Annotated in this window: 110 protein-coding genes and 2 riboswitches (2 of these 112 running past the window's edge); of the genes, 29 read left to right on the forward strand and 81 right to left on the reverse strand. The window is 43.1% G+C overall.

What is annotated here, in order from left to right; translation table 11 throughout:
- The 3 genes in view from LG330_RS16570 to LG330_RS16580 are tightly spaced (at most 60 nt apart) and all read right to left on the reverse strand, a layout consistent with a single transcriptional unit that may run on beyond the window.
- Positions 1-937: the 5' portion of an ABC transporter substrate-binding protein gene (locus tag LG330_RS16570; RefSeq protein ID WP_404405799.1), read on the reverse strand. 392 nt of this gene lie to the left of the window's left edge; 937 of the gene's 1,329 nt are visible here — the first part of the coding sequence; the start codon lies at positions 935-937; the stop codon falls past the left edge of the window.
- Positions 938-997: 60 nt separating this feature from the next.
- Positions 998-1,915, reverse strand: a complete 918-nt coding sequence (gene murQ, locus LG330_RS16575; protein WP_404405801.1) for an N-acetylmuramic acid 6-phosphate etherase — start codon at positions 1,913-1,915, stop codon at positions 998-1,000.
- Between the two features lie 6 nt (positions 1,916-1,921).
- On the reverse strand, positions 1,922-2,884 hold the full coding sequence (locus tag LG330_RS16580) for an N-acetylglucosamine kinase (protein ID WP_404405803.1): 963 nt from the start codon (positions 2,882-2,884) through the stop codon (positions 1,922-1,924).
- Positions 2,885-3,213: 329 nt separating this feature from the next.
- Between LG330_RS16580 and nagA the strand changes: the two genes are divergently transcribed.
- The 3 genes from nagA (at position 3,214) to LG330_RS16595 (ending at position 6,318) form a co-directional block, all read left to right on the forward strand.
- Complete coding sequence (gene nagA, locus LG330_RS16585; RefSeq protein ID WP_404405805.1) at positions 3,214-4,371, forward strand: N-acetylglucosamine-6-phosphate deacetylase; 1,158 nt, start codon at positions 3,214-3,216, stop codon at positions 4,369-4,371.
- The gene (gene nagB / locus LG330_RS16590; protein ID WP_404405807.1) at positions 4,353-5,075 is read left to right on the forward strand and encodes a glucosamine-6-phosphate deaminase; all 723 of its coding nucleotides are present in this window, start codon (positions 4,353-4,355) and stop codon (positions 5,073-5,075) included. The genes nagA and nagB overlap by 19 nt, the downstream gene beginning before the upstream one ends.
- Positions 5,076-5,160: 85 nt before the next feature.
- Positions 5,161-6,318 carry a GGDEF domain-containing protein gene (locus tag LG330_RS16595; protein ID WP_404405809.1) on the forward strand — a complete coding sequence of 386 codons (1,158 nt, stop codon included), beginning with the start codon at positions 5,161-5,163 and terminating at the stop codon, positions 6,316-6,318.
- Between the two features lie 43 nt (positions 6,319-6,361).
- Here LG330_RS16595 and LG330_RS16600 read toward each other — a convergent pair whose 3' ends face one another.
- Both LG330_RS16600 and LG330_RS16605 read right to left on the reverse strand, forming a co-directional pair.
- Complete coding sequence (locus LG330_RS16600; protein ID WP_404405811.1) at positions 6,362-6,970, reverse strand: DUF421 domain-containing protein; 609 nt, start codon at positions 6,968-6,970, stop codon at positions 6,362-6,364.
- Between the two features lie 52 nt (positions 6,971-7,022).
- A complete protein-coding gene (locus LG330_RS16605) occupies positions 7,023-7,388 on the reverse strand; it encodes a DUF2512 family protein (protein ID WP_404405813.1) in 366 nt (121 codons plus the stop codon).
- A gap of 150 nt (positions 7,389-7,538) precedes the next feature.
- On the opposite strand from LG330_RS16605, the gene mntA reads away from it, so the two are divergent.
- Complete coding sequence (gene mntA, locus LG330_RS16610; protein ID WP_404405815.1) at positions 7,539-7,937, forward strand: type VII toxin-antitoxin system MntA family adenylyltransferase antitoxin; 399 nt, start codon at positions 7,539-7,541, stop codon at positions 7,935-7,937.
- Positions 7,927-8,334 (forward strand): type VII toxin-antitoxin system HepT family RNase toxin, encoded by a 408-nt coding sequence (gene hepT, locus LG330_RS16615; protein ID WP_404405817.1) that lies wholly within the window; start codon positions 7,927-7,929, stop codon positions 8,332-8,334. Before mntA ends, hepT begins: the two co-directional genes overlap by 11 nt.
- Before the next feature lie 42 nt (positions 8,335-8,376).
- On the opposite strand, the gene LG330_RS16620 is transcribed toward hepT, so the two are convergent.
- From LG330_RS16620 to LG330_RS16690, 15 genes are all read right to left on the reverse strand, one after another.
- The gene (locus tag LG330_RS16620) at positions 8,377-8,820 is read right to left on the reverse strand and encodes a threonine/serine exporter family protein (RefSeq protein ID WP_404405819.1); all 444 of its coding nucleotides are present in this window, start codon (positions 8,818-8,820) and stop codon (positions 8,377-8,379) included.
- A gap of 15 nt (positions 8,821-8,835) precedes the next feature.
- Positions 8,836-9,597, reverse strand: coding sequence for a threonine/serine exporter family protein (locus tag LG330_RS16625; protein ID WP_404409648.1), 762 nt, complete (start codon positions 9,595-9,597; stop codon positions 8,836-8,838).
- A 466-nt stretch (positions 9,598-10,063) separates the two neighbouring features.
- Positions 10,064-11,068 carry an oxidoreductase gene (locus tag LG330_RS16630; RefSeq protein ID WP_404405821.1) on the reverse strand — a complete coding sequence of 335 codons (1,005 nt, stop codon included), beginning with the start codon at positions 11,066-11,068 and terminating at the stop codon, positions 10,064-10,066.
- Positions 11,069-11,082: 14 nt separating this feature from the next.
- Positions 11,083-11,667, reverse strand: a complete 585-nt coding sequence (locus tag LG330_RS16635; protein ID WP_404405823.1) for a DNA-3-methyladenine glycosylase — start codon at positions 11,665-11,667, stop codon at positions 11,083-11,085.
- Between the two features lie 324 nt (positions 11,668-11,991).
- Positions 11,992-12,192 carry a cold-shock protein gene (locus LG330_RS16640; RefSeq protein ID WP_041123677.1) on the reverse strand — a complete coding sequence of 67 codons (201 nt, stop codon included), beginning with the start codon at positions 12,190-12,192 and terminating at the stop codon, positions 11,992-11,994.
- Between the two features lie 672 nt (positions 12,193-12,864).
- On the reverse strand, positions 12,865-13,827 hold the full coding sequence (locus tag LG330_RS16645) for an ABC transporter ATP-binding protein (RefSeq protein WP_039812120.1): 963 nt from the start codon (positions 13,825-13,827) through the stop codon (positions 12,865-12,867).
- Positions 13,828-13,840: 13 nt separating this feature from the next.
- Complete coding sequence (locus tag LG330_RS16650; protein WP_404405826.1) at positions 13,841-14,749, reverse strand: NlpC/P60 family protein; 909 nt, start codon at positions 14,747-14,749, stop codon at positions 13,841-13,843.
- Positions 14,746-15,846, reverse strand: coding sequence for a dipeptide epimerase (locus LG330_RS16655; protein WP_404405828.1), 1,101 nt, complete (start codon positions 15,844-15,846; stop codon positions 14,746-14,748). The genes LG330_RS16650 and LG330_RS16655 overlap by 4 nt, the downstream gene beginning before the upstream one ends.
- The gene (locus LG330_RS16660; protein ID WP_404405830.1) at positions 15,846-16,766 is read right to left on the reverse strand and encodes an LD-carboxypeptidase; all 921 of its coding nucleotides are present in this window, start codon (positions 16,764-16,766) and stop codon (positions 15,846-15,848) included. The genes LG330_RS16655 and LG330_RS16660 overlap by 1 nt, the downstream gene beginning before the upstream one ends.
- A gap of 313 nt (positions 16,767-17,079) precedes the next feature.
- A complete protein-coding gene (locus LG330_RS16665) occupies positions 17,080-18,714 on the reverse strand; it encodes a peptide ABC transporter substrate-binding protein (RefSeq protein WP_404405832.1) in 1,635 nt (544 codons plus the stop codon).
- A gap of 84 nt (positions 18,715-18,798) precedes the next feature.
- On the reverse strand, positions 18,799-19,827 hold the full coding sequence (locus tag LG330_RS16670) for an ABC transporter ATP-binding protein (RefSeq protein ID WP_404405834.1): 1,029 nt from the start codon (positions 19,825-19,827) through the stop codon (positions 18,799-18,801).
- A 207-nt stretch (positions 19,828-20,034) separates the two neighbouring features.
- Positions 20,035-20,988 carry an ABC transporter permease gene (locus tag LG330_RS16675; protein ID WP_404405836.1) on the reverse strand — a complete coding sequence of 318 codons (954 nt, stop codon included), beginning with the start codon at positions 20,986-20,988 and terminating at the stop codon, positions 20,035-20,037.
- A 1-nt stretch (position 20,989) separates the two neighbouring features.
- Positions 20,990-21,922 (reverse strand): ABC transporter permease, encoded by a 933-nt coding sequence (locus LG330_RS16680; RefSeq protein ID WP_404405838.1) that lies wholly within the window; start codon positions 21,920-21,922, stop codon positions 20,990-20,992.
- Positions 21,923-21,934: 12 nt separating this feature from the next.
- Complete coding sequence (locus tag LG330_RS16685; RefSeq protein ID WP_404405840.1) at positions 21,935-22,756, reverse strand: M55 family metallopeptidase; 822 nt, start codon at positions 22,754-22,756, stop codon at positions 21,935-21,937.
- A 447-nt stretch (positions 22,757-23,203) separates the two neighbouring features.
- On the reverse strand, positions 23,204-23,953 hold the full coding sequence (locus tag LG330_RS16690) for a sugar phosphate isomerase/epimerase family protein (protein WP_404405842.1): 750 nt from the start codon (positions 23,951-23,953) through the stop codon (positions 23,204-23,206).
- Between the two features lie 177 nt (positions 23,954-24,130).
- Between LG330_RS16690 and LG330_RS16695 the strand changes: the two genes are divergently transcribed.
- The 4 genes from LG330_RS16695 (at position 24,131) to LG330_RS16710 (ending at position 30,004) form a co-directional block, all read left to right on the forward strand.
- Positions 24,131-26,248, forward strand: coding sequence for a beta-propeller domain-containing protein (locus LG330_RS16695; RefSeq protein WP_404405844.1), 2,118 nt, complete (start codon positions 24,131-24,133; stop codon positions 26,246-26,248).
- A gap of 318 nt (positions 26,249-26,566) precedes the next feature.
- Entirely contained in the window at positions 26,567-27,370 is an 804-nt protein-coding gene (locus LG330_RS16700) for a Cof-type HAD-IIB family hydrolase (RefSeq protein WP_404405846.1), read from the forward strand.
- The gene (locus LG330_RS16705; protein WP_404405848.1) at positions 27,371-28,075 is read left to right on the forward strand and encodes a pseudouridine synthase; all 705 of its coding nucleotides are present in this window, start codon (positions 27,371-27,373) and stop codon (positions 28,073-28,075) included.
- 111 nt (positions 28,076-28,186) lie between these two features.
- Positions 28,187-30,004: a mechanosensitive ion channel gene (locus LG330_RS16710; protein ID WP_404405850.1), complete on the forward strand. Its 1,818-nt coding sequence runs from the start codon at positions 28,187-28,189 to the stop codon at positions 30,002-30,004.
- Between the two features lie 320 nt (positions 30,005-30,324).
- Here LG330_RS16710 and LG330_RS16715 read toward each other — a convergent pair whose 3' ends face one another.
- From LG330_RS16715 to LG330_RS16740, 6 genes are all read right to left on the reverse strand, one after another.
- The gene (locus tag LG330_RS16715) at positions 30,325-31,278 is read right to left on the reverse strand and encodes an ABC transporter permease (protein WP_404409650.1); all 954 of its coding nucleotides are present in this window, start codon (positions 31,276-31,278) and stop codon (positions 30,325-30,327) included.
- 22 nt (positions 31,279-31,300) lie between these two features.
- Positions 31,301-32,839, reverse strand: coding sequence for a sugar ABC transporter ATP-binding protein (locus LG330_RS16720; protein WP_404405852.1), 1,539 nt, complete (start codon positions 32,837-32,839; stop codon positions 31,301-31,303).
- Positions 32,836-33,993 carry a sugar ABC transporter substrate-binding protein gene (locus tag LG330_RS16725; protein WP_404405854.1) on the reverse strand — a complete coding sequence of 386 codons (1,158 nt, stop codon included), beginning with the start codon at positions 33,991-33,993 and terminating at the stop codon, positions 32,836-32,838. Before LG330_RS16725 ends, LG330_RS16720 begins: the two co-directional genes overlap by 4 nt.
- Before the next feature lie 234 nt (positions 33,994-34,227).
- Positions 34,228-35,277: an S-methyl-5-thioribose-1-phosphate isomerase gene (gene mtnA, locus LG330_RS16730; RefSeq protein WP_404405856.1), complete on the reverse strand. Its 1,050-nt coding sequence runs from the start codon at positions 35,275-35,277 to the stop codon at positions 34,228-34,230.
- Entirely contained in the window at positions 35,274-36,488 is a 1,215-nt protein-coding gene (gene mtnK, locus LG330_RS16735; RefSeq protein WP_404405858.1) for an S-methyl-5-thioribose kinase, read from the reverse strand. Before mtnK ends, mtnA begins: the two co-directional genes overlap by 4 nt.
- Positions 36,489-36,503: 15 nt before the next feature.
- On the reverse strand, positions 36,504-37,166 hold the full coding sequence (locus tag LG330_RS16740) for a sulfite oxidase-like oxidoreductase (protein WP_404405860.1): 663 nt from the start codon (positions 37,164-37,166) through the stop codon (positions 36,504-36,506).
- A 74-nt stretch (positions 37,167-37,240) separates the two neighbouring features.
- Positions 37,241-37,360: riboswitch (SAM riboswitch) on the reverse strand.
- 602 nt (positions 37,361-37,962) lie between these two features.
- Positions 37,963-38,075: riboswitch (SAM riboswitch) on the forward strand.
- Between the two features lie 77 nt (positions 38,076-38,152).
- Here LG330_RS16740 and LG330_RS16745 point away from each other — a divergent pair.
- The 8 genes from LG330_RS16745 (at position 38,153) to LG330_RS16780 (ending at position 44,780) form a co-directional block, all read left to right on the forward strand.
- Positions 38,153-39,370, forward strand: coding sequence for a 2,3-diketo-5-methylthiopentyl-1-phosphate enolase (locus LG330_RS16745; RefSeq protein WP_404405862.1), 1,218 nt, complete (start codon positions 38,153-38,155; stop codon positions 39,368-39,370).
- Positions 39,371-39,374: 4 nt separating this feature from the next.
- Positions 39,375-40,040, forward strand: coding sequence for a 2-hydroxy-3-keto-5-methylthiopentenyl-1-phosphate phosphatase (locus tag LG330_RS16750; protein WP_404405864.1), 666 nt, complete (start codon positions 39,375-39,377; stop codon positions 40,038-40,040).
- A complete protein-coding gene (locus LG330_RS16755; protein WP_404405866.1) occupies positions 40,037-40,666 on the forward strand; it encodes a methylthioribulose 1-phosphate dehydratase in 630 nt (209 codons plus the stop codon). Before LG330_RS16750 ends, LG330_RS16755 begins: the two co-directional genes overlap by 4 nt.
- Before the next feature lie 2 nt (positions 40,667-40,668).
- The gene (locus LG330_RS16760) at positions 40,669-41,211 is read left to right on the forward strand and encodes an acireductone dioxygenase (RefSeq protein WP_404405869.1); all 543 of its coding nucleotides are present in this window, start codon (positions 40,669-40,671) and stop codon (positions 41,209-41,211) included.
- A 307-nt stretch (positions 41,212-41,518) separates the two neighbouring features.
- Positions 41,519-41,887, forward strand: a complete 369-nt coding sequence (locus LG330_RS16765) for a GntR family transcriptional regulator (protein ID WP_039812177.1) — start codon at positions 41,519-41,521, stop codon at positions 41,885-41,887.
- Positions 41,884-42,756, forward strand: a complete 873-nt coding sequence (locus tag LG330_RS16770; RefSeq protein ID WP_404405871.1) for an ABC transporter ATP-binding protein — start codon at positions 41,884-41,886, stop codon at positions 42,754-42,756. Before LG330_RS16765 ends, LG330_RS16770 begins: the two co-directional genes overlap by 4 nt.
- Positions 42,749-43,459, forward strand: coding sequence for a hypothetical protein (locus tag LG330_RS16775; protein ID WP_404405873.1), 711 nt, complete (start codon positions 42,749-42,751; stop codon positions 43,457-43,459). Before LG330_RS16770 ends, LG330_RS16775 begins: the two co-directional genes overlap by 8 nt.
- Before the next feature lie 178 nt (positions 43,460-43,637).
- The gene (locus LG330_RS16780; RefSeq protein WP_404405875.1) at positions 43,638-44,780 is read left to right on the forward strand and encodes a CAP domain-containing protein; all 1,143 of its coding nucleotides are present in this window, start codon (positions 43,638-43,640) and stop codon (positions 44,778-44,780) included.
- Between the two features lie 33 nt (positions 44,781-44,813).
- On the opposite strand, the gene LG330_RS16785 is transcribed toward LG330_RS16780, so the two are convergent.
- The 3 genes from LG330_RS16785 to LG330_RS16795 form a co-directional block, all read right to left on the reverse strand.
- Positions 44,814-45,368, reverse strand: coding sequence for a GNAT family N-acetyltransferase (locus tag LG330_RS16785; RefSeq protein ID WP_404405877.1), 555 nt, complete (start codon positions 45,366-45,368; stop codon positions 44,814-44,816).
- On the reverse strand, positions 45,368-45,637 hold the full coding sequence (locus tag LG330_RS16790) for a hypothetical protein (RefSeq protein ID WP_404405879.1): 270 nt from the start codon (positions 45,635-45,637) through the stop codon (positions 45,368-45,370). Before LG330_RS16790 ends, LG330_RS16785 begins: the two co-directional genes overlap by 1 nt.
- Before the next feature lie 69 nt (positions 45,638-45,706).
- Positions 45,707-46,225 carry a GNAT family N-acetyltransferase gene (locus LG330_RS16795; protein WP_404405881.1) on the reverse strand — a complete coding sequence of 173 codons (519 nt, stop codon included), beginning with the start codon at positions 46,223-46,225 and terminating at the stop codon, positions 45,707-45,709.
- Positions 46,226-46,514: 289 nt separating this feature from the next.
- On the opposite strand from LG330_RS16795, the gene LG330_RS16800 reads away from it, so the two are divergent.
- The 5 genes from LG330_RS16800 to LG330_RS16820 all read left to right on the forward strand — a co-directional run bounded on the left by LG330_RS16800 (position 46,515) and on the right by LG330_RS16820 (position 50,812).
- Entirely contained in the window at positions 46,515-47,285 is a 771-nt protein-coding gene (locus LG330_RS16800) for an SDR family oxidoreductase (protein WP_404405883.1), read from the forward strand.
- Between the two features lie 9 nt (positions 47,286-47,294).
- Entirely contained in the window at positions 47,295-47,435 is a 141-nt protein-coding gene (locus tag LG330_RS16805) for a hypothetical protein (RefSeq protein WP_404405885.1), read from the forward strand.
- A gap of 302 nt (positions 47,436-47,737) precedes the next feature.
- On the forward strand, positions 47,738-49,477 hold the full coding sequence (locus LG330_RS16810) for a carbon starvation protein A (RefSeq protein WP_404405887.1): 1,740 nt from the start codon (positions 47,738-47,740) through the stop codon (positions 49,475-49,477).
- 126 nt (positions 49,478-49,603) lie between these two features.
- On the forward strand, positions 49,604-49,861 hold the full coding sequence (locus LG330_RS16815; protein WP_039812209.1) for a cory-CC-star protein: 258 nt from the start codon (positions 49,604-49,606) through the stop codon (positions 49,859-49,861).
- A 15-nt stretch (positions 49,862-49,876) separates the two neighbouring features.
- Complete coding sequence (locus tag LG330_RS16820; RefSeq protein WP_404405889.1) at positions 49,877-50,812, forward strand: ArsA family ATPase; 936 nt, start codon at positions 49,877-49,879, stop codon at positions 50,810-50,812.
- A gap of 203 nt (positions 50,813-51,015) precedes the next feature.
- Here the strand turns inward: LG330_RS16820 and LG330_RS16825 are convergent, their stop codons facing one another.
- The 5 genes from LG330_RS16825 to LG330_RS16845 all read right to left on the reverse strand — a co-directional run bounded on the left by LG330_RS16825 (position 51,016) and on the right by LG330_RS16845 (position 55,575).
- Positions 51,016-52,209 (reverse strand): NRAMP family divalent metal transporter, encoded by a 1,194-nt coding sequence (locus tag LG330_RS16825; protein WP_404405891.1) that lies wholly within the window; start codon positions 52,207-52,209, stop codon positions 51,016-51,018.
- Positions 52,210-52,306: 97 nt separating this feature from the next.
- A complete protein-coding gene (gene pxpA / locus LG330_RS16830; RefSeq protein ID WP_404405893.1) occupies positions 52,307-53,065 on the reverse strand; it encodes a 5-oxoprolinase subunit PxpA in 759 nt (252 codons plus the stop codon).
- Complete coding sequence (locus LG330_RS16835; protein ID WP_404405895.1) at positions 53,052-54,050, reverse strand: biotin-dependent carboxyltransferase family protein; 999 nt, start codon at positions 54,048-54,050, stop codon at positions 53,052-53,054. Before LG330_RS16835 ends, pxpA begins: the two co-directional genes overlap by 14 nt.
- The gene (gene pxpB / locus LG330_RS16840) at positions 54,047-54,739 is read right to left on the reverse strand and encodes a 5-oxoprolinase subunit PxpB (protein WP_404405897.1); all 693 of its coding nucleotides are present in this window, start codon (positions 54,737-54,739) and stop codon (positions 54,047-54,049) included. Before pxpB ends, LG330_RS16835 begins: the two co-directional genes overlap by 4 nt.
- Positions 54,740-55,023: 284 nt before the next feature.
- The gene (locus LG330_RS16845) at positions 55,024-55,575 is read right to left on the reverse strand and encodes a VanZ family protein (RefSeq protein ID WP_404405899.1); all 552 of its coding nucleotides are present in this window, start codon (positions 55,573-55,575) and stop codon (positions 55,024-55,026) included.
- A 141-nt stretch (positions 55,576-55,716) separates the two neighbouring features.
- Between LG330_RS16845 and LG330_RS16850 the strand changes: the two genes are divergently transcribed.
- Complete coding sequence (locus tag LG330_RS16850) at positions 55,717-55,908, forward strand: hypothetical protein (protein WP_404405901.1); 192 nt, start codon at positions 55,717-55,719, stop codon at positions 55,906-55,908.
- A 215-nt stretch (positions 55,909-56,123) separates the two neighbouring features.
- On the opposite strand, the gene LG330_RS16855 is transcribed toward LG330_RS16850, so the two are convergent.
- Positions 56,124-56,327 carry a hypothetical protein gene (locus LG330_RS16855; protein WP_404405903.1) on the reverse strand — a complete coding sequence of 68 codons (204 nt, stop codon included), beginning with the start codon at positions 56,325-56,327 and terminating at the stop codon, positions 56,124-56,126.
- 212 nt (positions 56,328-56,539) lie between these two features.
- On the opposite strand from LG330_RS16855, the gene pulA reads away from it, so the two are divergent.
- Positions 56,540-59,404: a type I pullulanase gene (gene pulA / locus LG330_RS16860; RefSeq protein ID WP_404409652.1), complete on the forward strand. Its 2,865-nt coding sequence runs from the start codon at positions 56,540-56,542 to the stop codon at positions 59,402-59,404.
- Between the two features lie 204 nt (positions 59,405-59,608).
- Complete coding sequence (locus tag LG330_RS16865) at positions 59,609-60,550, forward strand: L-lactate dehydrogenase (RefSeq protein WP_404405905.1); 942 nt, start codon at positions 59,609-59,611, stop codon at positions 60,548-60,550.
- A 221-nt stretch (positions 60,551-60,771) separates the two neighbouring features.
- Here the strand turns inward: LG330_RS16865 and LG330_RS16870 are convergent, their stop codons facing one another.
- Positions 60,772-62,490: an ABC transporter ATP-binding protein gene (locus LG330_RS16870; RefSeq protein ID WP_404405907.1), complete on the reverse strand. Its 1,719-nt coding sequence runs from the start codon at positions 62,488-62,490 to the stop codon at positions 60,772-60,774.
- A gap of 336 nt (positions 62,491-62,826) precedes the next feature.
- On the opposite strand from LG330_RS16870, the gene LG330_RS16875 reads away from it, so the two are divergent.
- Positions 62,827-64,284, forward strand: a complete 1,458-nt coding sequence (locus LG330_RS16875) for an alpha-amylase (RefSeq protein ID WP_404405909.1) — start codon at positions 62,827-62,829, stop codon at positions 64,282-64,284.
- Between the two features lie 302 nt (positions 64,285-64,586).
- Here the strand turns inward: LG330_RS16875 and LG330_RS16880 are convergent, their stop codons facing one another.
- A complete protein-coding gene (locus tag LG330_RS16880) occupies positions 64,587-65,957 on the reverse strand; it encodes an aspartate kinase (RefSeq protein WP_404405911.1) in 1,371 nt (456 codons plus the stop codon).
- Positions 65,958-66,403: 446 nt separating this feature from the next.
- Here LG330_RS16880 and LG330_RS16885 point away from each other — a divergent pair, with 446 nt between their 5' ends.
- The gene (locus LG330_RS16885) at positions 66,404-67,195 is read left to right on the forward strand and encodes an NAD-dependent epimerase/dehydratase family protein (RefSeq protein WP_404405913.1); all 792 of its coding nucleotides are present in this window, start codon (positions 66,404-66,406) and stop codon (positions 67,193-67,195) included.
- A gap of 43 nt (positions 67,196-67,238) precedes the next feature.
- Here LG330_RS16885 and LG330_RS16890 read toward each other — a convergent pair whose 3' ends face one another.
- From LG330_RS16890 to LG330_RS16900, 3 genes are all read right to left on the reverse strand, one after another.
- Entirely contained in the window at positions 67,239-68,438 is a 1,200-nt protein-coding gene (locus LG330_RS16890; protein ID WP_404405915.1) for a peptide ABC transporter permease, read from the reverse strand.
- Between the two features lie 19 nt (positions 68,439-68,457).
- Entirely contained in the window at positions 68,458-68,688 is a 231-nt protein-coding gene (locus LG330_RS16895; RefSeq protein ID WP_404405917.1) for an excisionase family DNA-binding protein, read from the reverse strand.
- A 213-nt stretch (positions 68,689-68,901) separates the two neighbouring features.
- On the reverse strand, positions 68,902-70,167 hold the full coding sequence (locus LG330_RS16900) for a helix-turn-helix domain-containing protein (RefSeq protein ID WP_404405919.1): 1,266 nt from the start codon (positions 70,165-70,167) through the stop codon (positions 68,902-68,904).
- A 116-nt stretch (positions 70,168-70,283) separates the two neighbouring features.
- Between LG330_RS16900 and LG330_RS16905 the strand changes: the two genes are divergently transcribed.
- Positions 70,284-71,582, forward strand: coding sequence for an MFS transporter (locus LG330_RS16905; protein ID WP_404405921.1), 1,299 nt, complete (start codon positions 70,284-70,286; stop codon positions 71,580-71,582).
- Positions 71,583-71,640: 58 nt separating this feature from the next.
- Here the strand turns inward: LG330_RS16905 and LG330_RS16910 are convergent, their stop codons facing one another.
- From LG330_RS16910 to LG330_RS16930, 5 genes are all read right to left on the reverse strand, one after another.
- Positions 71,641-72,849, reverse strand: coding sequence for an NAD(P)/FAD-dependent oxidoreductase (locus LG330_RS16910; protein ID WP_404405923.1), 1,209 nt, complete (start codon positions 72,847-72,849; stop codon positions 71,641-71,643).
- Between the two features lie 84 nt (positions 72,850-72,933).
- Positions 72,934-74,577, reverse strand: a complete 1,644-nt coding sequence (locus LG330_RS16915) for a diguanylate cyclase domain-containing protein (RefSeq protein WP_404405925.1) — start codon at positions 74,575-74,577, stop codon at positions 72,934-72,936.
- 159 nt (positions 74,578-74,736) lie between these two features.
- Complete coding sequence (aceA, locus tag LG330_RS16920) at positions 74,737-76,023, reverse strand: isocitrate lyase (protein ID WP_404405927.1); 1,287 nt, start codon at positions 76,021-76,023, stop codon at positions 74,737-74,739.
- Between the two features lie 74 nt (positions 76,024-76,097).
- Complete coding sequence (locus LG330_RS16925) at positions 76,098-76,397, reverse strand: hypothetical protein (protein WP_404405929.1); 300 nt, start codon at positions 76,395-76,397, stop codon at positions 76,098-76,100.
- A 319-nt stretch (positions 76,398-76,716) separates the two neighbouring features.
- Positions 76,717-78,879: a malate synthase G gene (locus LG330_RS16930; protein WP_404405931.1), complete on the reverse strand. Its 2,163-nt coding sequence runs from the start codon at positions 78,877-78,879 to the stop codon at positions 76,717-76,719.
- Positions 78,880-79,048: 169 nt separating this feature from the next.
- Here LG330_RS16930 and LG330_RS16935 point away from each other — a divergent pair, with 169 nt between their 5' ends.
- Positions 79,049-79,603 carry a biotin transporter BioY gene (locus tag LG330_RS16935; RefSeq protein ID WP_404405933.1) on the forward strand — a complete coding sequence of 185 codons (555 nt, stop codon included), beginning with the start codon at positions 79,049-79,051 and terminating at the stop codon, positions 79,601-79,603.
- A gap of 19 nt (positions 79,604-79,622) precedes the next feature.
- On the opposite strand, the gene LG330_RS16940 is transcribed toward LG330_RS16935, so the two are convergent.
- From LG330_RS16940 to LG330_RS17115, 36 genes are all read right to left on the reverse strand, one after another.
- The gene (locus tag LG330_RS16940) at positions 79,623-80,615 is read right to left on the reverse strand and encodes a metallophosphoesterase (protein ID WP_404405935.1); all 993 of its coding nucleotides are present in this window, start codon (positions 80,613-80,615) and stop codon (positions 79,623-79,625) included.
- A gap of 19 nt (positions 80,616-80,634) precedes the next feature.
- A complete protein-coding gene (locus LG330_RS16945; RefSeq protein WP_404405937.1) occupies positions 80,635-81,681 on the reverse strand; it encodes a nucleotidyltransferase family protein in 1,047 nt (348 codons plus the stop codon).
- 18 nt (positions 81,682-81,699) lie between these two features.
- Positions 81,700-83,508 carry an ABC transporter ATP-binding protein gene (locus LG330_RS16950; protein WP_404405939.1) on the reverse strand — a complete coding sequence of 603 codons (1,809 nt, stop codon included), beginning with the start codon at positions 83,506-83,508 and terminating at the stop codon, positions 81,700-81,702.
- A gap of 12 nt (positions 83,509-83,520) precedes the next feature.
- Positions 83,521-83,949 (reverse strand): S24/S26 family peptidase, encoded by a 429-nt coding sequence (locus LG330_RS16955; protein WP_404405941.1) that lies wholly within the window; start codon positions 83,947-83,949, stop codon positions 83,521-83,523.
- Positions 83,936-84,202, reverse strand: coding sequence for a PqqD family protein (locus LG330_RS16960; RefSeq protein WP_404405943.1), 267 nt, complete (start codon positions 84,200-84,202; stop codon positions 83,936-83,938). Before LG330_RS16960 ends, LG330_RS16955 begins: the two co-directional genes overlap by 14 nt.
- Positions 84,199-84,984, reverse strand: coding sequence for a hypothetical protein (locus tag LG330_RS16965; protein ID WP_404405945.1), 786 nt, complete (start codon positions 84,982-84,984; stop codon positions 84,199-84,201). The genes LG330_RS16960 and LG330_RS16965 overlap by 4 nt, the downstream gene beginning before the upstream one ends.
- Before the next feature lie 83 nt (positions 84,985-85,067).
- The gene (locus LG330_RS16970) at positions 85,068-85,277 is read right to left on the reverse strand and encodes a hypothetical protein (protein ID WP_404405947.1); all 210 of its coding nucleotides are present in this window, start codon (positions 85,275-85,277) and stop codon (positions 85,068-85,070) included.
- A 66-nt stretch (positions 85,278-85,343) separates the two neighbouring features.
- Positions 85,344-87,134, reverse strand: a complete 1,791-nt coding sequence (locus LG330_RS16975) for an ABC transporter ATP-binding protein (RefSeq protein WP_404405949.1) — start codon at positions 87,132-87,134, stop codon at positions 85,344-85,346.
- Positions 87,131-88,285 carry a nucleotidyltransferase family protein gene (locus tag LG330_RS16980; RefSeq protein WP_404405951.1) on the reverse strand — a complete coding sequence of 385 codons (1,155 nt, stop codon included), beginning with the start codon at positions 88,283-88,285 and terminating at the stop codon, positions 87,131-87,133. The genes LG330_RS16975 and LG330_RS16980 overlap by 4 nt, the downstream gene beginning before the upstream one ends.
- Positions 88,286-88,305: 20 nt before the next feature.
- A complete protein-coding gene (locus LG330_RS16985) occupies positions 88,306-88,752 on the reverse strand; it encodes a lasso peptide biosynthesis B2 protein (protein ID WP_404405953.1) in 447 nt (148 codons plus the stop codon).
- Positions 88,753-88,767: 15 nt separating this feature from the next.
- The gene (locus LG330_RS16990) at positions 88,768-89,058 is read right to left on the reverse strand and encodes a lasso peptide biosynthesis PqqD family chaperone (protein WP_404405955.1); all 291 of its coding nucleotides are present in this window, start codon (positions 89,056-89,058) and stop codon (positions 88,768-88,770) included.
- Complete coding sequence (locus tag LG330_RS16995) at positions 89,042-89,971, reverse strand: aldolase (RefSeq protein ID WP_404405957.1); 930 nt, start codon at positions 89,969-89,971, stop codon at positions 89,042-89,044. Before LG330_RS16995 ends, LG330_RS16990 begins: the two co-directional genes overlap by 17 nt.
- A 79-nt stretch (positions 89,972-90,050) precedes the next feature.
- A complete protein-coding gene (locus LG330_RS17000; protein WP_404405959.1) occupies positions 90,051-90,176 on the reverse strand; it encodes a paeninodin family lasso peptide in 126 nt (41 codons plus the stop codon).
- Positions 90,136-92,094 (reverse strand): asparagine synthase-related protein, encoded by a 1,959-nt coding sequence (locus tag LG330_RS17005; protein WP_404405961.1) that lies wholly within the window; start codon positions 92,092-92,094, stop codon positions 90,136-90,138. The genes LG330_RS17000 and LG330_RS17005 overlap by 41 nt, the downstream gene beginning before the upstream one ends.
- Positions 92,095-92,277: 183 nt before the next feature.
- Positions 92,278-93,327 carry a hypothetical protein gene (locus LG330_RS17010; protein WP_404405963.1) on the reverse strand — a complete coding sequence of 350 codons (1,050 nt, stop codon included), beginning with the start codon at positions 93,325-93,327 and terminating at the stop codon, positions 92,278-92,280.
- Position 93,328: 1 nt separating this feature from the next.
- A complete protein-coding gene (locus tag LG330_RS17015) occupies positions 93,329-95,089 on the reverse strand; it encodes an ABC transporter ATP-binding protein (protein WP_404405965.1) in 1,761 nt (586 codons plus the stop codon).
- A gap of 2 nt (positions 95,090-95,091) precedes the next feature.
- Entirely contained in the window at positions 95,092-96,063 is a 972-nt protein-coding gene (locus LG330_RS17020) for a glycosyltransferase family 2 protein (RefSeq protein WP_404405967.1), read from the reverse strand.
- Positions 96,056-97,195, reverse strand: coding sequence for a glycosyltransferase (locus LG330_RS17025; protein WP_404405969.1), 1,140 nt, complete (start codon positions 97,193-97,195; stop codon positions 96,056-96,058). Before LG330_RS17025 ends, LG330_RS17020 begins: the two co-directional genes overlap by 8 nt.
- Positions 97,196-97,212: 17 nt before the next feature.
- Positions 97,213-98,400 (reverse strand): glycosyltransferase, encoded by a 1,188-nt coding sequence (locus LG330_RS17030; protein ID WP_404405971.1) that lies wholly within the window; start codon positions 98,398-98,400, stop codon positions 97,213-97,215.
- Between the two features lie 14 nt (positions 98,401-98,414).
- Positions 98,415-98,837, reverse strand: a complete 423-nt coding sequence (locus tag LG330_RS17035) for an adenylyltransferase/cytidyltransferase family protein (RefSeq protein WP_404405973.1) — start codon at positions 98,835-98,837, stop codon at positions 98,415-98,417.
- A complete protein-coding gene (locus tag LG330_RS17040; protein WP_404405975.1) occupies positions 98,824-99,996 on the reverse strand; it encodes a CDP-glycerol glycerophosphotransferase family protein in 1,173 nt (390 codons plus the stop codon). Before LG330_RS17040 ends, LG330_RS17035 begins: the two co-directional genes overlap by 14 nt.
- A 4-nt stretch (positions 99,997-100,000) precedes the next feature.
- Positions 100,001-101,044 (reverse strand): glycosyltransferase family 2 protein, encoded by a 1,044-nt coding sequence (locus LG330_RS17045; RefSeq protein ID WP_404405977.1) that lies wholly within the window; start codon positions 101,042-101,044, stop codon positions 100,001-100,003.
- A gap of 11 nt (positions 101,045-101,055) precedes the next feature.
- Positions 101,056-102,225, reverse strand: coding sequence for a glycosyltransferase (locus LG330_RS17050; protein WP_404405979.1), 1,170 nt, complete (start codon positions 102,223-102,225; stop codon positions 101,056-101,058).
- Positions 102,197-103,348: a glycosyltransferase family 1 protein gene (locus tag LG330_RS17055; protein WP_404405981.1), complete on the reverse strand. Its 1,152-nt coding sequence runs from the start codon at positions 103,346-103,348 to the stop codon at positions 102,197-102,199. Before LG330_RS17055 ends, LG330_RS17050 begins: the two co-directional genes overlap by 29 nt.
- Entirely contained in the window at positions 103,332-103,676 is a 345-nt protein-coding gene (locus tag LG330_RS17060) for a helix-turn-helix domain-containing protein (RefSeq protein ID WP_404405983.1), read from the reverse strand. The genes LG330_RS17055 and LG330_RS17060 overlap by 17 nt, the downstream gene beginning before the upstream one ends.
- 21 nt (positions 103,677-103,697) lie before the next feature.
- Complete coding sequence (locus LG330_RS17065; RefSeq protein ID WP_404409654.1) at positions 103,698-104,828, reverse strand: DegT/DnrJ/EryC1/StrS family aminotransferase; 1,131 nt, start codon at positions 104,826-104,828, stop codon at positions 103,698-103,700.
- A 46-nt stretch (positions 104,829-104,874) separates the two neighbouring features.
- Positions 104,875-105,516 (reverse strand): acetyltransferase, encoded by a 642-nt coding sequence (locus LG330_RS17070; protein WP_404405985.1) that lies wholly within the window; start codon positions 105,514-105,516, stop codon positions 104,875-104,877.
- Positions 105,513-106,112 (reverse strand): sugar transferase, encoded by a 600-nt coding sequence (locus tag LG330_RS17075; RefSeq protein ID WP_404405987.1) that lies wholly within the window; start codon positions 106,110-106,112, stop codon positions 105,513-105,515. Before LG330_RS17075 ends, LG330_RS17070 begins: the two co-directional genes overlap by 4 nt.
- Before the next feature lie 17 nt (positions 106,113-106,129).
- Positions 106,130-107,179 (reverse strand): UDP-glucose 4-epimerase GalE, encoded by a 1,050-nt coding sequence (gene galE, locus LG330_RS17080; protein WP_404405989.1) that lies wholly within the window; start codon positions 107,177-107,179, stop codon positions 106,130-106,132.
- 378 nt (positions 107,180-107,557) lie between these two features.
- Positions 107,558-108,838, reverse strand: a complete 1,281-nt coding sequence (locus tag LG330_RS17085; protein ID WP_404405991.1) for an IS110 family transposase — start codon at positions 108,836-108,838, stop codon at positions 107,558-107,560.
- Between the two features lie 152 nt (positions 108,839-108,990).
- Positions 108,991-110,064 (reverse strand): EpsG family protein, encoded by a 1,074-nt coding sequence (locus LG330_RS17090; protein ID WP_404405993.1) that lies wholly within the window; start codon positions 110,062-110,064, stop codon positions 108,991-108,993.
- Positions 110,065-110,085: 21 nt separating this feature from the next.
- Positions 110,086-110,964 (reverse strand): glycosyltransferase family 2 protein, encoded by an 879-nt coding sequence (locus LG330_RS17095; protein WP_404405995.1) that lies wholly within the window; start codon positions 110,962-110,964, stop codon positions 110,086-110,088.
- Positions 110,961-112,061, reverse strand: coding sequence for a glycosyltransferase family 1 protein (locus LG330_RS17100; protein ID WP_404405997.1), 1,101 nt, complete (start codon positions 112,059-112,061; stop codon positions 110,961-110,963). Before LG330_RS17100 ends, LG330_RS17095 begins: the two co-directional genes overlap by 4 nt.
- Positions 112,046-113,197 carry a glycosyltransferase family 4 protein gene (locus LG330_RS17105; protein WP_404405999.1) on the reverse strand — a complete coding sequence of 384 codons (1,152 nt, stop codon included), beginning with the start codon at positions 113,195-113,197 and terminating at the stop codon, positions 112,046-112,048. Before LG330_RS17105 ends, LG330_RS17100 begins: the two co-directional genes overlap by 16 nt.
- Positions 113,198-113,209: 12 nt before the next feature.
- Entirely contained in the window at positions 113,210-114,091 is an 882-nt protein-coding gene (gene galU, locus LG330_RS17110; RefSeq protein WP_404406001.1) for a UTP--glucose-1-phosphate uridylyltransferase GalU, read from the reverse strand.
- Between the two features lie 15 nt (positions 114,092-114,106).
- Positions 114,107-115,343: the 3' portion of a polysaccharide biosynthesis protein gene (locus LG330_RS17115; protein ID WP_404406003.1), read on the reverse strand. It continues 581 nt past the right edge of the window; 1,237 of the gene's 1,818 nt are visible here — the last part of the coding sequence; the start codon falls outside the window, past its right edge — the gene reads right to left on this strand; the stop codon is at positions 114,107-114,109.

The following is a 115,343-nucleotide window of genomic DNA, read 5'->3' on the forward strand; positions in this document are numbered from 1 at the left end:
TTGGTGAAGGAATAAAGCCGTATTCAAAGTCTTCCGGCGTATCATTAGCCATTTCATTTGGCAGCCAGAAACCAACCGGTACAAATGCATTGTCATGTAACAGGAAGTTCATCTGTGACTGTGTATGGTTCAATGCACCAAGGCCTGAATCGAAGTATCCTGCTTCAACCATCTGCTCAACTTTTTTCATCACTTCAAGCGTTGTATCAGACGTCCATGCACCTTCTTCACCTTTAATTAGTGAAGCAAGAAGCTCTTCACCGCCTGCTGCAGCAAATGCAGGATACAGTACGCCGCGCAGGAAGTAGTAAGGGTGCTGACCACTTGTTACGAACGGATCAATGCCTGCTTCTTCCTGAATTGTAGCCATTGAATCCATGAAGCTGTCAAAGTCTGTCGGTACTTCAAAGCCTTCTGATTCGAACCAGGCTTTGTCATACCAGGTACCCCATGTATCAAATACAAGCGGCAGACTGTAAATCTCACCGTCATGCTGATCCGGGTCAACAATAAAGTTATCTATCATTGGTGAACCATCTTCAAGCTCCATACCTTCCACCAGTTCAGTGAGGTTTGCCAGCTGACCATCTTCAATCATCTGCGTTTCACTTGAGCCCGCTCCATCGATGTACACCACATCAGGTGGATCATCCGATACCCAGCGCGATCTCATTTCTTCGTTGATATTTGGTCCCGCATGTTCGACAATAGTCAGATCAGGATATTCCTCCTGAAAATCTCCAATGACTTCCTTCCACCAGGAATCACCATAGCCGCCGACGAAATATTGAATCTCAAGCTCCCCTGACATTCCTTCTCCGCCGCCACCTTCACCCTGGCTGCCGCCTTCTTCATCTGATGAACACGCCCCCAGGAATCCAGCTGAAAGTACGACTCCCCCTAAGATTAAACCGGTACTTCTCCAATCCTTTTTCAAGATATTGTCCCCCTTTGTTTTGTAAATGATATTGTCACACTCCGGAATATCCAGAATGAATCAACCCGCTTTGTCCTGCTTTGCCAGACGCACTGCCTCTCTTGCATACCCCGAAGCAAGCGTGATGTAATGATCTGCTTTTTCATAGCTGATGCCCGCTTCAATCATGACGATTGAATGCTTAACTTTCAGATGCGCCTGCTCAAGTGTCTCAGCAGCTTGCTCATAAGTAGTTCCTGTCAGATCCATAATGATGCGTTTTGCACGCTCCATCAGCTTATAGTTGCTTGCATGCACATCAATCATCAGGTTTTCCTGTACCTTCCCGAGTTGAGCCATGGCTGCTGTGCTAATCATGTTCAACACCATTTTATGACCGGTCGCAGCCTTCATTCTGGTCGACCCCGTCAGTACTTCAGGACCCGTCACCACTTCAATTGCCGTTTCAGCATACGCGCTGATTTCAGCCTTTCGGTTACTCGATAATGCAACGGTGTATGCACCAATTTTGCCTGCATATTTCAGTGCGCCTGCCACATAAGGCGTTCTGCCGCTTGCTGCAATGCCAATGACCGTATCCTTTGCAGTGAGCGCTTCATTTTTTAAATCAGCCGCTCCCTGACTTTCACTGTCTTCTGCATTCTCTTTCGCCTTGCCAAAAGCAGCCATACCACCCGCCATAATCGCCTGGACCATTTCAGGCGGCGTCTTAAATGTAGGCGGACATTCTGAAGCGTCTAAATAACCAAGTCTGCCGCTTGTGCCTGCCCCAACATAAAACAGCCTGCCGCCTTCTTTTAGCTTTTGTGAAATTCTGACTGTTGCTTCTGTAATCGCGGGAAGTGCTTCCCTGACTGCTTCCGCCACCTTCTGATCCTCACTGTTAATAACCTTTAAGCAATCTTCCACTGACAGCTGATCGAGATTCATTGAGTGTTCATTGCGCTGCTCCGTTACAAGTGAAGATAAATCCGACATGCTCAATCACCTTCTTTTCTCTAGACTAGCCGACTCTGCCGCTTCCATGAGCGCCCCTTCAACAGGCGTTCCATGCGCTTGTGTCCATATTCCAAGCTGCCTCTGATCCAGTTCTCTGATAAATGCAGTTCTGAGTTGCGTCATATGTTTGAAAACTGAGCCGGTCGTTGTAACAATTGTCTGCGCATCATATTCATCAGCCTGCAGCTGCAGACTCTTCACATGATCTGCCAGGTCACGTGCAGCTTCATTGATAATCGCGCCTGCCACTTCATCCCCTTTTTCCGCTGCTTCTGATACGAGCCTTGCAAGTGACGCAATGTCACTTTTATCCCGTTGTTCCTGATACATATATGTAACGAGCTGTGTTTCTTTTTCGAGCCCAAGTGTATGAAGCATGAGTTCACTTAGTATGGTTTCAGGTCCTCTCTTGTCATACGCCCTGACGACTGCTTTCAAACCGGATGCGGCAATTGCATAACCGCTTCCTTCATCACCAAGCAGATGTCCCCACCCGCCTGACTTAATCATCGAGCCGTCTCTCAGTAAGCCTGCAGCATTTGATCCCGTTCCTGAAATGATCAGCATGCCCTGCTTGCGCTCAGGCGGAATTGCTCCCTTTAGTGCAATTTGGAGATCTGATCTTATTAAAGCGCTTACATTTTCATGAAACCCAACTGTCAAAAGCTTTTTTTCCAGTGCCTGACGTGCTGTTTCTGCATCATTAGTTCTTCCGGCTCCGGCAAATCCGCCGCATATAACTTTGACCTGGTGCTTTTCAATCTGGTGAATGTCAAGTAACTCTTCAAGCTTCAAAGTAATCCGCTCTGCCATCTGTTGAAACCCGACAATCTGCGGGTTCGTCCCAGGCCCTTGAAGCGTTTCGCCGAGAATTAACCTCTGATCTGCACGGCTGATCGCATACGTCGTTTTCGTTCCGCCGCCATCCATTCCGATAATATAATCCATCCCGTCCTCCTTGTAAGAGTTTTGTTCATTATAAAGTTTATGATTTTTTGTGTCAATATATTTTAAGAATAATGATTTTTTGTTTCAGTCTGATATACTTGAGTGGAAAAGCGGGGTGCTTAATAAATGTGAATAGCGGTCAGATCAGGTGTCATAACCACCGATCGGCCTGATACTACCGTCAATGGCGTTGTCACTACTGTCGCGCTAGCTATCACTACCGTCAACCCGGGCGTATCCTACCACCGCTCACCAAAATACAACCGTCACCAACAACTTTAAGATAATCAACAATAGAAAAAAGTTCTATTTAAAAGGAGACTCCCCCCATGAGAAGCGATCTAATTATCCAGACATCACTGAAAACCATTATCGTAAACGATGGACAAATCTCTGCAGTCAATGAACAGCCTGCCGACTTCAGTACGCCGCATATCTCCATTCCCGCAACCCACCACCTCCTACCAGGCTTCATCGACCCGCATATCCACGGGGCCGGCGGTGCGGATGTGATGGATGCGACGCCTGAAGCACTTGAGTCTATGGCCCGGACGCTGGTCAAAGAAGGCGTGACATCCTTTCTGGCGACGACAATGACGCAGACTGAAGAAGCTATCATGAAAGCTTTACGTAACACCGCTGATTATATGAAGACGCCGGCTCAATTGGCCGAAGTGCTTGGCGTTCACCTGGAAGGACCGTTTCTTTCACCTGAAAAGGCTGGTGCGCAGGATCCAGAGCTGATGCTTGAGCCTGACATGACTTTATTCAATGAGTTTCAAGAGGCAGCCGGGGACACAATCAGGGTCGTGACCGCTGCGCCTGAGCGTAAAAACGGAACGGCATTTACTAAAGAGGTTTCTGAAAGTGGTGTAACGGTTTCAATCGGACATTCAAATGCAACTTACGAGGAATTTAAGCAGGCGGTCGAGAACGGCGCCAGCCAGGTCACCCATTTATATAATCAGATGAGTCCTTTTCATCACCGGGATCCGGGTGTGGCAGGCGGAGCACTTTTAGAAAAAGGAGTAAAGGCTGAAGTGATTGCAGATTTTGTCCATAGTCACCCCGAAGCTGTAAGGCTTGCCTTGCGTGCCAAAGGAGCTGACGATCTGATTTTGATTACAGATGCAATGCGTGCAAAAGGATTATCAGATGGTGAGTATGATCTTGGCGGTCAGCAGGTGACTGTAAATGGAGCTGAAGCAAGGCTCTCTGACGGGACACTGGCAGGAAGCGTGCTGACAATGGAACAGGCTGTGAAAAATATCATGTCACTTACTGATATCACGATCGACGAACTCGCAACAATCACTTCCGGGAATGCAGCGCGCCAGCTTGGGGTATGGGATCGTAAAGGCAGTATTGAGCCCGGTAAGGATGCAGACTTCGTTGTGTTAGACGAGCACTACAATGTGGTCCTGACGATCTGCCGCGGTGAAATTGTATTTCAAAAGGAGGATCTGCCATGGATATCATCATTGTGAAAAACTATATTGAAATGAGTAAGTACGCCGCAGGGCTTGTCGGAGACTGCATCAGAGAAAATGATCAGCCGGTGCTTGGACTTGCAACCGGCGGTACACCAGTTGGCATGTACCAGCTGCTTGTCAGGCAGTACCGTGCAGGACTTCTTTCTTTTAAAAACGTGCGTACTTTTAACCTTGATGAATATATCGGGCTCGATCCTGCTCATTCAAAAAGCTATCACCGCTACATGCAGGAACATTTATTTTCACATGTGGATATTCCGCGCGACCAGACTTTTATACCAGACGGAATGGCTGGCAACCTTCAAAAGGAATGCAGACATTATGAAAAGCTGCTGAAGAAATTTGGTCCACCTGATCTGCAGATTCTCGGGATTGGTGAGAACGGGCATATCGGTTTTAACGAGCCTGGAAGTGATTTTGATGGTCATACACATGTGATCAGACTGGCTGATTCAACGCGCGAGGCAAATGCCCGCTACTTTCAGTCACCTGATGAAGTTCCGTCACATGCGATTACAATGGGCGTCAAGTCTATTTTACGCAGTAAAAAGATTGTACTGTTGGCTTCAGGTGAGCGGAAAGCAGCTGCTGTCAAAAGACTGCTTGAAGGAAAGCCCGACCCGGACTTCCCTGCTTCAGCTTTAAGTCATCATCAAGATGTCATTTTAATTGCTGATAAAAAAGCTTTTGGTGAATAATAAATAAAATTTACTATTCAAATTAGATATTTAGACCTATTATCCTATATAATGATATTAATCATTTCGACAGGAGGTGGGCCTAATGATGCTGGATCCAATCACGCTTGGTGTTATCGTATTTATTCTCGCTGTGATTTCCGCTATTGTAATGACAATTACGTGGAAAATGAATGTGAAAGAAAGAGGATTAAATATGTGGGCGTGGGCTGCGATCATCGGCGGACTGGGCTTTTTACCTCTTCTTTTTGTGCCATATATCGGTTCGTATGCTGCCGTATTAAATAATATCTCAACATTGATTACACCTATTTTCATTCTTGAAGGCATTATGCGTTTTAAAGGATACCAGAAAGAGCGTCTTAGAGCGACCATCTATGTATACGTGATCAGTATTGTCATCTTCTTAGTTATACTGTTTCGCGATGCGCCAAACGAACGGTTTCTCATATTCGATTCAGTCGTTACTGTTATCTTTCTATTATCAGCCTATTTCCTCTTAAAAAACTCTGCCGGTACTGAAAGAAATATTTATATCATGTCCGCTGCCGCGTTTATTCTGATGGCGATGGCTTTTGCAGGAAGATGGGTGCTGGCTTTGAACGGCGCGTTTGAAGCGAATTTCGCAGCGCATCCTTACACAAGCTTCTTATTTTTAATCGTGATTATCTGGACAGTCGGCTGGACTTACGGACTGAGCATTGCTGTTAACTTCAGAAACCATAACCGCATCATGAAACTCGCCACACACGACTATCTGACGGGACTACCGAATAGAAAATACCTGAATGACTATATGGAACAGCTTTTTCAGGAAGAAACGAAAGAGCCATTTGTGTTGTTTTCTCTGGACTTGAATGGTTTCAAGCAAATTAATGACACATTTGGCCATAAGACAGGTGACGATGTCCTGATCAAGCTTGCAGATGCACTGCGGGATTTCACTTGGCAGCGCTATACAGCTGTCCGTCTTGGCGGAGATGAATTTGTTGTGATTGTCAGACAGCCAACGGATCAACAGGCTATTTTTAAAAAGAAACAGGAACTCAGGCAGGCGGTTGAATGTGATCAAAGTATTGATATTGGCGTCATTAATCTGAAAATATCTATCGGGCACGCTGCATATCCTTCTGATGGTCAGACGATTGATGAACTATTATCAAAAGCAGATGCGCGGATGTATCAGGAAAAGTCAGTTAGAACGCAGGGTTCACAGATACATTCTCAGAGTTATCAAATTTAATGTGAAACGACAAATTTCCCGGGAAATAGACAGTGATTTGATCTCAATTTAAATGCTCAGGTTTGCTATCATTTCCGGAAATGATTTCTGAAAAAAGTGGTGCATCAGCCTGCTGTTGCTGCTCATCACGCCCTTCAATTCGCAATTGCTGACTGATCATGGCGAGCTTCTGCAATAAATCTTCATATTCCCCTTTGGTCATAGGCTGATGTTCAGGCTTTAATACAAATCCCAGTTGCCCGCTCGGTTCAATGGTCGCCCATTGAACCTTGTTCATATCATCAATGCCATTTTGCCTGAGCCACATTTCAAGTTTATCCACTGGCAATCTTATTTTTTTTAAGTTCTTCTCAACAATCTGACCATTTTCGATCACGATTTTCGATTTTCCGCTAAAGAACGTTTCAGCTTTATCCCATTTAAGCTGCATATACTCAATAAACACTAAAGTGCCAATCAGCAAAGCCGCAACACCAAATGTTGTCCAGATGTTTTTTCCTGAAACAGGCTGGATTAGTAAACTGCCGATTGAAATCATAATCACCGTCTGAGCAATTGTCATTTGTGAAATAGATTTTCTACCTGAAATTCTTAACAGCAGAACACCTGCCACCACAATCAGAATCGCTTTCCATATCCATGCTAATTCCATGCAAATCACTCCTTTTCCTATGTAAAATCCCCTGCTGAGAGGGGATTACTCATTATGCATTCGGTGCAGGTTCAGCCGTTTCTTCAAACAGATTGTGAATCAGCCATTTGTGGTAGAAGAATTCTCCTGCAGTAAGGATCAATCCGGCTGCGATCGATTCACCAAGCATATTATTATAGCCAAGCAGCGTAAGCGTGAACCAGATGACGAGTGTACCGAGAATCAGATCACCAATCGTGCCAATCGTATTCCCCGCATTTCTGACAACCAGCATATCCCCGATGTAAGCCACAACATATAAGATAACTGCCACAATCGTTGAATCTAAAAATGTCACCTCGTTAAAGCCGGTCAGTACAATCCAAATCACAGGAAATAAGAGCAGCGCTTTGATCAGCATTGATTTTCCATGATTCATGTTTTCACACCTCCGATCCTGTATAATCTGCCCGGTTACAAGGAGAGGCATACGGTGGATTGGGTGACAGGGATGGTGGAATTGACCAATGTTAAATGCTTACTAATAAATATGGTACACTATAGAAAATAACGATGTGGAGGGGTTCATATGGATCATTTAAAACCTGTTATACAGCAAATGATTGAAACACTTGACCCTGAGTTCATTTTACTTTTCGGTTCACATGCAAAAGGTACTGCGCGTGAAGCCAGTGATTATGATATTGCTTATTATTCAAAAAGATCTATTCCTCCTTTTGAACAACTTATTTTAAAAAGCCAGCTTTCAGAATTGCTCACAGCTGAGGTTGACCTGATCAACCTTAAAAAAACAGATACCGTTTTTGCTGCACAAATCTACTATGATGGTATATGCATATACAGTAAAAATGAGGATTTGTATGTTATGGAGAAAATGAGAAGTTTGTCTATGTATGTGGATTTGAATGAAATGCGGATGAATATATTAGTCGATGTAGAGCAGCGAGGGCGAATTTATGAAGAGTGACGTAATTGTAAATAAAGTAACATCCATTGAAAGATGCTTGCGACGGGTTAGGGAAGTGTATGATAACTCACCAGAAAACCTTACCGAATTCACAAAGCAAGACAGTATTGTTCTAAATATTCAACGTGCGTGTCAGGTTTCAATTGATTTGGCTATGCATATTGTTCAGGAGAAAAAACTTGGGATACCAAAAACTAGCCGTGAGGCCTTTGAATTATTAGAACAAGCTAAATTGATTGATACTACAACTTCCAAAAACTTAAAAGCAATGGTTGGCTTTAGAAATATTGCTGTTCATGAATATCAGGATCTAGAACTTGAAATTCTTCAAGCAATTATTGAAGAACATTTAAATGATTTCAACACATTTACTGAACAGATCTTAAAAATGAAATAATTTTTATACACAAAAGCCCGGCGCTAACCGGGCTTTTACTCATTAACCAATTCTCTTCAACCTGCTCTGCTTCATAATCTGACTGATCACCTCAGACAAGACAATCCCCATCGCAATGGACCCTGACACCATAAATGCTTTCGCAGCATAGGAAAGTGCCATATTATAATCGTTTGTCACAAACGAGCGCATCGCATTATAGGCAGTCCCACCCGGCACAAGCGGAATGATGCCTGATACGATATAGATAATAATCGGTGCTTTATAGACGCGGGAGAACACCTGGCTGATCACTGCAATCATAAAGGCTGCCGCAACCGTTGCCGGCACCTCGCCGATCCCCTGAAATGTGAGTACAAAATAAGCCATCCACCCGAGCATCCCGACAAGTCCGCATTTCCACAAAGCTTCTCTCGGTGCATTGAAGATGATACCGAATCCCGCAGCAGCAATAAAGCTCGTAATAATATTAATTAAGATATCCACAGGTTCTCCCCCTTTCTATAATAATGTCACCACAACGGCGATTCCTGAACCAATTGCAAATGCGGTCAGAAACGCCTCTGCCCCTTTAGATAAACCGGATATGAAATGCCCTGCAATCAGATCTCTGACTGCATTCGTAATCAGCAGCCCAGGGACAAGCGGCATAACAGAACCGATAATGATCTTATCAAGCTCCTGGCCAAGCCCCGTTATGACTGCACCTGCAGCCAGCAGCCCTATTACCAGCGCTGCCATAAATTCCGAGAAAAACTTAATCAGTACGAGATCATGGACATATACCACACTCGCAAAGCCCAGCCCGCCAATGATCATCGCTGGAATAAAGTCAGCCCATGAACCCTGAAACATCATCAGGAAACATCCGCTTGAAATCGCAGCTGCTGCGATACGGGTCGCGAGCGAATAAGTCTCATCATCTTTATAAATTCTTTTTAAAATCCGGTAAGCCTGTGGAACGTCAAGCTCCCCATTAGCAATTCGGCGTGACGTACTATTCACAAGCACCACTTTATTTAAATCTGTGGTACGGTCAGAAATCCGGATCAACTTCGTCTTCGTTGGCTCTTCTGTCTCAATAGAAAACATAATGCCTGTCGGGGTGACATAACTGTGGGACTCCTTAATGCCATAATTTTTCGCAATGCGCATCATCGTATCCTCTACACGATAAGTCTCAGCACCGCTCTCAAGCATAATTTTTCCCGCAAGCAGGCACACATCCATTATGTCATACTGCTCCTCAAGATATTGTTCCATATCCTCGATCTCCATGCCATCACCACCTTCGTACAATTTCAGTGCTATTAGTGTACCATGATTTTTTTACAAGGCGATGAGGAAATGTGGATTTGTTTGTGGAAAACCAATGTTTTTACTCAGGTATATGCTCAACTTTTGAAAAATTGTTTTTAAAATGGCTGAATCACGTTCGCTATCCACACCCTTTACCCACAGCTGTGTAAAAAGCAGGGTCATTTCGTATGAGCAGAATGTTTTTTATCCACATGTGGGTAACTTTTTAATTACTTAGAGCATGAAGAGGGCTGGTAAGAACGAATATGACGTGGATCGGGTGGGATAGGAACAACTTCAGCCGTGATTGGCACAAGTGACCGGGTGTATCGCTACATCCCGGGCGGGGAATGCTACAACTTAACGCAAAACCCGTACAAGCTACCAAAAAAGCTGTCCGGCAACCACATGCGGACAGCTTTTCCATACTCTATTCTCCTGCAACCTTCACCAGCACGCGGCCTCTGATCTTATTTTCAATAATATCCGCCATCGCCTGTGGTACATCCTGAAGCTCAACTTCACGGTCTACCATCTCTTCAAGCTGCGCAGGCTTTAAATCTGAGCCGAGACGCTTCCAGATCTCTTCACGCAGCGGCATTGCACAGTATGCAGAATCGACTCCGAGAAGACTCACACCACGTAAGATAAATGGATGTACAGTAGCAGGCACCTTCGTTCCACCTGTCAGTCCACTCACTGCAACCGCTCCGTTTTGCTTCACTTTACTTAAAACAGAAGCCAGACTGTCTCCGCCAACCGGATCAACAGCGCCAGCCCAGATCCCTTTATTAAGCGGTCTGATTTTCCCGCCATCATACACTTCATCACGCGAAATCACTTTAGCAGCACCAAGGGACTTCAGGTATTCATGCTCTGAAGATTTTCCGGTACTTCCGGTTACCTGATATCCTTTTGCTGCAAGCATCGCAACTGCCATACTGCCGACACCGCCTGTTGCACCTGTTACAAGCACATCACCGGAGTCAGGCGTTACATCCTCTTTTTCCAGCCTATATACAGATAATGCTGCAGTAAACCCTGCCGTACCAAAAATCATTGATTCACGCAGAGAAAGTTCTTCAGGCAGCGGCACGACCCAGTCTGCCGGTATACGCGCGTACTCACTATATCCGCCAAAATGAGTTACACCAATACCGTAGCTCGTTGCAATAACCCGATCCCCTTTTTGAAAACGGCTGTCTTCTGAAGACTCCACTGTTCCAGAAAGGTCAATCCCCGGTATAAATGGGTATGACTGAACAATCTGTCCATCCTTCAATCCTGCCAGCCCGTCTTTAAAATTTACGCTAGAGTAGGCAACCTTAATCAGGACTTCTCCTTTCGGCAGCTGCTCCTCCGATACATCCGTTACTTTTGCCTCTACCTGATCATCTTTTAAATCAACCATCACTGCTTTAAATGTCATCTTCAATTCCTCCCCTTCGTTTAACGCGAAATATACGGATTTCCTTTTACAAAAAACCGCCACGGATAATGTTTTGCTTCACCCGTATTATCAATACCGATTCTCGGACCCGTTACAATCTCAAAATCCTCATGGTCCCATCCCTCAAAAATCTGTAGTGGCGGCACCGTATAATGCGAGCCGTAATCACTCATCTCAATCCCTAGTGCCTTCGTCAGTTTGCCAGGACCATTCGTCCACTCAACCTGCTTTCTGCCGGGACGCCTTTCCTCCATCAAATGAAGTCCTTCAACCGGCACAACTGCGCGAATCAAAACCGCCTGTGGCGTATCCACTTCAGCTGCCACCACATTCACAAGCGTATGCGTATGCATCTGATACGTATAAACAGAACCCGCCTTTCCAAACATAATCTCAGTCCGGCGCGTCCTGCGGTTCCCAAAACTATGAGCCGCCCGGTCGTCCGCACCCATATACGCCTCAGTCTCCACAATCATCCCCGACGCCCTGCCCTCAGGCGTATCCTTCACAAGCAGCTTCCCAATCAAAGACTCCGCAAGCTCAAGCGCCGTCCGTTCATAAAATGGCTGTGCCAGTGGCTTCATGAAAATCCCACACTTTCTTTATGCAATACTTCTTTCTTTCCCTAAGTGATTCCTGCTTAAAACAATTTTTTAGGTAGCGCGGGCGGGACGGAGTTGAGTGTGCCGATTTTAGAATGATTACAGAAATGGCATACGCGGGGACGGAGTTCAGTGAGTCAAAAATAGAATCATTACAAAAATGGATCACTTAACTCCGTCCCCACACGAGCCATTTTTAGAATCACTACAAAAACGAATCACTTAACTCCGTCCCCAATGTGCCTGTATAACAACAAAAAAACACCCGCTCCTCAAAAGAGAAGCAGGTGTTTTGGAAGTGTAAAATTATAATTTTACAACGTTAGCAGCTTGGTCGCCACGGTTGCCTTGAGTGATTTCAAAGCTAACTTTTTGACCTTCTTCAAGAGTTTTGAATCCGTCGCCAGTGATAGCTGAGAAGTGTACGAATACATCTTCGCCGCCGTCTACTTCGATGAAGCCAAATCCTTTTTCTGCATTAAACCATTTTACTGTACCTTCGTTCATGGGTAATTCCTCCACTGTGTTCTAAGTTTTACTTAATAGCTGAGTAAAAACAAAGAATTCACATGCTATCACAAGCTTTTTACATGATCGGAAAATGTAAAAAGTTCCTGATAACATGTGAATTAGATGGTGTTACGTATTAAGCATGGACTAATCATAGCATGGGGTTTTGGAAATAGCAAACCTTTTGGTAAAATACTTTCCGACATGATTCGCCATTGATGCTTGTGCAAGCGTTACGATGGTGATCAGAATAGGATTGCTGTTGCAGAAAATAGATGATAAAAAGTAATTCAAATCTGGAAAGCGAGACCTGAAAATGAAGGTGTGTGATTTTAAATCCTTCAACTGCAAAGGTTAATGACCTTAAATCTGATGAATGCGACCTTGCATTTCCCGGTTCTGACCCGAAATTTAACGATTGTGACCTTAATTCCAGCCTGTTTCCCGTAAGCAAACCCTGCACACTCCCAAACAAAAAAGACCACCCAAAGGACGGCCTTTTCTACTTAATACTTTTTAGCTTTACGGCTATTTAAAAACTTACGGATGAAAGGGTAAACGATCGGTCCGTATTTGATTGCGCGTTTAATGAGTCTTCCCATTATGAATCCCTCCCGCTTGTGCTCAAGTTAATCTTGTTATTCCCACAACTCGGGAGGTACAAACATTTCACTCTGCGTAGTGGCATGCAGCAAAGTGTCCGGGGCGTACTTCACGCCACTCCGGCACTGCTTCGGCGCAATGTGCTGTAGCGACCGGACAGCGCGTTCTGAATACGCAGCCTGATGGTGGATTGATCGGACTTGGCAGCTCACCTTCAAGTAGAATCCGTTCGCGTGACTCCTCTACATCAGGGTCTGGAATCGGAATCGCTGACATGAGTGCTTTTGTATATGGGTGGAGCGGCTCGTCATATAGCTTCTCACTTGTTGTCAGCTCCATCATGCGGCCAAGGTACATTACGCCAATACGATCAGAGATATGCTTAACCATTGAGAGGTCATGGGCAATAAACAAATACGTCAGCCCTTTTTCCTCCTGCAGAGACTTAAGCAGATTCACGACCTGTGCCTGAACAGATACATCCAGTGCTGAGATCGGCTCGTCCGCCACGATAAAGTCCGGATCGAGTGCAAGTGCGCGTGCGATTCCGATTCTCTGGCGCTGACCGCCTGAGAATTCGTGCGGGTAACGGTTGGCGTGATCGCGGTTCAGCCCTACATCTTCAAGGAGCTGATATACCTTTTCTTTCATTTCTTTCTGGTTTTTATAAAGGCCGTGAATTTCCATCGGCTCTGAGATAATTTCAAGTACAGTTGATCTAGGATTCAATGAAGCGTACGGATCCTGAAAAATCATCTGCATATTGCGCAGGAAATCAAAACGGTCTTTTTCAGACATGCTGTGAACGTCTTTCCCGTCAAATGTCACTGCGCCTTCTGTCCGGTTATATAAGCCCATCACAGTGCGCCCTGTCGTGGATTTACCGCAGCCTGATTCTCCTACAAGGCCAAGCGTTTCCCCTTTATGTACATCAAAGCTGATCCCGTCTACCGCTTTCAGGAGCTGGTTTTTACCGAGATCAAAATGTTTTTTCAAGTCTGTTACTTCCAGCAGTTTCTGCCCGCTCATGGTGTCTTCCTCCTCATTCCTGCCAGTAGCGCCTTGTCTGGCACCATTCTTTTTCGTAAAACGTTCCTGCGATTTCCTGAATCATAATCTTTTTACCCGGAGTCGGCGAGTGGATCATTTTGCCGTCACCGTGATAAATCGCTACGTGATGCAGGCGTCCTTTTCCTTCTTCATAAGCAAAAAAGATTAAATCCCCGGGCTGCACATCCTTTTTGGCAACTTCTTTACCGGCCGCTGCCTGATCAGATGCATCACGCGGGATCAGATAGCCGTTCGCTCTCATCATTGAATAGCTGAAGCCTGAGCAGTCATAGCCGTATGGCGTCATGCCTCCCCACAGATACAGAAGGTCCAGAAACCTTTCACCGTCTTTTAAAATGGCTTCAGGCGTCCCCTGATCCAGCTCATCTGTGAATAGTTTCACCGCATCTCTTTTCACAAAAGCCTGTCCGTGAGGTGTATGCACTTCTACCTTTTCCTCATCAACACCTGTTACCGGCAGAATCGTTGTAAACGCAAGTGTCACAAGGGTTTCACCATGTTCATTTAAAAGATTAGCGAAATCAGACGTGATGATTGCTTTTTCCTCAGACGGTTCCAAATCGTCAGCGTCGATTTCAGTCAGCTGTGCCAATGGAATCCATCCAGGATAGCCTGCCGGATGCTTTTTGGAGCTTTGAGATAATACAACGACCTGTGCCCAGTCATCTTTCACTTCTTCGATTGTGACAGTGTCTCCGTAAAGCACCTGCGACTGAACTTTATTATCATCCAGCAGCGCCTTACGCTCTTCAGCCGTCATGCCGCCGAGCCAGTCCTCAAACTTAACCGGGACTTCAAGTGCAGGCTGATCAAGCTCACGTGGTGATGCCGGCTCTGTCCAGAGTGTCGCTGCTGTTACATTAATCTGTGCCGTTCTCATTTGTTAACCTCCCCAAGGACTGCGTGTTCCTTAATTGATTCAATGCCAAGACCTGGTGCTTTGTTAAATGTCATGTGGGCGCTGTTATACTGAACGCCTCCGTTTACAATATCCTCAGCAAGCAAAAGCGGTGCGTCAAAATCATAGCGTGTAATGTTACGCTGACTTGCTGCAAGATGGGCAGCTGCTGAAATGCCAACCTTTGTTTCGATCATGCTGCCTGTCATGCACGGAATTTCGTAGGCTTCCGCAAGCTTTGCAATGATCAACGCCTGATGGATCCCGCCGGATTTCATCAACTTAATATTGATCAGATCAGCTGCCCGCATTTCAAGCACGCGGATCGCATCCTGAGGGCTGAAGACACTTTCATCTGCCATAATCTTAGTATATGTATGATCTGTCACGTACTTTAATCCTTTAAGATCATGCGCCTTAACCGGCTGTTCAACGAGTTCTATGTTCAGTCCCTCATCCTCCATCCGGCTAATTGCGTACACAGCCTCTTTCGCCGTCCATCCCTGATTTGCATCAAGTCTCAGCGTGCAGTCCGTTTTTTCACGAATGGCTCTAATACGCTTAAGATCGTCCTCGATTGCTCCAATACCGACCTTTATTTTTAAAACAGAAAATCCGTCCTGATTAAATTGCCCAGCATCTGCAGCCATTTCGTCCGGCTCATTTACACTGACCGTGTAGTCTGTTTCAAAAGAATCTGTTGCGCCACCTAGAAATTGATACAATGGCAGACCGGCGTGCTGTGCGAGCAGATCATGAATCGCACAATCCACAGCTGCCTTCGCGCTTGTATTGCGCACCATTGACGTATTTACTGTATGAAGCAGGTTTTCTCTGTTTAAAAGTGACTGCCCGATACATTTCGGTGCGATGATGCCATTGACCGCTTCTTCAATACTTGAAAGTGAGTCCCCGGTAATCACATGTGTCGGCGGTGCTTCACCGTACCCCGAGCGCCCGTCTTCATCCATGATTTTTACAATCACAGAATCTGAAACCGTCAGTGTCCTGAGCGCAGTTTTAAAAGGTTTTTTCAGCGGTACTCTGACGCGGAACGTTTCGATGGAGCGGATCTTCATCACTCCACCCCCGGTAGCAGCGTCAGCGTCTTATCACCAGCTGAGAGCTTTACATTTACGCCGAGCGGAACTGAAAAATGTGGTTCACAGTGACCAATTTTAAAGCCTGATACGACCGGAATACCGAGGTCGCCTAAATAATGCTGCAACACTTCATCAAGCGAAAGTGTCGGTTTGCCGTTTGTCGGTACAGCATTTTTAAAGTCACCTACTACGATTCCATTCAGCTCCTGCAGCTTACCCGCTGATTTCAGCTGACTCAGCATGCCGTCAATTCTGTATGGCTCTTCATCTATATCTTCAATTAAAAGAATTTTGTCTTTCATATCAATTTCGTGTTTTGTATTCAGCGTACTCACAATCAGTGACAGATTCCCGCCTGTCAGCTCACCTGTCGCAGCCCCTGCTGTAATCACATTCAGCTCACCAATTGCTTCTGTGTAATGAAGCTCTCTCGGCTCAAATAACTGCGCAAACATTTTACCTGAAAGCTCATGGAACTCATCCTTGCCGATATCAGAAGCCGGCATCGGACCGTGAAACGTGACAAGCCCTGTTTCCTGACGGATGGCGGTGTGTAAATAGGTGATATCACTGTAGCCCCAGAAAATTTTCGGATTCTGACGGATCAGGTCATAATCAATTTTGTCAGCGATACGTCCTGTGCCGTAACCGCCCCCTGCGCAGATCACTGCACTTACTTCAGGATCAGCAAACATTGTGTGGAGATCTTCGAGTCGCTCCTCGTCTGTTCCCGCTAAATAACCATGGACGTTACGCACGTGTTTGCCCTCTTTTACTTTTAATCCGAGTGATGTGAAAAATGTCAGTGATTTTTCCATGCTTGCTATATTTGGCGGACTTGCCGGCGCAATAAATCCAACTGTGTCCCCGCTTTTTAATCGTTTAGGTAAGATCATATGTGTCGTGCTCCTTTCTGTACTCTGAAAAAAGGGGCTGGTGACCCTCTTTTCAGAAAACAGAAGTGTTTTTTGTGGAATAAAACATGTTTGACGCGTAGGTCGATGTACCCTAAGTGACGAACATCTGTTAATAAGTGTTGAAGTCGTGCTTTTGAGCGTCGAAGGTTAACTTATTTGTTTCGAACACCCCCGATGATACGTTGAACACCCAGGCATAAACGCCGAACCACTGCCCCACGCATGATTCCACACCACCCAACCAACCTAACAAACAGGAAGCACCGCCCAACAGCGGCACTTCCCATTCAGTTTAAGCTTCTTTATCTGCCCACTTCAGTTCAAGGTATCCAACCGGGTGGCGTACAACATCAGAGATGCTGTCTGCATACAGGTAAACCTGGTTGTAGTAGTGAAGTGTGAAGATTGGTGCTTCGTCCATTAAGAGCTTTTCAGCTTCATAAAGCAGTTCATAACGTGCCTGCTCATCTGTTTCTGCTTTTGCATCAGCAATCAGCTGATCGTATTCTTCGTTTGACCAGCCTGTACGGTTCATTGACGAACCGGTTACAAAGCTTTCAAGTGCATTTACAGGGTCAGCATAGTCATGCAGGAATGAGCTTCGTGACAGCTGGTGCTGCAGTGCGCGCTGCTCATCAAGGAATACGTTACTTTCTGAAGCAGAGAGCTCCATATCAACGCCGATATTCTGGCTGACCATCTGCTGGATTGCTTCAGCGACAATACGGTTTGATTCAGTGTTGCTGTAAGTCAGTGTGATCGTTGGAAGCTCGTCATAGCCTTCCTCTTCCATTCCTTCTTCAAGAAGACGAGTTGCTTCTTCAGCGTCAAATGTCTGAAGGTCTCCGTTTGTTTCGCGGAAGTCGTTTCCTTCTGCATCTTCAAATCCAGGTGAAACGAATCCTGTTGCAGGGACTTCACCCATTTTTGTTACGTAATCAACAAGCTCCTGCTGGTTCACGGCTTTACCGATTGCCTGACGGATTTTCTTGTTCTGGAATGGCTCTTCTTCTACGTTAAAACGGTAAAATGCAAGACCTGCCTGATCTTCGATGACCACATTTTCAGAGTCGATCAGTTCTTCAGCGCTGTCTGCAGGAATTTCTGTCATATCAAGGTCTCCACTTTCAAACATCTGGTACTCAGTGTTTGTATCGCTGACCATTGCCCAGTGAACTTTATCAAGCTTTACAGTATCTGCATCCCAGTACTCTTCGTTTTTCGCCATCACGATCTCACTGTCAGGCGTCCATGATTCAATCTTGAACGGTCCGTTAGCCACGAACGTGTCAGCTTCAGCAAACCATTCAGGATTTTCTTCAGCCGTTGCTTTATGCACCGGGAAGAATGAAGGATTTGAGATAATATTCAAAAATGCTGCTGTTGGCTGTGTAAGTGTTACTTCAAATGTCTTTTCATCTACTGCTGTAATGCCAAGATCTTCTGCACTTCCTTCGCCTGCGTTGAAAGCTTCAGCGCCTTCGATAAAGTAAGCAAGGAATGCTGCAGGAGATGCTGTTTCAGGCTCGAGCATATAAGTCCAGCCATAAACGAAGTCTTCTGCTGTTACAGGCTCTCCATTTGACCAGTTTGCATCTTCACGGATTGAAAACGTGTATGTAAGTCCGTCTTCAGATACTTCCCATGACTCTGCCATTGCTTCCTGTGGCTGGTCGTCCTGACCAAGACGCGTCAGTCCTTCCATTACGTTATTCAGTACGTTCCATGACGATGCATCAAATCCGATTGGCGGATTCAGTGAGGTCGGCTCTGTGCCGTTGTTCATGCGAAGGACTTTCTCTCCGCTTTCCTCTTCACTCTGACCGCCTTCATCCTGCTCTTCCTCGCCGGCTTCATCGTTTGCCGTACAAGCTGCAAGTACAAGCACCATGACGATTGAAAATAAAAAGATTCCCCATTTTTTCATGCTGTGATTCCCCCTATGATGTACTATTTTTGCCGGCCTGAAAGCCGTCCGGACGAACCGGAAACGTCTCTTTCAGGCCAGTTGTTACTTTTTTGCTCTATCATCTAAAAGCCAGCAGTCTGCCTGGTGCGTTTCTGACAAACGTTCTGCCTGCGGCACCACCTTTTCACATACAAACATCGCATGCGGGCATCTGGCTGCAAATGGACAGCCGGCCGGCGGTGAAAACAGATCCGGTGGTGTGCCTTCAATCGGCTCAAGCGGCTTCCCTTTTAAATCAAGTCGCGGAACTGAATTCAACAGGCCCTGTGTATAAGGATGCTCAGGCTGATAAAAGACCTCGCGCTTTGTACCGATTTCAACAATTTTGCCGGCATACATGACTGCGATCCGGTGGGCGATTTTCGCCACAACGCCGAGGTCATGCGTAATCAGGATAATAGAAACGCCGGTTTTCTTCTGAATTTCTTCAAACAATTCAAGGATCTGCGCCTGAATCGTTACATCAAGCGCGGTTGTCGGCTCATCTGCAATGAGCAGCTCCGGCTCACACATGAGTGCAATCGCAATCACGATCCGCTGTCTCATTCCGCCACTGAACTGGTGAGGATACTGCTTCAGCCGCTCTTCAGGATTCGGAATGCCGACAAGCTTCATCATTTCGAGCGCTTTTTCATTCGCCTGTGCTTTTGAAAGCTTCTGATGCTGGCGGATTCCTTCTGTCAGCTGATCTCCTATTTTTAAAGTAGGGTTCAGCGCTGTCATCGGATCCTGGAAGATCATTGAGATATCGACCCCGCGGATCTCCCGCATGTTTTTCTTGGACAGCTTTGTCAGGTCTTTTCCTTTAAACTGAACGTTGCCGCGTTTAATTTCGCCAGGCGGTGATGGGATCAGTCCCATGATCGCGCTTGATGTCACGCTTTTACCCGAACCAGATTCACCTACGATTGCAAGTGTCTCTCCTTTATATACGTCAAAGTTCACACCGCGCACAGCCTGCACGGTTCCTCCGTAAGTTTTGAACGTTACTTCGAGGTCGCGTACTTCCAGGACGGGCTCTCCTGCTGCTGTCCCATCGACTGTACGGTGTTTTCTGTCTGCTACAGTCATCTGTTGTTCACTCCTGCTATTTTATTTAAGCTATTTAACGTTGGCTGATGATTTCCGCTTCAGGGGGACGCTTTCCGCGGCCGGGCGGTGAGCCCCTTACATGCTTCGCATTCCAGGGTCTCACCTGTCCCTTTCCGCCGCTGGAGTCGCCCCCTTCCGCTCCAATCATCAGCTGTGCAAGAATAAATATTTCTTTTTAAATAGCTGTTACTTTCTGAGTTTCGGATCTAATGCATCCTGCAGGCCATCTCCAAGTACGTTAAACGCAAACATGGTCAGTGAGATGAAGAATGCCGGGAAGAATAGTCTCCACCAGTGGCCTGAGATGATGACGCCAAGTGCGTCATTGGCCATTACACCCCAGCTTGCATGCGGTGCCTGAATGCCGAGTCCGAGGAAGCTTAGGAAGGCTTCTGCGAAAATGGCTGTCGGTACTGTCAGCGTCATCTGAACAATGATTGGTCCCATCGTATTTGGCAGCAGGTTCTTACGGATAATCCTTGACGTTTTTGCGCCAAATGACTGTGAAGCTGTTACGAATTCATAGTTTTTAATCTGCATAACCTGACCGCGGACAATCCGGGCCATCCCGATCCACCCGGTAACTGTCAGGGCTACAATGATCGTCACAAGACTTGGTCCCATCACTACTAACAGCAGGATGACAACGAGTAAGTAAGGCAGACCGTATAGTATTTCAATCACGCGCATCATCGCTGAATCGGTTCTGCCGCCTTTGTAGCCGGCGATTCCTCCGTAAATGATACCAATTGTAAAGTCAATCAGTGCGGCCATCAGTCCGACGAATAAACTGATTCTGGCGCCGTACCATGTACGGGCAAATACGTCACGTCCCAAATTATCCGTTCCAAACCAGTGTGTACTGTTTGGTGAAAGGTTCTGATTTGGCAGGTTCTGCGTTGTTGGTGAGTGCGGCGTCAGCATTGGGCCGAATATCGCCATAAATGCAAGACCAATTAAGAATAAGAGTCCTGCCATTGCAAGTTTGTTTTTAAGTAATCTTCTCCACGCATCTCTCCAGTAGGAAAGCGATGGACGTACAACCTCTTCTGCTTTTTCACGATCCTGTCCGACCGGGCGGAACCAGTCATCCGGAATTTTTTCCTGATGTGAAGAAGGATTTTCAACCGTCTTTCTCATCTTACTCTCCTCCCTTCTTCACGAGCTTAATCCGTGGATCAAGCAGCGTGTATGCGACATCCACGAGGAAGAGCATAATCACGAGAATCGTACTGTAAAAGACTGTGGTTCCCATAATGACCGGATAATCACGGTCGTTAATACTGTCGACGAAATACTTACCCATACCGGGAATCGCAAAGATTTTTTCGATGACGAACGTCCCTGTTAAAATGCCGGCAACCAGTGTACCGAGAATCGTGACGACTGGAAGCATCGCATTTTTAAGTGCATGTTTGACGACGATTTTAAAAGGAGTGAGTCCTTTTGCACGCGCCATTTTTATGTAATCCTGCGTCAGTACTTCAAGCATGCTTGAGCGGGTCAGACGGGCGATGATCGCCATCGGGCCTGTTGCTAGTGCTACAACTGGCAGTACCATATGTGCGGGACTTGACCATGTTGCAGCTGGAAGTACGCCCCAATTTACCGCAAACTGCTGAATGACGAGCGTTGCAAGCACGAAGTTTGGAATCGAAATCCCAAGCACCGCAAGCGTCATCGCCAGGTAGTCAATGATGCCGTTATGTCTGAGCGCTGCCAGCACGCCAAGTACGACACCTGAGACTAATGCAAGCAGAATGGTGATAATTCCGAGCTCTGCTGAAATAGGAAATCCTCTGCCCAGCAAATCATTGACGGTCTGATTCGGATTTTTGATCGACGGCCCGAAATCGAATGTTGCGATACTTTTTAAATACATGCCGTACTGCACATACAGCGGCTGATCGAGCCCGAAGTGTGCATTTAAGTTTGCCTGCACTGCTTCACTCGTTCCACGGTCCTCGTTAAATGGAGAACCTGGAATCGCATTCATTAATACGAATGTCAGTGTCGCAATGACCAGGATGGTTACCACCATCATCATAAAACGTTTTGCTATGTATCTTGCCACCTGCTGCTCCCCCTAACAAAATGATGTGCGCATCGCAAGCTCTGTCATGACTAACATTGCCTGATATGCTTCTAAGATGTTTTTAGCTCTGAACGTCACGATACAGGTGTCCGGCTCCATCTCTGTTCCGGGCATCAGATTCGCCCATTCCGCCATGCCGTAATTAGTGAACTCGATTTTAAAAACAGGTGCATCAGATGCAACTAAAGGCTTCGCCTGGATGTCTTTTAACGCGTCAGCCGCTGTTTCTTTTAACAGCGCACGGGCTTTTACAGGCGTCAGACTTTTTACAGCTGATCTTGAGATCGTTTCTTTGACTGCTGCAGTCTTCACACCGCTGATCAGCGCCTTTGCTTCAGCTGCTGCACAATCATCGCCCCCAACCATGACAACAGGAACACCAAAGTGTCCTGCAACCATCGCATTGAACCCGAGCTCACCGACAACTTCATCATCCACCCACATATTGCGCACGCCCCACGTCATCGCGTGTGACATGACACCTTTTTGACCTGCGCGGGCATGATAGCCAAGGAAGATCGCTGCATCAAACGTCGAATCAAGCCCCTGCACCATCGAAAATGGCTTCACATCCCCTGTGATTAACAAAGCGTCCGGGTGAAGCTCCTCAATGACAATGTTGTTCATTTTAGAATGTGAATCGTTGACGAGCACCTCTGTCGCCCCTGCTTCAAAAGCCGCTTCAATGACTGCATTCGTTTCGTGTGTCATGATCAGCCGGCCGCGTTCGTAATTTTTTTCATTCGAACTGACATATGTATAATCCGGAAGGCCTGTAATCCCCTCCATGTCTACTGACAAGTAAACCTTCATCGACAAATTCCCCTTTTATCTACAATCACAATTTTCAAACAACTATACCAAAGAGAGGTAAATCCATCAAATGGAGGAAGCACTGTTCAGCCCTGTCAGATCAGGGTTCTTATGGTATTACAATTGTCCCTGAACGCTGATAAATCAACTATTTCGTTTAGGTAAATAGTTTGATTCGGGTGTTGAAAAATTTTTTTAAATTTATGTTTATTTTTAGATTTCTTTGTTCACATAGACGGGTAATTATGCTTGTAGGTGGATAATTATGTGGGATGTTTGTGGTGGTTCAGGAGATTACATAGGAGGTAAAGAAAATTACCGGTCAGGATCGTGAAATAACCATTGATGTTCAGGAGATTCTCACAGACGTTCAGGAGATAGTGACATTTGACCTCCCCTTCAACCATACAAAAAACCCGGAGCAGCACCCCGGATTTCCGCTAAAATTTATTCATACCAGCCCTTAACAACCTTCGCGCTTGGCTTTACTTCTTCAAGTGGATCATCATCAAAGTGCTCCTGCTCCACAACGAGCCAGTCAGTCTGAACGCGATCGGCAAAGCCTTTCAGATCAAGGCTTCCTTTACCGATTGCAGCCGTTCTTTTTTGACCGTTTTCCTCTACTGAATCTTTTAAATGAATAGAGAAAATATTACCTTTCAGACGGTCAAGCAGATTATATGTATCGATTCCTGCATATTCTGTCCAGTAGACGTCAATTTCAAAATGGATGTGATCGGGATCTGCTGTTTCTTCTATGACGTCCCACCCTGTCATACTTGTTTCCACCGTTTTAAATTCGAAATCGTGATGGTGATAGCCAAGCTTGATACCGGATTTATTTACCTGATCGGCAGCTGCATTCATCAGGCGCGTCAGCTTTTTGTAGCCTTCAAGTGTACGCCATTCCTCATCTACAAAAGGGATAATCAGCTTTGTGTTGCCGATTTCTTTACTGAAGCTGATCCAGTGATCAAGTTCAGATGTATTTTCAAGCGCAGTGACCGGCATATGAATACCTGCTGCCTCTAAGTGATTTTCTGATAAAATCTTTTTCCATTCTGCCCCTGATTTTCCGTAATCACCGGCAAGCTGTACGCCATCGTACCCTGCCTCGCTCAGTGCGCGGATTGTTTGTTCAGGGTTTTCTTCCATTGCTTCTTTTACAGACCAGAGTTGTAACGCTACCTTTACCATGTGAAACCCTCCTCTTTTACATAAGCGTATTATGAAAACACTTTCACCTCAAGTATTAACCATTTTCAGATTATTCATGTAACTTAATTGAAATCATTACGTCTTATATGTAATAAGGAAAATGAAGGCAGAATGTTGAACTTAGAAATCTACACTCTTGATTGGAGGTTGCGATGTATGAAAAAGTGGCTGGTTTTATCGGTCGTTCTGCTAATCTCTGTTGGCGGGCTGGCTTTTTATCTGCTGCAAAAGCCCGAGGTGACGAGCACTGCAACTGGCGCTGAGGTCAGGTCTGTTTTCAGTGATCACACGTGGCAAATGAATTTTACTGAAGAGATGCGTGAAGAGACAGTTAATGAAGAAACGGTTTTTGTAGAGGATCAGGATGGGAATAAAACAGCTGTTTCAATTGAGCTTTCAAATGAAGGTCATACGCTGGTCGTTGCACCTCCGGACGGCGGATACGAAAACGGGGCATTTTACACACTTCATTTGTCAGAGGAAATCAAGTCCTCACTTGGGCTAAAGCTGAAGGATGAGCAGGCGATTGAGTTTAAAATCGTGACGGATCTTCCGACATTTGCGAATGAGCAGGAGCTGAGAGAACACTTTTCAGCGCTGATTGAAAATAACCGTTCACTAGGAATTGGCGGAGAGATAGTGGAGGAATCCGCATCTGAAAGCAGTGCAGATTCTGCGGATAGTGCGTCAGTCGGTGGTGGCGGAGATTTTTCTACTGTGAACAACCAGGTTGATGGTGTCGAGGAAGCTGACATTGTTCAGACAGATGGCGACTACATTTACATGCTTTATCAAAACGAGAACATCAGAATTGAAGAGATTTTAGAAGACGGATCGACTGAAACGGTTCATACAATTACGCTTGGTAAGGGGAATTTTTACGGTTCATCGCTTTACCTGAATGGCGATACGCTGGTGGCAGTCGGTGATTTCTGGCACAGCAAGCCCGGTCAGGAAGTGAGCACGACGACTGCTAAAATTTATGATGTGACTGATCCCGCTGCCCCCGCGTTAACAAGAGAGTTCTCTGCTGAAGGATATCTGGCGAGTTCGAGAATGGTGGATGACGTTCTGTACCTTGTCACGAATCACCACCCTGATGTCTGGATTATGCAGGAAAATGAAGAAGCTGATGCGAGACTGCAGCCTTTTATAAAAGATACGGCCGTATCTGATGAATTCTTCACACAGCCGGTTGATCAAATTCAGAAGATTCCAGAGTCTAACAGCACTGAGTACGCAACAATCTCTGCAGTACCGATACATGAACCGGACACAGAAGCGACCGTTCACTCCTATTTAGGCAGCAGCGGTCAGATCTATATGTCTAAAAACAATTTGTATATAGCATCCATGCAGCATACCTTCTTTCCAATGATGGATATTATGCCTGCCGGGGGCGGTCCCGGGGATGAAACGGAAATTTATAAGTTTTCAATAGATGGACTGAACGTTCAGTTTACTGCACAGGGGAAAATACCCGGCCGCATCCTCAATCAGTTTTCAATGGATGAGCACAACGGTTATTTCCGCGCAGCGACAACAAAAGGCTCCATGTGGTCAGAGGATCAGCCTTCAGTGAATAACCTATATATTCTAGATGAGCAGATGACGATGAGCGGCTCTGTTGAAGATCTTGCACCAGGCGAGCGAATTTATTCAGCAAGATTCATGGGAGATAAAGCGTATATCGTGACATTCAGGGAAACGGATCCGCTTTATGTGGTTGATACATCTGATCCCGCAGCGCCGGAAGTACTTGGCGAGTTAAAGATTCCGGGCTTCAGCACATATCTTCACCCGCTTGATGATAATCACCTGATCGGCTTCGGTGTGGAAACGTCGCTTGAAGAAACAAAGCCTGGCGAAGCACCGATTGTCAGACAGGAAGGCATGAAAATTTCACTTTTCGATATCACAGACTTTTCGAATCCGGTTGAAAAGGATGTAGAGGTCATCGGCGGACGCGGCACGCATTCTCCGATTCAATACGATCATAAAGCGCTTTTCAGACATGAGGAACGCGGTTTGTACGGATTCCCGATTATGTTATATGAAGAAAATGATGATATGAACCTTGCTTTTGACGGTCAGGGAGCCATGCTTTATCACATTACAACGGATGGGATTGAACCAGCTGAAACTTATATGGATGAAAAAGATCCGAACCAGCTGTATGAAGAGTATGAAAGCATGGTGCAGCGGATGATTTATGTGGAGGATGACCTGTACCTGATTAAGTATAATGGGATTGATCATCACCCGCTGCCATAGATGATGCGGTGTTCGTCAAAGACTTAGTTGAGTGCTTAACGATTGCGTTTGAATGCTGTATCTCTTCGTTTGACCGTTGTAAAACTGCAATTGAATGCTGTTAAATGCCACATATACAAAATTGAGTGCTGCTTCGTCTCAGTTAAACGTCATATCTGCAAAATCGACATGCCCTAAGGAAACCTCCGAAGTTTCCAAAGGGCATTTTTTATCGTGCAGATGACAATTCCCCCAGACCCACAACACCCCCACCCGCCTTGCCTCTCCCTCTATCCTCAAGTAAAATAAAGATATGTATGTACAAGAAGGAGACTTACAATGACTTATAAAATGATTGTGTTAGATATGGATGATACGCTACTTCAGGATGACCATACGATTTCAAAAGAGACGGCTGCTGCACTTATGAAGGCACAGGAAAAAGGCGTGAAAGTGGTGCTTGCTTCCGGACGCCCGACGTTTGGTATGTGGGATACAGCGAACGAGCTGCGCCTCGCAGATTACGGAAGCTACATTCTTTCATATAATGGCGCAAATATTTTCAACGCCAAAACAAAGGAACTGCTGTTTGAAAGTACGTTATCACCTGAGACCGTTCATCACCTGTATGATCTGAGCCGTCGTGAAAACGTGGGAATCCAGACGTATGTAAACGAAGCGATCCTGACACCTGAGGATAATGAATACACCCAGATCGAATCAACTCTGACAGGTCTGCCTGTTGCGCTGACTGATGATTTTAAGCAGGCCGTGAAAGCACCTGTCGTGAAAGTACTGATGCTTGAGGAAGGCAGCGTGCTTAAAAAGGTTGAGGAAAAGCTGAAGCAGGAGCTTGCAGGTACGCTGAGCGTTTACCGCTCCAAGCCTTACTTCCTTGAATTCACTGAGGCTGGTGTGACTAAAGGGACAAGCCTTGAGCAGCTGGCGAAGAAGCTTGAGATTGACCGTTCTGAGATTATCGCAGTCGGCGACAGCTATAACGATCTCGAAATGATTCAGTATGCAGGGCTTGGCGTTGCAATGGGTAATGCACCTGAGGATATTCAGGAGGCAGCTGACTTTGTGACAAAAACAAATATGGATCACGGCGTGGCGCACGTTGTGGAGAAATATTTACTCTAAATGCAGCATATTCAAACTGTTTTAGCGAAAAGCGGTGCATATTCCAGACGCGAAACAGGCAGAATGATTGAGCAGAAGCGCGTCACGGTAAATGGTGTGACATGTACCCATTCCACTGAGGTGCTGCCTGAAGATGTGATTCTAATTGATGGAAAGCCTTTACCGGAGCCTGCTGAGCGCATCTATCTTGCTTTTCATAAACCGGCAGGCATCACCTGTACAGCGCAGCAGAAAGTAGAGGGCAACCTCGTCGACTACCTTAACTTTGACACAAGGATTTTTGCTGTCGGCAGACTTGATAAAGCATCAACCGGGTTGCTGCTTCTGACAAATGACGGATCGATTGTGAACCCTTTAATGAAAGAAGAGTCTGCAAAGGAAAAGGAATATCTCGTGGAAACAAAGCGGCCGTTGTCGGATGAAATGATCGAAAAAATGTGTGCAGGCGGTTTGCTGATTAAAGGGAAATCAGCCTCCCCTGCTTTTGCTGAAAAAACGGGGGAATACACATTCCGGATTATTTTAAGGCAGGGATTAAACCGCCAGATCAGGCGCATGTGCAGTGCTTTTGGCAACCAAGTTATCAGCCTTAAAAGAATCCGGATCTCTCATATTCACCTTGGATCGCTCGCACCTGGTAAATGGCGTGCCCTGACAACAGAAGAAGTTCAGCTCCTGAAAGAGGGAATAAATGACAAAAGATAGTGCAAAGGCACTGGCTTTTTAATTTTCCAAATTTTTTTATTCAAAATTTGTTTTTTCTTGTCATAACAAGGGAATGAACTATTTGAACATCAAATACAGAGGAGGGTTTATATGAACAATGATTGGTTTGGAGGAGACGGCTTTAATACAAGCGGTTTTCTGAATTCACTTGGAAACTTAGTACTGGCACTGCTCGTACTGCTGATCGGCTTTATTATTGCAAAAGCAATATCAGCCGGTGTCGAAAAATTACTTAAGAAAACGGGTGTCATCCGTAAGTACGGTACACCAAACAGACGCTCTGCAGCTCCAGATGGAGACAAGGAGAAGTCTAAAAAATGGACGCCTGAAAAGATTGCCGGAACCATTGTATTCTGGATCATCATGGTATTCGCTTTTATTTTATTCTTCAATATACTTAACCTGAACATTATTGCTTCACCGCTTGTCGATATGATGAGTACGATTCTTGCATTTATTCCAAATATCCTGACGGCTGCACTGATTCTGCTTTTAGCATATGTGCTTGCACTTGTACTGAAAACAGTCGTGGTCAAGGTTGGACATAAACTTGTCCAGAACCGGAAAGTACGTGACAGCAAATATGTCAAAGACTCTTCTAATCTCGGAAGCTATGTAGATAGCGCCGGAACGATTGTATTCTACCTTGTATTACTGATGTTCCTGCCTGGTATCCTAGGCGCACTTGGTATTGATGCAGTCTCTGAACCATTCAGCGGTATGCTTGCAAGCTTCCTGTCATTTATCCCTAGACTTGTAGCTGCTGCACTGATCTTCTTTATTGGCTGGATTGTTGCAAAGATTGTCAGAGACATTGTGTCTAACTTCCTTCATGCATTAGGAGCTGACAAGCTTGGCGCAAGACTTGGATTTGACAGAGCACTGAAAGATACTTCAATCTCTTCTATTATTGGAACGGTTGTATTCGTTCTGATTATGATTCCTGTGACGATCTCAGCGCTTGAACGTCTGCAGATTGCAGGTATTACAGATCCTGCGATCAATATGCTTAATGACGTCATGGCAATGATTCCGAACATTATTATTGCGATTCTGCTGATCTTCGTTGGTCTGTTTGTTGGTAAATGGGCTCGCCGCTTTGTATCAGATCTGCTTTCAAGACTGAGCTTTAATAACGTAACGAGTCAGCTGCGTGTTGGCGGATGGAAAGCATCCGGAAATGGTATGACGCCATCTGATATCGTTGGTTACCTTGTACAGATTATTGTTGTGATCCTGTTTGTTGTAGAAGCATTCCAGGTTGTAGGACTCAGCTTCCTTGTAGATCTTGGTACAGCTGTCCTTGCATTCCTGCCAAGCGTCATCACAGCGATTGTGATTCTCGGACTTGGTATTATCCTTGCAAATGTTGTGAAGCGTATCCTTTCAAGCCTGTTTGAAGGCTCAGAGCTTGAAGTACTGAGCTCAGTTGCAAAATATGCAATCATGGCACTTGCATTGTTCATGGCACTTGATCAGCTGGGTGTGGCAGATACAATTGTTAATTCAGCGTTTATCCTGATCCTTGGTGCTGTCGCACTTGCATTCGGCCTTGCATTCGGTCTTGGCGGACGCGATAATGCTTCGCGCTACCTTGATAAAATTGAGCGTAAAGCTGAAAACACTGAAATGAATAAAGAAAATGCAAGAATGGAAAGAGAAAAAATGAAGCAGGAGAATCGTAATGAAGGTTCTCAGCATACAGCTTCAACACCGCCTCAGGAAGCAGTTCATGACGACGTTGATCAGCGCCCGGTTGATAATGACTGGAGCGGAGACGACCTGTCACGTGACACTTCTGCGTGGGACAGTGTAAATGATGCGGACGATTTCCCTGAAAATGATCAGCGTGGACATAATAATCCTTATGCACCTGATGATTTTGATAATGACCGCCGCGGAGAATAATCTCCATTGAAAAAAGCGCTCATGCTGCGGCATGGGCGCTTTTTGATGTTTATATTAAGATTGGATTTATGGGTGAGCGCGTTTTATGGGTGATGGCGTTACATATGTGGATGAATTGACTCACCGCTCTGGATATATGAATCATCCCTTGAGATAATCGGTTCACCGCTCCTCATAATTGAATCTCCGCCCTTTTACGAGCCTTTATTTGATTCAGCAGAGTACATAATTGAGTCAGCAGCAACATTAATTGCATCACAGCTCACCATAATTAAACGCGTAAACTCAGAACAAAAACCTTCTCTCAATGCAGCATCAGCCTATTCCTTCTTCCTAAAGTAAGTCAGCGCAAGCGCTCCAACCAAAATACCACCTTTAATAATATCCTGTGCATAATAAGGTACATTCATCATCGTTAGTCCATTTAACAAAATCCCGATGATGATCGCTCCGATAAATGTCCCAATCACATTTGGCTTCCCTGCGCCAAATACAGAATAGCCGATCAGTGCAGCTGCAACTCCGTCCATCAGGAGCGGGTCCCCTGCTGATACCTGACCTGTTCCAATCCGGGCTGCAAGCACAATCCCGGCAAGGGCCGCAAACACCCCGCTGATCACATAAGCGTATGTACGGTAGCGATTCACAGGCACACCTGACAATCTGGCAGCTTCTTTATTGCCACCTGTCATGTAAAACAGGCGTCCTGCACGCGTGTAATTTAAAAATAGATGAACGAGCGCCACAATGACGACCATTATAATAACAGGGAACGGAATGTTGAACAGCCTACCCTGTCCGATAAACTGAAATGCCGGAATAAAGATACCGGGCGCTGTGCCGCTTCCGTCAGGCATTGGCATATTGCTGTAAATTGAATAACCTTTTGTATAAGTTAGATGCACACCATTAATGATATACATCACAGCAAGCGTTCCAATCAAATCCGGAATTCTGATTTTCACCACAATAAATGCATTGATCAATCCGATTAAAGCACCAAGAACAAGTGGCACGAGAATGACTACAAGAAGCTCCTGACTGTACCAGACTAACAGTGCACCGCTTGCAACGGTTGCCAGACTGACAGTGGATCCGACTGATAAATCAAATCCGCCGACAATCATTGAGAATGTAACGCCAATTGCGACAAGCGTCACAATCGATATTGAACGGAGAATATCTGTAATATTGCCGTATGTTAAAAATTGTTCATTTGTCACACTGAAAATAAGTATGATCAATGCAAGTGCCAGGAGTGTGCCAAATTTCATGAAAAAATTGACGATCCGCTCCTTAAGATCTGCCTGCTGCGGATAATCGTTGATCTTCAGCTGTTTCAACTGTATTTCCTCCTGTCGCTGCTGTCATCAGGCGTTCTTCAGTCGCTTCCTGATTCAGCATTTCATCGGTGATTTCCCCGTCCGCCATAACCAGAATCCGGTCGGCGATCTGGAGCAATTCATCAAATTCACTCGTAAAATATAAAATGCCTTTCCCCTGATCCGCTAAATGTGTGATCAGACGGAAGACATCGTTTTTTGCACCGACATCAATCCCTTTTGTCGGTTCATCAAACATAAAGACACTGCTTTCATGATTCAGCCATTTTCCGATCGATACCTTTTGCTGATTACCACCAGAGAGGTGCTTCATCAAAGCTTTTGGTGACGATGTAATGATCCCAAGCTCCTGTATTTGCTGAAGTGCTGACTGGTGTTCTTTTTTCCGGTTGATAAAGCCTGCTGTTGAAAAGTGTTGAAGTGCCGGAAGTGACAGGTTTTCCTGCACATTTGACTCGATCAGTACACCGCTTTTACGGCGCTCTTCAGGAATAAATGACAGTCCTGCCTGAACAGCGTGACGCGGACTTTTCACCTTAACTTCATTACCATTTACAAGCCACTTGCCTTTTGCATTCGTCACACCGAAAATCGCATTCGCTGTTTCTGATTTTCCTGCACCAACGAGTCCTGCGATTCCGACAATTTCACCCGCTCTAACTGAAAGACTGATTTGTTTACCTGTCTCAGGAACGACTACTTGATCAATTTCAAAAACGGTTTCTTCACTGTAGTCACGGTGATGATAATCTGCTTTATGAAGCTGCTTGCCAAGCATCGTTTTTACCACTTCTTCAGTTGATACATTGTTGGTCTCATAAACTGCAACAGCTTTTCCATCTCTCATGATCGTCATACGCTCTGCAATCTGCTTAATTTCCTGCATGCGGTGAGAGATATAAATCATCCCGATCCTCTGTGCTTTCAGTTCTTTGATCACGCTGAAAAGCTGCTTTGTTTCCTGATCACTTAATGGCGCAGTCGGCTCATCAAAAATGATAATTTTCGCATCAGATGCCACTGCACGCGCCAAAAGGATCATCTGTTTTTGAGAAAGCGCGCAGTCTTCGACCAGGCGGTTCAGCTGAATCTTTGTTTTAACTTTTGCCAGCCGCTCCTCTGCAATCAGTTTGCGTTTCTTCCAGCTGATCGGCCTACTGTTTTTCCCGCCAACAGTCAGATCGAGCGTGACGTTTTCAGCGACTGACAGGTTTGGGATCAGCCCTGTATCCACTTCCTGAACGACAATTGCGATTCCTTTTTCCTGGGCGTCAGATGGGGAAGTAAAATGCACTTCTTCCCCATCAATTAACATGATGCCCCCATCTTTTTCATAGTCGCCTGATAAAATTTTTACGAGCGTACTTTTACCGGCTCCGTTTACACCGAGAAGCGCATGAACTTCACCAGGTTCAACTGAGAAGTCCACTTGTTTTAGCACATTGACTGGACCAAATGACTTTGTAAGCTGTTGAACCTGAAGATAACTCATTGTCCGTTTTTCGCCTCCAGTGCGTCCATCCAAGGTGAACGCGCAGCATTCGGAGATCCCCATCCTTCAATGTGCTGACCAACATCAGCCATTGTGACAGGCTCATCAGGAAGGTCACTTACGTTTACAACTGATGGATCAAGCGCGTAAATTGAAGGCGTTTCTTCACCGGCAATCTTCTGGTACAGGAACCTTACCTGCACACCCGCTACTTCAGCAGGATCCGTTGCAGCAGTTGTCACCCAAGGGCTGTTTTCCTCCTGCATAATCTGAAGATCCTCATCACTCAGGTCTATTCCATACACTTTAATTTCATCGCGTCCCGCCTGCTGAATCGCACGTGTTACACCTTTTGCAAACTCATCATATGGTGCAAACACTGCATCAATTGATCCTTCTTCAGGATATTTTTTCAGTACAGCCTCCATCTGATTTTGTGAATCAAGTGCAGTATTATTACTCACACTTCCAAAACGCGCGACTTCTGAAACGTTCGGATAGTGCTCGAGGAAAGCTTCATAAATAACGTTACGTCTTTCAAGCGGCGTAAAGCCTCCTGCCCATACGTATACAATGTTGCCTTCTCCATCAATGTCCTGTGCCATCTGCTTCAGCGAGCCCCAGGCAAGGCTGTAATCATCCTGGCTGATTGCTGTTACGCCGTCTACAGTAATGTCATTATCAAATGTCACAACAGGAATGCCCTTTTCAAGCGCTTCTTCTACACCCTGATTCAGTGCTTCTGCACGGCCGTGGTCGATCAGGATTCCATCAACGCCCTGATTGATCGCTGTCTGAAGATGATTCGCCATTTGTGACAGATCGTTGTTTGCGTTGTAGATCTGTACTTCTCCGCCAAATTTTTCAACCTGTGCTTCAAGTCCGCTTACGTACTGTGAAGCGAATGTACCTGTTGAGAATTCCATAATGGCTGCAATTTTAAGCGGCTTGTCTACTGCTGCCGGAATGTCTGCATCGCCTGCCTGTGTGGTTTGTTCAGATGATACTTCTTCTGTTTCTTCTGCAGCTTCAGTCGATTCTTCTGCTACTGCTTCTTCCGGTGCTTCCTCTTGTTGCGAAGCAGGCTGCTGGTCTGTGCATGCTGCAAGGATGAGTGTTAGTGATAGTAAGAGTAAAATAAGTCCTTTTTTCATTTTCTGCACTCCTTTAAAAGGTTAATTTGGTAAAGCTCAAATGTATAAGTGATCTATATAAGCTGGCTGTAGATTTCCGTTTCGGGCGGACGCTTTCCGCGGGGACGGCGCTGAGCCTCCTCAGGCTACGCCTTCCGGGGTCTCAGCTGTCCGTCACATCCCGCAGGAGTCGCCGCCCTCCACTCCAATCTTCAGCTGTGGAAGTATAACAATGGATTTTAACAAACAAATAAATTAAACCGTTACTCCTTCAAATAATGCTTTTAGCTTCGTCTGATAATCTCCTCTGACGATACCTTTTTCGGTTACGATGCCCGAGATCAAACCGTGTGGTGTGACGTCGAATGCAGGGTTGAATACGTTAATGTCTTCGGGTGCGATTCGTTTGCCGGCGATATGGGTGATTTCTTCTGCGTGTCTTTCTTCAATGACGATGTCGTCTCCTGTTGCTGTCTCGAGATCAATGGTGGAGAGCGGTGCAGCGACGTAGAATGGGATACCGTGGGCTTTTGCCAAAATGGCAAGTCCGTATGTACCGATTTTATTTGCTGTGTCTCCATTGGCTGTAATTCTGTCTGCCCCGACTAAAATCGCGTCGACGTTTTTTGTTCGGAGCACGTGTGCAGCCATATTGTCTGTGATGAGCGTGACGTCAATGTCTGCCTGCTGAAGCTCCCATGCAGTCAGTCTGGCTCCCTGTAAAACAGGTCTTGTCTCAGTTGCATACACGTGAATGTCAGACCCGCGTTCTTTTGCGATATAAAACGCGCCGAGTGCTGTTCCGTATTTCGACGTTGCAATTGCGCCAGTGTTGCAGTGCGTGAGAACCGTTGCATGATCAGGAAGCAGCGAAAAGCCGTACTCCCCAATGCGCTTACACGTTTCCTCATCCTGCTGCTGAATCAGGATCGCTTCTGTTTCAAGACGCTCAATCACTTTTGCAGCAGAGTTTTCTTCTTCAGTTGATTTCAGTAATCTTTGAAGCGCCCAGGAAAGATTGACAGCAGTCGGGCGGGATGAATTGAGATAAGCTGCTTTTACAGCAAGTTCTGCTTTTAACAAACCTGGCTCAGTCAGCCCGCTGGTTTTTGCCCATAAAGCAAGGCCATAAGCAGCAGTAATACCGATTGCAGGCGCGCCTCTTACTTTTAATTGCGTAATGCTGTCCCATACATCTTCAATCGTTTTTAAAAAGATATATTCCACTTCTCCGGGAAGCTTCTGCTGATTCAACAGACGGATCGCACCGCCTTCCCAGATGACCGGTTTAATAAAGTTTGTCATTTTGCCAGCCCCTTCAGATAAGCAGTCAGGCTTTTCGGTGAACGCCATACTGTACGGTTAAAAATCAGTGATCTGCCAGTTTCAATCGCACGCTGCTGCGCCTGCAGTCTGCCCGCTTCGTCTTCAATTCCATCGATATCTTCAACGTGCGCCAGTCCGATGATTCGTCGGATCGTTTTACAGCCGGCAAATCCGAGCGTATCCTGCCAGATCTTTTCAAGCACATAATCTGCATACTGATCAGTGCGCTGTCTTTCTTCAAACCCTTTTTCAAGCAGCAGCTCGCGGTAGCGCTTTTCAAATACTGCCCACGTCTGTTCAATTGCCTCAAGCAGGTACTCACTGATTTCAGTACGCTTATTTTCATCCGCTCTTTCCTGTTGTGCGATATAGTTGAGCGTCAGGTTGGCAATGAATGCACCGATATCAAATCCTGCCGGACCATAAAATGCAAATTCAGGGTCAATCACTTTTGTAGACTCCTCCGTTACAAACACACTGCCTGTATGAAGGTCTCCGTGAAGCAATGTTTCTCCTTCAGTGAGGAATTGTTTTTTCAATTTTGCGACTTCAAAGATTAGACGATCGTCCTGCCACAGTGACTCCACTACTTCCTGAAGGCTTTCAGGGTAGGAATTCGATTCAGCATTTTGATAAGGATCTGTGAAAACGAGCTTTTCAGTAATGTCACACAGGTCAGGATTTACAAACTGGCGTGCAAGCTTTTTCTTTTCAACCGGTCCAAGTGCTTCATCAGAGGCGTTGAACAGATTTTCTGCAAGGTATGAGCCAATATGTGCTGAAATGTGGGGGTAGAAGTTCCCTTCAAGCAGTCCTTTTCTGAGAATCACATGATCTGACAGGTCCTCCATCACCGTTACTGCATAGTCATCGTCATAATCAAATACTTCCGGTACAAGCGCCGGTACATATTTTGCTGCTTCCTGCAGTGCCTGACGTTCAATGCGTGCACGGTCTAGCGAGAGCGGCCAGCTTTCACCGACAACCTTTGCATAAGGCAGCGCCTGCTTCACAACGAGTGATTTGTCAGTTTTCAGATCCTTCACAATAAACACGTAGTTCAGATTCCCGTCTCCAACTTCGTTACACGTTACCTGCTCTTTATCAGTGATGAGTCCCTTATTTTTTAAATAAACGAGGACACTCTGATCAGTAAATGGTTCATACACATGCTCACGTACATTTGTCATTAACGTTCCTCTCCTTTAATCGAATTCTTTTTTATGCCACTCATCTTTAGGAATGTCTAAGTCCTCTCCTGAAAAACGTTCTTCTCTGAATACTTCACCGTAATTATGGAATCCGTTACGCTCCCAGAACCCCGGGCGGTCTTCCTGTAAAAACTCGATTCCTCTGATCCACTTCACACTCTTCCAGAAATACAGATGCGGTACGACCAGTCTGAATGGATAACCATGCTTCGCTGTCAGCGGCTTTCCTTCAAAGGAGTGAGCGAGCAGAATGTCATCTTTTAATAGATCCTCAAGTGGTAAGTTGGCTTCATAATCATGATCTCCATAAATCATAACGTGCTTCGTGCCTTCAGGAATTTCAAAGTCTTTCAGCAGATCTCTGATTGTGACGCCTGTAAAAGCATTATCAAATCGCGACCACCTTGTGACGCAGTGAATATCTTTTACAACCGTCGTCTGCGGCAGCTGCATGAGCTCGTCATATGTGAATTTCTTTTTAGTTACACCTTCACCAAACAGCGTGAAATCCCATGTAGCAAGATTGTATTCAGGGACCTCGCCTTCATGCAGAATCGGAAATTTTTCTGTCAGCGTTTGACCTGGCGGGAGTCTGCCCTCGTGTGTATTTTTCTGTACCGGCGGCCGTGCTTTTTTCAACCGTTCTGCCTTACCCATTGTTTCACGCTCCTTTTTAAACAATAAAAAGCCCCTTTCTAAGATAGAAAGAGGCAGAATTAGACTGATTCGACCTCTTATCTCTCAGACCATTACGTCTGTTGGATGTAGCACCGTGTCCCTGCTGAATGTATACAGCGGGCCGGTTGCCGGGCTTCATAGGGCCAATTCCCTCAGCCAACTCTCGATAAGAGTGGTATATGTAGTTGGTTGTTATTGGTTATTTCGAATTCATAATTGCAAGTTTACGGAATAGAGTGACGTTTTGTCAATGAGTTTTTTAAAAATTATTTTTGAGGGCTTCTGGGAACCGCTGTTGACCTGCGTTTCAGGCGGACGCTTTCCGGACGGTGGTTGCTGAGCCTCCTCAAGCTTCGCTTTGCGGGGTCTCAGCTTCCCACTAATCGTCCCGGAGTCGCCGCCTTACACTCCGGTCAACAGCTTAGTTATCTTTAAAAAGTATATATAGTTGGTTGATCAATTATTTCTCATACTTTTTAGTTTGTAAAAAATTCTTGATATCTGCACAGCGAGTGATTGGAGCGTAAGGGGGCGACTCCTGTGGCAGGAAGGGACAGGTGAGACAGAGCATGGCGAAGCCTGCGGGCTCACCGCCCGGCCGCGGAAAGCGTCCCCCTGAAGCGGAAATCACCCGCCAAATTATATGAGACAAACACAATATTACTCATAAACTAAAAGCACAATAATATAATTTTCTGAAAAATCGGCTTGACGTTTTTGAAGATCTCTGACATAATTCGGTACATGATTTTAAAACCAACCGAATACGTATAAACTCTTATAAAGAGCAGGTGGAGGGGCGAGCCCGATGAAACCCGGCAACCTGTTTCAGCGATTTACCGCTGATTCAAGGTGCTAATTCTCACAGCGACAGCTGAAGGATAAGAGGAAGAACGTTCATTTAGATGTCCGCTTCCTCTTTGGGAGCGGATTTTTCATTTCTGTTTTTTGAAAGGATGTCTATAATGTCAAAAATTACAGCGACTTATCTTGTACATGATGCAAAAGGAAATTTAGATAAAAAGGCTGAGTCTATCGCACTTGGACTGACGGTCGGTTCATGGACGGACCTGCCGGCGGTTGATCAGGAGCAATTGAAAAAGCATAAGGGTGAGGTTGTTGCTGTCAGTGAAACGTCACCTTCAGCAGCAGCCGGCCACTTAGGTGAGCGTAAGGCTGGACTGATTAAAATCGCCTATCCGGCAGCAAATTTCAGTGCTGATATTCCGGCAATCCTGACCACAATTTTTGGAAAGCTTTCACTTGATGGTGAAGTAAAGCTTGTTGATATTGAACTTGATGAAGCACTTGAGCAGCAGTTCCCCGGTCCACAGTTCGGGATTGAATCAATCAGAAATAAGCTTGGCGTACACGATCGCCCGCTGCTGATGAGTATTTTTAAGGGCATGATCGGACGTGGAACAGATCTTTTTGAAGAACAATTGCGCGCACAGGCTGCAGGTGGCGTTGACCTTGTAAAGGATGATGAGATTTTATTTGATAATCCGCTCACACCTTTTGAGGATCGGATCCGCCGTGGTGTGAAGGTGCTGAATGAAGAATATGAGCGCACAGGTCACCGCACGTTATATGCAGTGAATCTTTCAGGAAGAACATTTGATTTAAAAGAAAAGGCACGAAAAGCAGTTTCGCTGGGCGCAAATGCACTTCTGTTTAACGTATTCGCTTACGGGCTTGATACACTGCAGAGTCTGGCTGAGGATCCGTATATCGATGTACCGATTATGGCGCATCCTGCTGTATCCGGCGCTTTTACGGCTTCACCGCTTTACGGGATTTCTAATCAGGTGCTGCTCGGTAAACTGCTTCGTCTCGCGGGTGCAGATTTCGTGCTATTCCCTTCTCCATATGGCAGTGTGGCGATGGAAAAAGCTGAGACATTTGCAATCAGAGATGCACTTACCTCTGACAGCCGCCTGAAGCGTGCATTCCCTGTGCCATCAGCAGGTATTCACCCGGGGTTAGTGCCTCAGTTGATTGAGGACTTCGGTAAAGACTCCATTATTAATGCAGGCGGCGGGATCCATGGTCATCCGGGTGGTGCGGCAGCCGGGGCTAAAGCGTTCCGTGATGCGATCGCTGAAGTGCAGGCCGGCGGCACTTTAGAAGACGCTGCTGCTAAATCAGCCGAGCTTGAAAAGGCACTTGCATTGTGGGGGTGAGCGCATGCCGAGCGTAATTTTTTGTGACTTTGATGGCACGATTACAAAATCCGACAACATTATTTCCATCATGCAGCACTTTGATCCACCGGGCTGGGAGCCGATTAAAGATCAGATTCTTTCCCAGGAAATATCGATCCGTGAAGGTGTAGGAAAAATGTTCGCAACCCTCCCTTCTTCATTAAAAGACGAGATCATTCAATACGTTGTCGAAACAGCGAAAATTCGGGAAGGATTCAGGGATTTTGTCAGCTATACAAGAAAGGAAAATGTTCCCCTGAACATCGTCAGCGGCGGCATCGACTTTTTCGTAAAGCCTATGCTAAAACCATATGACCTTGAAAATCAGCTTTACTGCAACGGTAGTGATTTTTCGGGAAATACAATTCGAATCACCTGGCCGCATCCATGCGATGAACATTGCTCAAATGACTGTGGTTGTTGTAAGCCGAGCATCATCAGAGAGCTTGTTGATGAGCATGTACAGAAAATTGTCATTGGTGATTCTGTCACAGACCTGGAGGCAGCAAAGCTTGCTGATCTTGTATTTGTCTGTGGTGATTACCTGGAGGAAAAATGCAGGGAGCTGAACCTTCCTTATAAGCGTTTTACTCATTTTGATGAAGTAGTCACTTATCTTGAACAGTCCAAGGAGGTTGTACACCGTTGAAAACACTTGATCTTGAAGCCCGCTGGCAGGAGCTTGCAGATGTTAAAGAGGCACTTGGTGCAAGATACTGGTTTCCGGGTACAAGCGGCAATCTGTCGATCAAAGTATCCGATGACCCGCTTGAATTTTTAGTCACAGCAAGCGGTAAGGATAAGTATCAGCGGACTGATGAAGACTTCCTGTTAGTCGACCGGAACAGCCAGCCCGTTGAACAAACGGGATTGAAGCCTTCAGCTGAAACGCTTTTACATCAAAAGGTGTATGAACTGACAGATGCCGGCTGCTCCCTTCACGTTCACACAGTAAGCAATAATGTCATTTCCGAGCTGTACGCTGAAAAAGGAGAAATTACTTTTCAGCATCAGGAACTCATTAAAGCATTCAATCTGTGGGAAGAAGATGCTGTTCTGCGGGTGCCGATTATCGAAAATCCAGCTCATATTCCGGATCTTGCAGACCTTTTGGCAGAAAAGATTGATGAAAATATATTTGGTGTATTAATCCGCAATCACGGCATCACCGTCTGGGGACAAAATGCATTTGAAGCAAAAAAGCACCTTGAAGCATTTGAATTTCTATTTGAGACACATTTAGCACTGCGACTACACACTCAGGGAGGAAGATAAAAATGGCGACAATTACAATCAGAGATACTCAGGAAGTTATTAAAGGCGAAGAGCAGGTTCAGGCATTCCTGTCTGACCAGGGCGTATTATATGAAAAGTGGGATACTGCAAAGCTTCCGGAAGCACTTCAGGGTGTGACAGCACTTTCTGATGAAGATAAGGAAACTGTTCTTTCAGTATTTGACGGCGAGATCCGCTCACTGGCTGAGCGCCGCGGTTATCATAATTGGGATGTGATTTCACTGAATGAACAGACACCGGGTCTTGAAGATCTGCTGAAAAAGTTTGAGCAGGTGCATACACACACAGAAGACGAAGTCCGTGCAATCACTGCCGGATCAGGTATTTTCATTATTAAAAGTGAAGAAAAAGGCTATTTTGATGTAAACCTTGCACCTGGTGACGTGATTTCTGTACCGGTCGATACTCCTCATTTTTTCACACTGACTGATGAGCGCGAAGTCGTGGCCGTTCGCCTCTTTATTGAAAAAGAAGGCTGGGTTGCTCACCCTTTTCACGACCCTGCATTTGAAGAAGCAAAATAAGATGATGAACCGCATCCTTTAAAGGGTGCGGTTTTTGTTATGTAGTGAGATTTGGGCGTAGGGCTAATTACACTTTTCTGAGGACCAAGCCGTTTTTTCTCCGAAGAGCACCTTCTATTCTAAGAACCACACGTGTCTTTCATTGAACATCACCTTCCATTCTCCGAAAATCAGCTGTTTTTCTACGAACCAGCCTGCACGCACCCTCCCCAAAAAAAAAATATTTTCCAAGAAACCTATTGACTAATTCACCTTTTGGTTTTATGGTTAATTACATAAGTAACTAACCAACGAGGCAGGCGATAATATGGACTACAAACTGAGAGAAGATGTTCCGATTTTCCAGCAGATCGCCGAAACGATTGAGTCAGGCATCCTTGAAGGGTCATACAGCATCGGAGATCGTGTTCCATCCACTAACGAATTCGCAAAGTTTTATCAGATCAATCCGGCTACAGCAGCTAAAGGAATCAATCAGCTTGTGGAGCAGGAAATTCTTTTTAAGAAAAGAGGCATTGGCATGTTCGTCGGAGATCAGGCAAGGGAGATTATTCTCTCTAAGCGAAAGGATCGTTTTTATCACGATTATATTGTTCCTTTAAAAACTGAGGCGGAAAAGCTGGGGATTAGTGAGAGTGAGCTGAATACACTACTTCGAAAGGGTGACCCTAAATGAAAATTGAAGTGCAGCAATTAGAAAAGCATTACGGCAGCAAGCAGGTATTAAAGCCGTTTAACCTGGCGATTGGCGATGAGAAAATCATTGGACTCCTTGGCAGAAATGGTGCCGGGAAAACAACACTTCTTCAAATGATGGCAGGCCACATCAAACCTTCCGGCGGTCAGGTGCTGATCAACGGTGAAAAACCTTTTAACAACAGAAACGTGCTTCAGCATATCTGCCTGATCAGCGAAGCAAATAATTTCAAACGCAAGCTGAAAATCCGTGAAGTACTGAAGACAGTGAGCCGCTTTTATCCAAACTGGTCACAGGAGACGGCGGATCGCCTGCTGAAAACATTCAATCTCTCCCCTTCTCAAAGTGCTAAGGGTCTTTCTAAAGGAATGGAGTCAGCGCTCAGTATTATCATCGGTCTTGCAAGCCACACTGCGATTACGGTGTTTGATGAGCCTTATATCGGAATGGATGCGAGTGCGCGCTATAAGTTTTACGATATTCTGCTTGAGGAGTATGAGTCGCACCCGAGAACGTTTATTATTTCCACCCACCTGATTGATGAAGTCAGCAACCTGTTTGAAGAGATTATCCTTTTAAAAGATGGTGAGCTCCTGACACATGAGCCTGCGGAATCGCTGATGGCAAAAAGCCTGCAGGTAAGCGGACCGCAAGCTCAGGTTGATCGTTTCATTGAAGGAAAGCAGGTTCTTCACGCTGCTGAAATCATGGGTCAGAAGAGTGTACTCATGTTCGGGGACGACCTTGACCCTGCCCGTGCAAAGGCAATGGGCTTATCAACTGAGCGCTGTTCAATCCAGGAGCTCATGGTGCACTTAACTGAGAAGGAGGAGAAGATGTATGTTTAGTCAGGTATCAGCACTTACTAGATTCTTTCTGGCAGATTATCGGTTTTCGATATTGATTTTTTGGGGAATTTTCACCTTTACTCTGATTCCATTGACTGTTCTTTCAACCTCTACAAGCAGTAATGTGATTGTCTCAGCTGCAATGGCGGTCTTTATTTACTCCGGGATTTCAGGTTTTGTGCTAGTAAAAGAAACGTTTTCTTACGGCGTGCGCATGGGCACGTCACGCCAGGCTTTTATTCTTTCAGCCTTCACGTTCAGCGCTTTACTTGCACTGATCATGGCAGCGATCAGTATTGCAGTGACTTTCACTTACACTCAGCTGGCAGCTGCTACCTGGAACAACATTCAATTTTTCCACCTCGCTGAATCAGTAGCGGGTGAGTTCAGCTGGCTTACAGAGTTTGGCTTGCTTTCGTTATTTTGTTTTATGTTCTTTAATGCAGGTTTTTTCTTAGCGACAGCCTTTCACCGGTTTGGTTTGATCGGTGGGTTTGGCCTGCTTTCAGTGGGCGTTATCGTCATCTTAATCGAACCGCTTCGTACACCGGTGATTGATTTCTTTATCAATGATATTCAAATCGGCGCTCCTGTCATGTTTGACCTTAACTACTGGGCTTTCCCGGTGACAGTCGTTATACTCGCAGCGCTCATTTACATCATCTTTAAAAACGCCTCCATCCACCCCGGAGCCGTCAGATAAGCAGCAGCCGCGCATACACGCGCGGCTTTTTGTTTGCTCCTTTATTCAAAAGGGTACGTATTAATACCTTATAACGTGTTCATACTTTTGACATTCCTGACACATGATGAGTCCCTTCTCACTTCCGCCCAACCCTTACAGTCATGTAAAATAAAGTACAGATAGGGGGAAATACGCTTTGAGAAAACTACTTCTATTGATCGTCATCGCCTTTGGCCTGTTTCTCTCAAAACCGATGTGGGAAGATGCAATCCCTGAATCGGTTAATCTGTCTGCTGTAAGTGACTTATCCGACCGTGCAACAGCTGCTTTTGAAGGCGGTGGAATACAAAATGCATGGGAATCTTTATTGGAATCAATGACTGATTTTATTATAGAGATTGATGAGATCATTCAGGACGCACCGGAGCTCTCCACTGAAAATGAAACAGCTGCAGTGGAGCGGCCCGACCTTGCCGTCCCTTCTGAAGAGCTGTTTGCCATTCATAATATTGAGCTTGGACAGGCAAAAGCTGATGTAGAAGCAGCTGCTGGACAGGCAAGCCGCAGTTCGATGAATGAATTCGGCGTTAACTGGCACGCTTATCATGAACAATACCAAAACTTTTTTATGGTTTCTTATAACGGGGAAAATGAAGTGAACGGACTGTTTACCAATCAGGATCTGATTTCTTCCTCACTGCCGCTCCAGATGGGCAGTACACGTGATGAAGTAAGAGCTGAGCTTGGTGAGCCTCTTTCTTCTATTCAAAAAGGATTCGTACGATATGAGCTGCAGGATGATGGGGAGTATGATTTATTTTCCTTCGATGGCGCTTATATCACCGTTTTTTATGATCAGCATGAAAACAATACAGTTACTGCGCTTCAGGTCGTGTCAGAAGATCTGGAGGACCAGCGGGATACCCTGTACGCTGAACCGTCTGCAGAGCTTACTGAAGGATTTAAATATCAGCTGTTTGACGTGACAAATGCAGCAAGAGTCATGCATGGACTGAATATACTCCAGTGGGATGAAGCTGTCAGTGAAACTGCCCGCAAGCATAGTGCTGATATGGCAGAGAATAGCTTTTTCTCTCATGACAATCTTGACGGGCAATCACCGTTTGACCGGATGGATGCAGATGGAATCAGCTATAGAGTCGCCGGAGAAAATCTTGCATATGGTCAGTACAGCGCTATTTTTGCACATGAAGGCCTCATGAATTCACTCGGTCACCGTGAAAATATTTTGAAGCCTGATTATGGCTTCCTTGGTGTCGGAGTTGACTTCAACACGGAGGAGCAGCCATTTTTTACAGAGAAGTTTTTTAATAACTGATGATAGATAAAAAAGCATTGAACCGGATCCGGTTCAATGCTTTTTTAATGAATTCCATTCCCGCTTCAGGAGCGAGTAACTGTAATGATCATAATATTTCCCCTGAAACAAATGCTTATCCCGCACGAGCCCTTCCTGCTTAAAGCCAAGCCGCTCAAGCAATTTCATGGATGCGGCATTTGCTTTTGCTGCATAGGCTTCAATCCGGTTCAGCTTCATTTCTTCAAAGCCGTGTGCAATCATTCCGTTGACTGCTTCACTTCCATAGCCTTTTCTCCATTCAGATGGAGTGAGGTCATAGCCGATCTCTGCAATGTTGTTATAGCGGTCCCATTGGTGGAAGCCGCACGTACCAATCACTTTACCAGCCTCTTTTTCTACAATTGCCCAGCGGTTATTATTCTTTTTAGGATGATACGCATTAAACAAAATAAAGTTCTCCGCCTCTTCTAACTCTGTGTAGACTTCCTCATCAAGGAGATACCTGCAGACGACAGGGTCTGAAAAATGCTCAAAAACAAACTGTGTATGCTCCTTTGTGAGTGGGGTGAGCATTAAGCGTTCTGTTTCAACATCAGCAAATACCATCAGCTCTTCTTCTCCAGCTCCGGGTTCTTTTCAAGCTCAATTTTCTTCTGCTTTCTCACCCACAGCATACCCGTTACAGCCACAACGAAAAATAACATATAAATGCCAAGCTCCATGTTACTCACTGTCTGCATTGTAATATCATCAATCATTAATACATTTATTAACCGGAAATTCAATCCGAGGGCGCCGCCAATCAGCAGTCCGAGGAAAATCTTTTCACGGGATTTTAATTTATCCATTCTTGTTGGTTCAGAAGCATTGCTCATTAAGATCGTTCCTTTCAAATCTGTTCTTCTTACACTATATCAAAGAAGCAGCCGGAATTATGAATAATCTTAACGAATCCAGTAGCGTCTGACGAGGATCCCATTCTCTTCCGCATCCTGAGGGTCTCTGAAGCCGCCATTTGCTTCAATTGTTTTATATGAAGCCGGGTTATCGTCATCGCAGGTCACTAGCACTTCCTCTATCCCAAGCTTTCTTGCTTCTTCAAGCGAGAGCTTAAGAATCTCTTTTGCATACCCTTTTTTTCGTTCGCTCGGTCTGATACCATAGCCAATATGACCTCCCCGTTCAAAAAGCGGTTCTGTCAGCTTATGCCTGATGTGAACCGCGCCAAGTACTTTTTCCTCACTGTTGACTAAAAAGAACAGTGATCCGCTTACCCAGCCTTCAGGAATGCCGATTCCCTGCTCTTCCTTCTTCCATGCTTCCACCTGCTCATTATATTTCTTACCCTTCGGCATAGAAGCGTGCGGAATGATTTCCTCTTCTGATGCCTCCCATTCTTTTATGTATTCCTGATACGCCTCTTCCCTTACCCGGTCCGGTCTTACAAGCTGCACGCTTTCCATTTATCATCTCACCTTTACTTCCAATAATTTCTTTTGTCTATGTTAACGGTATAATAGAGAAAAGAAAAGCTCTTTATTATACAGTATGTAAAAAAGCAATTATTTTAACTGTACAGCTGATGATTGGAGCGTAAGGGGCGACTCCTGCGGAAAAACGATCGGGAAAGACCCCGCAGAGCAGCGCCCTTCTGCTCGAGGAGGCTTGAGCGTTCGTCCGCGGAAAGCGTCCCCTGCAGCGTAAATCATCAGCCAATATTAGAAGGACCAAAAAATTGAAAGTGGTGATCGTATGGCACGCAGACTTGCGCTTGTGACAGGTGTTGGCAGAAAAGTTGGAATCGGCGCTGCACTTGCTGAAAGATTAGCAGCAGATGGGATGGATGTTTTATTTACCTATTGGCACGCTTATGACCGTGAAGTATCCGCTCATGAAAAAAGCGAAGATCCGGATGATATTTTACAATTATGCCGGGAAAAGAGCGTTCACGCTGAAATGATCGAACTGAATTTAGCTGAGGTCCATTCAATTGATGAACTGTTTTCCTATTGTTACTCAGTCTTTGGGCGCTATCCGGACACGCTTGTTCACAATGCAGCTGTTTCAATCAATGACACAATTGAAACGGTCACTGCAGAACAGCTCGATCAGCATTATGCCATCAACACGCGGGCAGTTACCCTGCTGACACAGAAATTTCTGAAGCATTTTGAGTATGATTTTGGCAGAATCATCTCTCTTACGACCGGATGGGCGCAGGGTCCCATGCCTAACGAGCTCTCTTACGCTTTAACTAAATCAACAATTGATACGCTTGCTTACACGATTTCACCTGTCCTGGCTGAAAGAAAAATCACCATGAACGTGATTAATCCCGGTCCTACTGATACCGGATGGATGAATGATGAGCTAAAAGAAGAGCTGCTGACACGTTCACCACAGGGACGTGTAGGCAAACCTTCAGACGTTGCGAACCTTGCGTCATTTTTAGTCAGCGTGGAAGCTCAGTGGGTCACAGGACAGACAATTCACTCTGAAGGCGGGTTTAATAATTATTTGTAGGAGGGGAAGATGAAAAAAGGTATCTTGTTTTTCACTGCGATGCAAAACACCAGTGTCAACAGATCAGATGCTTTTCATACATTCTCAACATTTCCAGAGAAAACGATCACTTTCACTGCCCGGACTAAAGTCGAGGAAGGAATTTTTTAAACAAAAAGCTGCACGATACAATTTAACTCATCAGAAAATTTACTTCAGTTTGGTGGCGAAGGTCCAGGAATTAAAGTGCCTGGAAGTATAAAGCTGTCAATGGAACACTGGAAATCGGTTGAAAACGTTTGATTTTTATAAGAATGGTTGAAATAACGATACAATTCTACCGGTCATCTAAAATTTGTTCTGTTTAAATATTTACACAATTCTCACAATACCCTATTATAGAACATGACATTGAAAGTGCTTACATACTATATATAGCAGTGTCAGATTATATGTCTAAGGGGGAAAACTGAATGAATGCAATTGCTTTAGCTGCGATTGGACTCTTTGTATTTGTACTCGGTTACAGATTTTATTCGAAATTTGTTGCAGAGAAAATTTACAGACTTGATCCGAACTACGTCACACCTGCACACCGCTACAAAGACGGCGTCGATTTTGTACCGACGAATAAGTTCGTGCTTTGGGGGCACCACTTTACGTCTGTCGCCGGAGCTGCACCAATTTTAGGACCGGCCATTGCCGTATACTGGGGCTGGCTTCCCGCTGTACTCTGGGTCGTACTCGGAACAGTATTTGCCGCCGGGGTTCATGACTTTGGTACACTCGTTGTCTCTGTCAGAAATAAAGGTCAGTCAATGGGAACACTCGCAAATAAATTAGTTGGCCAGCGGGCAAAGATTTTGTTCTTATTTATCATTTTAATTCTTGTGCTGATGGTCAACGCCGTATTTGCATGGGTAATTGCCAATCTGTTTATCACATTCCCATCAAGCGTTCTGCCGGTATTTATTCAAATTCCGCTTGCAGTCTGGATTGGGCATGCAGTGTATAAGCGCAATTCAAAAATGCTTGTGCCTTCACTTATTGCACTTGCAGTTATGTATCTGGTTGCAGTACTTGCAGCTGAATATCAGATTCTGCAGATCGACCTTGTCCGCTATATGGGCGGTGAAGAAGGTGCCGGAATCTTTGGACTGGGCGCCATCTCAAGTGCGTTCTTCATCTGGATTATCATCCTGATGATTTATGTGTATATCGCGTCTACACTTCCAGTCTGGAAGCTTCTGCAGCCGCGTGACTTTATTAACTCACACCAGCTTGTGGTAGGGCTTGGTATTCTGTATCTTGGACTTTTATTCACTAATCCTGAGATTACAGCGCCAATTACGAACCCTGATGCAAATGATGTATCCTGGTTCCCGCTTCTCTTTATCACAATCGCCTGCGGTGCGATTTCAGGCTTCCACGGCCTTGTATCATCAGGTACCTCTTCAAAACAGCTGAATAAAGAAACCGATGCACGTTTTGTCGGCTACTTTGGAGCTGTAGGTGAAGGTGTGCTTGCACTGATTTCAATTATTGCAGTTATCACTTTCTTCCCGAGTGCCGATGCATTTAAAGATGCTTATAACAGCTTTGGTGCTGCAAGTGGCGGCGGTCTTGGAAACTTTGTTCTTGGAGCAAGTCAGCTTGCAGGCGGTCTTGGCATCCCTCCTGAAGTTGCTGCAACCATCGTATCGATCATCGTAGTCAGCTTTGCGGCAACGACGCTTGATACATCCGTTCGTCTGATGCGCTACATTATCTCTGAACTTGGTACTGAATATAAAGTGCCTGCGCTTGAAAAAACACATGTTGCTACAACAATTGCAGTTGTATCAAGTGCTGCATTAGTATTAATCCCTGAAGGCCCTAATGGCTTTGGGTCGGGCGGTTATCTGCTTTGGCCGCTGTTTGGTACATCAAACCAGCTTCTTGCCGGAATCAACTTATTATTAATTTCCGTCTGGTTAAAGCGTCTTGGCAGAAACTATCTGATCACCCTGATTCCAATGATTTTCCTGATGTTCATGACGCTCTATGCCATGTTCATTCAGGTATTCACACAGTGGGCATTCTGGGCCGATCAATCGAGCACCCTTCTGTTTGTATTCGGTGCCATCATCTTCGGTTTTGCATTATGGATCAGTATTACGGCAATTTCAGCATTATTTAATAAAGACCTGCCTAAGATTGACCCGAACGAATAAGTTTTTAAGGGGATGGGACAGAAAGTTGTCTCATCCTCTTCTCGTTTTGCTGCGCTTTATGTCCGGTAAATCAGGACAGTTCTCATATATAATATAGATAACCAATGAAAAAGGAGGCGCTCACCTATGCTTGACCATGTCAAAAAACTCATCGCCTACTATGAAGAAGTGCTGAGTATGCCCCACCGTCAGGAAATTGCACGTGAACTGCGCAATGAGGACGACCTCTTTTTACTCATGCTTTACTCTGAAATGATCGGTATACCAAATCCGGTTTACTATTACACGCTTGAACTGTATCCTCATATGATCGAAAAATTTCATGACTGGCATCTGCGGATGGGGATGGAGAAATCTCCGCTCTCAGGCATCCGCTGCTGCTGATAAAGGAGCCATTGGATGGATATTTTAAAGAACAATATTTTATTTGTCGGCGGAAAAGGCGGCGTTGGTAAATCTACATCTGCTGCAGCTATCGCCTGGAAATCCGCAAAGCAGGGTTACCGTACACTGCTTGTTTCCACTGATCCTGCCCATAACGTGGGAGATATATTTGACCGGAAAATCGGTGGTAAGAACACAGAGATTGCACCACATTTATTCGCACTTGAGATTGATCCAGAGATTGAAACGGCGAATTACATTAAAGGCGTGAAGGCCAACATCAAGGGTGTTGTACATGCCGGCATGATGGAAGAGGTTCACAGACAGCTTGATACGGCTAAATCTTCTCCTGGTGCGGATGAGGCTGCCCTTTTTGATAAACTGATTTCAATTGTGTTAGAAGAACGCGAGAAGTTTGATAAAATCGTTTTTGATACAGCGCCAACGGGACACACAATCCGTCTTTTAACACTGCCTGAACTGATGGGCATCTGGATTGAGGGATTGCTAGAAAAGCGCAGAAAAACAAATGAGAATTATGCTGCCCTTTTAAACGACGGAGAGCCTGTGGAAGATCCAATTTATGATGTGCTCAGAACACGTCAGGACCGTTTTTCAAGAGCAAGGGAGATCCTGCTTGACCCTAAAGAAACAGGCTTTATATTCGTGTTAAATCCTGAGCGCCTGCCGATTCTTGAGACAGAGAAAGCGCTGCAGCTCCTTGATCAGTACGACCTGCATGTGAAGACACTGATTGTGAATAAAGTGCTTCCTGAAGATGTTGATGGCACGTTTATGCAGGAACGGAAAAAGCATGAGAAGCCGCATTTAGAAAAGATTAAAGAGACATTTAAAAAGCAGGAATTGATCTATGTTCCGTTTTCATCGCAGGATATTGTGAATAAGGATTTGCTGGAGTGGTTTAGCAGCAAGCTTGATCAGAAAAGGTGAGCTGCTCCGGGGTGGAATGCGACAACTTTGGCGCGGATTGCGACAAGTTCCCGGGTGGATCGCGACAGCTACCGGCTGAACAGCGACAACCTCACCGCACATTGCTACATCTCTGCATGGCTGACCTGCATGATTTTATAAAACAGGCACTTTCAACCACCAAAAAACAGGATGAACACTCATCCTGTTTTTTTAATACCCTTTTATGAAAATAGCTCAGGCAGCTGATTAATCATTGTGTAACCGCCAAGGTAAGCCATGACCACAACAATTAAAACGCCAAACCCTGTTAACCATTTCGGATGATTATAATCACCAACAATTTTCTTATTATGTGCCGCAAGCAAAATCACACCAAGTGAAATTGGCAGGATCAGCCCGTTTAACGCACCTGCAAGGATCAGCAGTGTAACCGGCTGACCGATTGAAGTAAAGATGGCTGTTGATGACGTAATAAAACCGACAATCAGAAACTTTTCGTATTTTGCTAAAATCGGACTGAACGTCTTGATAAAGGAAACTGATGTATAAGCAGCACCTATTACTGAACTGATTGCCGCTGACCACATCACAACACCAAAGATTTTATAACCGATATTACCTGCTGCAAGCTGGAATACGGATGCCGGTGGATTTTCAGGATTAATTTCAAGTCCCTGTGCCACTACACCAAGTGTCGCAAGGAATAAAAAGATTCTTATGATTGAAGCAAGTCCGATCGCAGACACTGCACTTTTATTCACTTCAGATATATTTTTTGTACCGCTTAATCCTGCATCAAGCAGTCTGTGTCCCCCAGCAAATGTAATATACCCGCCAACTGTACCGCCGACCAGTGTAACAATTGCCAGGAAATCTACTGTTTCAGGAATAAAAGAACGCGTAATTGCTTCTCCAATAGGCGGCTGGGACTGGAACATCACAAATACAGTGAGTCCAATCATAAGAAAGCCGAGCACCTGGATAAAGCGGTCCATGATCCGGGCGGCTTCCCGTACAAGGAAGATCCCGATTGCAATCAGTCCGCTGAACAGGGCACCCATCTCAGGAGAAACACCGAAGAGTACGTTCGTACCAAGCCCCGCTCCCCCGATGTTCCCAATGTTAAACGCGAGACCACCGAGGACAACAAGTCCGGCCAGCACAACGCCAAGCCCGGGAAGCACTTCATTGGCAATTTCCTGCGCCCGTTTACCGGATACAGTGATGATGCGCCAGATATTCATCTGAACGCCGATATCAATAATAATGGAAATTAAAATAACGAAACCAAAGCTTGCTGCAAGCGTCTGTGTAAATGTTGTTGTCTGTGTTAAAAAGCCCGGTCCGACGGCGGATGTCGCCATTAAAAACGCAGCACCGAGCAGGATACTGCGATTTGATTCTGGTTTTTTCATCGTTGTTCAATCCCTTTCCTGCTGTCTCAAAAAGCTCCTGATGCCTTTAGCCGGCATACATTTTATGCTGTCTAAAGGCATCATGGGCTTAAAACTCTTATTTTAAGCTCTGTAAGCTAATATTTTCTTCTTTCAACTTCTGATTAATCTTCTCTGCAAATGCCAGCGCATGTGCCCCGTCCCCATGAATACAGACAGTGTCCGCTTCAATGCTGATATCTTTTCCATCAACGTCGCGCACAATACCTTCTTTGACCATTCGCACGACCTGATTGACAGCCTGATCATCATTTTCAATCAGGGCGTTGCTTTGTGTTCTGGGCGTGAGTGTACCATCAGACTGATACGTTCTGTCAGCAAACACCTCTGAAGCGGTTGTCAGACCGACATGCTTGCCAGCGCGGATCAGTTCTCCTCCTGACAGGCCAAATAAAATCAGTTCAGGATCCAGATCATACACTGCTTTAGCAATTGCACCGGCAAGCTTAGCATCCTTTGCGGCAGCATTGTATAACGCACCGTGAGGCTTTACATGCTGAAGCGTGCTTCCCTGTGCTTTAACAAAGCCGTAAAGCGCACCAATCTGATATAACGTCAGGTCGTATGCTTCCTCTTCAGATACGTTCATGTGGCGACGTCCGAAGCCGGCAAGGTCCGGGAATCCCGGATGCGCCCCAATGGCTGTTCCATTTTCAAGTGCGAGCTCAACTGTTTTTCTCATGACAGAAGGATCCCCGGCATGATAGCCGCAGGCAATATTAGCAGAAGTTATAAATTTCAGTACTTCTGCATCATTACCCATTTGATAAGCGCCGAAGCTTTCGCCCATGTCACAGTTCAGGTCAATCTTCACCATCTAATCCCTCCAGTTTCATATTGATCATCCATTTTAATTCCTGCCATTCCTTTTCACGCTTTTTAAACAGATCCTGCGCTTGCTGAATAGAGATTTCTTCAAAGCTGATTGCTTCACCAGGCTTTTTTTGAATCAATGCAGGAAGGTCTACAGAAGCAACTTGTCCGATTTTCGGATAGCCGCCAAGTGTCTGCCTGTCTGCAAGCAGGATAATCGGCTGTCCGTCTGCCGGCACCTGAACCGTTCCGAATGCGACGCCCTCTGAAAGCATATCTCCATTTAACCCACACTCAAGATTTTCTCCATCCAGACGGAAACCCATCCGGTCAGACTGCTTGGAGATTTTAAAATCCTGGTCAAAAAAGCATGCTCTGCTCTCTTCAGTAAAGTCCTCATACTGTTTTCCGGGGATCACTCTCATAACTGACCTGCTGTAAACATCATGGGTATAGGCACCAGATACAGACCAGTCAACCGGCTTTTTTAATACACGTTCAAAAATCCTTTGAGAGCTGCTGCTGCGCTCTCCAATCCTTATAATGTCCTCTTTCTCAAGTCCGCGCCCTTCAAACCCTCCGATTTCAGCTCTGAGGTATGTGGATTTGCTGCCGAGCACCTCTGGCACGCTGAATCCTCCGCCGACTGCGATGACGCCTCTGCAGCCTACTTTTGAGAACTTCATATGTAATGTGCTGCCTTTTTTCACTGCAACCGGTCGCCATAGTGGTGCCGGCTTGTCATCAATGGTTGCAGAAAAATCCGCACCGCATATGGCGATCAGCTGATCTTCCTGAAACTCAATGGTCGGTCCGGTCAGAGTGATCTCAAGTACCGCTTCACCTTCTTCGTTTCCCACTAAATAGTTGGCAATGCGTAATGAGAATGTATCCATCACGCCTGAAATAATCATGCCGGATTCCTGATGCCCCCGGCGGCCATTATCCTGAATTGAAGACAGCAGCCCTGGTTCCACTACTTTCATCATGTCTGCCACTCCTCAAATTCTTTTTCTGTAATTGCATAAAATTCAATTCTGTCTCCTGCCCGTAAAAGGAAGGATTCATCTCTTGTTAAATCAAAAAGCTTTTCAGGCGTTCTTCCGATGATCTGCCAGCCGCCAGGCGTTTCAATTGAGTAGACGCCGGTTTGTTTGCCGGCTATGCCAACAGAACCTGCCGGAATGGCTGTTCTCGGATTATCTTTGCGTGGTGCTGCGATAGTAGGATCCAGTCCGCCTATATAAGGAAACCCCGGTGCAAAACCGAGCATATACACAGTATAGTCAGCATTTTGATGACGTTTAATCACTTCATCAGTTGATACTCCGGCATGCTTTGCGACTTCTTCAAGGTCCGGTCCGAGATCACCGCCATAACAGACTGGGATTTTAACTGTCCGCTGCTTAAAGTTCCCGCCCGTTTTTACGCCTGCTGCTTTTTCCTTCAAAAAAGAGACAACGTACGCATAAGGATCTTCTTTCTGAAGCAGCTGCGTCAGGTTATAATGAACTGTTAAGGAAGCATACCCGGGCACTGCTTCATATAGCCAGTCCGGCTGCGCCTGTTGAATTTCATTTTTCAGGCATTGGACTTCAGCCAGCACTTCGCTGCTAACTTCCTGTTTGAAATGAATCAATACCGCCTGATCACCGAGCGGATGGTAAGTTACGTTCATCTAACCCCTCCTATGCAATGAAAATCTTATGATGATATTTATTTTTTGAATGTAGTATGTTGTCTGAACATTCAACCCTTAGGAAATAGATTATCGCAATGTGTGTTTTACTGCAAACCTTCTATTATTTATAGTTGCTTGTTCATTATCTTTTTAAATATATACTTTTAAAAGTTGGCTGGTGGTTTCAGCTTCAGGGGGACGTTTTCCGCGGACGAACACTCAAATCACCAGTTGTGCAGAAACAACAATCGTCTTCATAGATTAAATACAAAAAGAGATGCCTAAGCACCTCTTTTTGTATTACCCAATATTTTTATCATCACGCTTGTCAGCAGGTATACCAGAAATCCACCGGCTGTATTCATGATCAGATCATCTACATTGAAGCCTCTCATCCATGCAATACCAAAGTAAGACAGGACCAGCTGAGTTGTTTCAATCAGCAGACTTGTGAAAAATAGAATCAGCAGTGCTCTGAAGAACCCTTTTTTAAACAGAGCGGCTAAGAAAAATCCATAGGGCATAAACATGACAAAATTATAGAAGGTCAAGCTAGCATTTTGAAAGAATGATTCACTTTGAAGATTGCGGTATGTGGCCCATTCGTCTAAAAAATATAAAGGTTCAAGCTGAATTCTGAGTGGTGCATCCGGATTAGGCGGAAAAGAAAGTGTCCCGAGTGTTACATGGACGACCGCTGTCACATAGATCCAAAAAAGAATCAGCATAACCTTCCTGGAAGTTGAACGTTTTTTCTTTTTAAAATCACGTGTTATTGCAAATAATCCGATGACTGTAGCTATGACAGCCGCCGGCAGCGCAATCGAAGTCATATGGTTCCCTCTTTCTATTCGTCTAATCTTATCCTATTTGATTTATTCGAAAAAAGAAATCAAAACATTTTTCAGAAAATACGAAACTTTTTCCTTTTTTTAACGTCTAATACATATAAGTGTATTTTAGGAGGGAGATTGATGGTGCAGTTTGCAGGGAAATGGTCTGTATACATATTATTTCTTGCAGCAATATTGATTAGCATTGTACTTATTTTTGCTTTTTTATTTAGGGGAGAGTTTATGGATCTGGTCATTGGGATTTTTCAGTCTCCAGTAAGTGAGGATGATCAGGGTTTAGTGGATCTGGTGAAGTTTTATGTCTATGCCTGAATGACAGAAAAGCCCTTGATGCCCGTCACCTGGCTTTGGTGAAGAGCATCAAGGGCTTTTTTCTACATGTAACATGATAATTCAACCAATTCCAGACGGTGAATTCCTTCAATTCGCACATGAAATCCATTAGATCACATTATTTCAAATAGCAATTACGTCATCCATTTTTTACGTTATCAAATAAACTTCTCCATCCAAAAAACCAGATCCCCCTATGATCCGGTTTCTCTTTCCTTCAGATATTTCTCATAAGCTTCTGCCACACGGTCTTTAGCAGGCTTCTCCTCAAGCGGTTTTGCCAGTTGAATTGTAAATAGAAGTGCAAAAGCAATGACTCCACCCACAATCGGTCCGGCGATCATGAAAATCATCGTAGCAATAAAAAGTCCTCCCAGGAAATATCCAACTACTCTCATGTAAAAACCTCCTATGAAAATACTCCCGTTTTCTGATCTTTCAGAACATATAGTCACAATTTGTTCACTAGTCCAATGGATTCGTTTTGTGCAACTTTTGTGCAAACGCTTTCAATCTGACTATTCTCACCTTATAATCCTAACCATACCAAACATTAGGAGGAATGTAAGTGAATCGCAAAAAGTTTCTTGCAGGATGGTTATCATTTTTAATGGTCATTTCTTTACTGCCGGTTGTGCAACCGTTTGCCTCAAACACTGCACAAGCAGAAAGACATACATATTCAACGCTTATTGTTCATTATGAGGAAGCGCCTGAATCGACTCAGGACTGGAATCTGTGGGTTTGGCCTGAAGGCGGCGATGGGCAGGTTCACGAATTTACAGGAGAAGATGAATTCGGAAAGATTGCGACTATTGACCTTGAAGGTTCACATAATCGAATCGGTTTCATTGTAAGAACGGATACTTGGGAAAAAGACGGCGGTGACCGCTGGGCTGAAACTGAAGCAGGCGTTGCTGAAGTCTGGATTAAATCCGGTGATGACACGGTATTCACCTCCCCGCCGGATGGTGAATACCGTGAGTTCCCCGAATTTAATGAAGTAGATGTCACGCTTCACTACTACCGTTTTGATGGAAACTATGAAGGCTGGAACTTATGGGCGTGGCCTGAAAATGGGGATGGTCAGGAAATCCAGTTTACAGAAGAAGATGAGTTTGGCTTAGCTGCGAATTTCACTGTTTCAAGCGATGAGCTGTTTGATAAGGTCGGTTTTATCGTAAAGAAAACGGAAGGTGAAAACGCATGGGCTGACCAGGAAAACGGCGACCGCTTTATTACAAAGATCAATGAAGATGGCACCGCTGAAATCTGGATCGTTCAAAGTGATAAAGGCGTTTACTATGATTCGAAATATATTGATTCTACACCGCGTATTGTAAGCGCAACGATTGATGAAGTAAATGAAATCACATTAACGACTAATCTGCCGATTGATACGGCTACTGAAGATCCCGGCATTACGTTAAATGGACTGACGATTGGAGATATCCGTCCTTTTAAAGGAACAGATCCTGTCACAAATAAAGTAACAATCGAAACAGTCGAAGATATTGATCTCACAAAGACTTACACGATAGAAACGGACTTTTTCGGCGATGCAACTGTTCAGGTCGGTAAGGTAATCCGTTCTGACTCATTCGATGAGATGTACTTTTATGATGGCGATGATTTAGGTAACACGTATACGGAGGAACAGACTGATTTCCGCCTGTGGGCACCGACCGCAAGCGAAGCACGACTTGTTCTTTATGATGCGTGGGATGCAACAGAAGGTGAAGAAATTGTGATGGATGCTGCTGAAAAAGGAACATGGACAGCGAGCGTTGAAGGAGACCTTCACAACCAGCTTTATACGTACAAAGTTAAGATTGGTGATGAGTGGCGTGAAGCGGTTGACCCTTATGTACGCTCTACATCAGTCAATGGAGATAAAGGTGCAGTGCTTGATCTTGACCGCACAAACCCTGAAAATTGGGAGACGTTCTCTAAAGGAGAAAATCCTGAAGATGCCACAATTTATGAATTGCATGTCAGAGATTTATCCATTCAGCCTGAGAGCGGGATTGAAAACAAAGGAAAATACCTGGGCGTGACTGAAAAAGGAACAACTGGTCCTGAAGGCTATGCAACCGGACTGGACCACATTTTAAACCTTGGTGTCTCACACGTTCAGTTCCTGCCAATCTATGATTACCGTACAGTAGATGAAACAAACCTGGATACCCCTCAGTTCAACTGGGGATATGACCCGAAAAACTATAATACGCCGGAAGGTTCATACTCAACTGATCCATACGATCCTGAAGTAAGAGTGACTGAGTTGAAGGAAATGATCCAGACGCTGCATGATGAGGATCTTGGCGTGATTATGGACGTTGTCTATAACCATATGTATGCTGTGAACGAGTCGAATTTCCATCAGCTTGTACCGGGCTACTACTTCCGCTACAACGAAGACGGTTCGCTTGCAAATGGAACTGGCGTTGGGAACGATACAGCTTCTGAGCGGAAAATGATGCAGAAATTTATCGTGGATTCCGTTTCATACTGGGCTGAAGAATATGAAATGGACGGATTCCGCTTTGACCTGATGGGCATTCATGACACGGACACAATGAATGAAGTACGCGGGGCTCTTGATGAAATCGACCCTTCAATCATTGTACTTGGAGAAGGATGGGACCTGAATACCCCTCTTGATCCTGAACTGAAAGCGAATCAGAAAAATGCTGAAGATATGGACCGCGTGGCACATTTCAATGACACGTTGCGCGATGGTGCAAAAGGAAGCGTATGGGAAGATGCTGACCCTGGCTTTATCAATGGAAAACAGGGCATGGAAGACATCATGCGCCAAAGTGTAGCAGGCGGAATTGATTACGACGACAGCGTTGCGACTTACCGTGATCCTGATCAGGTCGTGCAATATGTTGAAGCACACGATAACCTGACGCTGTGGGATAAGCTTGAGAAAACAAATCCTGATGCGACACTTGAAGAAATGAAGTCGATGCACAAGCTTGGTTCTTCAATCGTACTGACGTCTCAGGGTATCTCATTTATCCATGCAGGACAGGAATTCATGCGTACAAAAGGTGGCGATCATAACAGCTATCAGTCACCCGACAGCGTGAACCAGCTCGACTGGGAACGCCGCGCTGCATTTAACGATGAAGTGGAATATATGGCAGGCTTAATTGATCTTCGCCAGAAATATGATGCATTCAGACTGACAAATGCTGATGCCATCAATGACCGCCTGACATTTGCTGCATCCCCTGCCAATACGATCGCTTATACGCTGCAGGAGAAAAAGAACCGTCACCTGTTTGTTGTGCATAACGCAAACAAGGAAGCCGTTTCTGTTTCCCTTCCTGGTAAAGGACCTTGGAAAGTACTTGTGAACAGTGAAGAAGCCGGAACGGAAGTATTGTCTGTGGAAAAAGGTAAGAGTGTTGAAGTAGATGGATTGAGCAGTATCGTACTACTGAAAGATGGAAAATTGAAGTAAACATCAAACCCCTGTCTCCTGGTGTGAAGGAACAGGGGTTTTGTTTGTGTACGCTTGCCTGGGATGTGTGTGTTTAAAAGTGAACGGGTAACAAGACAGCCACTTTAATTCATATAAATATATTGTGAAATTATTCACAATATCAAATCTATCGCTTATAATAAAAACAGAACATCATTCTAATTGAAAAGGTGTGTTGTGAAAATGGTAAAAGGTAATCGCGTTGTATTAATTGGAACAGGCTTTGTTGGCTCAAGTTATGCATTCGGGTTGTTGAATCAGGGCGTTGCCGATGAGCTGATTATGATTGATCTGAATGAAGAAAAAGCAAAAGGTGACGTACTCGATCTGAATCACGGTAAAGTCTTTGCACAGCAATCATTAAATATTTCATTTGGCTCATATGAAGACTGCAAAGACGTTGATATCGTCGTGATTTGTGCAGGTGCCAACCAGAAGCCTGGTGAAACCAGACTACAGCTCGTTGAAAAGAACCTGAAGATCTTTCATTCTATCGTTACTCAGGTTGTTGACAGCGGCTTTGATGGGATCTTCCTTGTGGCGACAAACCCTGTAGATGTGTTAACGTATGCCGTCTGGAAGTACAGCGGATTTCCAAAAGAGCGCGTGATTGGCTCAGGTACCATTTTAGACACAGCACGCTTCCGCTACCTGCTCGGCGAATACTTCCAGGTCGCACCTCAGAACGTACACGGATACATTATTGGTGAACACGGTGACAGCGAGCTTCCTGTCTACAGCTCAGTCGATGTCGGTGGTGTTGCAGTGCTTGATATGATTAAAAAGCATCCCCAATACACGCAGGAAGATCTTGATGATATTTTCGTCAATGTACGTGATGCTGCCTATCAGATCATTAACAGTAAAGGTGCTACTTATTACGGGATTGCAATGGGGCTTGTGAGGATTACAAGAGCAATTCTTCATAATGAGAACAGTATCTTGACGGTTTCTGCACTGATGGAAGGTGAATACGGCGAGAAAGATGTATATATCGGAGTTCCTGCTGTCATCAATCGGGGCGGGTTGCGTGAAGTCATTGAATTGAATTTAAGTGAGAAGGAAAAAGAACAGTTTGCTCACAGTGCAGATGTGCTGAGAGGGATTTTAAAGCCACACTTTTAAGTAAAAAACCAGCTGTTGCGTGGGCAACAGCTGGTTTTTTGGTGAAGTCGTTTCGCGACGGTATGGCGGAATAGGTCAAATGACATGAAGTGGCGAACATTGCAGGTTTTGCGTCGAACAATGGCATTTAAGTGGCGAACACCGCCCGTTATTCGGCGAACATCGGTCATTTCCCATCGAACATTCATCATTTCCCGCCGAACGACTCTTATAACCACACGTCACACCTGCTCATACTGAACGCGATGCAAATTCGCAAATATCCCATCCTTCTCAAGCAGCTCTGAGTGTGTACCGTCTTCTGCGATCCCCTCTTCTGTCACGACAACCACGCGGTCTGCTTTCCGGATTGTCGCAAGTCTGTGTGCAATGACAAGCGTTGTACGGCCTTTGGCAAGCTCTTCAATTGCACCCTGAATCATCGCTTCCGTTTCCGTATCAAGCGCTGATGTAGCCTCATCAAGAATTAAAATAGAAGGATTCTTCAAGAACATTCTCGCAATGGCAATCCGCTGCTTTTGACCGCCTGAAAGCTTCAATCCGCGCTCACCGATCTGAGTATTGTAGCCAAGCGGAAGGCCATCCACTACTGACTGAAGGTTCGCTTTCCTTGCAGCCTCCTGTACCTCTTCCTCTGTCGCATCAAGTTTTCCGTAAGCAATGTTTTCACGGAGCGTGCCTGTGAAAAGGAAGACGTCCTGCTGTACGATGCCGATCTGACTTCTGAGCGACTCCTTCGTCATGTCGCGGATGTCGATCCCATCAATTTTAATTGCACCTTCTTTAACATCATAGAACCTCGGAATCAGTGAGCAGATTGTTGTTTTTCCAGCGCCGGAAGGCCCTACAAATGCAACTGTTCCCCCGCGGTTCAGCTTTAGCGAGATGTCATTCAGTACCCCTTTTTGATCATCATAGCTGAAGGATACATGGTCAAATTCAATCTCCCCTTCTAAATGATCAATCTCTTTTGCGTCCGGACGGTTTGTAATCACCGGTGCCTGATCGAGTAAATCTGTGAAACGTTTGAAACCGGCCATGCCTTTTGGATACATTTCAAGCAGTGCGCTGATTTTATCAATCGGTTTGAAAAGTACATTAATGTATAAAACAAATGCAACAAGCTCTCCGTATGTCAGCTCGTTATTGAGACTCAGATATGCTCCGAATACAAGTACAACGAGCACAATCAGACGTGTCATGATATACATGCCTGACAAGCTGAACGCCATCACTTTGTAGGCGCCGACCTTTGACTGGCGATAGTGACGGTTGTCCGTTGTGAAACGCTTAATCTCGTGCTGTTCATTCGTAAATGACTGAACAACGCGCGCCCCTGAGACGCTGTCTTCCACACGGGCATTTACTTCAGCAATATTGCCATACATCGCTTTCCACGCTGTATTCATCTTGATGTTGGCATATGTAATGAGCCAGATCAGAAACGGTACAACAATAATTGCGATCAGCGCAAGCTTCACATTAATCGTTAGCATAATCCAGAACGCCCCGATAAATGTCATGATGGCAATAAATAAATCCTCAGGTCCATGGTGCGCCATTTCCCCAATATCAAACAGATCATTCGTAATCCGGCTCATAATGTGACCGGTTTTCGTGTTGTCAAAGAATGAAAAAGACTGTCGCTGCACATGTTCGAACAGCTCCTGACGCATGTCTGTCTCAATATTTATTCCAAGTTTATGACCCCAGTAGTTTACAACATACTGAAGAGAGGTACTTGAGAGATAGAGAAACAGGAGCAAAAAGCTGACCAGGGTGATCGCCTGCCAGTTTCCTTCCGGCAGCAGGCTGTCAATAAACCATGACACAGCCAGCGGAAAGCCGAGCTCCAGGATCCCTACAACAACAGCACAGCTGAAATCAGCAATAAATAGCTTTTTATGTGGCTTATAGTAAGAAAAGAATCTTTTTAACATCATCTGTACTCCCTTGTGAAAGATGTAACTTTTATTTTACAGCAACCAAAAAATAGTGCCACAACTATTTTCGATGTACGAAATAAAATGGATTCAAAATTGTCTGATTACTAGAATTACTCTATAATCACTCTATTAAGATTTTCTTTTTTAATAAATACGATCAACTCAGCAAAATTTTGTAGTGTGGGGCGGAGACTCCCGCCCCGGGAAAGGACCGGTGAGACCCCGGAAGCGAAGCTGAGGAGGCTCACTGTCCGGGGGCAGGAAAGCGCAGCCCCACACGGAAAGATTTTGCGTTCTTAAACATTATTTATATTTTAAGGAGGAATTCACGTGGAAAGAAATCACACAATGCTTCAATTCTTCGAGTGGCACGTCGCTGCAGACGGTGACCATTGGAAAAGACTAAAGGATGCAGCACCTGAACTGAAAGCCAGCGGAATTGACGCAGTCTGGATTCCTCCTGTTACAAAAGGTGAATCACCTGATGATAACGGTTATGGCGTATATGACCTGTACGACCTTGGAGAATTTGATCAAAAGGGTGACGTCAGAACGAAATACGGAACGAAAGACGAGCTTCATGAAGCCATCCAGGCCTGCCATGAAAACGGCATTCAAGTATACGTTGACGTAGTCATGAACCACAAAGCCGGCGCTGATGAAAAAGAAACGTTTCAAGTCATTGAAGTAGACGCCGAGAACCGCCTTAAAGAAATCTCTGAACCATTTGAGATCGAGGGATGGACGAAGTTTACTTTCCCTGGACGTGATGGCAAATACTCCGACTTCCAGTGGAACTTTGACCATTTTAACGGCACAGATTACGACGCCCGTGAAGAAAGAACCGGCTTTTTCAAAATTGTCGGCGAGGGTAAAAGCTGGAATGATCAGGTGGATGACGAGTTTGGAAATTATGATTACCTCATGTTTGCAAACATTGATTACAATCACCCTGAAGTACGTGATGAGATGATCAATTGGGGTAAATGGATGTCAGATACGCTGGATGCTGACGGCTACCGCCTTGATGCGATCAAACATATCAGTCATGATTTTATTGATGAGTTTATCAGACAGGTGAAAGAACATCGTGACGGCAACTTTTATATGGTCGGTGAATACTGGAATGAAGATATCGAAGCATGTGGACATTTCCTTGAGGAAACCGATTATCAGCTTGATTTATTCGATGTTCAGCTGCATTACAAGCTTCACCGCATTTCAGAAGACGGCCGTGATGCTGATCTTTCCACTCTTTTTGAAGGAACACTTGTCGGCGAATATCCGATGAATGCTGTGACATTTGTTGATAACCATGATTCTCAGCCTGGTGAATCACTTGAGTCATGGGTACAGGATTGGTTCAAGCAAAGTGCCTATGCACTCGTGCTGCTTCGTGCAGACGGTTATCCTTGTGTATTTTACGGGGATTACTTCGGTATTGACGGTGAGAATCCGATTGAAGATAAGCGTGAAGCGATCGATCCGCTTATTTACGCACGCTACCACCGGGCTTATGGTGAGCAGGACGACTATTTTGATCACCCTGCTACGATTGGCTGGGTCAGACGCGGTGTTGAGGAGATTGAAGGTTCCGGCTGTGCAGTTGTTGTAACGGTTGGTGATGAAGGTGAAAAGAGAATGTTTGTTGGTGAACATCGCGCAGGCGAAGAGTGGACGGATTATACGAATTCGATTGGTGAGCCTGTTGTGATTGATGATGAGGGCTATGGTACGTTCCCTGTTCAGGCGGGCAGTGTGTCTGTTTGGGCTTTGCCTGCTGAATAGGTTTGTTTAAAAAGAGACCGGTTCATTTCCGCTACAGGTGGAGGCTTTCCGGGCGGAGGACCGTTTTGTGGTCCAATCTTTATCGCTCGGCTTCGCCTGCGGGATCTCAGCTATCCCGCTTTATCGCCCCGGAGTCCCCACCTTCCGCTCCAATGAACCTAAGCTTTTAATCATTTATTACATTCAAAAAGGAAACTGATGCCGTTTAGTTGGGCATCAGTTTCCTTTTTATCATTTTATCAGTAGCAGTCCTTTTTGGTATAAAGCGAAGATCTGGTGTTAAGCATCGAATCTATCGATCATTATGCCTCCTGCCCAACCTCAGCCGGAAAGTAAATGTGGTACAGGCTCCGTACCGCTTTTTCAACGTCTGCCACATTCACACCAAACATCATGCTGACCTCACTTGATCCCTGATTGATCATCTTGATATTGGCGCCTGCTTCAGCAAGTGCCTGTGTTGCTTTTGATGCGATTCCGATTGTCTGGTTCATGCCTTCTCCGACAACCATAATCATCGCAAGGTCACGCTCTACATACAGCTCCTCTACCTGAAGCTCTTCACGGATCCGGTTTAATACACGGGCTTCCTGACCGTTATACAGCTGGTGAGAGCGCAAAATCACAGACATATTATCAATTCCTGATGGTGTATGCTCATACGACACTCCCTCATCTTCTAAAATAGCGAGGAGCTTGCGGCCGAAACCGAGCTCTCTGTTCATCAGATATTTTGTCATGTTAATACTGCAGAAACCTTCATCGCTGGCAATCCCGATGACAGGATGTCCATCGAGTTCACGGCTTGCTACGATTCTTGTCCCTTTTGCTTCAGGACGGTTTGTGTTTTTTACACAAACTGGAATTTTTTTATGAACGACTGGCTGCAGTGCTTCATCGTGGAAGACGGAGAAGCCTGAGTACGCAAGCTCCCGCATTTCACGGTAAGTCAGCTCTTTTAATTCGCGCGGCTGGTCTACCATTTTCGGGCTGACGCAGTAAATCGAATCTACATCAGTGAAATTTTCATATTCTGTTGCATCAAGTCCTGCTGCAATGATTGAACCTGTAATATCAGATCCTCCACGCGGAAACGTAACAATGTTCCCTTCATAGGAATATCCGAAAAAACCCGGTATAACCAGGATACCCTCAATCTCTCTCAGCTTCGCAATCTCAGGATAAGACTCCGGCAGAATTTGAGCATTACCCGGTTCATCCGTTACGATCATACCTGCTTTTTTAGGAGAAATATAAGTTGCTTCCCTGCCAAGTGACTTTAAGTAAGCAGCCATCACTTTCGCATTCAGGTCCTCACCGCTCGCTTTCAATCCATCGAGGAGACGGTCCTTTGACTGCCTGTACATTGATATCACTTCATGAAGATGCCCTTCCACTTCTGTCATTAAAGAGGAATCCAGCTCCAAATCATCAATAATTTCCTGAAATCTTTTTAACACGGCCTGGAAAGATGTTTCATCAAAGTCTCGCTCACCAACACTTTCAGCAAGACGGATGAGTAAATCGGTTGTTTTTGTATCTCCTTCATGACGTTTACCAGGTGCTGAGACAATCACTGCTTTACGCTCAGGATCTGCTGCCAGGATAGATGCGACTTTTTTATACTGAGTGGCACTTGCGACTGAACTGCCGCCAAACTTTACTACTTTCATGAAGGCAAAACTCCTTTTGTTTTAGCTTTGTTAAGTTGGCTGATGCTCTACGTTTCAGGGGGACGCTTTCCGCGGCCGGGCGGTGAGCCCGCAGGCTTCGCCATGCTCGGTCTCACACGTCCCTTGCTGCCGCAGGAGTCGCCCCCTTCCACTACGTTCATCAGCTGTGCATATACAATAATGGCTTAACAGAACTTCTGCTTAACGTATTGTAACTGTATTTGTACTAAGATCAAAAAACAAATGTCCTTTCGATAAAAACACTTGTATTTTCTAGAAAGATTTTAATGACAAGTATACAAGGTTCCCATCACCATGTCACCCTTATTTGCTGAATATTTAAGTTGATAACGCTTACAATTAAAATTTTTTTAAAATCCGGGTTGTATTGTTTAAAAAAGGGAAAGGTACAAGCATGACTTGATACAGAAAGGCAGTGAGATGAAATGGGTAAAGTATTATTAACAGGGGCTTCAGGTGGACTTGGGACGGTTTTAACACATGCATTGAAAGATGATTTTGAACTGGTACTGACTAATCGCTCCAACTCTGGTGAACTTCCAGAAGAACTGCCATTTATAGAGGCAGACTTAAATGATTACAAGGCAATCGAGGGAATTTTCAGGGAGCATGATATAGAAACGGTCCTGCACTTTGGCGGACTGCCCGTTGAGAATGAATTTGAAGAGATTCTTGATGCAAATATCCGGGGCACGTATCATATTTATGAAGCAGCACGGCACCACGGGGTCAAAAGGATCGTCTATGCGAGCAGTATTCATGCAGTCGGCTTCCTGCCTGCAGAAGGTGCCCCTTATGATACGACAACGGAGACACGTCCCGACACTTTTTACGGCTTAAGCAAGGTCTATAATGAAGATCTCGGAAAGCTTTATCATGATAAGTTCGGGATGGAGGTTGTGAACCTGCGGATTTGCGGCTGTGTGGAAAAGCCGGATTCACGGGAACATCTGATGATCTGGCTCAGCTATGCAGATCTCACCCAGCTTGTCCGTAAATCAATTACGGCTGATATTAATGAAGTTGTGACAATCTATGGCATTTCAAATAATAAACAGAGCTTCTTTACAGTAGATCCTGATAATCCACTGGGCTATGCGCCGGTCGATGACGCCAATGAATACCTGGATGAATTGCCGGATTCATTTGGGCACCCGGATGATTATAAATATGTTGGCGGGCATGAGTTTGTGAAGAAGGATGCTGTGGAGGACTAAAATGAAAGGTGCCGGATCAGATGTGATCCGGCACCTTTTTTCATTAATTCGCTAACATCAGTCTAAGCTTTTTCCCATCTTCAATCATATTACCCCGAAAATCACCGATCCCCGGAATATTAACGGTCATCTCACTCACCAGCGGCTTTTCTGTCAGATTTAACTGTAGCTTATCTGCATGTAAAATCGACTCGGAGTAATACGTCAGTGCAGGCTGGTTAATCAGATACTCCTGCTCCTGAATCTGCATCGTGACAAAATACTGATGCAACAGCTGATGATCCACATTCACCATATTCATCGGATCAAAAAACACCGCTCTCATCGGACCTTCGATTGTTAATTGATAGCCGTCATAATCTGAAAATGACTGGATTTTTTTCATTCTTGCTTCCTGAACCATCTGGTAAATTCTCGATGCTTCCCCCTGCAATTTATATTCACAATTTGCTTCGGTCTCATCACAAATACCAGCTTTTTCTTTTATACATTCATACAGCGTACATTCTTCATGAAAATATTGATGCTTCCACTCAGGATATAATTCATCAAGCAGCAGACATAGCGCTAATCCGGAACTATAGCAGCTTTTCCGTAAATGCAGCTCTGCCTCTTCATGCTGAAGCAGCTTTTCTTTATAACCGGTTTCTGCATCAGTCCCCTGATGAAGCGATGCATAGGCCTTCATTTCTGCATACCAGGCAGGACCTTCAATCGTCTCAATCAGATTTTCATAATGAAGTGATTCACCAAGCAGTTCTCTTCTTTGTTCTCTAAGCTCAACAAAACGCTTTAAGTGAGCCAGCATGTCCTCCTTTGAGGAAGCATCTACTGCTGCACGCAAAACGGTTCGCTCTTCCAAACGAAGACTGATGTTCTCTTCAAGAAGCGGATACTGAACACCCAGTAATTCATCCGGAAACCTCTTCTCATCCATTAATGTCTGGTAACCGTGAAAAAGCTCGTGCACTAAAATTGCATAAGTCCCTCCAAAAGAACCTGGCTTTTCAACATTGACGATTGCAGTTGGCACATCCTCAAATAAAATCAGTGTGTTCCCGACAAATCGCTTATCCCACTCAAAAACAAGCGGTTCATCCTCCCCCTGACAAATCGGATGATTGAATAAATACACGTATTCGCGATTATATAGCGCATAAGCAGTCAGCCTGAAGCCTGGCCATATCTGATCCAGGTCTGCTGATTCAAGCTTTTCTTTGAGCTTTCTTGTAAAAGAAATCATCTGCTCACCTCCGTTTCTCTCAGTCTTCATCTTTCACATCATGACTCTCTGGAATCGGCTCATTTTTCCACTCATCAATGAGTTCCTTTACCTTTTCCACTTGTTTTAAATGCTGGTTGAATTGCTCTTTATTAATCAGATATTGCTGTCCATCATGAACAGCTTTAATTTTATTTTCATAGATCAGCTGTAAAATTGACTGTTCAGACATATCCAGATAGGCTGCTAATTCTTTTGTTGTAAGATACATTCTCTACACCCTTCATATGTCATGTATATTTCTATCATTCACATAGGTAATTATACACTCAAACCCTATAAATATCATCTTTTAAATTTCTACCCTATATGACAGTCACATGACAAATTCACTATTTTCCCACAATTTTAAAACAGAGGCGCACTGTATAAACCGCAACAGTGCCCTCTGCCTGTATTCCCGCTATTTAAAATCATAACCGTCTTATGATCTGTTATCCAAATTCGCTTTGGTTTTTTCCCATGTTTCCTGAATAAAATGATGATATGGTGTTTCCGGCAAATCAGCGACTCTTGCTTTTGCTTTCTCTGCATGAACCAGTGCTGTTTCAGGATCGTCTTTTTCAATGAGGCAGAGCGCCATATAGGCATCTGCAGTGGCAAGCATGGAAATGTCGAATGGATGGTGGGCAAATGTCGGGAATTCGAACTGTTTTAGTTCTTCATACGCCTGATCAATATTTCCAAGCCCGTAATAAGCTCTTGCCCGCTCAAGATTAACATAACCACTATCCTCCATTGAACCAAACATTTTATCTTCTTTAATATCTTTTATCATCTGCAAAGCTTTACGATGATTTTTTAAATACTCATTTTCATAATGGATCTCAAGAAATATACTACTGACCATTCGATCGGCTTTTTCAGTAAAATCAGCAAACTGCCTTGACTTCATTAATGTATACCGTGTTTTATCATCATCACCATTCATCAGTGTATTAAATGATGCCAGACGATATATATCATCCATTAAATAATAGATGTTTTTACGTTTCGAAAACGAAATAATCTCGTCTAATTTGGCTGTTCCTTCCTGATACCTGCCCACTGAATATAATAATAAAGCTTCTAAGTGATCAGATTCAATCTGCACAAGAGGGTCCGATACTAATTCACGTGACTTGTATTGTTCTTTATAAATCAACAACTCATCGAATGCACTTTGATAATTATGTGTAATAAAGGTATTCAATACCATTCTGAGCTGGACTTTATATACCTCATGATTGAGTGAGAGTGAATTATAGTATTCAATCGCTTTTGTTAGATAATTAATAGCTTGCTCATGCTTTTCATCATTTAAATATGTGATACCGGCTATCTCGTAAAAACGTCCGGTTTCATAAGTTTTTGGAAGCTCTTTTTTAAAAATATCATTTAATTCATTCTTAATCCAGGAAGCTTGCCTATCGTATTCTTTTAAAGATCCGGCATTATTTAAATTTTGCCTGGCTTCTTCGATCTCAACCAGCTTCTTTTTCATCTCTTCACTCGACTCTTCAGCCAGCAGCACCTGCACATTCACACCAAGCTGCTTTGCAATATGCTGAAGACTTTCCATTGAAGGATTCGACCGGCCATTTTCAATCAGGCTTAGCATTCCCTTTGACATCGCATCTCCTGCAACATCCACTAGCGTCATCTTCTTTTCTTTGCGAAATTTTCTTATGCGTTCACCCAGACTGCTCATGCTGTTCACCCTCTAAATTCTTTTTTTTAATTATATTAAACTTTTGTGTTGATTACAAAGAAAAGGCATGTTATGATTTGTTTAATTTAATTAAACTTTTGAAAAGAGGGGTTTATATGACTGACCAGCAGCGACTTCAAAAAGCCACCAGGAATTTATTTTTCTTCACAGGTGGCGAGTTTATTGGCACGATTGGTGCACATATTTTTATGTTCGGAATCAGCTTTTTCGTTTTAACGTTAACAGGTTCCGCTTCAAGCTTTGCTCTTACATTCCTTTGTTCAATGGTGCCGAGAATTATACTTGCCCCAATTGCCGGTCATGTAGTCGACCGGCTGCCAAGGAAAAAAGTTGTTGTGACTGCTCACGCCCTTATGACTGTAACAATGCTGCTGGTCTTTTTCTATACAATGTCATTTGGACTAAGCATGCCTGTTATTTATATCACCGCCGTACTGCTTGCCATTTTCTCAACGTTTGCAGGTATCGGGCTGACAGCTTCAATTTCAAACTTTGTTGATGGTGCACGCATTCAGAGAGCCGTTTCATTAACGCAGTCTTCTACTTCACTGGCAACCATTTTAGGTCCTGTACTGGGTGGTGTGATGTATGGTTTTCTATCAATTGAAATGTTTTTCTTAATTCACGCAATTGCCTATGCTACTGCACTGATTTGTGAAATCAACATTGATTTTTCTCTATATAAAAATGAATTGCATACTGAAGACGCTCAACAGAATGAACCGATGATTGCCAGTCTTAAATCCGGAATTGCCTTTGTAAAGGGACATCGTGTTCTGCTGCCAATTATGCTGGTGGCGCTCTGGGTAAACTTCTTTTTTATGGCGGCTGTTGTAGGACTGCCTTATATCATCATTGAAGTACTCGGGGCCACATCCAGCCAATTTGGATTGGTAGAAGCGATGATTGGTGCTGGAACACTTGCCCTGTCAGCCTTCCTTTCAACCCGCAAAGAGTTTCAAAAGCCGATCCGGACAATGCGTTTTGGCATGATCAGTATTGGATTTCTATTTGCACTGTTAGCACTTCCGCTTCTGGTTTCAATGGGTTCCCCGTCATTTATTATCTATTATATGGCTGTGAACTTTCTGCTTGGGGCTGCCATGATTATCATTAACACACCCATATTGGTGCTGATGCAAAAAACAACACCTGAGCATTACCGCGGAAGAGTTTTTGGACTTCTTGAAATGGTGGCATCAGGTATCTCACCAATCGGACTGATCTTATTCGGATTTTTGTATGATTTTGTTTCACCGTCATTGATTATTCTGATTTCAGCTACTCTCCTGATCGTAGTGACAGTGATCGGGTTACGACCGTCTAAAGTGGATGATGAATCTGCGATTGAAACAGATGTAGAGGAAAAGGTAGTGAAGGTTGCTGAGGCTTAATCAGTTTTAAGTAATTTGTATAACAGAAAAAAGCCGGGAAGCTCCCGGCTTTTCACATTCAGTCTCTTCCCGGATCCACAATCGCTGCCTCATCCGGATTATGTTCTTCAAACAGCATTTCACGCAGCAGCTTCGCACCCAGCTTACTGTAAACAGTTCCATTACCGCCAAACCCAAGACAGTAATAAATCCCTTCATGCTTCGGATCCTTTCCGATAAACGGAAGACCGTCTTCTGACTCGCCAAATGCTGCTGACCATACATATTCAGCTTTGATGTCGAGTTCAGGAAAATGCTCTTTTACTCTGTTAATCAGCCTTTCACCGCGGTCCATCAGTTTTTCATCACTGACATCAGCATCTATTTTATCTTCATCTAGCCCTCCGGCGATTACCCGACCTTCTTCTGTCGTTCTCATATAAAAGTAAGGACGCTTTGTTTCCCAGATCAGCGCCCGGTAAATCCATGACTCCAGATCTTCAACCGGATTAGTCGCAATTGCATATGTCCTGTTCAACTCACCGCCAAATCTGTCGGCAAAAGATTTGGCCGCGTAACCAGTACAGTAAATTACACGGTCAGCAGTGATCTTCCCGCCAGCTGTTTGCAGTATGTGCTTCCCCTCTTCTGTCTGGAGTTTTTCAAGTGGCGTATGCTCATAGATTTGAACACCCCGCGTTTGTGCGCTTTCAAACAGGGACCTGATCAGCCTGAATGGGTTCACTTCCGCATCCCCATGCGTCATCAGTGCGGCCGGTTTTCTGAACCCATACAGTTCTTCTATTTTATCCGGCTCAAAATACTCAACTTCAAACCCATGCTCAGTTAATGCTTCATATTCTTTCTTCAGTTTTTCAATGTCTGATTCATCTGATGCATAATACAGGCTTGGCCTTCTGATAAAATCCACTTTTCCAGGCAGGGTCCCTGCAACCTTTTGCAGTTCTTCAACCGCATCCAGGCACATTTTATAAAAGGTAACCGCCTTTTCTTCGCCAATTTCCTCTATAAATTCATGAAGCATTTTATCGTTTGAATACTGAAGCAGTCCTGTATTCGCAGAAGAACTGCCTTCTGCTACGCTGCCTCTATCTACTACAGCGACTTTCAGCTGGGTATGGGACAGTTCTTCAGCACACAATGCACCCGCCATACCTCCACCAACGATTAGCACGTCAACATGTTGTTCTTCAGTTAATGCCGGAAATGATACATCTCTTTCTGCAGTCTCCGGCCAGTATAAATGTCCGTTATGTAATTCTGTCATGTTCTGCACTCCCTCTCTGTGTTTATTTATACCCTGCTCTTGCGCCATACAAAACCGCATAAAAAAATAAGCACTGCAATGTGCTTATTTTCCGTAAAGTCTCAGCATATTTTTTCCGTTGTCTTTTGCGCTGTACAGGGCTTCATCAGCCTGCTTGATCAGCTCACGTTTGTTTTTACCGTGCCGCGGATAAATGGAGATTCCCATACTTGAAGTGACATCAAGCTGCTGACCGCTGATTCTGTATGGCTTACTAAGGACATTTAACACTTCTCCTGCTTTATTAACTGCATCCGCTTCACCTGAAATTTCCGGCAGCAGCACAAGAAATTCATCTCCACCAAGCCTCGCCACCAGCTGATCTTCATTCATTTCATTACGGATACGGTTTGCGAAAAGCTTGAGCAGGTCATCGCCGGCATCATGGCCAAACGAGTCGTTGATTTCCTTAAAATGATCCATATCAATATAAAGGATCGCAAACTCCCGTTGATTTTCTTTGGCATCTGCAATAATCTCATCAATTTTTTCAGTAATATGGCGGCGGTTGGGGAGTCCTGTCAGGCTGTCAGTGAACGCCATCTTTTTCAGCGCTCTTTCCGCTCTGTTTCGCTGCGTCATATCCTGCCCGACTTCATAGATTCCGATTGTCTCACCATTGACTCTGATTGGAAGTGTTTTAATTTTGAGCTCTACTTTATTGCCTTTTTTATGAAACATATCAGCAGTGTACTCAACCGATTCACCTTTTAGCGTACGCTTCACAACATCTTCATATCGAATCTTCTGCTCTTCTGTGTAATTCATGAGATGTTTCCGATCCAGCTGAAGCATCTCTTCTTTTGTATAGCCTAAAACATCTGTAACTGCTCCATTTACATTTTCAACGCGCCCGGTTTTATCAATTGCCCAGATAATATCCGGGTTTGCATCAAACAGAGATTTAAATCTCTCTTCACGTTCCCTCGCCTGTTTTTCAACCTCTTTTAAATGAGTGATGTCTTTATACATGACGATTGCATAGGAGCGATTGTTCAATTTCACCGGACGGTAGGAAGCAAGTACTTCAATGATACTTCCATCCTTGCGCTTTCTCTGCCGTTCCATGTTCTCAAATGATTGACCATCGAACAGCCGCGCTAAGAAAGCCTCATGCTTTTCCTGATGATGGCCTGTAAAAAATGGTGGAATCAACACGCCTTTGATTTCCTTTTCTTTATAGCCAAGCATTTCTTCAAATGCACGATTGACTCTATAGATTGAACCGTCTTCATTCATAAAGAAAATAGCGTCAGAAGCATGATCCCATACCAATCCAAGCTCAGCAGACGTTTTTGCAAGATCGTCTTCAAGTGATTTACGGTCTGTTACATCCCTGGTAATTGATAGAACATGAGTAATATCGTTTTCTTCATTTAAAATTGGATTAAGTGTGGTTTCACCGATCCATCCACCTTCTCCAACTAATTCAAACTGGGCATGCTGCTTTGTAGTCATTACTTCCATATATTTATCTCTGATATAATCAGCACGCTCAGGCGTATAAATATCTTCAAAACGTCTTCCAAGAATCGTTTCATCCAGCCCAAGTATTTGCTTTCCGCGTTCATTAATAAATTCATATATAAATTCAGGACCCGGTATTACTTCAAGTATTAAAACAATGTCAGATATCCTGTCCATCATCGTAATAAACGGGTGTATATTATTCTCATAGCGCTGTTTCATCACTTAAACCTCCGTCCATCCGACATAGTACTTTTATCATACCACGATTACATAAATGTTAAGCATGCCGATATGCTTAAAAATATTTATTCCAACTATTTTTCACTTTAATACTGAAAAAGACGCCCTGTTATCAGGACGTCTTCATCATATATTGCTTTATGCTTTTTGAAACTGTTCTGTTTCTGTTGATCCTGATAGTGCGGTTGTTGATGAAGTGCCGCCTGAGATGACCATAGATACTTCATCAAAGTAACCCGTCCCTACCTCACGCTGGTGGCGTGTTGCTGTGTAGCCGTTTTCTTCTGCATCAAACTCAGCCTGCTGCAATTCAGAGTATGCACCCATACCGCGCGCTTTGTAGCCTCTAGCCAGTTCAAACATACCGTAATTCAGTGAGTGGAAGCCTGCAAGTGTAACGAACTGGAATTTATAGCCCATTTTACCCAGTTCCTGCTGGAACGTTTCAATTGTTTCATCATCCAGCTTCTTTTTCCAGTTAAATGAAGGTGAGCAGTTATAAGCAAGCAGTTTCCCTGGGAACTTCTCATGAATCGCTTCAGCAAACCTGCGTGCTTCATCAAGATTCGGTTCAGATGTCTCACACCAGATCAGATCTGCATAAGGTGCATATGCAAGACCTCTTGCAATCGCCTGGTCAAGCCCATCATTTGTGCGGAAGAACCCTTCAGGTGTACGCTCGCCTGTAATAAACTGATGATCATATGGATCAACATCACTTGTAATCAGGTTCGCTGCATTTGCATCCGTACGGGCAATGATGACAGTTGGCACGCCCATCACATCTGCTGCAAGTCTTGCTGAGATCAGGTTTTTAACGGCTGTCTGCGTCGGAAGCAGAACTTTACCACCTAAGTGACCGCATTTCTTTTCTGAAGAGAGCTGATCTTCCAAATGAACGCCGCCTGCTCCTGCTTCAATCATGGCTTTTGTTAATTCAAATACGTTCAGGTTACCGCCAAATCCAGCTTCCATATCTGCTACGATTGGGGCGAACCAGTATGTATCGCCCTTCCCTTCAGCCTGCTGAATCTGATCCGCGCGCTGAAGCGTCTGGTTAATTCTCTTTACAACCTGAGGCACACTGTTAGCCGGATATAAACTCTGGTCCGGATACATATGACCTGAAAGGTTTGCGTCTGCTGCAACCTGCCAGCCGCTCAGGTAAATGGCCTGTAGCCCTGCTTTTACCTGTTGCATTGCCTGATTCCCTGTCAGTGCACCAAGTGCATTGATATAATCCTCTTCATGCATCAGCTTCCACAACCGTTCAGATCCCATTCTTGCAAGTGTCTGTTCTATTACAACTGATCCTCTAAGTTTAATAACATCTTCCGGCGTATAAGGGCGCTGAACCCCTTCCCAGCGCTCCCCCTGCCAGTTTTGCTGTAGTTCTTCAACCTGCTGATTGTTTGTGTTTGTCATGATATCCATCCCCTTTTTGTATTATTACAATTAATTTATTTTATTTTTGTTATATAACACATTAGCCAAAAAAATTAATCTACATCAGAGCAGCATTCAATTGCATCTTTGAAAGTATCATATTCCATTCCGCATGCTCTGCAGTGATTTAGTTCAACCCGCTCCTCGCGCTTTCTGAATACAACAACGTCTGAGATCTGTTCCGGTACAATTTCAATTTCACCTGTCGGATGATGGTGAAGGCGGTGCGCTTCATTTCCATAAACGAATAGCGTACCGTCCATTTCACGGTTGGTTTTTCCGTTCATTAACTGCTGGGTTACCCACTTTTCAATCAGTTCCTGGTTGGTGGTGCCTGTCATTTGTGTTTGCATTTGTCATCCCTCCAAATGGTTTTGTTTTCCTTTGCTTAATATTAATATATAACAGAGTATTTTATTTTGCAACTGTTTTATAACAGAAAATTTAAATTTTTTTTGAAAATAGGTACTTCTTATTATTTTGGCGCTGACCGCTGTTCCAGGCGGAGGCTTTCCGGACGGTGGTTGCTGAGCCTCCTCGCCTTCGGCTGTGGGGTCTCAGCTTCCCACTAATCGTCCCGGAGTCCCCGCCTTCCACAGCGATCAGCGCTGTAGTTTATACAAAGTTAAAATTAGTACATTGTTATAATAAAATATATCTGCGGCATATATATCATGACTCCTTCAAAGCCAGCATCTTCTTTTTATATTCCAATCGTCTCTTATGCAGAATTGGTTCTGTGTAGCCGCTTGGTTGGTTTGTGCCTTCGAAGATCAGTTCTTTGGCTGTCTGGAATGCGACTGAGTTTTCGAAGTTTGCACTCATTGGCTGGTAAGCAGGATCTGATGCATTTTGCTGGTCAACGACTTTGGCCATTTTTTCTAATACCTGTGAGACCTGTTGTTCTGTTACAATGCGATGCTGAAGCCAGTTGGTCATGTGCTGACTTGAGATACGCAATGTTGCACGGTCTTCCATCAGACCAACATTATGGATATCCGGTACTTTTGAACATCCAATTCCGTGTTCAACCCAGCGCACAACATAGCCAAGCAGACCCTGTGCGTTATTTTCAAGCTCCTGCTCAATTTCTTCAGTTGTCCATTGCTGATTTGCAAGTGGAATAGTCAATAATGACTGCTTGCGGTTGGTGATTTGACCCCGCAGTGATTCCTGAATACTTTTCACCCGGAGTTGATGGTAGTGCAGAGCGTGCAATGTTGCTGCGGTCGGTGATGGAACCCATGCTGTGTTACCCCCTGCTTCTAAATGACCGGTTTTCTGTTCCATCATTTCTTTCATTCTGTCAGGCATCGCCCACATCCCTTTTCCAATCTGTGCTTTGCCTGGCAGGCCGCATAGCAGACCATTATCTACATTCGATTTCTCGTAGGCATTCAGCCACTCAGACTGTTTCATTTCACCTTTTCGGATAACAGCACCAGCCTGCATAGATGTATGAATTTCATCTCCTGTACGGTCAAGGAATCCTGTATTAATAAACACGATCCGGTCTTTTACCGCATGAATACAATTTTTCAGATTCAGCGTAGTTCTCCGCTCTTCATCCATCACACCGATTTTAATCGTGTGACGTTCAAGCCCAAGCAGGTCTTCCACTGCATTGAACAAACGATTCGAAAATGCGACTTCCTCTGAGCCGTGCATTTTCGGTTTTACGATATAAATCGATCCCTTTTCAGAATTTCTTCGATTGCCTTTGATATCATGCAGTGCAATCAGACTTGTAATAACTGCATCTGCAATGCCTTCAGGGACTTCATTTCCATCACGGTCAAGCATCATACCGTTAGTCATCAGGTGACCAACATTTCTAATTAAAAGCAGCGAGCGTCCTCTCAGCTTCAGATCTCCTCCATCACGAGATGTATAGTAACGATCATCAGAAAGTTTACGGTTAACAGCTTCCCCACCTTTAACAAATCTTTCTGTTAGCGTCCCCTTCATCAGCCCTAACCAGTTACGGTAGACAACCACTTTATCTTCAGCATCGACTGCTGTAACTGAATCCTCACAGTCCATAATGGTTGTCAGTGCTGCTTCAACGCATACATCTTTTACACCCGCCTTATCTGTCTGTCCAATCGGGTGCTTGTGATTGATCCTAATATCGATATGCAGGTCATTATGCTGTAATAGTACAGCTGTTGGATGGTCGGCAGAGCCCTGATGTCCTCTAAAAGCATCCGGGTCTTTCAAACCTGTTTTCCCATCACTTGTTTCAGCCGACAGCTGACCCTTTTCAATGAAATACTTTGTTACCTCTGCGTGTGATCCCTTTTGAAGAGGAACTGCTTCATCCAGGAATTTTTTCGCATAGGCAACCACCAGTTTTCCCCTTTCAGGATTATAGGAAGACCCTTTTTCAGCGCCATTCTCCTCACTGATCACATCTGTTCCATACAGCGCATCATACAGACTTCCCCATCTCGCATTCGCGGCATTAATCGCATACCTGGCATTATTTACAGGTACCACCAGCTGTGGGCCGGCCTGGCTTGCAATCTCCTGGTCAACGTTTTGAGTCGTGATTTGAAAATCCTCAACCTCATTTTCAAGATATCCAATTTCATTTAAAAACGTTTCATAATTGTCACGCTGATCCTGCCAGCTGTATGACTGGTGCCATTCATCAATTTTTTGCTGCAACTCTTCCCGCTTATGTAACAGCTGTCCGTTTTCAGGTGCGAACGCGTGAACAATTTCACTACACCCATTCCAGAAATCTTCACTTTTTACACCTGTACCCGGCAGCGCTTCTTTTTCAATAAACTCATATAGTGCAGGATTAACCTGCAGACCTTTCTTATTCATGTGGACTTCCTCCTTTTGTTATATAACAGTTTATTTAATTATTTTTTATTATATAACAAATAATTTCAATTTCAACTGTTTTCTAAAATTTCTAAAAGTAGTAGCTTCTTTTAATTTATTTGTGTAAACTATATTTTGTTATAAGTTAACTCATTTAGGAGGAATTCAAATGTCATCAGACCGTTTAAGAATGTATTTATTCAGCAGTATGCTTGCAGCAGTCACCGCTATTTTTGCACAGATTGAAATACCCCTTCCACTTGTGCCAATTAGCGGACAGACGCTTGCAGTCGGCATTGCAGCAACCATTTTAGGCAGTAGATACGGTGCTTTTTCAATGGTGATCTATATGATGTTAGGTGTAATCGGACTCCCTGTTTTCGCAGGATTTGCAGGAGGCGCACATGTGGTAGCAGGTCCGACAGGCGGTTACATTATCGGTTTCATCGCAGCAGCATTTTTCACGGGCCTATTTCTTGAAAAAACAGCTTTCACATACAAAATGGCGATCATCGCAAATCTGATCGGCATGATTGTCACACTCACATTCGGCGCAATCTGGCTTAAAATTCTGCTTGACCTGTCGTGGCCGGCAGCACTAGCAGCGGGTGTTACCCCGTTTTTAGCAGTTGGTGTGATTAAGGCTTTACTTGCGGCGTGGATTGGAATTGCTGTGAGGGATCGGTTGAAGCGTTCACAGATGAGTTTTGGGGAAGCGGCATAAATAAATAGCGCAGAATCTCTCAGTCAGCTGGAGATTCTGCGCTTTTTAGTGTAATCAGGTTAATTTCCGGTGGATTAAACAGGCGGAAATTTAAAAAGGAAACTGCATTACTGCTGCCGAGACCGGTACTGACGTATTGCTGGATGCCGTTGGACTCCCATAATCCTTTCACACGGTCCTGAGGCGGCAGTACAGCATTTTGGTACCAGGCTTCCGGCACAAATAGAGCACCTATGAACGGAAGACGAAACTGCCCTCCATGATAATGACCGGCAATGATTAAATCGTAATCACGAAAGACATAGCGATCACTTTCTTCTTTAATATGCTCAAATTGAGGATCTGCTACCGGATAATGGGTGATAGAAATAACCATTTCATCAGTTTCACTAAGTAGACGTGAAACTTCATTCAATTGGTTTTGTTTATATTCCTTATAGACTGGCGCGCTTTCGTACGGGATTTTAGGCTTTCCTTCAACGTAAGTATATGCTTCACCGGGATTTAATACGGATAGTTCATGATCAGTCAGCACAAGGTTCTGACCTTTCACCTCTATCTCTTCAATGCTTTCAAGGTACGCCACACCTAGGCTTTCCATCTCCTGGATATAAGCCGCTTTTTGTATAGATGATTCAGTTACCTCGTACGGATAAGGATCTGTATTCCCCGTAACAAAATAAGCATGATCTTTGTTTTCAATCCCTTTCACCAAATCAAAAAAGGGCTCAGTGTCCCCATTTTCAATCGAATTCATCATATCTCCTGTAAACAGGATGATGTCATATTCAAGATCATTAATTGTTTCTGTCAGGTCAGATTGATCACTTCCGAAAACCTCTTCATGTAAATCGGTGATTTGCAGGATGCGCACTTCTTCGGTGAGGTTACGATCCACCATGATCTCCTGCTCAGTCAAAATAAACCGCTGATTATCCCAGTACACATAGAGCGCAAATAACAGGATGAAAAGAGGTGTGCACAACAAAAAGATCTTAACCGCTTTCTTCACACCTTTCACCCACCTTTGACTATTTAAGTACACCGGTCAGACGTTTCTGATACAGTTTTCTGATTCCTTTCAAATAGGAAGCTGCTTTGTACTCAAGTTCCATATTTAAATCTGTTTGATTTGGAATCAGCCATCTTTTTAGCTCATTTAATGTATGCTTCGGATGATCATAGCTGAAAAACTGATACTGGATAAATGCACGATACGTATCATGCGGGTAAAGCTTTTGCTTAATAGTAAGTGATTCAAGAATACCGACTTCAAAGAGAAACGGCGTTTCGTTAACTAGATGATTTAATACAAACGTTATACGTTTATACGTCCGCTCCCGCTCAGCTCTCTCCAACAGCTGCTGAAAATCGACAGGCTCTTTGGCCTCCTGCAACACCTGGATCAGGTCAATAAAATATTTCGGAGAATCCAAATTATGACGCCAGCCGTGAAGGCATGTGAAATAGAATGTATCTTCATCTGACAGCTGATACATGTAAGGAAGGGTACTTTGCATTGCATTCTCCCAGATGTTTTCCATATCAATACCCGTTGTATCCCCTCTCATAAACCCCCAGTGAACTTCAACACTGAATGGAATCGTAGAACCTTTAACAGGCCGGTAAAAGGATGTATGGAAATGACCGTCGATTTCTTCCTCATTCTTCAGAAACCCTGATGATTGAAGAAGTGCGGAAGTTTTTTCAATATCCTGCGGCAGTATCAGAAGATCGAGGTCGGATGTTGCCCTTGCACAGGCATCTCCAAAATAACGTTCAGCAAAAAAACCGCCTTTTAACGGAATGACCTTTATTTCTTCATCACTTAACCGCTTTACGACCTTTTGACTTTCAATCGAGAGCCATTTTAAGAGAAACATATTTTTCTTATATGATTGCTTAAGCGCTTTTCGAGCAAATCCAGGTAGCTCATTGAACTTTTCCGATTGATGAAGAAGTGTGTAAACCTGAGGCAGTATCCCTTCAGATTCGGCGAATTCCGTCAGGCGGCTGTATTGCTGCCACTGCAGATGATCTTCTGTGTAGAGCAGTCTAAGTACTTGTCTTACATCCATTTTACTGCCTCCCTTCTATTAGATAACGTCCTGACGTTGAATACTTCTTTGTGTGAATTGATCTGCCTGTATCAGCTCTTTATACAGTCCTTCTCTCTTCAACTCTGCATGCGTGCCGGCTTGAACTAACTGACCTTCTTTAAAAACGAGAATCTGGTCGGCATGCTGAATCGTTGAAAGCCTGTGCGCAATGATAATCGTTGTTCTGCCCTTCATCAATCGCTGAAGCGCCGATTTCACAAGCATTTCTGTTTCACTATCGAGTGCTGAAGTCGCTTCATCAAGAAGCAGGATCGGCGCATCCTTCAATAGTGCTCTGGCAATGGCAATCCGCTGACGCTGACCTCCGGATAACCTGACGCCTCTTTCACCAAGCTCTGTCTGATATCCTTCAGGAAGACTCATAATAAATTCATGAATATTTGCATCCCTTGCAGCCTGCACCATTTTTTCAAAAGTTGCATTTGGCGCAGCGATTTTCAGGTTTCCCTCTACAGAACCACTGAAAAGGAAGGTGTCCTGAGGGACGTAGGAGATTGCGCTTCTTAACACCGCTACATCCATTTCATTTATCGGCTTCCCGTCCAGCTCAATCGAACCCTCATTCACTTCATAAAACCGCATAATCAATTGAAACAACGTTGATTTTCCTGCCCCGCTCGGACCGACAAATGCCGTTACCTGTCCAGCCGGCAGCTTAAATGAAAGATCCTGAAACAGCGGGCTGTTTTCCTGATATGAAAAGTGAATATTTTTAACGTCAATTCCCTGACTGATTTGAATCACATCTTTTCTAAAAGGTAACTCTTCAGCTGTTTTCGTCTGGTCAAAAACTTTCACTACCCGTTCAAGGGCTGTCATTGACCGCTGATATCCGGCCCACTGCCCTGCAAAGCCTGTAAGTGGAGAGACAAGTAAATTAACGAGATTCACAAAGGTTAGCAGCATACCGGCTGTAATGGACCCCTGACTCACAAAAAAGGCACCCATCAGCAAGCTCGCAAGAAATGTTAAGCTTGCTACAGCCTGACCTCCTGCATAGAATGTCCCCTGAATTTTCGCTTCTTTTAATTCCAATCTATATAAATCTTCCGTTTGTTTTCGATATTGGTTATGAAACAGATTCTCGAGTGTAAATGATTTAATCACAGTCATACCGTGAAATGTATCATTTAGCTTTTTAGTTAACTCGCTGATTGTTTCATGAATAATTGTGCCATTCCTTTTCAGCAGTAAGCCGAATACCGCACCTGCAATAATTGCAAGCGGTGCAACGGATAAGCTGATAAGAGAAAGCTTCCAGCTGATAGACATCAGGTAAATTAAAGCAGCAGTAATCATAATCGGAAACCGGATCAGATTTAACAATCCACTTCCAACGACTGCATTGACACTATGAATATCATTTGTAAAATGCGACATCCACTTACCTGAATGATCTTTATTTAGATCAGATGAAGATAATGTAAGAATATGAGCATATAAATCCTGATTTAAATCTTTTTTAATATTATTCATTGAAGTTGTTTCAACATATGTCCAGATAAAGTTTGATAAAATCTGATAAGTAACAAGCATAAGCCCGATCACCAGCAGAAATCTCAGTCTTTCAAAGTTTCCATTGATCGCCGCATCAATGACATTCCCCATAAACCATGCGAATGCCAGCGTAACACCTATCCCGATTAACAGCATGACGATCATCGCCAAATAGGACATTTTGTATCGCCAGACATAAGGAGCAAGGAGCCGGAATATCTTTTTAAAGTTTTTTACAGATAAATATTGTCTGATTTCCTCCTTCCGTTCCACAGTCAGCAAGTTCATCCGGTCCCCTCCTCACCTTTTCTTTTTTGATAAAAGCACATTACATTTTCTGTACCAGTAACGTTGAAGCAAATGTGCATGCACCTTCCACATCCCGTCGTTTGGACCAACCCATTTGGACTGCTTCTTTACTTTCATTAACTCACCAATGACCTGACCCGCTTTAATCACCGGATCCATCCCGAGATTTGCGTCCCCTTTAAGATAAAGGCCGGATTGCTTTTCATAGATCAGGCGGTGAACGACAAAGCGTCCCTGATCGTCTGCATAAAGATAAATGCTCCCTGGTGTCAACGTTTGTCCGCTGACTGATTTAAATACACACCGCTCACCTTCAGTAATAAGAGGGAACATGCTTGTACCCTTACCAGTCATTTCAAAAGTTCCACTCACATCCAAATGCTTTCTAAACAGCTCCAGCCCTGCTTCACTGAGATTCATTTCCGACCAGCCCTTTTTGCTGCATATCTCTTAAGAACAATTCAAGGTCCCGCTCAATGATTTCAGGTGGTGCGTCATAAACCAGTAATAGCTGCTGTCTGATCTCATCGATCGTCTTCCCTTGTTTTAATAGTTCCCAACAGAATAATCCGGTTTCGTTCAATGTGGTAACAGTAAACTGTTCAGCATGTAAAATCACTGCTTCATCGTTAAACACCATCTTTTCCTGTTCACCCGTTAATACAATTTTCATGATGACATCAACTCCCAAAAAGTAGGATCTTTCTTGAAATACAAATGATAGACTTCCGTTTGCGTAATCAGCTGCTGAAGCATGGAAGTAATTTTTTTCACGTCTTCTTTATTCATAGACCAGTAAAAAACTTTATCCATCAACAAGATAAAGGCCTGGGCCTTACCCATTTCCATTCTGTGATTGTCAGGAGACTGATGCAGGAGGTTAAGGCTCTTTAGACTGTATGGTCCTGCACCTGCAATGTCCATCAGTTCACTTCTGAAAGGTGAGTGATAGATTAACACACCTTCTTCAGGATGGATTTTAATTAAGGTCGCTTCATCAGATAATAATGGTCTTGGCATGGAAAGCTGTGCTGCTGTTGATTTTCCTGCTCCGGATCTACCAGTGAAAATATGTGCATCCTGATTATCAAGTACACAAGACGAATGGAGAAGAATTCCCCAATTTTGATGAGCGATTAAACCGCTGTATAAGGTCATGATTGAATGTTTAAGTGCAAGGGGGCTGTGTACAGTGACTTCAGCACGTGTATAGCTCGGATCAACAGTAATTGTGAAATCATCCCTCTGGTAAACGATACTTTCGCTTTCGCCATTCACTTTCACGTCGTATGAAGTAAAAAGCTTTTCGTGTCCTTTGAAAATCGTAATTTCAAGGTCATGCTGATCAGTTTTGAATGGCATGAAAGAAAATACAGTGCTGCATTCTCTAATCACTTCTTGATCTGTTGAATAGATTCTGATTGAATGGGTTCCGATTTTAGTTTGAATCTCCATTGGACATCATCCTTTAATTTGTATAGATCCGGTTTCCTGTATTGCAAGAAACAGCTCAGGATAACCGGACTAGAGAGCTTTTATTATGGTCTATTACCATTGCCGTTTCCATTACCATTGCCATTTCCGTTGTTATTACCAGGGCCGCAGTTGTTAGGGAATTGAGATCCATTTCCATTGTTATCCGGAATCGTAGCATTAGGGTTGTCTTTCGCACAGTTCCAGCTCTGAGCCGTCTCGAAATGAATCATCTGATGCTCCTTCACTTCAGGTGCTGCATACGCCATTTTCATATTTCTCACCTCCATCCACCTAAATGTTATCTCAATTATTCTCAACTGAGAACAAATTGATTCAAGTTAAGATGCCCCCATCTGCTTTTGCAGAAGGTGACTGAATAAATTGGTTTTTTCCTGAGCCAGCTGTTTAAAACCACCCTGCTGGATGACCTCTCCCTGGTCAAGTACGATAACCTGGTCAGCATTCCGAATTGTTGAGAGTCTGTGGGCAATCACCAGAATTGTCATTTTGCCCTTCAGCTTTTCTATTGCCTCTTGAATGCTTGCTTCACTGTCAGCGTCCAGCGAACTTGTTGCCTCATCCAGGACAAGTACAGAAGGTTTTCTTAAAATCGCTCTTGCTAGTACAATTCTCTGTCGTTCTCCACCCGATAGTTTAATACCACGGTCGCCAATGAGCGTATCAAGCCCTTCCGGAAGTCTGCTAACAAAACTGTCTGCGGAAGCAAAAGTCAGTGCTTCCCATAACTCTTCATCTGTAGCATCACCTCTCACAAGCAGTAAATTACTGCGGATTGAAGTGTTAAAGAGAAATGGATCCTGCGGTACATAACTGATTGTCTTCCGTAATGACTGGATTTTTCCAGGCGTTAAAAGCTCACCATCTACCAGAATCTGCCCCTCATCAGGGATATTTAGTCCCATCAATAAGTCTACCAGCGTACTCTTCCCGGCTCCTGACCGGCCGACAAACGCAGTCATTTCGTTCGCTCTGATTCTTAAAGAAATATCTTGCAATGTAAAAGCACTCTGATCACTCTGGTACCTAAACGATACGTTATTAACAATCATCGATTCTTTTACAGGTAGCGCAGGATATTCTGATAAAGCAGCTTCAACTTCTGCACTGGCACGGCATTTCTGCTGGAGGTTTTGAATGCCTTTAAATGATGGCAGTACTGTTGCAATCTGTTCAAGTGATGCCTGAATGCCAGCCACTCTAGGCCACAGTCTTGAAAAGATCACCATGATCAGCATAAGCTGCGCGAGTTGTGCACTGAAAACCATAATGGCTATATAAATAAAAACTGCAATTAATATAGAAGAAGCAATCTTATAGTACGTTTGTGAAGTTGCTCTTAGACGTGAATAATCCGTCTGCTCCTGTTTCATGCGCTCTGTGAGGTCTTCAAACCAATCGAGTCTCGACGGTTCAAGAGAATTACTCTTAATCTCTTTCATCCCATTCATTTGATCGGTAATCCCGGCCATGTATTCTCTTTGAAGTTCATAGTTTCTTTTTCCAAGTGCAAGAGACTTTTTCAGGAACTTCCGGTTGAAAAATACAAGTGCTCCACCAAAGAGCAATACAAAGGTTGTAATGACCGGCGCAAGAATAAATGCAAGAATTACCTGAAATACAGTCGTGATTATAGAAGACGCAAACTGCAGAACTGCCTGGGTACCGCTACTTGCTCTTATGACCTCCCCTGCCAATGCGTTTACCAGATCAGATCGTCTATTGCTGATAAAAAATAACCAATTGGACCTGATTAATTCACGATACGTTTTTACCCTCAAATGCTTTAAAAACCCCTGATATATAATTGCATTTCTCACACTGACTTCTCTGTGTAACATGTATTGAAAAGCTGCCAGTACAAGGAAGACTGATAAAATAAGCAATAATGAAGTTCCTATTGGCATATTCCCCAAGAAATCGAACCAGCCTGCAAACGGAATGACAGAAGAATCAAAAGGTATGATGCCTGTCAGTCCGATCATCGGAATCAGCATAATCATTGCTGCACCTTCGAGCAGACCTATCAAAATCATCGCGCTGATATTGATATAGAGTGTACGTCCCGCAAATCCCTGCATTTCTCTTAAAAAATAGTGCATCTCTTTCATGTCTTCACTCCTTCAGCAACGGCAGGCCCTTTGCTCTTCCTCCAGATCCAGAGCACGGGTCTGAGAGGAAAATAGAGCAGGTGCAGCTGTTTTGGAAGTGGCAGTGTATGAACGTCTTCCGGGTAAGGGTAGAGCGTACTCGCTGCAAAGTATATTTTCTGTTTACGTGACATCAGCGCATATAGATGCTTACGGTGATAAGCCGATACTTCTTTATCTAAAGGAAGGTTGTGCAGATTGATCATCCGTTCTAAATAGAACATTGCCTCATTTGCCAATTTCTTTGCATGTGAATCATCAACAAACGGCAAAGCTTCATCTGGAATCCGGATTTTAAATAGCTGATTAATTAAAATCAGTGACTGACCTGCAATATGCCGGGAATAGTGCTGATATTCATTTGATCTCATCTCAATCCAGTCAGGCTGAAGAGCAAGAAACTGTTTGATATCCATCAGCCAGCGCAGCCTGGACCATCCATGTCTCGCCCCATGATGCACCAGGAAATAAAAATAATCTTCTTTACCAAGAAGATAAGCATGATCACTAATCGACTGTTTCCTCTGCCATAAGCATTCAAAGCCCGGCTCCTTACCTGGCCCCGGATGAAGCCGCCAGTGCAGCTCAACTTTCATTTTTTTTTCAGGATGAAGGTAGGCAACATGATGGTGGCGCCACTTCCAGTCCCCAAGAACTGATTCAATATAGTCATCCTTGATATAACCGAAATTCAATAGAAGCTGCTCCGCCCGCTCGAGATCTTTTAATGAAATAAAAATATCCAGATCTCCAGAAGTTCTCAGCGACAGGTCGCCATATAAATAGCTGCCCATTTCCGGTCCTTTTAATTGAATCATCCGGATCTTTTCAGCATGAAACAACTGGTTTAATTGCTCCATTTCCATTCCGAGCCGCAGCATATTAAAGACATTCTTCTTGTAAAGGACTTCAAGATTTCTGACCACTTCGTCTGGTATATCAGATCGACGTTGCTGAATAATATCTTTATATAAAACAGGAAACACCCTGTGATGCTTTGCCTGCTTGAGAAACAGCTGCCAATCAATTTGCTGCATTGACTGCGGGGGTCCCCCATTTAAGATAGTCAGTAACAATTTAAATTCCGGTGTACATGTATCCAGCTTTACCATCAGTTGTACCTCCCTTCATGTTAAGTCAGCTTTTTCGCAAACATTCCAACCACTGTGTACCGCTTTCTCCCTTTTGCACCTGTGATGATAAATGGTCCGCTTCGCAGCCATGCATGCGCCGCAAATTGTTCTTCTTCATCTTTACCAGTTCCTAAATACAATGTACTTGAAATCTTTCTTCTGGAGAGCATATTCATTGCAGCGACAGCCTGCACTAGACACATACTTTCCCAGGGAGTATAACGACTCATTAGCTGGACAGCTTGAGAAACAGCTGCTAACGTCTGGCGGTCTTCAGGTCTGACTTCCTCAGAAGTCTCAACCATATTTTCACCTAACTTTTTGGACACCTTTTTAAAAGGGAGGGCCTTGAAGATCCGGCCATACGCGAGTTGGATAAAAGCCTCCGGTAACATCTTTTTAACCGCCGGATCCATTGTCCGATATAATTGAAGCTTTGCGATCATCTAAAACCCTCCCTGTTATTCATGCTGGATCAGATTTTCCTTCATCAATTCATTGACAAAATCCATTACTTCCATTTCACATCTTGAACGGTCAACCTCATATCTTGATTCCAGCTCATTAATTACAGCCTCAATAGTGACCGGCTTTTCAATTAATGACCAGATTTCTCCACCAATTGTTCCAAGATTATAATACTTTCCATTTTCAATGCTCAGCATGACTTTTTCACCGTTCATGTCACTGACAATATGGCCTGGTTGTTGGAAAATCACTGAGTAGGATGTTAGTTCATTCTGCTTTTGCATATTGCAGGTCCTCCTTATTAGCAATACTAATAATCATATCTGCAAGCTCATGTGCTGTTGATTGATTTTCAGGTCTTGTGATTTTGTAGACATCCACCTGTCCTGCAAGTCGGGCAGTTGTGTTGAAATGCCAGTCGGTTAAACCTATTCTGTTGATGAATGACTTTCTATAAGTATGATGAAATAATAGTGGTAACCTTTCAATCCCCTGTACATTTTTCACAAGCGGTTGCGAAAGGTCAGCTTTTGATAATTCAAAAACGCCTGCCAGTTCTACCTCTCCATTAAAGTAAAACCGTTTTACCGGAACATTGAACTTCGTTTCTCTCAGCATGATGGATTCATAATCGTCAGCATCCATACTGAACATATCCAAGCTTTCCACCCACAGTTTCTGCTGGGCATATGAAGATGAAAGATAAGGCACACCTTCTTTAAATCGAGTAGCAAGAATATCATCACTTATCAACTTATAGCCCTTTTCCATTAATGCTCTGGCTAATGTAGACTTTCCCGCACCTGAATCACCTACAATTGCATAAGCTTTGCCATTGATTAAAACTGCGCTGCCGTGGAGCGGAAGAACTTTTCTCTGGAGCAGAATAGCACCCATGCAACTACCTAAAAGGTATAATTTAATCTGTCTTAATTCAGCTGACTCTGTTGATTGATATTGAATGGTATGTCCGCCTGTAATTTTGAACCAGCCAATATCATTTACTTCAAACATGATGTGACCATCTCTAGCAAAGCTTTTAGTGTTTTCATTGCTCTCTGTTTTCCATTCTAGAGATAGCCTGTCACTCCTTGTGATACTTACATCACATTTTGTTGTGGCGAGCTTCAATTCTGATAATTCAACATCACTTTTGATGCCTAAACCAAAAGCTTTGTAATCATATAATGTATTCATATTAGCCCCCTTTGAATTAAAAAGAGCCCTTACATCGCTAATGGCATATAAGGGCAGGAATAAGTAGAAGGAATAGGGATCAACTAAAGTGAATCATTTCATCTGGGTCCGGTTGTACGTCATCTGGTGTTCTGATACCTGGGCCTGCAAATGTTTCTTCAACATCAAGCTTTTCTAGCGATAGCTCTTTCCATTCTTTCTTCATATGTCTCACCCCCTTTCAAGTTATTCATATATCTATTTAAAATAATAAAACCCATTAATAGTTTAAAATCATAATCTAATGTCAGCGCTTTAGAAGGAGTTTCTCCTGCTTGCTCCAGCAGCTGCTTTACTTTCTCTCTATTAACAAGAGGAGACAACTTATCTTGTTGTAGAAGGGTAAATATTTCCTCCCTTAAAGAATGCCAATCTTTTTTTACTCGAAACCCTAAATCAGCACTCTGTAACCCTCTCACTTGATAATTCAGCCGGATCTTTTCAGGTAGCACTCCATCCATTGAACGTCTAATTAATGCACGGTCCATACCATGTTTAACAAATTGGTCTTCAGGTATAGATAAACAAAACCTGACGACTCTTAAATCATTTGTCGGATCTCTAGTCCAGACTTTGTACCTTAATGACAGCTTTGCTGCTGCAGTATAATTCGAGAGATAAAATAATTGATTAAAATATTTTTTTCTCCAGTCATATGCATTAAATGTCTGTTCAGTATGTGTAATTAAAGAAGAGTTTTGCAACTTCTCAGCTAAATGGTGCTTAGCAAAGTATTTTTCATTCAATAATGTTTCAATCTTCTCTCCTTTAGTGCGATTTCCTTGTAACCTTGTCAACGTCTTTTCAACAATTGACTTGCGTCCTTGACCGCTTTCAATATGGAATTCTTGTATTTCTCTCAATAGTCTAGTCAGTTTCATTGATTTTAAAAGATGAGAAAAGTGATCAAATGGATTTCCCCAGGATACTGTAAAATTTCCTCTGGAGCCATTTAACAAAACACTTACTCCCTCTTGAGCAGCCCTTTCGTTTACTCCTCTGATCCAGTAAGAATTCTCAAAGAATTTGTAAGGGGTTTCCATAATGTCTATCCACTGATCAATATCCCGATAACTGTTTCTCTCAGGAAATGACTCATAGTGATGAATAATGTTATCATTAAGCTTTAGAATCTCTTCGATATATTCTTCCTCATTTGCTACACGTTTTCGTGAAGTCCAATCTGAGAAGCCTGCTACTGGAATTACACTAAATGAGTGGATCGATTTTTTTTGCTTTTTTAGCTCCTGAGCTGCAACACTTGTCACTGATCCAGAATCGAGTCCGCCACTTAAAAACGAACCTACTTTACCAACTGTTCTTAACCTGTCTTTTACTGCTCTTTCGAAAATTTCTTTGAATGCTGCTGCGTACTCTTCATCTGTTTTAAATCTGATTTTTTCATTTTCAGGAAGCGTAATATATCTGTGTTGCCGATATGCGCCGTTTTTGATCGTAAAATAATGGGCTGGAGGCACTTGCTTAATACCTTCAATTGGTGTCATTTCCACGCCTACTCCAGGGACATAACCAGGCACACCCAAAAATTCTGCCAGCCATTCCTCATTTGATTCGTTATTAATACCTGTGGCATATTGTATCGCCCGAATTGTACTAGCTAAGTAATAACTATTCTCGTGCTTCGCATAATATAAAGTTCTCAATCCCGAGAAATCTCGGGCCCCAAAGATAGATTGATTTTTTGGGTCCCAGATGATAAATGAAAAATCTCCTATTAATTTGGCTGGACTTTTTTCACCATACTTTAAATAAGTCTTTAAAATAAGCTGGGCATCAGATAGTTTAATACCTTCTATATCTAATAGATCGAAAAGCTCTTTTCTATTATCGATGATTGCATCTGCAGTAATTACGCATCCTGATTCTTTACAATGATACGGCTGCATTTCTCCTACAGACTCAGGAGTCATCCATTGAGCGTGATTTCCTAGAAATACATTCCTGTTAAAGTATGTTTGCCGATCGTCTGAAGGAAACTCTTCATACGCCTCCATCATGCGTTCACAAGACTCTACTAAAACCTGATGGCCTTCCGGACTAATGATCGCTGCTAAAGCACTCAAAACCTCACCCCACTTAATTCTTTATAAAGAACATCGATAGTAAAAAAATTATCAGAAGAAGATTTAAGACATTTTATGTTCTTTATAAAGAACCTTATAGTTTGATTTTACTCTGAAAATTTGTAATGTCAATATGGTTAGAGAATATTTTTGAAAAAATTAGATGATTTTGTTACATTTATTTTAATTTAATATTTCTTCAAATCTATTAACCCAATTAAATGCAATATTTACTGCATCAGAACTAATTTCCTCATAGTAACCTAACCTATTAATTATCATTTCTAACATAAATACAAAATGGTAATCTTGTAGAACCTTAACATCACAGCTTGTTGCTTCACTCAGCATTTGTAATTCTCCATTCAATTCATCTACACCTTGGCTTTCCCATCCCTTATTAGAAATTCTAATTTTTACGATCGAATGAATTAATGTAATATGATCAAAGTACCTCGATCTGAAACCAAAATCATGCCAATCAATTAATCTAATCCGATTGTCATCTAACATAATATTACCAACCCAGGCGTCTCCATGAGAAAAGTTTAGTACAATTGATGTATCACCTATTTTATCAGCAATTTTTTGAGATATTTTATTGATCTTGTCTTCTTTTAGCGTATCAATGTCTATATTAATTAATGTTGAACTGATCTGATTAGTTAAATCTTTTGCATAATCAGATGCATTCACTTTTTTATTCTGAGAACCTTTGCTTATTGAATCTAAACCTTTATATATATTATATTTCTGCAAATTCCATTTATTTAATTGATGTTTAAGTGGAATAAGATTTAAATACTCTTCTGAATAAGATGAATTATCTACTATATAATAAATTTTTGGCGTTTCATCATATTTTAAATTTCTTAACTTATAAAGATAGTCTGTTTTCACTTGATTTTCTTTTGAAACACAAGTAATTTTTTTGTTTTGCAGATCAATGCATTTGTATGATCGATCCTTTAACTTAATGATTACGGAATTTTCAAGGTTTGATAAAGGTATTTCAATATTAAATGGTGAAGAACGAAAATATTTAATATTTAATTGCACAATTCTGAGGAACTTAATGACTTTCAGATTTTGCAAGGGGATTCTTCCTTTAGTATATAGATAATCTAAAGAATTTCCGTATTTCCATAACATCCAAAAAAGATTGATGACATTACAATCTCGTGTAATGAGTAGTTGATCACTGATTGAAACAACTTGATAACTCTGTTTCAAATTACCCACTCACCTTTCTCGCATGCCTATAGGATTGAGTTAAGTGCCCTTTATCCATTGTGTATACTAAATCACAATTTTCTATTGTTGATAATCTGTGAGCAATAATTACCATTGTTTTATCGCCTTTAAGAGAGTCTATTGCTTTCATAATGTCTTTTTCTGTTTCGTTATCAAGCGCTGAAGTGGCTTCATCCATAAATAGTATTTCAGGGTCATGATACAGTGCTCTGGCAATCCCAATTCTCTGTCTTTGTCCACCGGAAAGTCTAACCCCTCTTTCCCCAACAGATGTATCTAGACCTTCTGGTAGTTGTTGAACAAATTCCTTTAATTGAGCTTTCTCAAGTGCATTCCAAACCAGTTCATCACGTACATCTTCTTCACCTATCCCAAAAGCCACATTCGCCTTTATTGTGTCATCTGAAAGAAAAATAGATTGTGGAATATATCCGATATTTCTTTGCCAATTTGAGAGCTGTTGTTTGAGCAACTGTCCATTCACTAATACTTCACCTTTGAATGGTTCTAATAACCCTAACATCATATCCACAATTGTTGTCTTTCCAGCGCCAGAAGCACCAATCAGCGCTACTGATTGACCTTTTTCTACATTTAATGAAACACTATGAATCGTTGGAGCTGATTGACCTGGATAAGAATAGTAGACATTCTTCAGAGTAATGTTTTCAAATGTACTTTTGTATAAAGATTCAATTTTGTTATCCTTTGACTTTGTATCATCATTAGCAGTATATAAATCTTCGTATATTGCATCTAATGCTGGCTGGCTATATCTAATCGCCGTAATCAATGCAACAACTCTGGTGATTGATGGCATTAATCTAAATGCTGCCATTGCAAATAAAGCCATAACAGATACTAATTCAGTTGTATTTTTACCTTGAAAAACTATAATCAAAAGCGTAACTAATACGACAGTAACTAACATACTCTCTATAAACAATCTTGGGACTTGTTCTAGCACCTTCATATAACGGCTATTTCTGGCTTTCACTAAACTATGTTGGCGATATTTTTCAACGAAAAAGCCCTCACGACCTGAAACTTTAACATCTTTGGCTGCTCCTAACCCTTGATTGATCCATTTGATTAAACTTCCATTGGTATATTGCTGTTCTTTACCTATGTTTGTAATTTTTTGTCTAAAAATCATTTGAAATAAAAACATACTTCCTCCCAGCAAGAAAATAGATGCAATTGTTGCCACTGGAGAAGTATAAAGTAATAATGCCAGAATACATACGATAACTAACACTTCAGTTGCTAGCTGTAAAGAAGAAAGCAGGATTCCTTGAAGTACTTTTGGAACCTCTTCATTTACATTTCTCAATAAAACAGATGTATTTCGCTGCAAGTGAAATGTATAAGGTTTAATTAGATAATTTCGAAACAGCTTTTTAGATAACTTGACCTGAAAATTTAAAACCATTTTAAATTGAAAGTATTGATAAAATAAAAGGTATATATTTTTCCCGAAGAATACAACCAACATAAATAAAACTGCTGCTAACATAAATTGTTCATAATTCTCAAACCCTATCTGATTGTAAAGATTATTTAAAATTGCGTTTTCAGATAAGATAGTAGGATCTGTAATAATACCTATCAAAGGAACAATTAATCCAATCCCTAATGTTTCAAAAAATGCAGCAATAACCATCATGACCATCAGTATATAAAATTTCTTTTTTTCACTTTCTGAAAAAAGATTTTTAACTTTCCAAAGAGATTGCATCATTACTAATTCAACTCCTTTGACTTCCAAGTATATTTATATTGGTATAAATAAAAAATAACCATAGGCATTAGAGAAACTGCATAACCTACAGTAATATCTTTAGAGTCCAATTCTTTTCTCAAAAAAGGATTTCTGATAATTTTGCTCATATTAGAACTTATTAGTTCCATATAGGAACTATTTCTTGCTCGCTCCCTGGCTATATCCGTTATCATATTCTTTAGCGCGTAAAAAAAGACCTTACTGAGCATAGGTCTTAAGTCCGCATGATGATTACTAAAATATTTGTCTGTTTCAATATAATTTATTACTACATCAAAGCGCTTCTCGGAAAATGTAGACCTTGTAATACTCCCATCTCTTTTATGATAAAGATATAAATAATAAGGGGAAAGAGCAATCTTGTCAGCTTTGTCAATTAATTTGTACATGATAGCCGCATCTTCATATATCCTACCTTCTGGAAATCTAATATGTTGAAATAACTCTTTTTTGAATAATTTATTACAGACGTTATATCTAATATCGTTTGTTTGATAAAGCCTGCGCAGCGCGCTATGTCCTCCATCTATAATAAGTTTATTACCTTTTTTTGATCCGATTTTTTCTTCTTCATATGTTATCTTACATATACCTATATCCGCACCACTATTTTCAATTTCTTTAATGAGTATATAGTACATATCCAAACTTACCCAATCGTCACTATCAACAAAGCCAATCCATCTTCCACTTGCACGCTCTATGCCTGAATTTCGCGCGCCTGCTACACCTCTGTTTTTTTGATTAATTAAAATCACACGTGAATCAGACTGAACATAAGCTTCACATAATTCCTTTGAGCGGTCTGTAGAACCATCATTCACCAATATAATTTCTATATTAGAATACTTTTGATTAAGTAATGAATCCACACATTTATTAAGTAATTTCTCTTGATTGAATACTGGTACAATTACACTGATTTTATCCAACAGACACACCTCTTCTTTCATTATTAATAGCATTAACATGCTCTAAGAGAGCAAAATAAAGTTCTTTTTCACTAAATTTAATAATTGAAGTTGGATAATTATATTCCTTTAACTGTTCTTTAATGCCGTTAAATTCTGTAGCAATGATTCTCTTTTTAAATATTTTCGCCTCATCAATCGTCATACAGCACCCTTCGTATATCGAAGGCTGAACATACAGATCACATTCTTTCATGTAGGGGTAAGGATTTATTTTAGCGCCTAGTAATTTGACATCGATATTTAAGGATAAATTAGTGATTGTATTCTTATAGTTAGCCATTTCAGGACCATCACCAATTAAATACCATTTAATTTTTAGATCAATATTTTCTAACAGGCGTTTCAACACAGGAAATATTAAGTGCTGACCTTTTTCATGACTCAGTCTTCCAACAGTCAATATTCGGATACCAGTAAACTCATCTTCGAACCCACGGTTATTGCTTAAATGAAGAAGTGAATTCTCTGAAGTCTTATTTTTCCATACACCGACTTTATTTACGAGCTCTGGAAAAGCCTTTTGGATTTTTTGTTTTCCTTCTTCAGATACAGTAAATACACGATCAAATTTAGGATAGAGGTTCTTAACAATTGATTGACTAAAACCGATTTTCTCTATATCAAAATGGATCCATTGATACTTTCTTTTTGCATTTATACATTTTGCAACATAATATGTGATTAGATCCATCGGGCCTGCATAAGCGATAGATATGTCATACCTTTCATCAATTTCTTCTAGAAAACTTTTATAAAAATCAAGCATGATCTCATCTTTTCCACTCACTCTTTTACGTAGATACGCTATAAAGTAATTGATTAAGTCATACATATTCCGAACTTTTAGTAACCGTCTGCTATTTTTTTTAAAATTGCTTTTAAGATAGGGCTTTATTTGTTTATATCCTTCAATTGCTCGAATTTTTACATACGGAGGGACATGACTTAATAACTCACCCTTGTTTTCAAGCAATAATAATGTGATATCATACTTTGCTGGAGATAAATCACTTATAAAGTTAATGAGTGATTTCTCAGTTCCCCCTAAGTTCATATTGATAGCCATGATGATTAGCTTTTTCTTTGGCATGGTGCCCCTCCTTTCTCTCAAATTAATTGATAAAACTTTGAAATCTCTTCTTTGTTACCTTTTTTCTCTTGAATCAAGTATTGCTTAATATTGTTGTACATGTCCTGATTGTTAAGCATCTTTAAAATACCCTCTGCAATTGAATATTCATTCATATCTACGACGATTCCATTTTTCCCTTGTATCATCTGGTCATAAACTGCATCAAATTCGGTTGTTACAACAGGAACATTCAACATTCTCGCTTCTGCAATTGCCAGCCCGAATCCTTCGAAACGAGATGTTTGTACATATAGGTTTGAAGCTTTAATAAATGGATATGGATTTGAATAAACACCTAGTAATTTAAAATGCTCCTCTAAACCATAAGATTTAATTTGTTCTTTAATTTCTTCCTCAAGAGGACCTTTCCCAAGCGCATACCACCTAAAATGCAATCCACGATCCTTCAATATTCTGCATGTCTTTAAAGCAAGATCGTATCCTTTTTGACTTGCAAGCCTTCCAATTGTGAGCAATCGGATTCCGTCAAATTGGTCCTGAAACGAATAACCTTGGTCAGCCATCTTATTAATAAAGTCAGGATTATTAATATCGTATATAAGTGTCATTTTTTCTTCGAATTCAGGATAGTTTTTCATAAAAATTGTTTTCGCCGACTCTGAAACGGCAACAATTTTATCAAATGTTGAATAATATTTCTTTTGAAAAGAATGTTCTTTATCTCTTAATACATAAGAAACATTCACCCAGGCCAGTTTTTTCTTTGCTTTCACTTTTTCTGCAGTATAGAAAGTAGGTACTCCTTGAGCATATGCAATTGCCACGTCATACTCATCTGGCAAGACATCTATAACATTCCTGACACTTTGCCAATAAAGACGTGCCTTTTTAATATTTCCGGCTTTTTGATATCTAAGTTTAAGAGAATAATTAATTCTAGCTTGAACAAGCTTTACTGCTTTTTTACTTCGAATGCTTTTCAGACTTTCTTTTAAAGGCCTTGAAGCATGAGTAGAGTAGTCTAATGGAGGTAAAACTTTTACTTCATCAGGAACAAGCTCCTCTAACTCATTCCCATGTGAAAAAAGCATAAGATCAACCTCATACTTCGTATAATCCAACAGGCCAAGTAAAGTCACAAGACTTTTTTCAGCCCCCGCGCAGGCCAATGAATCAATTGTAAAAAGTAATTTCTTTTTCATTTGGACGGCCTCCATTAAGTTGAAATTTTCACCTTATTTTTAACGATAGTAGTAGAAACATTCGCCGTATACGGAAAATAAACAACCTCAACCCCAAGCTCATGAAACATTCTCTCTGTCTTCGTAAAAAGGTTACTGCCCTTCCAGTCATCTCCTACAAACATGGCATCAAATCTGAGTTCCTGCCAGGCGGCTACTTTATCCCGTGATACCTGTGGGACGACTTCATCTACATATTTGATGCTTCCCACAATTGCTACCCGGTCTTCAAAGCCGATCACAGGCGTTTTCTTTTTGTATTGCTTTACGAGTTCATCAGTGCTGACACCGACGATTAAATAATCGCACTGCTCTTTCGCTTTTCTCAAAATATTTAAGTGTCCCACGTGAAACAGATCAAATACCCCTGTTGTATATCCAATGCTATATGGCTTCATTCCATTCGCTCCTTTTTGCCCGAAAGCAGATATTTTCGATGTGTTCGTACACTTGTCTGGCTGCGGTTCCATCATCGTAGGATCCGACACTGTCAGTGAATTGCTGTACCTTTTTTCTGTATTGATTTTGATCAAACTCCTGAAGCAGTCCGAGTAAATCTTCTGCTTTTTTAAAGATCGGAAACGGCAGCTCTTCAGGTGTGAAATATAATCCCCTGTCGTCCTTTTTATACGTTTCAAGATCCGGAACGAAGAGAAAGCATGGTTTTTTCGTGATCATATAATCAAACATGAGTGAAGAATAATCAGTTATACATATATCTGCTACTGTGAGCAGCTCCTGAATATCCGGATAAGCTGTAGCATCTATAACGTCTTTGCCAGAAAGGATGTCCTTAGAGTACTGGATCAAATGTGGATGCAGCCTGACCAGAATCGTCCACTTTTCACCCGTTTTCTGCTCAAGAATATGCTGAATCATTGAAAAATCGAGCTTATAATCATTGGCTTTGAACATTTTTCTGAAGGTCGGTGCATAAAGTAAAAGCTTTGCTTCACTGCTTGTGCCTATTTGCAGTTTAATTTCTTTCTTTTTCAAGTCGTTTCGCTGCAATAGCATGTCATTTCTCGGCATACCAGACTCAAGAATGTCACCTTTATACCAGAATGCCCGCCTGATTGTTTCAGTGCTGAACCTGCTGCCTGAGAGAATCAGATCTGTATGCTTTGAATCTCTTTTCGCCATTTTCACGTAGCTTGCAGGCAGTGCAGCTTCTGCATCTTTTTCGACCTTTTTCAGTCTCAATGAGCTGTGCCACGTCTGAATGTAGTGCTGACCTTCCCGCTTAATAAAGTAATCAGGTAAACGGTAATTCGTAATAATGACCTTTGAGGTAGCAAGCATTCTCAACGTTTTAAATGAAAACAGCCGGACTTTTTTAATTCTTGGCGGCAGTATAAATTCAGTTGTTTTTGATACACCCCACACCAGATCGAATCGCTGAAAACGGTCATTTTTGATGAAGTAGTCGCTGATATATTTGGGGTTGCAGCCATATTGCTGACCGTAATAGCTCATAAAAAAAATCCGATTTTGTTTAATCGGATAGAGACGCAATGCATATAAAACTAATTTAATTGCTACATGTTTCAGATTCACTCCGTCACCCCCTTTTGATTTTAACGCGTTCAAGGCGCGCAGGTGCTGGCAGCAGCTTTGCCCTTCTCAGACTCTTTCTGACTAATAAGAACCCGAGATTCAGGGAAGGATGTCTGTAAAAGAACTTGAGCTGTTTTGCTAGCACAGGTTCATCTTCAACAGATATTTCGAATTTTTGATAACCTTCTTTTACGCTTTTCTCCAATTTTTTTCTGTGTACACCCTGCTGATCTTTTTCCCTATTAAAATACAGCAGCTGGTGATGCAGCAGTGTCGCTCTTAAAATCTCTTTATTAGACAAAGGAATGAGTTCAGGAAAATCTGTGGTAATCATTTGGTGCCGCTCTTTTAACCCTTTAATAAAATCAAGGTTTCTTGGTGAGTAGTCTGCTGTAATACTTGTCTCTCTTTGTAAATAGTAAAACAGCGGCTCTGCATCGAGCACCACGCGTTCAGCTTTTTTCATGACGAGATAGGCCCATAAAACGTCTTCAAACAATCTGCCTTCCTGAAATGGTATATCTTTGATAAGCTCAGTTTTATAAAGCTTTCCCCAGGCAAAGTTTTTTAGCTTCTGATTGATAATAAGTGCTTCAATTGCCTGCTCCCGACTCAGCAAAAGGGGACGGTCATCAGCCTGTTGATAACGATAATCTACCAGCTGCTCATGCTCATATGCATAATAAAAATTTGACTGGACAAGATCTGCCTTGTATTTCTGTGCAAGCCATACTAGCTTTTCAATCGCAAACTGCTCAAGCCAGTCATCACTGTCCAAGTAGACTGTGTACTCACCCGCCGCATACTGAATACCTGTATTTCTTGCCCCGGAAAGTCCTTTATTCTCCTGATGAATCACTTGGATTCTGCTATCCTGCTTTGCATACTGATCTGCGATGTCCCCGCTCCGGTCTGGTGAGCCATCATCTACAATAATGATTTGAAGATGAGGGTAAGTCTGCTCCAGAATACTGTCCAGACATTTCCGGAGATACTGCTCAACTTTGTAGACCGGAACAACAATACTGACGGTAACCGGCTGCTTCATTGCTGTTCCTCCTATACGAGCTGATACAGTTTTTCAAGTTCAGCTGCATTATGATAATTACTGTTTTGGCAATTTTGACTAAGCTGTTTTCTCTTTTCGGGCTGCTGGTATAAAGAAATAATGGCTTTAACCAGGCCTTCCTCAGACTGCTCACAGATCACACCATCATATCCATCCTGCACCTGGCTGACTGCTGTCGGGTAATTTGTTATAATGACCGGCTTTCCAAGAATCTGTGCTTCTCCCACGGTGACTGCTTTTCCTTCATACCGTGAAGGCTGAATGTAGAGATCTGCTTTTCTCATATAAGGATAAGGATTGATTTTCTTTCCAAGTAAAATGAATGAAGCCTCAAGCCCTTTTTCCTTAATTAGCACCCGGATCATCTCTTCATCTCCACCGTAGCCAACGATGTACCATTTGATATCACTAAACCCCTGTTGGTGCAGGCTATGCAGTACTTTAACTGCCCGATCGATTCCCTTGGCATGTGACAGCCTCGCAACTGTTACAAGACTGAAGCCCGGCTGTATTTCCGGTGCTTCTTCATTTGCTAATGATTTCACCATTTCAGGAGATGTGATGTTTTCGATCATTTTGACTTTATCTGTGAGCTCAGGATAAATCCGGCCAAATGCTTTTGCGCACTCTTCAGAAATCGCAATGATTGACTGGTAAGATGACCAAACCTTTAAGTCTTCTTTTTTATCAGTTGTGATAGATGAAAAGTCTGTGTGAATCCAGGCGATTTTTATATTCGCCTGCACTTTATCTGCTACAAAGTTGTGTGGCCACAGGTAACTGATTGCAACATCATAGGTTTGTTCCAGTGCCGGTAAAAATGGAGTGCTGTATTTCCACATATACTGCATTTGCCGGACACCTTTTTCATCCCCCTTAGAAAAAGAGGCCCGGAGTTTGGCAAATGTCCTTGCCACCGCAAGCTTTAGCTGTCCATTTGCAGCCGTTTCTTTAATCGACATCCTGAAGGTTCGGTAAAACCGGTTCTCTTCAAGAAGTGTGACTGATTCAGGCAGCATCGTTAAAAACTCACCCTGATGACGGTACAGAAGGAGATCTACTTGAAAGCGGCTGTAATCCAGCTTTTCAAGGAGGCTGATCAGGCTTCTTTCTACTCCCCCAATTTCAAGATCATACGTAGCGATTAACAGCTTTTTCATGGCGGGTCTCCTTTCTTTGATAGATATTAAGTAGCTGATCAAGAGCTTGCTCAACACTATAGCGTTCGTTGATAAATGCCTGTTCAATGTCCGCTTTGCTGACCTGGGCTGCCTCCGAATGAAGCACTTCTTCAATCCAGCGCTTCTCATCTGACAGCGAAACCGTAGAGAGTAAACCAAGCTTTAAATCCGCTTCAGGCTGCACCGCTTCTGACACAATACACCTTTTACCCGCTGCCTGCGCTTCAAGTAATACAAGTCCCAGTCCCTCATATATAGACGGAAATGCAAATACATCGAACACCTGAAAGACACTTTCCATATCTTCTCTCAGACCAAGAAAAATAATATCTTTTGCATCCTCTGATTGCAGAACCTGATTTTCAAGTTCTGCTCTTAGATCTCCGTCACCGACAAGCAGTAATTTTGCATTCGGATTTCTCTTTTTTATTTCAGGAAAAAGTTTAATCAGAAATTGCTGATTTTTAGCTGGAATAAACCTGCCTGCATGTCCAACCACAAAGCTCTGTTCAAGTCCGAGCTCTTTTCGCAGCTCAGCTCTTTCAGCTTCATTCTTAAGAAAACCTTCCCATTGGATAGCATTTGGTAAAAATAAAAAAGACGCTTCTTTGCCAAACAGATATACTGCCGCCGCTCTACTGCAGGCCAGTCTTTCTGTTGATAGCATAAGAATCGTTTTTCTCATTGCATGCATGTAAGTTTTTCTGACGAATGTATCTGCGTGATCCATTGTGGTATGTGCATGGGCAATTCTATTAGTCACTCCTGCCATTTTCGCAGCAGCAAGTGCAATACCGCATTGAAATAATGTATGTGCATGAACTGCCTCATAGGGTCCGTTATGGTTGATTGCCCTTATATGTTCAGTCAGCGACCCCGGATGAGTGACCTGGATAATCCGGCCTCCCATAGCCTGAATTTCTTCATCATACACGGCCTGACTTTTGCTGTATGAGACGAAATCAAATTGCCACTTTGTTTTGTCGAGCTTTCTGTAAAGATTCATGAGCATTGTTTCAGTCCCGCCTCTGTTCATCGCCCCCGTCACATGAAGTATTCTTTTCACTGCAACCCCTTCTTCCGCTTCAGGATTCCGTTCCATTCCGATGCTCATTTTTCCATTTAATGAATTCAAGGATCATGCGATATTCTTCAAGCTGTCTTTTATTAATTCCCTGACTTTCCAGCTCACTGATGAATTCATTCCACTCTTTGTTTCCCTGGCGCTCTTCTGTGACATTTAACAGCCTCTTCATATCTACTTCGAGTACATTGGCGATCTTTTCAATCACCTGAATAGAGGGATTCTGCTTCAGGTTACGCTCAATATTACTGAGATAGGATTTGGATACGCCTGCTCTGTCAGCAAGCTCTGATAACGTTAAACCTTTTTCACGTCTGATTTTATAAATGTTTTCACCTATCATCATCGCTCCCTCGTCTCTTATAATTTAAAGAACTTTCTTATTCAATACAGCAAATTGAGCTGTATGTCTGATGACTTCAATCACGCGATGCTGATCCTCCAGTTGAAGGCTTGATCCTGATGGCAGGCAGACACCCCTTTTGAACAAATCTGCTGCAATATCTTCCCCTTCGCGATGAGGATAATAAGCGGCATCCTTGAAAAGCGGCTGGAGATGAAGCGGCTTCCATACTCTTCTTGATTCGATCTGTTCAGCGTCTAAGGCATGAATCAGATCATCGGGTACGAGACTGCTCTCCCTTTTAATTGTGAAAGCTGTCAGCCACCGGTTAGACCTTGTTCCCTGTAATTCGGGCATCATCACCAGATCATGCAATTCCTTTAAAGCCTGCTCATAACGCTGATAAACTGCTCTTCTTGCCGCAACCCTTTCATCCAATACTTTCAGCTGCGCACGCCCAACGCCTGCTAACACATTGCTCATCCGGTAGTTATAGCCTTTTAATGAATGCTGGTAGTAAGGTGCAGGATCCTTTGCCTGTGTAGCAAAAAATCTTGCCCGCTCGATCGCAATTTCATTATTTGAAACGATCATTCCTCCACCTGACGTAGTAATGATCTTATTACCATTGAAGGAGTAGACACCGAATGCCCCATGTGTCCCGCTTGCTTTTAATTCATACATCGATCCGAGTGACTCAGCTGCATCCTCTATGATTGGTACTTCATATTGATCTGCAATCTGCTTTAATGCATTCATTTTTGCCGGTTGTCCGTATAAATGAACAATGATAATCGCCTTTGGCAGCCTGTTGAGCTGAGCTGCTTCTTTCAGGGCTCTTTCAAGCGCTTCAGGTGACATGTTCCACGTGTCCGGTTCTGAATCAATAAAAACAGGTATAGCTCCCTGATATAAAATCGGGTTAGCACTTGCAACGAATGTCAGTGATGAACAAAAAACAATGTCATCTTTTCCGACACCGAGCAGTTCAAGCGCCAGGTGAATCGCTGCCGTACCTGACTGAACAGCAAGCGCTGCTTTTACACCGACATGCTCCGCTACCTCTTTTTCAAATGCATCTACATTCGGTCCAAGTGGTGCGATCCAGTTCGTGCGGAACGCTTCTTCTATATAAGCTTCTTCCTGACCAGTCATATGCGGTGGTGATAAGAATATTTTTTGCGCCAATGAAAGTTCCTCCTTATCCGTTTAGCTGAATTGGTGTATATGTCTTCACAACCCTCCCCGGATTGCCAACGACTGTTTCATAATTACCTGTATTGTGTATGATCACTGCACCCGCTCCAACTGTTGACCATTCACCAACGATGACCCCTGGAATGATCACTGCTGAAGCACCAATATGAGTGCCGGTGCCGATTGTGACATTACCCGTCGTTGTAGCTTTTGGTGATAAATGAACAAAGGGTTCAATTCTGTTATCATGCTCTATGACTGCGCCGGTATTTAAGATCACATGCTGTCCTACTACTGATCCTTGATTAATGACGGTGTGTGGCATACAAACCGTCCCGGCTCTGACTTCTGCCTGTTTACTGATCACTGCTGATGGATGAATTACTGTAGCATAATGTTCATCATCAAGGTTCAGCTGATTGACGATAGACTTCCTGACTGTGTTACTTCCGATTCCTAAGATCAATTGATTTCCTTTTCCGATAAAGTACTGTGCTGCACTGACCGGACCTTTTAATACATCTCTCTCAAAAGTCACTTCTTTATAGCGGTCATCCAGGATCGCTGAGACGCTCCAGCCGGCTGCTTCTGCTATATCCTTGATAACTTTCCCATGGCCGCCATCCCCGATAATTACGAGCTTCATTTAGCCACCTCTTTTCTGCTGAACTTTTCAACAGTGGCATAGCCTTCCTGAGAAATTCCTTCTTTTTTGACCACTTTTTTAATTGTCATCAGCAGAATTTTCAGATCAAGCCGTGTACTGATGTGCTTGACATACCAGGTATCAAGCTTGAACTTTTCTTCCCAGCTCAAGGTGTTACGGCCATGGATTTGAGCCCATCCTGTAATGCCGGGCTTTACAAGATGCCTTTTCATTTGCTCAGGCGTATAGTACGCGAGATACTCTATGAGCAGCGGTCTTGGTCCGACAAGACTCATATCACCTTTGATTACATTGATAAGCTGAGGTAATTCATCCAGGCTTAATTCTCTTAGCAGATTGCCAAAGTGTGTAAGCCTTTGTTCATCCGGCAGCAGCTCTCCTTTTCCATCTGTTTCAGAAGTCATGGTTCTGAATTTATAAAGCGTGAAGGTCGTTCCGTTTATGCCAGTCCGTTCCTGTTTAAATAACACAGGAGATCCAAGCTTCACTTTAATCAGCACATATAAAGTCAGAAATAATGGGCTCAGCAGGATGAATACGACAGATGCTGCAGTCAGGTCGATCAGTCTCTTCATCTCTTTCCCCTCCAGTTTTATGCACCGGATCTTTCTGTTTTCTGAACCTCAGCCGGCTGCTGATAACCATCCGGGTTATTTCGCTGCCATCTCCAGGTGTCTCGGCACATATCATCAATTGTTTTAACTGTTTTCCATCCAAGTTCTTTTTCAGCTTTTGAAGGATCCGCATAACATACTGCAATATCTCCAGCTCTTCTTTCTGTAAATCTGTATGGCACCTTACGTCCACTCGCTTTTTCAAACGCAGCGACCATTTCAAGTACGCTAAAACCATTTCCAGTTCCAAGGTTAAAAGCATGCGCCCCTTTATTTTTGAGCATGTAATCCAGTGCTTTCACATGACCTGCCGCAAGATCTGTTACGTGAATATAATCTCTGATACCTGTACCATCACGGGTTGGATAATCACTACCGAAAACCGATAGCACTGCTCTTTTTCCTGTAGCAACCTGTGAAATGTATGGCATCAAGTTATTCGGTATACCGTTTGGATCTTCACCAATTCGTCCGCTTTCATGGGCACCTACCGGGTTAAAGTATCTGAGAATGACTGCTCGCCACCGTTCTGATGATGTGGCAAGATCTTTAATAATTCTCTCAGCCATCAGCTTTGTACTCCCATATGGATTTACGGCTCCAGTCTGATCAGTCTCTTTTAGAGGCGATGTTCCTTCAGCGCCATAGACTGTTGCAGATGAACTGAAGACAATATTTCTAACCTGATATTCATCCATCACATCTAACAGATTCAGTAATGAAATAAGATTATTCTGATAATAAAGGAGGGAATGAGTGACTGATTCTCCTACCGCTTTCAATGCTGCAAAATGAATAACGCCCTGGACATCAAATTGCTTAAAAAGTGCTTCAATCTCATTACGGTTTCTAAAATCAAGCTCGATCACCGGAAAGATTTTTCCCGTCAGCTCCGATACTCTTTTTAATGCTTCAGGACTGCTGTTTGAAAAATTATCAGCGACAACGATCTCATGGCCGGCTTCGATCAGCTCAATACAGGTATGGCTCCCGATATAACCCGCACCGCCAGTGACTAAAATACGCATGTAGACCCTCCCTCTTAAAATGTTGTTATACAAACGGTTTGAGCCGTTTATGGGGTGTCAAAAAAATTTTTTTGACACGATGATTAACAGTAATTTAAAATGCTGTTTTGATTTTACAGACATGAGATACGCTTCGCGGCTACTACTGTTATGAAATGGTAGTAGTGGGGGTAAATATGCGATGCACAATGGATCTCCGCAATACTTATGATGACGTACCCTCCCATGTCTCCGGGCATCTGTGTGCCAACATTCCTTCGTTCGGTCTAATCATAAGGCGGAGGCCGGCTATGCTCCTTTAGGGACTCATAGTCGAATGGAATGAATGATGCCAGCTTCTCCGTGTCATCCTTTGTTAGGCTGAGTCAGAATGGTTCATTACTCTACAGAAACCTTCAAGACTGGGATATCCTTCATCATAATCGCCTCATCGAACACTCTTTGTTTTGTCGCAATCCCATGTAAAACTCTTAAGAGTTTCCCGCAAGGTACAACGATTGATTGCTTTTTACGCAATGGATTCTCAGGTCGTGTTGTGTAGTAGTCATGTAACGTTTTAAATGCTTGATTGTGCCTAATCATGGGCATCATGACGCGGAATAAAAGGGCACGAAGCTTGCTTCTTCCACGTTTTGAAATCCGTTTTTGACCTTTATGCTGACCGGAAGAATTCTCTTTCAGTGTTAACCCCGCAAGTTTTATTAATTGGCGTGGGTCCTGGTAGTGAGAAAAGCTGCCGATCTCAGCCATTAATTCAGCGATCGTGGCATCACCTAAACCATCTACACTCGCAAGCCACTCATACTCAACTGAGGACTGTGCCATCTCTGTCAGAGAGGCAGTGACAGCTTCTATTTCAATCAGAAGCTGCCGAAAACGGCGAACCAGCGTGGCAATTTCCATACGGGCCATCGCTAAGCCTTCCGTCATCCCAATTGAGTCATTAGCTACCTCTATCAAACGAGCTGCTTTTGGCTTTTGAGGAGAAGATAATCCGTCTACCTTTCGGTAAAGGGTTAGTAGTTCCTCGAGACCTTTGCCCTGAACATCTTGTGGCAAAGGGGTCTGTTCAAGCGCTGCGAGCGCCATCTTCCCGAACGACGGGAAAACCGTTCTGAATTCAGGGAAATAACGATCAAGCCAGCGAATCATCATGTTCTTGACTGACCCAAGTTCTTCAGTCAGATGTCCTTTTAGTGTGGCACCAGTGCGAAGCTCTGCCTCGGCATCCCTCAGAATCCGCGGATAACTGAAACGTCCATCTTTCAATAGCCTCGCAATCACCAATGCATCCTTGCGATCGTGTTTGGTTGGCAGATTGTCATCAAGCTCTTTAGAGCGCTTGACGTGCATCGGATTTGTCATGGCGAGGGGAATCCCTCTGTCAGCGAGAAAGTAAGCGAGATTCAGCCAATAATGACCTGTAGGTTCAATACCAGCCAGCACCTCTGTTTTATCAAACTCTTTCATCGCTTCTAGTACTTTATGATAAAACCCTTCAAATCCTTCACGTGACTGGGAGATGGCGAATGGCTTTTTCAACATTCGACCACGATCATCAACAAAGCAGGCATAATGTGTCCGTTTTGCGATATCCATTCCAATAACGAGTGTGTTTTCGGTGACTTGATTAATTTTGTGATTTTGTATAAAATCCATGGTGGAGTCCTCCTTGGTAACAAATTAGGGGTCAATTCTTAGTGCATTGACACCCCATATCCTACCAAGAGGGCTCTTTTTTGTTCAAGACCCCGAAAACTCTCCTAACAGGAATGCTCCTTTGAAAAATAAAAACACCCTAATGAGGATGTCTAGAATGGAATGTAGTTGCTTTTATAGGTAATGTCTAAGGACACTACGTTTTCGTAATAATAGTAAAGAAAGTAACACCCTACCATCGCATAATAAATAAACTTCTGATCTTTACGACGAAATAATTCAATAATCCAGGAAATCAATACTAATTGATACAACATAAAATAAAGCGAGAATCGTGCAAAAATCCAACTTTGAGTAGAAACAATTAAAAAAACAATACTTAAAATAGTCATATTTATAAAAACATCACTATGGGGCATAATTCGCCTCAACTTTCCTCTCCCTAAAAAAGCAACCATCAAAGGGGGCAAAGCTGCCGCTACCCTTAATACATTTGCTCCTCCTTCATCAAAATCTTTGTAGGCGGCATACTGAGTATCTTCAATTGCCGAGAATAATACAGATGTAAACAAATCAAATCCAATTACGATTCCTATCGCTAAAATGATTAATCCAATTGTCGATTTGGACCAGGCTTTTACCCCGACAATAAAATATATAGGTATCATAATTAATACGCTTTGATGAAAAAATGATGCCAGTACTATAATTGATGCGTATGGTACAAATTTTCTTTCTAAAAGGAATTTTGTTGCAACAAATGCAATTGCTGCTGCCAGTGTCTGTCTGATCCCATTCATTGAAACTAAATAAAAACCACCTGTGATGTATACAAATAAGCTTAACTCTATTTTCTTCGAATACTTTAATAAAATCAGGACGATTAAGATGTTTGTGATAACCCCTGTTGTGAAAATCATAATTTGAGGGTCGTCAGAAATCATTTTTAAGTACCTTTGCAAAACTCCAAATCCCGGATCTTTATTTTCAAGTATATAATCCCAAGTGAAATCCTGAGCAGTATAAATATTTACGTAATTATGCGTGTCTCCTATATTGCTTCGAAGACCTGATACAACACCAAGTAGTAATCCTGCCAATACGATAAAATGTTTATTAAGTACTGGGGGAGCGACTGACAACTGGTGTCCTGTGTCGAATGTAATAAAACGTCCCATGTAACCTAATAAAAAGACAGTAATTAGTGTCAGCCATAAAACAGTCATCTCCACACCCCCAGAAATCATTTAAATTAGTTTTCTTTTAATATAAAGATTTAAACTTAGCCCCAAAGGCAGAGCCATTAAGGTATAAAACTTCTGAGGTGATTCTATTAAAAAACGTTTATTTTTTACAAATATGCTACTGGATACATAATGAATAGCCTGTCTAAATTTAAATGTCCAACTTACACCTGGTAACTGCATTAATGACTTTCTATAAAATGCAAATCCCTTGGGATTATTAACATATTGTTTCCACATATTCATAGAAGAGCCGTCTTCAAGGTACTCAACCGTACATAGGACTTCATTCATTAACAACAATTCATAAGACTGGTCTATTAAGTAATATTTATATGCTAAACCGAGGTATTTTTCTCCTTCAAAAATTGGATAAGGATATCGTTTAGTTAGCTCAGACCTGTATACCAGCTTTTTATCACCATTAACCCTATGTTTATAATACAAATCAAATAAGGTGGATTTTTCTATTTTTTCCGGCAATTCCGTACCAATAACGTTACCTTTTTTGTCTTGATCCAAGCCTACAATTCCACTTACATGTGTTCCGCCATATTCTTTCCAGAACGTAATTATTTTTTCAACAGCTTCTTCTGACATTTCGTCATCAGAATCAATACATGTATTCAACTCTGTTTTAATTAAATTGTAGGCTGTATTGTGAGCACCATGCATACCCTGATTTTCTTGATAATGATAGTGAATCAACAATTCTTCTTCAGCTTTCCATTTCCCAACCAAATCTGCTGTATAATCGGTGGATCCATCATCAATAATTAGCCATATGAAATCTTTATTCTTTTGTCTTTTTAAGCTGTTGTATAGATTTTCAAGACAATATGCACGATTATAAGTAGGTGTAAAAACAGTTAGAGTTTTCAACTAATCAACCCATTTCTATAAATGTCGATCACCTTTTCTGCGATATGATTAATATCAAATTTTGTTGAAGTTTTCACCTGACTTCTAACTATTTTTTGTTCGTGTAATGTCTTTATTTGTTGAGCCCATATACTAGGGTTTTCAATTGATAAAAATGTGATCAATCCTTCTCCTAAATCGATGTCAGTAGAAACATGCTCAGATACTAAGCAATTCAAATTACAATATTGTGCTTCTATCAGACTCAGGGGTAAACCTTCGTGCAATGAAGGAAAAACCATCACATCAAATGCCGGATAAAGAAGCTCAGTCTGGTCTATGACCCCGAGAAAATATATGTGATGGTAAATACCCATTTTTTTTGCCTGCAATTCTATATCTTTTTTTGCTTCTCCATCACCAGCTAACGCTAATTTTGCGTTTACTCCTTTTCTTAATAACTCATTGAAGATCTGGAGAATAAAAGAATGGTTTTTAGGCTTTTGAAATCTGCCTACATGACCAATTAAGACTGTATCTTCTGTGATGTCCAGTTTCTTTCTTGTGTTTGCTCTCACCTGTAAGTCAAAACGGTATTTAATTGGGTCAATTCCATTGTTGACAACTTTAACCTCAAGCTTTTCTGTTCCATATAAGAACTTCGCCGCTTCTGTTGAACATGCAACTTTGTAATTGGATGAACGGTTAACAAGTAATCCTGATAAATTTTTATAAAGGTTAGCTGAGAATTTTCCTTCATTTTTTGTCCCATGACTATGAGCGATCCTGACCGGCACCCCTGCCTGCTTAGCAGCTGCCAGTATCTGTCCACTCATTTTATCCATATGAGCATGTACAATTGTATAATTGTTCTCATTAAAGAACTTTTTAAGTAAAAAAAAGTATCGTATCGGTCCGGCTTCAGTTACGTAGGGAATCCGGTGAATACGGCCACCCATCTGTCTGATTTCTTCATCAAAAACACCTTCTTTGGATGTCAGAAAATCAAATTGGATTTTTGTCCGGTCGATGTTTCTATAAAGGTTCATAATCATCGTCTCGGCTCCACCACGGTTCATGTTGACGACTGCATGTAATACTCTTAACGGGCGATCCATTCGAACGCCTCCGTTTCCTGCATAAATCCTTTATAAAGATCTGTCTTTTCCTGAAGGACCCGCTGCAGACTGTACACACTCACGATTTTCTCTCTTGCATTAAAACCGAGAAGTTCTCTTCGACCGGCTTCTTTATGAAGATAAACGATCTTATCACTAAACCCTTTTATATCATCAGCTTCTGTCAACCAGCCTGTTTTACCGGACTCGATCAGTTCATTATGTCCTCTGTTTTTCACTGCTACGACCGGTAAACCGGTTGCCATCATTTCCATTACGTTAACCGGAAGACCTTCTCTCAGGCTTGAAGCAACACCCAGGTCACAGGCTTTTAGCAGCTCCGGAATATCTTCTCTGAATCCAAGGAAATGAACGTCTTTCTCCAGTCCAAGTGATACAGCAAGCGACTTGCACTCTTCCATCAAAGCGCCTTCACCTGCCAGCAAAAGCTTTGCGTTTGGTATATGTTTTCGGATTTGGCTGAACGAATTAATTAGAAACTGCTGATTTTTATTACGGTTAAATTCAGCTGCATAAAATAATAAAAAATCATCCGGTTTGTATCCGCATGATTGTTTAAAGTTATTCTTTTCATTGGAACTGACAGGCGCATATTTCACAGTGTCTACCCCAACACCGTGTACCCTGACAATTTTAGAAGCATGCAGCCTTGTTCTTGATAGATGATAGTCCTCCTGATTGATCGTAACCAGTCCATCTGTTACATAAGACATGACCCATTCAATCGGATAATAGATCAGCCAGTTCATCACCGGGGCACCTTTACAAAAGTGATAACCGTGAGCTGTATATAATACCTTTGTGCCTGTTTTTCTGAATGCCATCCCGGCAAGTCTTCCAAGGATTCCTCCAACCGGTGTGTGGCAGTGAATCAGGTCGTAATCATATTGGCTCATCAGGGATTTTAATTGCTGATAAGCTTTAACATTTCCACTTGAAACCGGGTACCTTGATATGGATAACTCATGCTTATGATCCGTAAAGGGTAAGTGCATCTGCCCTGCCGCTGCGACGTGAACCTCCCACCCCTGCTCCTTGAACCACTTCATATAGGGTAGGTGAAATGCTTTGAAATGATAGTCCACGGTTGCGCAAAATAGAATCTTTTTATTCATTGTCTACCGCTCCTATCCTGTTGTCAGATTTTGATCCAGCACTTCTTTCAAATATTCTGTGAGCTGATCTTTTAACTCAGGTCTTTGTAAAGCAAATTCAATAGTTGTCTGAATGAAGCCCATTTTTTCACCAACATCATATCTCTTGCCATCAAAATGATAGGCATAAACTGCTTCATGCTCATTTAATGAGGCAATTGCATCTGTCAGTTGAATCTCATCTCCCGCACCGGGTGTCTGATTTTCAAGCAGCTTCATAATTCCAGGAGTTAAGATATATCGGCCAAGGATGGCAAGATTTGATGGGGCTTCTTCTCTGGATGGTTTTTCAACCAGTTCTCTTACCTGATACAGCCGTTCGTTCATTTGCTCCCCATCTACGATCCCGTATCTGGACACATCCTCTGCTTTCACAGGCTGTACACCAATTATAGAGGAACGGTAGCGGTTGAATTGTTCGATCAACTGCTTCAGACAGGGCTTTTCTGCCTGAACAATATCGTCACCAAGTAATACTGCAAACGGCTCGTCCCCAATAAACTTTCTTGCACACCAGATTGCGTGACCCAGCCCTTTAGGCTCTTTTTGACGTATATAATGAATATCTACCATTCTTGAGGAATGCTGAACTGCATCCAGCAATTCAAACTTTCCTTTTTGATAAAGGTTTTGCTCCAGTTCAAATGAATGATCAAAATGATCTTCAATGGCCCGCTTTCCTTTACCTGTAACAATAATGATATCTTCAATCCCGGCCTCAATGGCTTCTTCAACAATATATTGAATCGTTGGCTTGTCTACAATTGGCAGCATCTCTTTCGGCATTGCTTTTGTCGCCGGCAGAAACCTGGTGCCAAGACCCGCAGCCGGAATAATGGCTTTTCTTACCTTCATCCGCTAAACACTCCCCTACCCGGTAATTTTGATGATTTTTTCTCTTCTGTTTGCGAGTTCCAGTACGAACTCTCTGATTTGATCTGGATTCATTTTTTCGTAGGCTTCAGTAAGTTGATTGATCTCGTCCATATAAAGTAAAGATGTTTTCCCGATATATATTTTTGGATACACCTGCTCTTTACTGATTTCAGCTTCGTTCAAAAGCTCCTCATAAAGCTTCTCACCAGGTCTCATACCAATGAACTCTATACCGATTTCTTCATATTGATAACCAGATAGTTTGATCATGTTCCGAGCCAAGTCGACAATCTTCACAGGCTCTCCCATGTCGAGTACAAAGATCTCTCCACCTTTAGCCAGTGCTCCCGCCTGAATCACAAGTCTTGATGCTTCAGGAATCGTCATAAAGTATCTCACCATATCAGGATGCGTTACTGTAATGGGTCCGCCCTGTTCAATCTGTCTTTTAAAATGAGGAATTACGCTACCTCTACTTCCTAACACATTTCCAAACCTTACTGCTGCAAAGGTGGTTTCACTCACTTGATTCATATACTGTACAACCATTTCAGACAGTCGTTTAGTTGCGCCCATGACGCTGGTCGGGTTCACAGCCTTATCGGTAGATACCATAATAAAGGTTTGTACGCCCGCCTGATGAGCGGCCATTGCAACATTTTTTGTACCAATGAGGTTATTTTTTATGGCTTCTTCCGGATTCTGTTCCATGAGCGGTACATGCTTGTGAGCGGCTGCATGGTAGATGATGTCCGGTTGATATTCACTCATGACTGTCACCATCTTTTTATAATCCTGGATATCTGCAATTTCTGCGTGCAGCTGAATCTCAGAGTCTTTTAAAAGAGGCTGAAGCTCCATATGAATTTTATAGATACTATTTTCACCGTGACCGAGTAAGACAATCTTTTTCGGTTCAAAGCGGCTTACCTGACGGACAATTTCAGATCCGATTGATCCTCCTGCCCCTGTGACTAAAACCGTTTTGTGTTTCAGTTTTTCGGAAATTTGTTTGAGATCCAGCTCAACCGGTTCCCGTCCAAGTAAATCCTCAACCTGAACATCCCTTGCCTCGTGCACTGATACTTTTCCACTGACCAGATCTTCAATCATCGGCAGGATTTTTGTTTCAGCATCCGTTTTAGAGCATTCCTGAAAGATTCGGTTCAATTGCTTCTTACTTAAGGAAGGGATTGCAATAATAATATTATCTATCCGATATGCGCTCACT

The organism is Jeotgalibacillus malaysiensis (assembly GCF_044789845.1).
Classification (GTDB): Bacteria; Bacillota; Bacilli; order Bacillales; family Jeotgalibacillaceae; genus Jeotgalibacillus; species Jeotgalibacillus malaysiensis_A.

What these genes read in the sequence shown, in the direction of transcription:
- LG330_RS16870 (WP_404405907.1), bottom strand. Translation starts at nt 62,490, where the DNA reads ATGTTAAAAAGATTCTTTTCTTACTATAAGCCACATAAAAAGCTATTT.
- LG330_RS17090 (WP_404405993.1), bottom strand. Translation starts at nt 110,064, where the DNA reads ATGACTGTTTTATGGCTGACACTAATTACTGTCTTTTTATTAGGTTAC.
- LG330_RS16815 (WP_039812209.1), top strand. Translation starts at nt 49,604, where the DNA reads ATGCTTGACCATGTCAAAAAACTCATCGCCTACTATGAAGAAGTGCTG.
- LG330_RS16750 (WP_404405864.1), top strand. Translation starts at nt 39,375, where the DNA reads ATGCCGAGCGTAATTTTTTGTGACTTTGATGGCACGATTACAAAATCC.
- LG330_RS17050 (WP_404405979.1), bottom strand. Translation starts at nt 102,225, where the DNA reads ATGAAAAAGCTGTTAATCGCTACGTATGATCTTGAAATTGGGGGAGTA.
- LG330_RS16950 (WP_404405939.1), bottom strand. Translation starts at nt 83,508, where the DNA reads ATGAACTTGCTGACTGTGGAACGGAAGGAGGAAATCAGACAATATTTA.
- LG330_RS16745 (WP_404405862.1), top strand. Translation starts at nt 38,153, where the DNA reads ATGTCAAAAATTACAGCGACTTATCTTGTACATGATGCAAAAGGAAAT.
- LG330_RS16985 (WP_404405953.1), bottom strand. Translation starts at nt 88,752, where the DNA reads ATGATCGCAAAGCTTCAATTATATCGGACAATGGATCCGGCGGTTAAA.
- pxpB (WP_404405897.1), bottom strand. Translation starts at nt 54,739, where the DNA reads ATGAACGTAACTTACCATCCGCTCGGTGATCAGGCGGTATTGATTCAT.
- LG330_RS17065 (WP_404409654.1), bottom strand. Translation starts at nt 104,828, where the DNA reads ATGACTGGTCAGGAAGAAGCTTATATAGAAGAAGCGTTCCGCACGAAC.
- LG330_RS16605 (WP_404405813.1), bottom strand. Translation starts at nt 7,388, where the DNA reads ATGAATCATGGAAAATCAATGCTGATCAAAGCGCTGCTCTTATTTCCT.
- LG330_RS17075 (WP_404405987.1), bottom strand. Translation starts at nt 106,112, where the DNA reads ATGAAGAGACTGATCGACCTGACTGCAGCATCTGTCGTATTCATCCTG.
- LG330_RS16885 (WP_404405913.1), top strand. Translation starts at nt 66,404, where the DNA reads ATGGGTAAAGTATTATTAACAGGGGCTTCAGGTGGACTTGGGACGGTT.
- hepT (WP_404405817.1), top strand. Translation starts at nt 7,927, where the DNA reads ATGAAGAGTGACGTAATTGTAAATAAAGTAACATCCATTGAAAGATGC.
- LG330_RS17025 (WP_404405969.1), bottom strand. Translation starts at nt 97,195, where the DNA reads ATGCCAAAGAAAAAGCTAATCATCATGGCTATCAATATGAACTTAGGG.
- LG330_RS16915 (WP_404405925.1), bottom strand. Translation starts at nt 74,577, where the DNA reads ATGAAACAGCGCTATGAGAATAATATACACCCGTTTATTACGATGATG.
- galU (WP_404406001.1), bottom strand. Translation starts at nt 114,091, where the DNA reads ATGAAGGTAAGAAAAGCCATTATTCCGGCTGCGGGTCTTGGCACCAGG.
- LG330_RS16835 (WP_404405895.1), bottom strand. Translation starts at nt 54,050, where the DNA reads ATGATGAAAGTAGTGGAACCAGGGCTGCTGTCTTCAATTCAGGATAAT.
- LG330_RS16845 (WP_404405899.1), bottom strand. Translation starts at nt 55,575, where the DNA reads ATGACTTCGATTGCGCTGCCGGCGGCTGTCATAGCTACAGTCATCGGA.
- LG330_RS16725 (WP_404405854.1), bottom strand. Translation starts at nt 33,993, where the DNA reads ATGAAAAAAGGACTTATTTTACTCTTACTATCACTAACACTCATCCTT.
- LG330_RS16760 (WP_404405869.1), top strand. Translation starts at nt 40,669, where the DNA reads ATGGCGACAATTACAATCAGAGATACTCAGGAAGTTATTAAAGGCGAA.
- mtnA (WP_404405856.1), bottom strand. Translation starts at nt 35,277, where the DNA reads ATGACAAACTTTATTAAACCGGTCATCTGGGAAGGCGGTGCGATCCGT.
- LG330_RS16800 (WP_404405883.1), top strand. Translation starts at nt 46,515, where the DNA reads ATGGCACGCAGACTTGCGCTTGTGACAGGTGTTGGCAGAAAAGTTGGA.
- mntA (WP_404405815.1), top strand. Translation starts at nt 7,539, where the DNA reads ATGGATCATTTAAAACCTGTTATACAGCAAATGATTGAAACACTTGAC.
- LG330_RS16825 (WP_404405891.1), bottom strand. Translation starts at nt 52,209, where the DNA reads ATGAAAAAACCAGAATCAAATCGCAGTATCCTGCTCGGTGCTGCGTTT.
- LG330_RS16770 (WP_404405871.1), top strand. Translation starts at nt 41,884, where the DNA reads ATGAAAATTGAAGTGCAGCAATTAGAAAAGCATTACGGCAGCAAGCAG.
- LG330_RS16675 (WP_404405836.1), bottom strand. Translation starts at nt 20,988, where the DNA reads ATGAGAAAGACGGTTGAAAATCCTTCTTCACATCAGGAAAAAATTCCG.
- LG330_RS17105 (WP_404405999.1), bottom strand. Translation starts at nt 113,197, where the DNA reads ATGAATAAAAAGATTCTATTTTGCGCAACCGTGGACTATCATTTCAAA.
- LG330_RS16775 (WP_404405873.1), top strand. Translation starts at nt 42,749, where the DNA reads ATGTTTAGTCAGGTATCAGCACTTACTAGATTCTTTCTGGCAGATTAT.
- LG330_RS16990 (WP_404405955.1), bottom strand. Translation starts at nt 89,058, where the DNA reads ATGCAAAAGCAGAATGAACTAACATCCTACTCAGTGATTTTCCAACAA.
- LG330_RS17055 (WP_404405981.1), bottom strand. Translation starts at nt 103,348, where the DNA reads ATGGAACGGAATCCTGAAGCGGAAGAAGGGGTTGCAGTGAAAAGAATA.
- pulA (WP_404409652.1), top strand. Translation starts at nt 56,540, where the DNA reads ATGGTCATTTCTTTACTGCCGGTTGTGCAACCGTTTGCCTCAAACACT.
- LG330_RS16655 (WP_404405828.1), bottom strand. Translation starts at nt 15,846, where the DNA reads ATGAAGATCCGCTCCATCGAAACGTTCCGCGTCAGAGTACCGCTGAAA.
- LG330_RS16660 (WP_404405830.1), bottom strand. Translation starts at nt 16,766, where the DNA reads ATGATCTTACCTAAACGATTAAAAAGCGGGGACACAGTTGGATTTATT.
- LG330_RS16970 (WP_404405947.1), bottom strand. Translation starts at nt 85,277, where the DNA reads ATGAAAATGGCGTATGCAGCACCTGAAGTGAAGGAGCATCAGATGATT.
- LG330_RS16765 (WP_039812177.1), top strand. Translation starts at nt 41,519, where the DNA reads ATGGACTACAAACTGAGAGAAGATGTTCCGATTTTCCAGCAGATCGCC.
- LG330_RS16900 (WP_404405919.1), bottom strand. Translation starts at nt 70,167, where the DNA reads ATGAGCAGTCTGGGTGAACGCATAAGAAAATTTCGCAAAGAAAAGAAG.
- LG330_RS16810 (WP_404405887.1), top strand. Translation starts at nt 47,738, where the DNA reads ATGAATGCAATTGCTTTAGCTGCGATTGGACTCTTTGTATTTGTACTC.
- LG330_RS16910 (WP_404405923.1), bottom strand. Translation starts at nt 72,849, where the DNA reads ATGACAGAATTACATAACGGACATTTATACTGGCCGGAGACTGCAGAA.
- LG330_RS16710 (WP_404405850.1), top strand. Translation starts at nt 28,187, where the DNA reads ATGAACAATGATTGGTTTGGAGGAGACGGCTTTAATACAAGCGGTTTT.
- nagA (WP_404405805.1), top strand. Translation starts at nt 3,214, where the DNA reads ATGAGAAGCGATCTAATTATCCAGACATCACTGAAAACCATTATCGTA.
- LG330_RS16600 (WP_404405811.1), bottom strand. Translation starts at nt 6,970, where the DNA reads ATGGAATTAGCATGGATATGGAAAGCGATTCTGATTGTGGTGGCAGGT.
- LG330_RS16805 (WP_404405885.1), top strand. Translation starts at nt 47,295, where the DNA reads ATGAAAAAAGGTATCTTGTTTTTCACTGCGATGCAAAACACCAGTGTC.
- LG330_RS16790 (WP_404405879.1), bottom strand. Translation starts at nt 45,637, where the DNA reads ATGAGCAATGCTTCTGAACCAACAAGAATGGATAAATTAAAATCCCGT.
- LG330_RS16890 (WP_404405915.1), bottom strand. Translation starts at nt 68,438, where the DNA reads ATGATTTCTTTTACAAGAAAGCTCAAAGAAAAGCTTGAATCAGCAGAC.
- galE (WP_404405989.1), bottom strand. Translation starts at nt 107,179, where the DNA reads ATGCGTATTTTAGTCACTGGCGGTGCGGGTTATATCGGGAGCCATACC.
- LG330_RS16740 (WP_404405860.1), bottom strand. Translation starts at nt 37,166, where the DNA reads ATGGGTAAGGCAGAACGGTTGAAAAAAGCACGGCCGCCGGTACAGAAA.
- LG330_RS16700 (WP_404405846.1), top strand. Translation starts at nt 26,567, where the DNA reads ATGACTTATAAAATGATTGTGTTAGATATGGATGATACGCTACTTCAG.
- LG330_RS17035 (WP_404405973.1), bottom strand. Translation starts at nt 98,837, where the DNA reads ATGAAGCCATATAGCATTGGATATACAACAGGGGTATTTGATCTGTTT.
- LG330_RS17060 (WP_404405983.1), bottom strand. Translation starts at nt 103,676, where the DNA reads ATGATGATAGGTGAAAACATTTATAAAATCAGACGTGAAAAAGGTTTA.
- LG330_RS16625 (WP_404409648.1), bottom strand. Translation starts at nt 9,597, where the DNA reads ATGGAACAATATCTTGAGGAGCAGTATGACATAATGGATGTGTGCCTG.
- LG330_RS16965 (WP_404405945.1), bottom strand. Translation starts at nt 84,984, where the DNA reads ATGGAGATTCAAACTAAAATCGGAACCCATTCAATCAGAATCTATTCA.
- LG330_RS16935 (WP_404405933.1), top strand. Translation starts at nt 79,049, where the DNA reads ATGTCATCAGACCGTTTAAGAATGTATTTATTCAGCAGTATGCTTGCA.
- LG330_RS17045 (WP_404405977.1), bottom strand. Translation starts at nt 101,044, where the DNA reads ATGAAGCAGCCGGTTACCGTCAGTATTGTTGTTCCGGTCTACAAAGTT.
- LG330_RS16975 (WP_404405949.1), bottom strand. Translation starts at nt 87,134, where the DNA reads ATGAAAGAGATGCACTATTTTTTAAGAGAAATGCAGGGATTTGCGGGA.
- LG330_RS16850 (WP_404405901.1), top strand. Translation starts at nt 55,717, where the DNA reads ATGGTGCAGTTTGCAGGGAAATGGTCTGTATACATATTATTTCTTGCA.
- LG330_RS16650 (WP_404405826.1), bottom strand. Translation starts at nt 14,749, where the DNA reads ATGAGAACGGCACAGATTAATGTAACAGCAGCGACACTCTGGACAGAG.
- LG330_RS16635 (WP_404405823.1), bottom strand. Translation starts at nt 11,667, where the DNA reads ATGAAGCCACTGGCACAGCCATTTTATGAACGGACGGCGCTTGAGCTT.
- LG330_RS16925 (WP_404405929.1), bottom strand. Translation starts at nt 76,397, where the DNA reads ATGCAAACACAAATGACAGGCACCACCAACCAGGAACTGATTGAAAAG.
- LG330_RS16695 (WP_404405844.1), top strand. Translation starts at nt 24,131, where the DNA reads ATGAAAAAGTGGCTGGTTTTATCGGTCGTTCTGCTAATCTCTGTTGGC.
- LG330_RS16690 (WP_404405842.1), bottom strand. Translation starts at nt 23,953, where the DNA reads ATGGTAAAGGTAGCGTTACAACTCTGGTCTGTAAAAGAAGCAATGGAA.
- LG330_RS16715 (WP_404409650.1), bottom strand. Translation starts at nt 31,278, where the DNA reads ATGAAATTTGGCACACTCCTGGCACTTGCATTGATCATACTTATTTTC.
- LG330_RS16820 (WP_404405889.1), top strand. Translation starts at nt 49,877, where the DNA reads ATGGATATTTTAAAGAACAATATTTTATTTGTCGGCGGAAAAGGCGGC.
- LG330_RS16645 (WP_039812120.1), bottom strand. Translation starts at nt 13,827, where the DNA reads ATGAGCGGGCAGAAACTGCTGGAAGTAACAGACTTGAAAAAACATTTT.
- LG330_RS16880 (WP_404405911.1), bottom strand. Translation starts at nt 65,957, where the DNA reads ATGAAAGTAGTAAAGTTTGGCGGCAGTTCAGTCGCAAGTGCCACTCAG.
- mtnK (WP_404405858.1), bottom strand. Translation starts at nt 36,488, where the DNA reads ATGACAAATGTACGTGAGCATGTGTATGAACCATTTACTGATCAGAGT.
- LG330_RS16905 (WP_404405921.1), top strand. Translation starts at nt 70,284, where the DNA reads ATGACTGACCAGCAGCGACTTCAAAAAGCCACCAGGAATTTATTTTTC.
- LG330_RS16670 (WP_404405834.1), bottom strand. Translation starts at nt 19,827, where the DNA reads ATGACTGTAGCAGACAGAAAACACCGTACAGTCGATGGGACAGCAGCA.
- LG330_RS17015 (WP_404405965.1), bottom strand. Translation starts at nt 95,089, where the DNA reads ATGATGCAATCTCTTTGGAAAGTTAAAAATCTTTTTTCAGAAAGTGAA.
- LG330_RS16945 (WP_404405937.1), bottom strand. Translation starts at nt 81,681, where the DNA reads ATGGATGTAAGACAAGTACTTAGACTGCTCTACACAGAAGATCATCTG.
- pxpA (WP_404405893.1), bottom strand. Translation starts at nt 53,065, where the DNA reads ATGGTGAAGATTGACCTGAACTGTGACATGGGCGAAAGCTTCGGCGCT.
- LG330_RS16580 (WP_404405803.1), bottom strand. Translation starts at nt 2,884, where the DNA reads ATGGATTATATTATCGGAATGGATGGCGGCGGAACGAAAACGACGTAT.
- LG330_RS17100 (WP_404405997.1), bottom strand. Translation starts at nt 112,061, where the DNA reads ATGGATCGCCCGTTAAGAGTATTACATGCAGTCGTCAACATGAACCGT.
- LG330_RS16855 (WP_404405903.1), bottom strand. Translation starts at nt 56,327, where the DNA reads ATGAGAGTAGTTGGATATTTCCTGGGAGGACTTTTTATTGCTACGATG.
- LG330_RS16980 (WP_404405951.1), bottom strand. Translation starts at nt 88,285, where the DNA reads ATGGTAAAGCTGGATACATGTACACCGGAATTTAAATTGTTACTGACT.
- aceA (WP_404405927.1), bottom strand. Translation starts at nt 76,023, where the DNA reads ATGACAAACACAAACAATCAGCAGGTTGAAGAACTACAGCAAAACTGG.
- LG330_RS16865 (WP_404405905.1), top strand. Translation starts at nt 59,609, where the DNA reads ATGGTAAAAGGTAATCGCGTTGTATTAATTGGAACAGGCTTTGTTGGC.
- LG330_RS16785 (WP_404405877.1), bottom strand. Translation starts at nt 45,368, where the DNA reads ATGGTATTTGCTGATGTTGAAACAGAACGCTTAATGCTCACCCCACTC.
- LG330_RS17085 (WP_404405991.1), bottom strand. Translation starts at nt 108,838, where the DNA reads ATGGATTTTATACAAAATCACAAAATTAATCAAGTCACCGAAAACACA.
- LG330_RS16595 (WP_404405809.1), top strand. Translation starts at nt 5,161, where the DNA reads ATGATGCTGGATCCAATCACGCTTGGTGTTATCGTATTTATTCTCGCT.
- nagB (WP_404405807.1), top strand. Translation starts at nt 4,353, where the DNA reads ATGGATATCATCATTGTGAAAAACTATATTGAAATGAGTAAGTACGCC.
- LG330_RS16955 (WP_404405941.1), bottom strand. Translation starts at nt 83,949, where the DNA reads ATGAATCTCAGTGAAGCAGGGCTGGAGCTGTTTAGAAAGCATTTGGAT.
- murQ (WP_404405801.1), bottom strand. Translation starts at nt 1,915, where the DNA reads ATGTCGGATTTATCTTCACTTGTAACGGAGCAGCGCAATGAACACTCA.
- LG330_RS16640 (WP_041123677.1), bottom strand. Translation starts at nt 12,192, where the DNA reads ATGAACGAAGGTACAGTAAAATGGTTTAATGCAGAAAAAGGATTTGGC.
- LG330_RS16705 (WP_404405848.1), top strand. Translation starts at nt 27,371, where the DNA reads ATGCAGCATATTCAAACTGTTTTAGCGAAAAGCGGTGCATATTCCAGA.
- LG330_RS17000 (WP_404405959.1), bottom strand. Translation starts at nt 90,176, where the DNA reads ATGAAGAAAGAATGGAAAGAGCTATCGCTAGAAAAGCTTGATGTTGAA.
- LG330_RS16895 (WP_404405917.1), bottom strand. Translation starts at nt 68,688, where the DNA reads ATGTATCTTACAACAAAAGAATTAGCAGCCTATCTGGATATGTCTGAA.
- LG330_RS16995 (WP_404405957.1), bottom strand. Translation starts at nt 89,971, where the DNA reads ATGAATACATTATATGATTACAAAGCTTTTGGTTTAGGCATCAAAAGT.
- LG330_RS16930 (WP_404405931.1), bottom strand. Translation starts at nt 78,879, where the DNA reads ATGAATAAGAAAGGTCTGCAGGTTAATCCTGCACTATATGAGTTTATT.
- LG330_RS16960 (WP_404405943.1), bottom strand. Translation starts at nt 84,202, where the DNA reads ATGAAAATTGTATTAACGGGTGAACAGGAAAAGATGGTGTTTAACGAT.
- LG330_RS17070 (WP_404405985.1), bottom strand. Translation starts at nt 105,516, where the DNA reads ATGAAGCTCGTAATTATCGGGGATGGCGGCCATGGGAAAGTTATCAAG.
- LG330_RS16665 (WP_404405832.1), bottom strand. Translation starts at nt 18,714, where the DNA reads ATGAAAAAATGGGGAATCTTTTTATTTTCAATCGTCATGGTGCTTGTA.
- LG330_RS16720 (WP_404405852.1), bottom strand. Translation starts at nt 32,839, where the DNA reads ATGAGTTATCTTCAGGTTCAACAGCTTACAAAGTCATTTGGTCCAGTC.
- LG330_RS16795 (WP_404405881.1), bottom strand. Translation starts at nt 46,225, where the DNA reads ATGGAAAGCGTGCAGCTTGTAAGACCGGACCGGGTAAGGGAAGAGGCG.
- LG330_RS16685 (WP_404405840.1), bottom strand. Translation starts at nt 22,756, where the DNA reads ATGAAGGTTTACTTGTCAGTAGACATGGAGGGGATTACAGGCCTTCCG.
- LG330_RS17030 (WP_404405971.1), bottom strand. Translation starts at nt 98,400, where the DNA reads ATGAAAAAGAAATTACTTTTTACAATTGATTCATTGGCCTGCGCGGGG.